Raw genomic sequence first — 98,592 nt, 5'->3', positions numbered from 1 at the left:
GGGCGGGACGGACCGTCCCGCCCGACGTGGCCCTAGACAGGAAGGGCCGCGACCAGGCCCTCCTTGAGCCGGTCGATACCCGAGGGCGGGCGAAAGCGGTCCCGGACCAGGTCGACGACCTGCGCGAGGGAGCGGTCGCGCACGTCGTCCGGCCGGACCGGGTCCTGGTAGCGGTCCGGACCGAACGCCGAGCAGTAGTCGCGGAACTTGAAGTCCCCGCCCACCAGCTTGTTGCTGACCTTGAGGCGGACGTTCGGGACCCCGAGCGAGTCGGCGAAGATCAGCCCGTGCATCGACGACGACACGATGACCTCGCACGAGGCGATCTCGCGGGCCACCTCCTCGGGGGACCACGCGACGTCGATGCGGCGGACCGACGGGCCCAGGTCCGTCAGCGCGCGCATCGTGCTGTCGCCTGCGTCCTTGTAGTGCGGGACGACTCCCAGCGCGTACCGCTTTCGCACGGGACCGTCGACGAGCCGATCGGCGAGGATGCCAGGGTCTCCGAGCGCCGTCGCGGCTCGGGACTCCGGGGACAGCTGCTCCAACGACAGCCGGCCACGCACGGCGAGCGGGCGGAAGGACGGCGGTGCCGCGTCCTGGAGGGGCGCGATCATGCCCGTTCCCCAGATCTTGGGCATGCGGTCCGGACGGCTCCGCAGGACCGTCTGCAGCACCGACCCGGCGCCGACGACGTCCGCCTGCTCCAGCGGCGACCACTCGACCGGCCTGCCCGTCAGGCGCTCCAGGAGCGGAGTGGTCAGTTCGTCACCGAAGTTGAGCTCTGTCGGATAGCGCCAACGCCACCACCACAGTCGGAGCGGGCTCACCAGTTGCTCCCTTCGCGCGGACTGGCCGCGGTTGCGTGGGCGTCCGGCACCGGACGACGGCGCGCGACGTGCGCGACGGCGCCATGGGCGGCGTCGGCCGGCGTCGCGGTGGTCAGGATCTCGGGCGACTCGACCGACAGGTTCTGCGCGACCACGACGGGCAGCAGCGTGCCGTCGAGCGAAACGTTCAGCACGATCTCGGTGTCAATGGCGTCGAAGGGCACGGGGAGACGGGCGGCGAGAAGCCCTTGCGCCACCTCCCGCCAGGGCAGGCGGTACCGGGCATCACGCCCCCCCGCGGGGTCGACGGTCGCGTAGGCCCGGACGTCCGCGCCCGGACGCGGCAGCGCGATGACGGCCTCCGGGCGCCCGTCCTCGTCGAGCCGGAGTTCCTCGAGGGTCGCCGCCTCGACGGGATGGACGGACCCGTCCCGGTCGAGCGAGAGGTTGCCGTGGCTCGCCGTCCCGTACAGGACGGCACCGACGGAGATCAGCACGACGGCGTCGGTGTCGACCGACCGCGTCCGTGCGCTGCCGAACCGCACCGCAGCACCGGCCTGCGTTCCCCAGAGAGGAGTCAGGTACAGGTCCCAGACCCCGTGCGGCGGCAGGGACTCGGGACGTGTCCTGAGGCCGAAGGTCAGGGCATCGTGCCCATCGGCCCCCCGACGGGTGCCCAGGTCGCCGACCTCGGCGGGAACCGCGTCGTCCGTGCCGCGTCGGCGCCACGACGCGTGGACCGTCGTCGGCGCGGGGCGGTCGTCGGGGCCCTCGACCTGGCCCCGCAGCGTGATGTCTCCCGCACGGTCGACGTTGAGGCCGGTGAGCAGGTGCTCGATCGGGGGCGCCTCGACGTGCAAGACCTCCGGGCCGACGATCGCCCCGATGGACCTTGGGACGTCGAGGACGAGCCCCTCGTCGCGGGCCTCGACCGCGAGGTGCCGGACGTTGCCGCCGGCGAACTCGACGAGCTCCGTGAGAGGTTCGGGATCGCCACGGAACACGAGCTCGAGCAGGGGGCGGGCCGGCGCGGCGAGTCGTCGGCGCAGGTCCGGTGTCCACAGGTGCCCGAACTCGTCGACCACCTGGGCCACCAGGCCGGCGCGTTCCTGCGGATCGAGCTTGAGGTAGCCCTTGCGGAACACCCCCTCCAGAGCCGCACCGCCGAACGGCCTGACGAGCAGTGCCTCCCGGGAGGGACCCGGCTCCGTATGACGCACGATGACGGCGGAGAGGAGCCGTGCCTTCATGAGCTTGTCGTCGATCGTCTCCGACGTCCGTGACTGGTGCTCCGCGACGTCATCGTCATGACCACGCACGAGGTAGTAGTCGGAGTCGGCGAGCACGGCGATCCGATCCGCGGTGAGCTCGGCCTCGGCGACGAATGCCTGGTCCTCGCCGTTGCGCAGACCTGTGGGGAACCTCAGGCCATGGCGTCCGACGTGGTCCGCGTCGAACAGCTTGGTGGGGCCGAGCGCCGTGATGAGGTGGTGCTCGACCATGTCGGCGTCAAGGGTCGTGCGACGGAAGGCACGGCGGGGCACACCGACCCGGTTGCCGAACCCTTGCATCCGTCCGAGCACGACCTGGGCGCCGGAGGCGGACGCGACGTCGGTCATCGTCTCCAGCGCGTGCGGCGCGAGGAGGTCGTCGGCGTCGAGGAAGAAGAGATAGCGCCCGGTCGAGAGGTCGATGCCGTCGTTCCGCGGAGCTGCTGCGGAGCCGGAGTTCTCGCGGGACACGACCCGCATGCGGGGGTGGTGTCGCGAGAGCTCCTGCAGGATCGCGGCCGACTCATCCGTCGATCCGTCGTCGACGGCGACGATCTCGATCCTGTCGGCCGGCAGCGTTTGTGCGAAGACCGACCGGATCGCGTCCTCGACGAAGCTGCCGGAATTGTAGACCGGCACGACGACGGAGACGACCGGGCGCTCGACCGGCGCGGACATCGCCCGGGACTGCTCGGTCGGCAGCACCTCCACCTCGGCGTCTCCGCCGCGGTCGATCCTTACCATGAAGGGTGCCGGTCGGCGCCGTCCCCCGTCGGTGAGCACGACCTGCCAGAGTCCCGGAGTGGCCGATGCCGTGACGGTGAGGTGTGTCTGCGGTCCTTCGGTTTCGAGCCTGAAGCGGCCCGGTGCCGTGGAGGCGCCGAGGCGACGACGGACCTTCAGCGCCGTCCGCCGCACGATCGACCCGACGGGCGCCACGAGCTCGGCCGTCCCGGACGTGGGCCGGCGTCGGCGCCCCTCGGCCGGAGCCACGTGGACGCCGTCCAGTGGGACGGAGAATGTGACGCGGCTGCGGCCCGCGTCATCGGGGCGTGTCTCGAGGTGGACGTCGGCCTGTCTCGGCCGGGAGTCCTCGACGACCGTCCGCAGCGTCCCGCTCGTGTCGAGGCTCAAGGCCCCGGCCTGGTTGCGGTAGGCGACGATCGGACGGTCGCCGACGACAGCCGGCCGGGCTGCTCCCTCGTGGCGCAGGCCGCTGCGCGTCTCGACGCCGTCCTCCGAGGTGACGGCCATGACGTCCCACACGCCGTTCCTCAGCGGCTTGCCGCCCACGACCTCCCGCGGGTCGAGAGTCGCTTCGGAGCGGAGGCGGACGGCGACGCGCCCGGGGGACACGGGAGCGAGGACGCTGAACGTCCTGCTCGGGACGTCCACGGCGGTCGTGCCGGACCGCGACTCCAGCGCGATGCCCGCGGAGGCGGGGGCCGACGCGTCGCCCGCACCGACCCCCGTCCCGTCGTCGGGCGAGGGAACCGTACGCTCCCGCCCCGCGTCGTCGACCCATCTCGTGGTCGACCAGATCCGCAGCGCACCCTCGACCCACACCGTCGCGGTCACGTCCGAGACGGCGTGGAAGGCGCCGTCCACCTCAACTGATCCCCTGGGGGAGTCCACCGTGCCTCCGTCGTACTTCGTGAACCGAAAGACCGCGATCAGCGCGACCCGGACTCGGCCAGGTAGCGCGCTCGCCACTCGGCGTTCACGGCCGTCGCCTGACGTGTCGTACCCGGCTCCGGGAGAACGGCGGGCACGGGGACGTCGAGGCGTGCGCAGACATCGGCCACGGTCCGCGCGGGATCCTCCAGCATCTCTTCGTACACCACCACGTGCGGGGTGATGCCTCTCGTCTCGAAGAAGGTGTCCCAGGCGGACTCCTGCTTCTGGAAGGCGCGGATGCCCTTGGTGATGGCGTCGGCGTCGTAGACCGGCTCCCCCTTGGCCTGGTGGAAGCTGATCCACGCCTTGGTCTGCTGGGCGATCACCAGCGACACCGCCTGCGCGACCTTGTCCGACCGCGTGATCCGGATCCAGTCCTGGGGACTGAGGACGGCCATGACCTCCTGGTCGTCCATGACGTCAGCGAACTGCTTCCAGTGCGCCTTGACCCCGAACCAGCCGCTCGGCGAGGTGCGACGTCGCATGACGGCCTGCAGCGTCGCCGCCCGGGTCGGCTCTCCGAGCCGCTCCTGCCAGGTCGCGAGGTGCTGCGTGTGGATGTACTCCAACGGGCTGCCGAGCTGTCCCGTCCCGTGGAGCAGGTGCCCGAGCATGTGGCTGCCGGATCGCGGCATCGAGGCGATCACGTAGGTCCTGGGCGTACCGGAGAAGGTCGGCTGGTCATAGGCGTCGCCGAACTGGTCCCACTTCTGGGAGCCCGTGTCGCCGGATCCTGGCCGACCTGCCTGCTGCTGGCTCATGGGTTGATCTCTCCTTCTCCCGTCACGACGAGGGAGCGTAGGCAATGGCGGGAACTCTACCGGACGGTCGGACCGCGGGGACGTCGTCGAGCAACGCCACGAATGCCGGGCCATGGTCTCCCGGGCCATCCTGGCGTGCAGTGGGGAGCGCTACAGTTGTCCCTGTTTCCTCCCGCAGCAGCGCTCCGGCCGGACGGCCGGTCCGACAAGACGTCTTGGATGTGGAATGACCGCGATCGACGCCCGGCAGAACTCGCTCCTCTTGCCCGAGGGGGCCAGACTCTTCCACATCGGACTTCCCAAGACGGGGACGACGCACCTGCAGAACGCCGCCGCGGCGCTGCGTGAGCCCTTGCTCGAGCACGGGGTGCTGTACCCCGGCCGCACCTTCAACCACCGTCGCGAGGTGTCCTCGTTCATGGGGCGCGGCTGGGGGTGGGGCCAGAAGCCGACCCTCGAGCACTGGGAGCGCCTCCAGGCGGAGATCGAGGCCGACCCGGGGAACCGGATCTGGTTCGGGCACGAGTTTGCCTCCGAGGCCTCCGTCAAGACGGTCAAGCGGTTCCAGGAGGCGATCGGCGAGCGGATGCACGTCGTGGTCACCCTGCGGCACTACGGCTCGATCCTCGCCTCCTCCTGGCAGCAGTACATGAAGATGGGCGCCACCGTCGACTTCGAGAGCTGGCTCGAGGCCGTGCTGGCTGACCCGCCGGACCGGAGCGTCACCCGGACCTTCCACACGCGCAACAACCAGGGCCTGGTCCTGTCGCGCTGGGCGAAGATCGTCGGCGCGGAGAACGTCACCGCCATCGTGATCGACAAGGCGACCCCCAACCTCCTGACCGACGCGTTCGAGGATCTCCTGGGGCTGCCGCGGGACTTCCTCACGGCGCACGAGCAGGACGGCTTCTCCTCCAACCGGGGCATGTCGGTGGACGAGGCCGAGCTGCTGCGCGCCGTGAACACCGAGCTCAAGCGGCAGGACCTGCCGTGGTCGGCCTACGAGCACTGGATGCGCCAGGGTGTGGCCGGGAACCTCATGACGGCGCGGAAGCCCGGTGACCACGACGCGGCGTTCGAGCTGCCGCGCTGGGCCGCCGAGAAGGCCACCGAGCGGGGTACCCGCTACGCGGACAAGATCGAGGCGACGGGTGTCCGCGTCGTCGGCGACCTCGACGTGCTGCGCGCGCCCGCCCGATGGAGCGACGACCCGGTCTTCACCGTCGACGAGGTGCCGCTGGAGGCGGCGAAGGCAGCGGTGCTCGGTGCCATCGAGGCGGGTCTGGAGAAGGGTGAACGGCTCGAGCGGACGACCGGTTCGCTGGCCGAGAGCCGCGAGGACCTCAAGAAGGAACGGCAGCGCCGCGACATCGAGATGCTCGAGCGGTTCAAGGCCACCGAGCTCGCCTCCGAGGTGGCCCGCCGCGCGGTTCGACGGGTCAAGGGCCTGGCCCGACGCGGCTGAGGGCGCACCCCGGGCCGCGGGGAGGCCCGGGCTCAGTCCTGCCGGCGGACGGAGACCGGGCGACCCGCGGCCACGGTCAGGGCCTGCGCGGGGCCGAGGTCCTCGCTCCGACCTCGGTCGTCGCCCGCCGGGCCCAGGACCTTCGTCGGCTGCCCCACGACGGGGCCCCACGACGGGGTGACCTGGACGTGCCAGGTGCCCGGCTCGAGCATCGGCAGGTCCAGCTCGACGCGGGCCGTGCCCCGGTCGTCACCGACCACCGTGGCCGGAACGTCGACGGCCGCGCCGCCCGGCGTCCTGAGCAGGCGCGCGGCGACGGCGTCCGGCGCGGTCCGGACCCGGCGCCCCTCCACGTCGGCACGCAGCCGGGCCGGTGATCCGTCCGAGGAGGGTTCTGCCGAGACCAGCGTGCTCCTGGTCACCACGGGGCCGGCCCGGCGCCACTCCAGGGGGACGCTCCGGGCCAGGTCCGCCGGGAGGTTGACGACCAGCTCGTCCCCGTCCCGGACGTAGCGGAGCCGGCGGACGTCGCCCCTGACGTGCCGGGCGACGGCCAGCGCCTCCTCGTCCCGACCGGCGAAGAGCAGCCAGAGCGGGAGCTGGAGGTGCGGCTCCAGATGGGCCCGCACCCCGTCCGTCCACAGGTAGCCGAACCGTTCACGGATGCGGTCCAGCCGGACGGCCCGCACCTGCGGGTCCTCCTCGAAGGACAGGCTCCGCAGCATGCCGTGGTAGACGTAGCGGAAGGCCCGGCGCAGGAGGGCGTCCCGGGTCCGACGGGACGTGACGTGCTCCTCGATGAGGTCGACGAGACGTGAGGACTTCTCGAAGATCGTCTCGAACCCGGCACCCGACTTCGACAGGTGCCCCCCGTCGTCACGCAACCGCCACAGGTAGTACGGCCTGTCAGCCAGGATCGCGACACGGCGGGCCGTGAGCTCCGCCGCCGCGACGAACAGGACGTCCTCACCGACGCTGATGTCCTCGGGGAACCGTAGGCCGTGCCGCTCGATGTGGGAGCGCCGGAAGAGCTTGTGCGGCGTCATCGCGTGGAACAGGTGGTCCCTCGCCAGCTCGGCGTCCAGGACGGTCCGCCGGAACGTGGTCGACGGCTGACCGCGGCCGCCCATCCCCTGCATCTTGCCGAGGACGACGTCGCTGCCCGTGGCATCCGCCGTCTCCACCAGCTCCTGCAGCGCCCACCGGGTGAGCTGGTCGTCGGCGTCGAGACAGAACACGTAGGTCCCCGTGGCGTGGTCCAGCGCGACGTTGCGTGGACGGGACGCCGAGCCGGAGTTCTCCTGGGCGATGACGCGCATCCCGGGGTGCTCGGCCGCCAGCTTCTCGAGGATCGCGAGCGTGTCGTCCGTGGACCCGTCGTCGACGACGATGATCTCGATGCGATCCGCGTCGAGGGTCTGCTCGAAGACCGACCTGACCGAGTCCTCGACATACCGGGATACGTTGTAGGCCGGGATGATCACCGACACGGTCGAGCGCGGGCCGCGGCGCCGTGCGACGACGCGGGCCGCGCGCCGGGCCAGGAGGCCCACCGCCCGGAAGGGCCGCCTCGCCACCGTCCGGACGTCGGGGGCCGGGCTCATGCGCCGGTGTCCGCCCGGGACCCGTCGGCCCGGAGGCGCTCGTCGAGGTTGCTCACGGCGCGCTCCGTCCGGGCCGCGTCGACGCTCGGCGCGACGCCGCGCTCCCGGGCGTCCTGCCGCGCCCGTTCGAACACCACGTCGTAGAGCTCGGCGACACGACGGTTGTCGCGCCGCAGGGCGTCGACCTCGCGGCGCAGCTCCTGCAGCTCGCGCTCGTAGGCGACGAACCGGAGCGGGCCCACGGCGTGGTCGGAGGTGAGGTCGCTGAGGGCCTCGAGGTTCTCCACGGTCCTCGGAGCGAACCGGCGGGCGATACGGGCGAGGAAGGACTTCATGTTGCGGGCTCCTTGCGGGGTCAGCGCCAGATCAGCGTCGTCAGGGTCTGCCGGTCGCCGATCGACGTCGGCTGGTCGTCGGACTGGACGGTGTGCAGGCCCATCCCGAACCGACGCGCCTCGGCACGCAGCTTGGTGGCCCGGAGGCTCCACGTCTCGGGGTTCTGGGGGTCGCGCAGCGGGTCGTCCGTGCACACCGTGGCGTAGCAGAAGGTCTGCTTGTCGATCAGGCCGGTGAACAGCGTCTGGAAGAGGTCGGATCGGCCGAGCTCGGGCATCTCGTGCAGCAGGTGGTGCGCGAAGAAGTAGGGCTGCCGCCCCTGGTCGATCAGCTCGAGCGTCAGCTCCAGCAGCATGTGCCGGTTGTTGAAGTTGCAGAACCGGTACTCGACGCCCTCGGGCCGGTGCTGGCGCGCCAGGCGCAGCGCCTCGTAGCTGTAGTCCAGGCCGAGAACCTCGTGCCCGGCGGCGGCGATCCGTTCGGTGAGCCGCCCGTCGCCGCAACCCAGGTCGATCACGAAGGACTCCGGCGGGAGCAGCGAGACGAACTGGTCGACCTGCTCCTCGCCGCCGCTCGGCCCGGCCGGACGGGTGGGCTGCTTCTCGTAGTGCTTCTCCCAGTAGACGCGCTGCCGGTTGAAGACGCCGAAGTAGTTGTCGAACCGGCGGCGCGTCGACCGCGGCGAGACGAAGACGAAGGACGGGTCCGGGATGCGCCAACCCTTGCCGTAGGCGAACTCCAGCCACGCCTCGGGCCGGGCCGGCGCGGGGAGCTCGACCCCGTCGATGGTCATCGTCGAGACGGGCACGAGCGTCTCGCGGGGCAGCTCGCCACGGAGGGCGAAGGGCTGGTTGTAGAGGCCGTCCTCGGTGTGGTAGCCGGTGAAGATGTCGACGTAGTGGTCGGTCTCGCCGGTCTCCGTGAAGAAGGTGACCTGGATCTGCGCGAGGCTCAGCACGATGGCGGTCATCCCGGCGTCGGTCAGCCGGCGCTCCAGCTCGTAGCTGACCCGGCCGGCCTCCCAGTCGTCGGTGGCCCCCGACAGGAACGCGAAGTCGATGTCGTCGTCGTGGGGGAGGAGGCCGCCGTTGCGCATCGCCCCCAGCAGGCTCCCGCCGACCATGTAGATCGGGTAGCCCCAGGACTCCATGAGGTCGGCGATGTGCCGTGCGTTGGCCAGCAACCGGTCACGCACGCCGTCGTCGGAACCTTCGAGCACCGGGCCGAGCCGGTCCCACTTGTTCATCGCGAGCCACCGGCCCTGCGCGTCGACGACCTCGACGCGCCGTCCCCGCGCCGCGCCCCCGAAGACGACGTCGCCCCTGCCGAGCACAGTGTCGTCCGCCGAGCGCCGCACCGTCACGGTGCTGCGGCCACGAAGATGCGGACGCAGGGCGTCCGGCCACGCGAGCCGGCGGCCCAGCGGGTGGCGGGTGTGACCCGGCAGCTTCGTGGACCACACGCGGTGTCCGTCGAAGAGCACGTCGACCGTCTCCGAAGGCTGGTCGGCGGGAACGCGAACACGCATGCCCAGGCGGGAAGCGGTCACGGAGCTCATCGCAGGAAGGGCCCTTCATCGGCGATAGTGGCAGGTCGCGAGTCTACGGGACGTTCCCGACGGGGTTCGACAAGGGGCGGTCCCGGCAGCGCTGCGCGCCCGCTACTGTGGGCGGGCCCAGCGAACCGCCTGACGAAAGGTGCCCATGCACGTCGCCAACGTGCTGTCCGTGCTCGACATGCCGGACCGCCGCGCGCTCTACCTCGAGGGGAGCGCAGCCGAGGACGCGGATCGTGCCGTCGTCGCCCCCGACGGAACCGTCGTCGTCCCTGCGGGTACCTCCCAGGGCTTCGCGACCTACTTCGGGGCGTTCCCCGCCTCGTACTGGGTGCGCTGGACGGGGACGACGGTCGCGCGGCTGGAGCTCTCGCTCGAGGGTGCGGGGACGGTCCGGGTCTCCCGGAGCGCACCGGACGGGTCGTCCGCCGTCGTCGCGACCGAACCCGTGGCGGCCGAGCTGGCGATCGACGTGGACGTCCGTGACGCCGCGGACGGCGGATGGCTCTGGTTCGAGGTCGAGGCGACCGACGAGGTCCGCGTGCGTTCCGGGCGGTGGCTCGTCGACGTGGCTCCGCGGCGCGAGGGCCGTGTCAGCCTGGCGATCACCACCGTCAACAAGCCGGACTTCTGCCACGCCACGTTGTCGGCGATCGCCGGCTCGCCGGCGCTGCGCGAGGTCGTGGACACCGTCTACGTGATCGACCAGGGGTCCGACAAGGTCGTCGACCACCCGCGCCACGCGGAGGTCGCCCGGGCGCTCGGCGACCAGCTGACAGTCATCGACCAGGGCAACTTCGGCGGGTCCGGCGGCTTCTCGCGCGGCATGCTCGAGACGCTCGAGTCCGGCGCGGACGCCGTGATGCTCATGGACGACGACGTCACCGTCGACCCCGAGGCGCTGCTGCGCGCCGTGCGGTTCCACCGGTCCGCCGTGGACCCCGTCATCGTCGGCGGGCACATGCTCGACTACTACGCCCCGACGGTGCTGCACGCCTTCAGCGAGCACGTCGACCAGCGGCACTTCATGTGGGGCTCGGTCGTGCGGGAGCAGGAACGGCACGACCTCGCCACGGCGCCCCTGCGTGACACCCCCTGGTTGCACGCCCGCGCGGACGGCGACTTCAACGGCTGGTGGATGTGCCTGGTGCCGACGACCGTGCTGCGGGAGGTCGGGCTGTCGCTGCCCTTCTTCATCAAGTGGGACGACGCCGAGTACTGCCTGCGGGCGGGTGAGGCGGGGTTCCCGACCGTCTCGCTGCCCGGCGCGGCGCTGTGGCACGTCGCCTGGGTCGACAAGGACGACACGGTCGAGTGGCAGGCCCGCCTGCACACCCGCAACCGCGTCGTCACGGCGCTGCTCCACGCGCGACGGCCCCGCGGCGGCACGATGCTGCTCGACCTGCTGGCCACCGACCTCAAGCTGCTGCTGGGGATGCGCTACTACCCGGTCGACCTGCACGTGCGCGCCCTGCACGAGGTGCTCGACGGCCCGCTGCAGCTCCACCAGGAGCTCGAGCGGACCGTCGCCGACGCCCGCGCGATCGGCACGGAGTACGTCGAGACGGTGCGCCACGGACCCGGTGACGAGGTGTTCGACGCGCCCGACCGGGCCGCCGGCGGGCAGCCGGTGGCGCCCAAGCCCGAAGGGAGGGCGCGGCAGGCCTGGTTCGCGTTGCGTAGCATCTCGCGGACGTTGCGTCCGGTGTCGGCGGCGGACCGCCGTCGGCCGTCGGCCGTGCTGCAGCGGTCGGAGGCGGCCTGGTGGGAGGTGCCGCGGCACGACTCGGTGCTCGTGCTGTCGGGCGACGGCGGGTCCGGGACGTGGTTGCGCCGCGACGTGCGCACCTTCTGGCGGTTGCTGGTCGCGACGAGCGTCGCTCACCTGCGCCTCGCCTTGCGGTGGCGCTCGACGGCCGCCCGGTGGCGGGCCGCGGCGCCCGAGCTGGCCTCCGTGGAGGCGTGGCGCCGGACCTTCGGTCGCTGACCCGCCCGAGCCTCCCCGTCCGTGCCTCTAGGATGTGCGAGATGTCCGCACCCACCGTCGTCGCCGTCGTCGTGTCGTACAACCGAGCAGAGCTGCTCCGCTGCGCGCTCGACGCCCTGGCCGCACAGACCCGTCCCGTCGACCGGGTCGTCGTCGTCGACAACGCCTCGACGGACGACGCCCCGCGCGTGGCGCGCGAGCACCCCGCCGTACCGGAGGTCGTGGCGCTCGCCCGCAACACGGGCGGCGCCGGCGGGTTCGCGGTCGGCATCGCGACGGCGGTGACCGACCACGCCGCCGACCTGGTCTGGGTCATGGACGACGACACGATCCCCACCCCCAGCGCGCTGTCCGAGCTGCTCGCCGCGCGCGAGGCGTACGACGGGGATGTCGTCGCGCTCTGCAGCAAGGTGGTCTGGACCGACGGTTCCGACCACCCGATGAACACGCCCCGGTCACGCCCGGGGGCCTCGTCGGCCGACGTCGAGCGGGCGAGGGCGGCCGGCGCGATGCCGGTCCGCTCGATGTCCTTCGTCTCGATGATGATCGACGCGGCGGACGTGCGCCGCGTCGGCCTGCCGGTGACGGACTACTTCATCTGGAACGACGACTTCGAGTACGCGACCCGCCTGCTTCGCGACCGCGTCGGTCTGTACGTCCCGGGGAGCGTGGTCGAGCACCGGACGAAGAAGCTCGGCGCCACCGACGCGGACCCCGGGCCGCGGTTCTACTACGAGGTCCGGAACAAGGTCTGGATGTTCACGCGCTCCGACGCGCTGAGCATCGGGGAGCGCGTCCTGTACGGGGGATCGACGCTGCGGCGCTGGGTGCGCACGGTCCGGCGTTCCCAGGACCGCGCCACGCTGGCCCGGGCGGGTCTGCGCGGGCTCCGGCACGGACTGATCCGCGGCCCCCGGCCGGACACCGAGGTGTTGTCGGGCGTGGGCACTGCCGCACTGACCGTGGCGCGGCTAGAGGCCGGAGCCTCGGCGCCCGCTCCTGTACCCGTCGGCCGCATCGCCCAGGCCGCCGGGCCGTTCGTCGCGGGGGAGCAGCTGGAGGACCGCAGGTTTTCCGTGCTACTGCCGGTGTACCGCGGTGACGACGCCGCGCACCTGGAGCGCGCGTTCCGGTCGGTCACGACCGACCAGACCTTGCGTCCCGACGAGGTCGTCGTCGTGCGCGACGGCCCGGTCGGCGAGGAGCTGGCGAAGGTGCTCGACCGGCTGCCCGGCCTCACGGACGTCCCGGTCACCGTCGTGCCGCTGCCGCGCAATCTCGGGCTGGCCAGCGCCCTCGAAGAGGGTCTGGCGGTGTGCAGGCACGAGATCGTGGCGCGGGCCGACGCCGACGACATCTCGCTGCCGGCCCGCTTCGCGGAGCAGGTGCCGCTGGTGGCCTCGGGCTTCGACATCGTCGGCTCGGCCATCTGGGAGTTCGACGAGGACGAGCACCACCGCGGCCTGGTCCGGGTGCCGCCCACCGGGGCCGGCATCGCGGTGGCGGCCCGGTTCCGCGACCCCTTCAACCACCCCTCGGTCGTGTACCGGAAGTCCGCGGTCGCCGCGGTCGGCGGTTACCAGCACCTCGACCTCATGGAGGACTACCTGCTGTTCGCCCGGATGCTGGCCGCGGGTGCCCACGCCGAGAACATCACGGACCCGTTGGTGCTGTACCGCGTGGGTGCCGGCGCCTACGCCCGGCGGGGTGGCCGCCGTCTGCTGGCGTCCGAGCTGGCACTGCAGCGGACGCTGCACGACGAGGGTTTCGTGTCCACGCCGCAGCTGGTGCGGAACGTGCTCGTCCGGGCCGGCTACCGATTGGTGCCCGAGCGGATCCGGGCGGCCGGCTACCGGGCCTACACCCGCCGGCGTGGCGGTTATCTCTCCAACGACCTGCAGGAGCTGAACGGATGAACGCCGACCTCGTCGTCGTCGGGACCGGGTTCTTCGGCCTCACGGTGGCCGAGCGGATGGCGTCCGCCGGCCGCCGGGTGCTGATGATCGATCGCCGCGAGCACCTCGGCGGCAACGCCTACTCCGAGGACGAGCCGACCACGGGCATCGAGGTGCACCGGTACGGCGCGCACCTGTTCCACACCGCGAACGAGCGGGTCTGGGAGTACGCCAACCGGTTCACGGACTTCACCTCGTACACCCACCGCGTGTACACCACGCACCGGGGCGAGGTGTTCCCGATGCCGATCAACCTGGGGACCATCAACCAGTTCTTCCGGTCCGCGTACGGGCCGGAAGCCGCGCGCGCCCTCATCCGTGAGCAGGCGGCGGAGCTGGGGGACAAGAACCCTGAGAACCTGGACGAGCAGGGGGTCCGCCTCATCGGCCGCCCCCTGTACGAGGCATTCATCCGCGAGTACACCGCCAAGCAGTGGCAGACGGACCCGCGGGATCTGCCGGCGTCGGTCATCTCGCGTCTGCCCGTGCGCTACACGTACGACAACCGGTACTTCAACGACCCGCACCAGGGTCTGCCCGTGGACGGGTACACCGCCTGGCTGGAACGCATGGCGGACCACCCGAACATCGAGGTGCGCCTGGGCACGGACTTCTTCGACACGTCCCAGCCGGTCCACCAGCGGGCCGTCGTGGGGCAGGTGCCCGTGGTGTACACCGGGCCCGTCGACAGGTACTTCGACTACGCCGAGGGCGAGCTGTCGTGGCGGACGCTGGACTTCGACACCGAGGTGCTGGACGTCGGCGACTTCCAGGGCACGTCGGTGATGAACTACGCCGACGCCGAGGTCCCGTACACCCGCATCCACGAGTTCCGGCACTTCCACCCGGAGCGGGACTACCCGAGCGACCGCACGGTCATCATGCGGGAGTACTCCCGGTTCGCCGAGCGCCAGGACGAGCCGTACTACCCGGTGAACACTCCCGAGGACCGGGAGCGGCTCCGGCGCTACCGCGCGCTGATGGACGGCGAGCAGGACGTGCACTTCGGCGGCCGCCTCGGCACCTACCAGTACCTCGACATGCACATGGCCATCGGGTCGGCGCTGTCGATGGTGGACAACAAGCTCTCCTAGCGGGCGCCGTCACGGCACCCAGGCGCACGCCAGCCGTCCGTCGCCGTCGGCGGTGACCGCCCCGGCGGCGTCGGGGACGAGGCAGGACTGACCCCGGTGCAGCGAGGTGGTCCCGGCCTGCGTCAGCAGCCGGACGTCACCGTCCAGCACGAGCACGACGCGCGGCCCGTCCGCCGGCAGCACCACCGGCTCGGCCGGGTGCAGGTCCGCGGTGAGCAGCGCGAACTCGCTGACGGGCGTCCGGTAGCTCGTCACCAGCGAGGACGTCCCCGCCACGACGGTGTCCGGCCGTACCGGGGGCCGCGGTGCGAACGCGGCGCACCCCAGCAGCGCGTCGGCGTCGACGTGCTTCCCCGTCAGCCCGGCGCGCAGCACGTTGTCGGACGCCGCCATGACCTCGATCCCCAGGCCGGACAGGTAGGCGTGCACCTCTCCGGCCGGGATGAAGATCGCCTCCCCGGGTTCCAGGGAGACCCGGTTCAGCAGCAGCGACGCCACCGCACCGGGATCCCCGGGGTGCTCCTGGGCCAGCTGCAGGACGGTGGCGTCGGCCCGGGGGTCGGGCGAACCCGTGGCCAGCCGTTCGGCGACGGACGCGACGGTGGCGGCGACGTCGTCCGCGCAGGCGGGTTCGTCGCGGGCGCCGACGAGGGCCGCGAGCGCGGCACGCATCCCGGGTCCCGACCGGGTCCCGCGCACGGAGGTGCGCACCTGCTCGACCAGGCGTCCCTCGAGGCCCTCCAGCAGCCCGAGCACCGTGCGCGGGCTGCGGAACCCCGCCAGACCCTCGAACCGGCTGAGCGCCACGATCATCTCCGGCTTGTGCTGCTCGTCGTGGAAGGAGCGGTCCGGGGCGTCGGCGGGCAGGGCACGCTCGCGGCGGTACCCGGCGCGCGCGTCGTGCGGCCGCGGGTGCACCTGCAGGGACAGGGCGCGGCGCGCGGCGAGCACCTTGAGCAGGTAGGGGAGGCGCGGGCCGAAGCGGTCGCTGGTGCGTCGGCCGAGGATCTCATGGGGTGCCCGGGCGACGAGGTCACCGAGGCTCGTGCCGTCGGCGAGCCGCGAGGGCGCGGCCGGATGGGCGCCGAGCCACAGCTCGGCGGCGGGTCGGCCGTCGACGGGCAGGCCGAGCAGGTCCTGGATGTGCTCGAAGGACCCCCAGTCGTACGACCGCACGGAATTGTCCAGAAGATGAATGGAATGCGCATCGACATCTGCCGTTCGCGCAGTGTTCATCAGCATGTCATCGTCCTTTCCGGCGGCGAGGTATATTCCTCGGCGATCGGGTATCGTCTCGATTCTTCATCGACCTTGCGGAGCTGTCGTGCACGCTTTTCACACTCTGGCCTATCTCGACGTCGAGAAGTCGGGATCCACCTATGTCTCGCAGTTCCTGCGCGACTTTCTCGACGACGACGAGGTGTGGTGCCGCAAGCACCACGAGCTGGAGGACCGTCCGCCCGCGGGACGCCTGCACGTCCTGTCGGTCCGGGACCCCGTGGACACCTACCTGTCGCTGTTCTCCTACGGGTGCCAGGGCAGGGGCGGGCTCTTCGGCCGGCTGCGCGACGCCGGCCACGGCGCGCTGTACGACGGCACGGCGGCCGGGTTCGACCGGTGGCTCGACGTGGTGCTGGACCCCGCCTCCGCAGCGGTGCTGGATCCGCCGAGCTACCACCGCCGCGGGGTGGCCGAGCACACCGGCCTGCTCTCCTACCGGGTGGCGCGCCTCGCCGCACCGCGCCCCGACCGGTGGATGCGCGACGTCGGGTCGCCGGAGGAGTTCGTGGCGGCGTACCGTCGGCACCACGTCGTGGACGTGGTCCTGCGCAACGAGAGTCTCCCGCAGGACCTCGAGGCGCTGGTGCTGCGTGACGACCTCTCGTGGCGGCCGTCCCGCCAGGCGGCGCTGACCGCCGTCCGGGCCCAGCAGCGGCTCAACACCAGCGCACGGCTGGACTCCGTCCCCGGGTTCGCCGTCCCCGCGGACCTCCGTGGCCGGGTGACCGCGCGGGAACGTCTGCTGGGGGAGGTCTTCGGCTACGACCACGGTCATCGCACACCGACCAGCGAGTCGATCCAGGCCAGGTCGCGGGCGTAGCGGTCCCGGAGCTCGGCGGCGGCGCCCGGGTCGAGGAACGACGCCGGGACGTCGTCGGCGGCCGGACGCCGTCCGAGGGCCTCCGTCACGAACCGGTGCAGGGCCGCTCGCTCGTCGGCGCCGTCCAGCAGCGGCAGCACCGCGACGGACAGGTCCGCCATCCGCTGCGTGTACCGCGTGTTGGTGCGGCGGGAGACCTCGTCCCCGACGGTCGCTCCCGCCGCGTCCAGGAGCTGCAGGGCGTCGGTGAGGATCTGTCCCACCAGCGGCCGCTCGGGTGCCGGGCGGGCCCGGTCGTAGTCGTAGACGGTCACGTTCCCGGCGCCGAAGGCCTCGACCAGCCGTTCGACCGGTGCGCGCCACGAGAGCCCGTCCAGGACGCGGTCGGCCAGCTCGTCGAACCGGGCCGGGCGGCCGTGCTTGAGCTGCTGCTGGTACGCGGACTCGAGGAAGTCGCCGTAGCTGCGCACGGTGAACTGCACGTGGCGGTGGACCCCGGCGGTGGCGCGGTCGATGCCGGCGACCGCCTCGGACAGCCGCGGGTACAGCACCGGCGAGTCCCGGACGAACGCCGGTCCGACGTTGGACTCGCACGAGTAGAACAGTCCGTCGGCGCGGCTCGCGCTCCAGGCGGACTCGAGGAAGCTCCTCAGCCGGGCGTCGGCCCCGGGCCGGGAGGTGTCGTACCAGCCGCCGAGCGCGGCCCGGATCTCCGGCTGGGTCGTGCGGACCGCGACCCCCTCGCGCGCCAGTGTCTCGGTGTGGTCGCGGCACCAGGCCTGCACGGCCGTGGTGCCGGTCTTCTGGGACCCCAGGTGGAGCACGACGCGGCGGTCGGCGGGGGCTCGGCGCCGGCGACGCAGGGCCGCGGTCGTGCGGTCGATCAGGTTCATCGGACCTCCACCAGGGTGCGGATGCGGGTGCGGTCGGCGAGGTCGCGAGCGGCCAGGAGCTCCTCCTGGCGGGCCGTGAGCGGCCAGGCCGGTGCGCCACCGACGTCGATGCCGTCGACGAAGGTGCGCAGCATGCGCCGTTCGTCCCAGGAGCGCAGGTGCGGCAGCGCGGCCAGGGCGACCTCGGTCTGCCGGCCCGACCAGACTCGACGGACCGGGTCGGCGGTCGCGTCCTCCCCGAGCCCGGTCGGCCCGCCGAGCAGCTCGCCCAGGGCGGTGGTGAGCACCGAGGCGGCCGCGTCGCGGCGGTCAGGGTCGGTCGCCACGTCGTGGACCGTCACCCGGTCGGCGCCGACCGTCGCGACCACGTGCTCCACGAGCGGGACCCAGGAGGCGTCCTCGGTCGTTGTCAGGAAGTCCTCGAACGTGACCACGTGGCCGTGGCGGACCGCCGTGACCCAGGCGTCCACGAGCGTCTCCGCCTGGCGGCCGATGGACAGGTGGAGCGTCCAGGGCACGTCCTCCAGCGCGGCGGCCACCCCGTCCACGCCCGCGGCGGCGGTGGGGTGCAGCGGCCCACCGGTGTGGCGGAAGGCCGGTCCCAGCGGTGCGTGCGAGGAGAACAGGGCCGGCCCCTCGGCGGTGAGGTACTCCCGGACCTGGCGGCGGCTGCGGTCGCTCCGCCAGTCGAGGGCGGGCACCGCCCGGCGGAGCTCCGACCAGGTGGTCCGCGCCGTCAGGCCGTGGCGCCGGAGCGTCCGCCGGTGGGTCCCGCACCAGTCCTGGACGGCGCGGGCCGTCGGCGGGTGGGCACCGAGATGGACGGCCACCGCCGGTGCGGTGGCAGGGGGCCGCGACGTCGTGTCCGGCATCGTCGTTGCTCCTGTTCTGGGAGTTGGTCAGAGGAATGGTGGCACCGAGAGGGCCCTGAATGACATTCTCGTGGCCGGGCACAGGGTCCGTGGTGCCATTCCGAAGAATGTTCACCGATCGGCCACCGACTGTTCCGTCCGCGTTACCGGGAATGGGCCGACGGCGTCGTCCGGGCGACCTAGAGTCGCCGACATGCACCATTCCGTCCTCGTCGTGATCCCCGCCCGTGGCGGGTCGGTCGGCGTCCCGCTGAAGAATCTGCAGCACGTCGGCGGGAGCTCGCTGGTCGCCCGCGCCGTGCGGGCGGCGACCGCGGCACCCGCGGTGACCGACGTCGTCGTGTCCACCGACGACGACGGGATCGCCGCCGAGGCCCGGCGGCACGGTGCCCTGGTCGTCGAGCGCCCGGCGAACCTGGCCGGCGCGACCGCCAGCTCGGAGTCCGCCGTGCTGCACGCGCTGGACACGCTCGCGGCGCAGGGCCGGCCCGACCCCGCCGTCACCGTCCTGCTGCAGGCGACCAGCCCGTTCGTCGACCCCGCGGACCTCGACGCCGCGATCGGCCGGGTGCTCGACGACGAGCACGACGTCGTCGTCGCCGTCACCCCCACCCACGACTTCCAGTGGCGCCTGGACGCCGGCGGCCCCGTCCCCGTCGGGCACACGACGGACCACCGTCCGCGGCGCCAGGACCGGGCACCGCACTTCCGCGAGACCGGAGCCTTCTACGTCATGCGCACGGCCGGGCTCCGGGCGGCCGGGAGCCGGTTCTTCGGGTCGGTCGGCCTGCAGCCCGTGGCGCCGGAGCGCGCGCTCGAGATCGACGAGCCCCGTGACCTCTGGCTCGCCCGGGCCCTGCTCGACCGCCCCGCGGACGACGTCGCCGGGCCCGCCCCCGTGCCGCAGGACGCCGCGGCGCTCGACGTCGACGCCCTCGTCACCGACTTCGACGGCGTGCACACCGACGACCGCGTCCTCGTCGACTCCGGCGGTGTCGAGACGGTGCGCGTCCACCGCGGCGACGGTCTCGGCATCGGCCGGCTGCGCGACGCCGGGCTCCCGGTCCTCATCCTGTCCAAGGAGACCGACCCCGTCGTCACCGCCCGGGCCCGCAAGCTCGGCGTCGAGGTCCTCCAGGGCGTCGACGACAAGGCCGCGGCCCTGCGCGCCTGGTGCGCGGCGCGCGACCTCGACCCCCGACGGGTCGCCTACGTCGGCAACGACCTCAACGACCTCCCCGCCCTGGGTGTCGTCGGCTGGCCGGTGGCCGTCGCCGACGCCCGTCCCGACGTGCTCGCCGCCGCGCGGGTCGTCACCGCAGCCCGCGGCGGCCACGGCGCCGTGCGCGAGATCTGCGACCGCATCGTCATCACCCATCGGAAGGACCCCGTCATGACCACCACCACGACCACCGCGGCGCTGCAGCCCGTCCAGATCGGCGAGCACCAGGTCGGTGCCGGCCACCCCGTGTACGTGATCGGCGAGATCGGGATCAACCACAACGGCGACGTCGAGATCGCCAAGCAGCTCGTCGACGTCGCGGTCGCCGCCGGCTGCCAGGCCGTGAAGTTCCAGAAGCGGACCCCGGAGATCTCGACGCCCCCGGACCAGCGCGACAAGATCCGGCAGACGCCCTGGGGCGAGATGACCTACCTCGACTACAAGTACAAGGTCGAGTTCGAGCACGACGAGTACACCGAGATCGACCAGTACGCCAAGGCGCAGGGCATCCAGTGGTTCGCGTCGCCGTGGGACGTCCCCTCGGTGGCGTTCCTCGAGGAGTTCGGGGTGCCGACCCACAAGATCGCCTCGGCGTCGGTCACGGACCACGACCTGCTGCGGGCGCTTGCCGACACGGGCAAGCCGCTCATCCTGTCGACCGGGATGTCGACGCTGGAGCAGATCGACGCCGCCGTGGAGATCCTCGGGACCGACGGTCTGGTGATGCTGCACGCCACGTCGACCTACCCCCTCCCGCCGGAGGAGGCGAACCTGCGCACCATCGCCACGCTGCGCGAGCGCTACGGCGTGCCCGTGGGCTACTCCGGCCACGAGACCGGCCTGCAGATCTCCCTCGGTGCCGTCGCCCTCGGTGCCGTCGCGGTCGAGCGACACATCACCCTGGACCGGGCCATGTGGGGTTCCGACCATGCGGCGTCCGTCGAGCCGAAGGGCCTGAACAACCTGGTCCGGGACATCCGCATCCTCCAGGACGCGCTCGGCGACGGCGAGAAGCGCGTGATGCCCGGCGAGCACGCCCCCATGTCGCGGCTGCGCCGCGTCGCCGGCTGACCGCGTGACGGACGGGGAGGTCGCGGACCCGATGATCCACGCTCGACCCCAGGTGTCCGTCGTCGTCCCCGCGCGGGACGCCGGCGGGCACCTGCCCGACGCCCTGGGCTCCCTGCGGCGCCAGGGCCTCGACCTGGACCAGGTGGAGGTCGTGGTCGTCGACGACGGGTCCACGGACGACACCGGCGACGTGCTCGACGCCGCCGCCGCGACGTTCCCCGCGCTGCGCCGGCTCCACCATCCGACGCCTCGCGGGGTCTCGGCGGCCCGCAACCGGGGGATCGCCGCGTCCACCGGGCGGTGGATCACGTTCCTCGACCCGGACGACTGGTACTTCCCCGGTCACCTGGCCGCGATGGTGCGGGCGGCCGAGCAGCACGACGTCGACTTCCTCGTCTGCGACCAGGTGCAGGCGCACGGCACGGGTCGCCGGCTGGTCCGGGCCCCGGAACCACGTCGGCACGTCGCCCTCGACCCGCGGACCGGCATCATGCCGACGAACCGGTCGACCATGGTGAACTACGTGCAGGTCTCCTCCCGGATGCTCGCGCGCCGGGTCGTCGACGCGGGGCTCGCCGTCTTCGACGAGAGCCTCCCGACGGCGGAGGACCGCGAGTGGGCGTGGCGCCTGCTGCTCGGCACCCGGTCCTACGCCGTCGTCGACGCCCCCGGCTACGTCTACCGGCGGGCCGTGGACGGCTCCCTGACCGACATCGGTGACGCGCGCCAGCTCGGGTTCCTCGAGGCCTACGACGCGGTGCTCGACCAGCTGCGCGACCAGGACCTGACGCGGTACGAGCCGAAGGTCGCCCGCGACCTCCTGGCGGTGCTGCACCACCACGTGAAGCGACGGGCGTCCTACCCGGACGCCGTCTGGACGCAGATGACGGGACGGACCGCGCAGGTCCTGGCCCGTCTCGACGACGCGGTCCTCGCCCGGCAGGTCGCGGGCATCGGCCCCGAACGTGCCCGGGCGATCCGCAGGCAAGGAGTACGGCTGTGACCATCGGGACGCAGGTCGTGACCGCCTCGACGCTGTTCGGCACGGCCACGGTCGTCGCGGCGTGGGACGCCGGTGTGTTGCCGCGCCGCGACCGGACGGTGCTGGTGGTCCAGCACAACGTCCCGGCACCGGAGGCGTCGGAGGACTTCACCCGCGGCCCCGGCTTCGCCGCGCTGGCCGACCGGTTCGACCACGTCGTCGCCTGGAACGACGTCGTCGCGCCGCACCACCCCAAGTCGTGGACTCCGCGTCCGGCCGACGCACCGGTCTGGGAGCGGCTGCTGCGCGAGCGGTGGCGGCTCGGCGACGGCCCGCTCGAGCTCGTCGGGGAGTCCGTGGCGACCCCGCCGACCGGGGCGCTGGTGGCCATCTTCGCGAGCGCGGCCCTGACCGTGTACGCCGACGGGCTGATGGTCTACGGGCCGACCCGGTTCGACGTCGGCCACGAGGTCGGCGGACGGGTCGAGCGCGTGCTGCACCCCGACCTGCTGCCCGGCGTCCGCCCGACGCTGCTGGCCGAGTGGGACGTGCCCGGCGCCGTCGTCCCCGGCGAGTCGTTCCGCAAGGTCGTCGCCGCGGTGACGGACGCCGTCGAGCGGGGTGGCGCGGCGCTCGCGGGCGTGCTGCCGCCGGCCGGGTCGTACGCGCTGGTCCTCGGGCAGTACCTGGCCGCGGTCGGACTCCTGACCTCGCAGGAGGAGCAGGCGCTGCACCGGCGGATGGTGGACGCGGCGGCGGACCGGGGGTTCACGCGCGTGCTCCTCAAGCCGCACCCGTCGGCGCCGAGGCAGGGGACGCGGGACCTCGCCGCCCACGCGGCCGCGCGCGGTGTCGAGCTGGACGTGGCGCCCTCGGCCGTGCTCGCCGAGTCGGTGTTCGACGTGTCGGCACCCGGACTGGTCGTGACCTGCTTCTCGACGGGCCTGGCCACCGCCCGCGCCCTCTACCGGATCCCCACGGTCGGCGTCGGCACCGAGACGCTGCTCGACCGGCTGGAGCCGTACCCGAACTCGAACCGGGTGCCGGCGGTCGTCGTCGACGCGCTCGAACGGACCGACGAGGCCTGGGGCGAGGACCCCGCGCGGATGCAGCAGCTCGTGCGTGCCGTCTCCTACTGCCAGCAGCCCGAGCGCCTGGCCGCGTTCCGTGACGAGACCGCCGCGCTGCTGCGCGGCCTGGACGACGCGGAGCTGCGCCGGTGGTTCCGACGCCGTCGGCTCACGGCGCTGGGCCTGCCCGGCGGGTTCCCCGTGCCGTGGTGGCGGTCCACGCGGCTGGTCGCCGCGCTCGACGGTGCGGACCGGCGGCTGCTCGGCGGGCGCCTGCGACGGCTCGTCGCCTCCCGGGCCTCCGGCGGCGGTGACGACCTGCGGGCCGCCGTCGGCGTCGCGCGGGCGAAGGTGGCCTCCCGTGGGTGACGCGGACCTCGCCGAGGTGCTCCGGCAGCCGGAGGCCTTGCCCGACCGCTGCGGGGTCACGGTCGTGGCCTGCGTGCGCGACGAGGAGGCCTACCTCGAGGCCGCGATGCGCTCCGTGCTCGCGCAGGACCACGACGGGGAGCTGAGGCTCGTCGTCGCCGTCGGCCCGTCCCGCGACGCGACCGAGCGGATCGCGGCCGGGCTCGCGGCCGCGGACGACCGGGTCGTGCTCGTCGACAACCCGACGGGATCCCGCTCGATCGGGCTCAACCTCGCGATCGAGCACGCCGACGGCCCGGACGGGCACCCCGTCGTCCTGCGGGTGGACGGGCACACCGAGCTGCCGCCCGGCTACGTGCGCCGGTGCGTCGACCTGCTGCGCCGTACCGGTGCGGTCGGGGTCGGCGGGGTGATGAACCCGGTCGGCACCGGGACCGTCCAGGAGGCGACGGCGCGGGCGATGAGCCACCCGGCGGGTATCGGCGCGGCCTCGTTCCACGTCGGGGGCGACCCCGGGCCGGCGCAGACCGTGTACCTGGGGGCGTTCCGGCGGGAGGCCGTGCGCCGCGTCGGCGGGTACGACCCGACGCTCTTCCGGGCCGAGGACTGGGACCTGTGCCTCCGGCTCCGCCGGGCCGGCGGTCTGCTGTGGTTCGACCCGGCCCTCGTGGTCGAGTACCGCCCGCGACGGACCGTGCGGGCCGTCGCCAAGCAGTTCTGGCGCACCGGGATGTGGCGGCGCGAGGTGGTCCGCCGGGACCCGTCCACGGCGGGTCTGCGCTACCTGGCACCGCCCGTGCTGGTGACGGTCCTCGGGATGTCGGTGCTGGTCGGGGCGGCAGGGCTGCTGACGGCGGCACCGGTGCTGACCGCGGTCGGGGCCGTGGCGCCGGCGGGGTACCTCCTCGGCGTCCTGGCGGCCACCCTCCACGCCGCGACCCGTCGGCCCCGGCTCGCCGCGCGTTCCGCCCTGGTCCTGCCCGTGGTGCTCATGACGATGCACCTGTGCTGGGGCGCGGGGTTCGTCCGGGGTCTGACCGCCCGGGCGGCGGTCGACCACCGGGCCTGATCCGGGTCACGGCCGGCGACGAAGGCGTGCCGAGACGGCGGTCGGCACGGCGCTGCGCGCTGCTGCCCAGACGTGCCGTGGCCACGACCACGGCGCGGTCGTGGCCGGCGGCAGCGCGCCCCGGCGGGACAGGTCGCCGAGCACCGCGACCGCGGCGGGCAGGTCGTCACGCGTGTGGAGGTAGCCGTCCGCGCACCAGGCCGGGTCCGGGACGGGACCGCCATCGCGCAGCGTGTCCGCGATCTCGTCCAGGCGTCGCAGGCATCCGGAGCCGGCGAAGGCCTCGTTGAGCTGGTCGGGACCCACCCCGAAGTCCTGGACCAGCACGGTGGGCAGACCGCGGGCGAGTGACTCCAGCGCCGCGGTCGAGCTCACGGTCACCAGGGCGGTCCCCGGCCCGAGATGGTCGGAAAGCGCGCCGACGGCGAAGTCCAGGTCGCCGGGCGAGCGTCCGAGCCGGCCGTGCTCGGCGTCCCACAGCACGTCCAGCGGGAACGGCTCGTTGTGCGTCTGCCGCTCCCCGCCCCGCCCTCGCAGCTTCACGACCACCCGGTACCCGTCGTCCGTCAGCGTCGCCAGACCGTCGAGCAGGCGCAGCCGCTCCGCGCGGGTCGCGGGAACCTTCGCCTGCGCGGCGAACACCACGCGGCGCGGTGCGACGGGCGGGTCCGGCCGGTCGGTCCCGGCCCGCGGCATGAACGGCAGGCGGGACAGCACGAGGCGAGGACCGACACCGTGAGCGGCGAAGGCCTCGGCGTAGGGGGCCACTTCCTGCGGGCCGTGCACGACGAAGGCGTCGGCCCACCGGCGCCACCCGGTGCCGTGCGGGGTGGCCGGCAGGGCCATCCCGGGCAGCCCCGTCACCAGCGCGGGTCGACCGCCGCGCCGGGTGGCGCGCACGACCTGGCGTGCGACGAGCTCGGCGACGGGACCCGTGGCCGCTACGAGCACGACGTCCGGTCGCGTGTCGGCCACGAGACGGCCGACCCCCCAGGGCCCGAGGACGCGGGGGTCCGGGATCGCCGTGCCGACGGTCGCGGCGTGCCGCTGAACTGCGCTGGGTGCCAGAGGAGAGCGCACGACGACCACCTCGGCGCCCGGCGCATTCGCCGGATCCGCGAGCCGGAGACCGGCCAGGGTCCACGCCGCCCACTTCAGGTAGGAGTCCGAGTCGGCCACCGCCAGCACGCGGGGGACGCTCATGACACCCGGACGCGGGCCGGTGACGGGCGCCGCGACGGGGTGGCTGCCCGGGCGAGCAGGGCCGCGCGGCGGAGGTGGTCGCGCAGCGCCGGGGTCGCATGCGGTGTCCACCAGGAGTCGGGGACGTCGTGCGTGGTGACCCGGACACCGCGGGGGCCGAGCAGCCGCGTCAGCGTCACCGCCGACGTCGACGGCAGCGAGACGACCTGCTGGTCGGGGTCCAGGCCGCGCAGACGCAGCTCCACCGGGGCGCCGGGCGCGTCGACCCGGACGCCGGGAAGCGTCTCGACAGCGGCGGTCACGAGCGGGTGATGACGCCGGTGCGGCACGTACCGCACCGGACCGTCGGCGGCGAGCCCGCGGAGCCAGGTGAGGTAGTGGTCGGGGTGCACCAGTCGGTCTGCCACGAGCGCGGACCCGACCACGACCGTCGGTTCGGCGCCGGCGGCGCCCGGACCGGTGGGGGTGTGGGACGCCAACCACTCGAAGGAGTGCTCGACCACCTCCACGCCGAGCCGGGACAGCGCCGCACGGCGGGCGTCGCCCAGCGGCAGCATCGTGCAGAGGGTGAGCCCACCCCGAGCGGCCTGTCGTCGCAGCCGTCGGGTGGTCATCGCGCCCAGGACTCGCCGGACGGGGTGGCGCGGGGCGGAGAGCCGGACGAGTGGCCGGCCCGACACGAGCCGGTCGACGACGTCGAGGGTGCCCAGGCCGTCGTCGACCACCACCTGTCGCAAGGGAGTGCCCGTCGACAGTGCCGCCTGGTACGTGCCGGAGAAGGGGTCGCCGCACACCCAGGGCTCCTCCGGAGCCAGTGCCCGGCGCGCGGGCCCGACCTGCACGTCCACCCCGTCGGGCAGGCCGAGCTCGCGAAGCGCCGCCACGGTGTCGGGCATCGTGGGCACCCCCTGGCGAGCCGTGATGCGCAGGCGCCCCTCGGTGTGGCCGGCGGCGTGCGCCTCGACGGCGCAGAGCAGTTGCAGCGGGGACTCGACCAGTGCGCTCACGCGGTCAGCGTCGCAGCGCCGGACGACCTCGAGACGGCGTGGGGATGGCGCCCGGATGAACGGTGCTCGACATCGGACAGCATGTCCGACCTGGTTCGGAACGCCTCACGCCCTGTAGGTACGATCGGACCGTCGGATTCCCTGAGAGACAGGTTCGCACCGTATCGTGACCCCCGTGAAGACCGCGACCTCGGGTACGCAGGGCGCACAACGTCCATCATCGCCGGAAGCACCCGCTCCCGTCGTGCCGGCGACCTCGTCCGCCGAGCGGCGGGCAGAGGCGGAGAAGTACGGCCTGACGAAGATGGGCGTCCGCCCGCCGTTGTGGACCTACATCAAGGACGTGGCCCGGCGAGGACCGTTCATCCGGGTGCTCGGCACGTCCACCGCGTACGCCCGCAACCAGAACACCTACCTCGGCCAGCTGTGGGCGGTGCTCAACCCGATCCTCAATGCTTCGGTCTACGTGCTGATCTTCGGCATGCTGCTCAACGTGAGCCGTGGTGTCGACAACACCATCGCCTTCATCGTCATCGGCGTCTTCCTCTTCCGGTTCGTGGAGCAGTCGGTCAACGGCGGGGCGCAGTCGATCGCCAAGCGGTCCAACCTGATCCGCTCCCTGCACTTCCCGCGTGCGGTGCTGCCGCTGTCGAACGTCATGTCCCATCTGACGACGCTCGTGCCGTCGCTGGTGGTCATGTGCCTGATCGTCCTGGGGTCCGGACTGCTGCCCGGCTACGACCCCGTGCCTCTGACGTGGGAGTGGTTGCTGCTGGTCCCGGCCGTCGGTCTGCTCTGGGTCTTCAACATGGGGATCGCGTTCATCATGGCGCGGCTGGTCGCGATCACGCCCGACCTGGACAACGTCATCAGCTTCGTCCTGCGTCTCACGATGTACGCCTCCGGTGTCATCTTCCCCGTGGTGCGGTACGTCAACGAGCTGCCCCAGTGGATGCAGGGCTGGACGACCACGATCCTCGAGTACCAGCCGGTCGCGGTGTATCTCTACCTGGCCCGGGCGTCGCTGATGAACGAGGACGCGTTCCTGCAGGACCCGTTCAAGTGGTGGCTCGGCATCATCTGGGCCGTGGTGTTCTTCGTCGCCGGATTCATCATCTTCTGGCGCGGTGAGGAGAGGTACGGACGTGACTGACGACGTGTCCGAGGCGGACGCCCACCTCGACTTCGACATGGAGGACGAGGCCGACGACGCCGGTGAGCACGCTGAGGCGATCCCGCTCGGTGATCCGTGCCTGGTCGTCGACGACCTGCACATCGTCTTCCGGGTGTTCGGCGGCAAGACGGCCGAGAGCGCCCGCGCGCAGGGGATCCACGTCCAGGACGCCGAGCCGCCCCGGCGCAGCCTCGTCAAGCGGTTGCTCGGCGCCGGCCGCCAGCACGTCGGGGCCGTCTCCGAGGTCCATGCGGTCCGCGGCGTGTCCTTCATGGCGCGGCACGGGGAATCGATCGGGATCGTCGGCATCAACGGCTCGGGCAAGTCGACGCTGTTGCGGGCGATCACCGGCCTCATCCCCCCGCACTCCGGGTCGGTGTACGTGGACGGCGAACCGGCGCTCCTGGGGGTCAACGCCGCGCTCATGCCGCAGATGACCGGGGCGAAGAACATCGAGATCGGTGGCCTGGCCCTCGGCATGACACCCAAGCAGGTGGACGAGAGGTTCGACGAGGTCGTCGAGTTCGCGGACATCGGCGACTTCGTGGACATGCCCATGAAGACCTACTCCTCCGGGATGGCGGCGCGGCTCCGCTTCGCGATCAGCTCGGCGGCCATCCCCGACATCCTCATGGTCGACGAAGCGCTGGCCACCGGTGACGCCGCGTTCAAGGCGCGTTCCAAGGCACGCATCGCCGAGGTCCGACAGCAGGCAGGAACGGTCTTCCTGGTGAGCCACTCGATCTCCACGATCGAGGCGATGTGCACCCGGGTGCTGTGGATGCACCAGGGCCAGCTCGTGATGGACGGACCTGTCGAGGAGGTCACGGCGGCCTATCGCGAGTTCGTCCGGGCGCACCGGCAGGCCCGCTCCGGCGGACAGGCCGGGGGGCGACGCCGGAAGCGCAACGGAGGGGGCGGCAGCCAGGGCTCGGGCGGCAGGGCTCGGCGGCAGGACAAGGCGCGGGCGCCCGACGCCTGACCGTCGCCCGGGCTCAGAGCAGGTTCTTCACCTGCGCCACGGCGGCCTCCACCGAGGTGACCGACGTGTCGACGACGAGGTCGGCGTCGGTCGGCTCCTCGTACGGTGACGAGATCCCGGTGAACTCGGGGATCTCCCCGGCACGGGCCTTGGCGTAGAGGCCCTTGCGGTCCCGCGCCTCGCAGACCTCCAGCGGTGTGGAGACGTGCACGAGGACGAACCGGCCGGCGGCCTGGGCCATCTCCCGCACCCGGGCCCGCCCGGACGCGAACGGGGCGATCGGTGCCGCGATCGCGACACCCCCGTGGTACGCGACCAGCGAGGCCACGTAGCCGATGCGCTCGACGTTGAGCTCGCGCGACGCCTTGTCGAACCCGAGACCCTTGGACAGGTGCTGTCGCACGGCGTCGCCGTCGAGGAGCGTCGTGTGGCGCCCCTCGTCGTCGAGCTCGGCCGCCAGCGCCTGGGCGACGGTGGACTTGCCGGAACCGGACAGGCCGGTGAAGAACACGACCGTGCCCTCGGACCGGGCACCGCGCGCGGCGTGCTCCACCTCCCGGGCGACCGCGTCGGGGTACAGGGTCCCGACCTCCCTCGACCACAGCGTGCTCAGACGTGCCACCCGCTCGGCCGTCGGGGGAGTCCGGTGGTCGGCCAGGCGCTCCACGCGGTCCGCGCCGTGGTGGGTGGCGACGTCGTCCCAGCGCAGTCCGGCGCCGTCGGCCCAGGGCACGACGACGGTCCGGACCGGCCCGTCGAACGCGGCGGCGACGGCGTCGCCCACCACGGTGCCGACGCGCGCGAGGCCGGGCGCGCCGAGGTGACCGGGCTCCGGGTGCCGCCGGGACGCGGGCACCAGCACCAGCACGGCGGCGGCCCCGGCGACGAGACCGTCGAGGGCGTCCAGCTCGTCCCGTGTCGGGGCGGCGTCGACCAGGAGGGCCAGCACGTCACCGACGGGCCCGACCTCGCGGCGGATCTCGTGGGCGACGTCGTGGGCGCCGCGGCGCACCGCCGGGTCCCAGTGCGGCCCCGCGGCGCGGGCGATCGGCTTGAGCGCGGTCGCGTGGCCGTCCTCCCCGACGACGGCCAGCGGCGTGTTCTCCGCGTCGGTGAGCGTCACGGGTCCCTGCACCGGGCGGTCGAGCAGGGTCAGCGTGTCCGTCCCGCCACCGAGGTGGAGCTCGAGCAGGTCGAGCTCGACCGGGCTGAGGACGTAGGTCGTCTCCGGTGTGTTCATGGGCGTTCGGTGTCGTCCTTCGTCGTCGAGACCGACGCCCGGTCCGGCGTCGGCGGGGTACGTGGTGGGTGGTGGGCCAGCCGGTCCCTGATCAGGACCCAGGCGATGTTCCCCCCGACCAGCGCGACCGCGGCGGCACCCAGCACGACGGCGAGCGGTGCGCCCAGCAGCTTCAGCCCGGAGGCGAGCAGGAGGACGGCGAGCGCGCGTCGGATGAGGCCGCCCGGGGCCCGGCTGGAGACGTGGGCGCCGGCCCACGCGCCGGGGACGGCGCCGATCAGCAGCGAGGTGGTCAGGTCCAGCGAGAAGTCCCCGTACATCAGGTGGCCGAGCGCGGCCGCGGCGACCAGCGGCACGGCCTGCACGAGATCGGTGCCGACCAGGTTGGAGGCCTTGAGCGCGGGGTAGAGCATCAGCAGCGCCACGATGACGATCGACCCCGACCCGACCGACGTCATGCCCACGAGCAGACCGGCGACCGCCCCCAGGGCGACCGTGGGGACCGGGCGGACCACCACCCCGGCGTTGGTCGGACGGACGGGCCCCTCCCCGAGGGCGCGCTGGTGCTGCACCATGCCGATCGTCGCGCGCACGACGAGCATCGTCGCCGCGAGCAGGAGGGCGACGCCGAGCACGAGGCGCAGGGCCTCGTCGAGGGAGTCGCCGAAGGGGAGCGCACGGATCAGGAAGACGCCGCCGAAGGCCGCCGGGACCGACCCGACGCAGAGCCAGCCGACGAGCCGCAGGTTCGCCGTCCGGCGCCGGAGGTGGACGACGGCCCCCGCCGGCTTCATGAAGAGGCTCGCGACGATGTCGCTCGAGACGGCGACCAGGGGGTCCACCCGGAACACGAAGATCAGCATGGGGGTCATGAGCGCCCCGCCACCCATGCCCGTCAGACCGACCACGAAGCCGACGACGAGGCCGCCGAGCGCGAGGGCGGGATCGACGTCGATCACCGGTGCGGCCCCTCCGTGCTCCGGGCGGGCGGCGGGTCCGTCGGCGCCGTCCCGCGCGCCGCCCCGGCGGACCGGGGCAGGACGGGCCCCGCACGGCGGATCGAGGCGTGGCCAGACATGGCCGCAATGGTAGCCTCGGCCGAGTCCTTGGCCCCTCGCGTGCCAAGCCCCGAGACACGAGGAGCTCGATGACCACGCCATCACCGGCGCTTCCTGACCCGACGACGGGCGACGGCGAACTGGCCGCCGCTCTGGCCGAGAAGGCGGGACGCGTGCTGCTCTCGCTGCGCGCCGACGTCGACGCCGCCGGGGGCGAGTTCGACCCCCGGGAGCTGAAGAACGCCGGCGACGCGGCCGCCCAGAGCTGGCTGGCCGCCGCCCTGACGCACGCCCGCCCGGAGGACGCGGTCCTGTCCGAGGAGGCGAAGGACGGCGCGGCTCGGCTGGACGCCGACCGGGTCTGGATCATCGACCCGCTGGACGGCACCCGTGAGTTCGCCGAGCGCACCGAGGACGGCTCGTGGCGTGACGACTTCGCCGTGCACGTCGCCCTCTGGGTGCGCGGCCAGGAAGACGCCACCGCTGGTCCGGGAGGTCTCGCGGCGGCCGCCGTCGCGCTGCCGGCTCGTCAGGTCGTGCACACGACGGTGACGCCGTCGTCCGCCGCGGACCTCGACGAGTCGGTGCGCGCCGTGCTGGCCGGTGACCGCCCGCTCCGCATCGCCGCCAGCCGCTCCCGGCCCCCGCAGTTCGTCGCCGACCTCGCCCGGCGCGGCGACGTCGAGCTGGTGCCGATGGGCTCGGCCGGCGTCAAGGTGGTCTCCGCCGTCGACGGCACGGTCGATGCCTACGTCCACGGTGGTGGACAATACGAGTGGGACTCGGCGGCGCCCGTCGGTGTCGCGCTGGCCGCCGGCCACACGGCGACCCGGCTCGACGGCTCCCCGCTCGAGTACAACCGCCAGGACCCCTGGCTCCCCGATCTGTTCGTCTGCCACCCGGCCCTGACCGCGCACCTGCGTGCGGCGCTGCAGGAGGTCGGCGTGGCGATCAAGGAAGGTGCCCAGTCGTGACGTCCCACGTCCTGAGCCAGCTCCGCAGCCTCGAAGCGGAGAGCATCCACGTCTTCCGGGAGGTGGCGGCGGAGATGCAGCGTCCCGTCCTGCTGTTCTCCGGCGGCAAGGACTCCATCGTGATGCTGCACATGGCGGCGAAGGCCTTCGCCCCGGCGCGCATCCCGTTCCCGATCATGCACGTCGACACCGGTCTGAACTTCCAGACCGTGCTCGACTGCCGTGACCGCTGGGTGGAGAACCTCGGGGTCCAGCTCGTCGTCGCCTCCGTGCAGGACGCGATCGATCGCGGCCTGGTCCAGGAGGAGCCGAACGGTTCGCGCAACCGCATCCAGACGCCGGTGCTCCTGGAGGCCGTCGAGAAGCACGGTTTCGACGCCGCGTTCGGCGGTGGCCGGCGTGACGAGGAGAAGGCCCGTGCCAAGGAGCGCGTCTTCTCGTTCCGCGACGACTTCGGTCAGTGGGACCCGAAGAACCAGCGCCCCGAGATCTGGAGCCTGTACAACGGCCGGGTCCACCAGGGCGAGTCGATCCGGGTCTTCCCTCTGTCCAACTGGACCGAGCTGGACATCTGGTCCTACATCGCGGCCGAGCAGATCGACATCCCGGACCTCTACCTCGCCCAGGAGCGCGAGGTGGTGGAGCGCGACGGCATGCTGTTCGCGGTCAACGAGTTCACGCCCCTCAAGGAGGGGGAGACCTCCGAGGTCCGGTCCGTGCGGTACCGCACGGTCGGTGACGCGAACCTGACCGCCGCCGTCGAGTCGAAGGCGACCACCCTCGAGGCCATCGTCGAGGAGGTCGCGGCCGTCCGGATCACCGAGCGCGGCGCCACGCGTGGCGACGACAAGGTGAGCGAGGCCGCGATGGAGGACCGCAAGCGAGAGGGCTACTTCTAAGCCATGACCACGACCGAGAACACCACCGCCGAGGCTCTGACCGACGGCTCCATCGACCTGCTGCGGTTCGCGACGGCCGGGTCCGTCGACGACGGCAAGTCGACCCTCATCGGCCGCCTGCTGTTCGACTCGAAGACGATCTTCGAGGACCAGCTGGACTCGGTGGAGCAGGTCTCGAAGGACCGCGGCAACGACTACACCGACCTCGCGCTCCTCACCGACGGCCTGCGCGCCGAGCGGGAGCAGGGCATCACGATCGACGTCGCGTACCGCTACTTCGCGACGCCGAAGCGCAAGTTCATCATCGCCGACACCCCGGGGCACATCCAGTACACCCGGAACATGGTCACGGGCGCCTCGACCGCCGACGTCGCGCTGATCCTCGTCGACGCGCGCAAGGGCGTCATCGAGCAGTCGCGCCGACACACGTTCCTGGCGACGCTGCTCGGCGTGCCGCACATCGTGGTCTGCGTGAACAAGATGGACCTCGTCGACTACGACGAGGAGGTGTTCGAGAACATCCGCCGAGACTTCACGGAGTTCGCGTCCCGCCTGCGTGTCCCGGACCTGACGTTCATCCCGATCTCCGCGCTGGAGGGCGACAACGTCGTCAACCGCTCGGAGAACACCCCCTGGTACGACGGGCCGGCGCTGCTCAGCCACCTCGAGCGGCTGCACGTCGCCTCCGACCGCAACCTCATGGACGTCCGGTTCCCCGTCCAGTACGTGATCCGGCCGCAGTCGCACGACGCCCGTGACTACCGCGGGTACGCGGGCACGGTCGCGTCCGGCGTCATGAAGCCCGGTGACAAGGTCGTCGCACTGCCGGCCGGCCTCGAGACGACCATCGAGGCGATCGACACCGCCGACGGTCCGGTCGAGGAGGCCTACCCCCCGATGGCCGTGACCGTCCGCCTGGCGGACGAGATCGACATCTCCCGTGGGGACATGATCGCGCGACCGAACAACACGCCGGCGGCGCTGCAGAACATCGACGCGCAGATCTGCTGGATGGACTCCGAGTCGTCGCTGGTCAAGGGCAAGAAGTACGCGATCAAGCACACCACGCGGTGGGCGCGGGCGATGGTCAAGGACATCAACTACCGCGTCGACGTCAACACGCTGCACCGGGACGAGGAGGCGACCGAGATCAAGCTCAACGAGATCGGCCGCATCCAGCTCCGGGTGACGCAGCCCCTGTTCGTCGACCCGTACCAGCAGAACCCCCAGACGGGGTCGTTCATCCTCGTGGACGAGTCGACCAACCGGACCGTGGCGGCCGGCATGATCGGCGGGCTGCCGCACTCGTCCTGATCGGTCCGGGGGTCGGCCCGCGCGGGGCCGGCCCCCTCGTTCATGCTTGGAGATGAGAATGACCGGTGGTCCGACCTCGGCTGAGGCAGCCACGTTGCGCAACACCTGGGTGTTTCCCGACCAGAAGATCCTGTACACGCAGTTGCCCAAGAACGCCTGCAGCAGCATCAAGTGGATGCTGGCCGAGGTCAGCGGGCAGGACCCCCAGGGGTTTCGTCGAGCCCTGAGCGACGAGCAGAGCCGCAGGATGCTCGTCCACAACCGGCGGTTGTGGAAGGGGGTGGGCCGGCTCTCGGAGATGTCGCCGGAGAGCCGGGCCGAGATCTCGCAGGCCAACGGCTGGTTCGTCTTCGCGGTCGTCCGCGATCCCCGGCTGCGGGCCTGGTCCGCGTGGCAGTCGAAGTTCCTCGTCGGTGACCCCGTCTACGTCCACCGCAAGTTCGCCGACGCGCCGTGGTTGCCGCGAGTGCCGAAGGACGCCGGCGACGTCCTGGACGACTGGCGGCGGTTCGTCGACGCCCTCGCGGCCGGTGACGGTCCCGTGCGTGACGGCCACTTCCGGTCGCAGGCCGACCGGCTCAGCGAGAACCAGATCCCGTACGACCGGATCTACGAGATGCGTGAGCTGTCACGAATGCTCGAGGACCTCGGCGCGCATCTGGAACGGCGCGGTCAACCCCACGACCTCGCCATGCCGCGCGAGAACGACACGCCCCTGGCGGCCGGGCGCGAGGTCTTCGACGACGGTGTGCTCGAGCAGCTCGAGACGATCTACGCGGGAGACTTTGCACGGTTCGGCCACCTGTGGGACCTGGGTCCGACCCTGGCCAAGGAGATCTCCTGGGACCGCGCGGCCATGACGGACATCGGGCAGCGGGTCGCGCACAACGAGCGGATCGCCGACCTGTTCTCCATCGGACGGCGTGAGCGCTCCAGGCGCCGCGACCTGGAGGACGCCCTGGCGGACAGGGTCGCCGTGGGCGACGCCCCGGCGAAGGACCTCGTGAACGAGCTCGGGCGCCGGGTCCGTGGCCGGGTGCGGGGCGTCGTCGGACGCGGTCGGGCCTGACCAGGAGATTCGACAGAGGGGCGGGTACGGACGACGGCCGCGTGGCCGTCGCACCGTGCAGCGTGCCCGCCGGACCCGCCTAGCGCCCGGACGCGTAGCCCTGTGCGCCGCGCGGGTTGGCGGCGGCACCGAGCAGGCCGTCGGCCGGGTCCCGGGTCACCGCGGACAGCCGGCCCAGCGACCACGGCCCCGCCTCGGTGAGCACGTGGCCGCGCCGTGCGAGCCCGTCGATCACGTCGGCGCCGAGCCGCGACTCGACGACGGCGCCGCCCGGTGTCCAGGCGCGGGGCCAGAACGAGTCGGCCATCGAGGTGGTGTGCAGCGTCGGGGCGTCGATCGCCTCCTGCGGGGTGTACCCGCCCACCAGCACGCGCAGCAGGAACGGCAGCTGCCACTGGTCCTGCTGGTCGCCGCCCGGCGTGCCGCAGGCCATGACCGGCAGGCCGCCGTCGAGCACGAGGGTGGGCGACAGCGTCGTGCGCGGCCGCACGCCGGGGGCGAGCCGGGACGGCGAGGACTCGTCCAGCCAGGTCATCTGCAGCCGGGTGCCGAGGCAGAAGCCGAGCGCCGGGATCGTGGGGGAGGACTGCAGCCAGCCCCCGGAGGGGGTGGCGCTGATCATGTTGCCCCACCGGTCGACGACGTCGAGGTGGCAGGTGTCGCCGCGGGTGGTGCCGTTGACCTGGACGGTCGGTTCGCCGGTGCCCGAGGCGGCGGCGTCGGCCGTGCGCAGCGGCGGGAGCGGGGGAGCGGTGCGGCCCGGGACGCTGCCCGGCCGCAGCTCGTGCGAGGCCCGGTCGCCGACGAGCGCGCGACGGTCTGCCGCGTAGGCGGCGGACAGCAGGTGGTCCAGCGGCACGTCCGTGTCGCCGTACCAGGCGTCCCGGTCGGCGATGGCCAGCTTGAGCGTCTCGAGCACCGTGTGCGCGCCGAGCTCGGTGGCCACGTCCAGCCGGTCGTCCTCGAAGCCTTCCAGCAGGCGCAGCGCCTGCAGCAGCACGGGCCCCTGGCCCCAGGCGCCCGTCTTGACGATCGTGCGGCCCCGGAACTCCGTCGTCGTGGGCTGCTCGTAGCCCGCCCACGACGACGCGAGGTCGGCCGCCGTCATCACCCCGGCGTGGTCGCGCCCGTCGGCGTGCCGGTGCGGCGTCGCGACGAACTCCTCCACGGCGGGCCCGACCAGCTCGCGCCAGGCGGTTCGGGCGGCCTCGACCCCGGCGCCCCGGGAGGGTGCGCCGTCGGCGGCGTCACCGAGCTGCTCCAGCAGCGCGGCGTAGGCGGGGTTCGTGACCGTCTCGCCGGGGCGTGGCGGCCGGCCGTCCGGCATCCACCGCGCCGCCGACGTCGGCCAGTGCTCGGCGAAGAGTCCGCTGACCCGTTCGACGGTCGCGGCCACGGCCGGCAGCACGGGGTGGCCGTCGCGGGCGTAGCCGACGGCGTAGGCCAGCACGTCGCGCACGGTCCAGGTGCCGTGATCGCGCAGCAGCACGAGCCAGGCGTCGACCGCGGCCGGGACGGCGGCGGCCAGGGCGCCGGAGCCGGGGACGAGGTCGAGTCCCTCGGTGTCGCGGTAGTGGTCGATCGTCGCGCCCGCCGGTGCCGGGCCCTGCCCCATGAGGACGCGGGGGTCGTCGGGTTCGTCGGCGGTGCTGAACAGGCCGACGAGGTCGCCGCCGGGTCCGTTGAGGTGCGGCTCGACGACGTGCAGGACGAACGCCGCCGCGCAGGCGGCGTCGAAGGCGTTGCCGTCCCGCTCCAGCACCGACTGGGCGCTCGCGGTGGCCAGCCAGTGCGTGGAGGCGGCCATCCCGAACGTGCCCTGCAGGTCGGGCCGGGTGGTCGAGGCGGGTGGTGGGGTGAAGGTCATGCGGTCTCCCGTCCGCGAAGGTGTCCGACGACGGTCACGGCCAGCGCGATCACTGCGCTGACGGCGACGCCGAGGGCGAGGTGGATCTGCAGCAGCGCGGCGCCGACACCGGCGCCGGCCCCGAGCAGGACGATCGCCGCGACCCGGCGGCCGACGTGACGTCCGTGGCCCCCGACGAGTCGCGAGTCCATGGCCAGCCCGGTGATGGCACTGGTGACCACGACGGTGGTGATCTCCTTGACCGCGAGGTGTCGGGCCGCGGCGGCCTGGAGACCCATCGCGCCCGCCAGCATCCCGGTGACCGTGAGCTGGACGCCGTGCGGCATGTCGGTGCCGTGGACGCCGAGCAGCACGGTCAGGGCGACGAGAACCGCGCCGACCGCGCCGAAGCAGGCCGTCGTGCGTCCGGACCACCCGACGTCGTCGGCGCGCAGCACCAGGCCGCCGAGCCCGGCGCCCGCGAGGAAGGTGACGAACGCCAGCAGCGGGCCGACGACGGGGAGGTCGTCGGCCCCGGCGACGCCCATGCCGAGGATGACCACGTTCCCCGTCATGTTGCCGGTGAAGACGCGGTCCAGGCCGAGGAAGCCGACGGCGTCCGCGATCCCCGTGGAGAACGTCAGGGCGAGCATGAGGCCGAGGTGGAGGCGGTCGCGGGGCACGCCGCCACCCTAGGCCCGACGCGGACACGTCGTGCACACGGCCGCCCGGATCATCGTGAGACCGCTCACCGGTCAAAGGGCGCCCATGTTTCCGATATGTCTTGCCCCGAGGCGCGCCAGATCACATCTCGATAACAAATTGGTACACATCGTGATAAAGATCATCGGCCCGCTCCAGGGGTCCCCGCCGGTCCCCGCGAGATATCGCTTAGTGTGATGGGTAGTGCGTGAGTGTCGACTCGTGACCGACCGGCCCGACGAGCCGGTGGTCGCAGCCTGCACGGGCCTGGCCCCGGCCGAGTCCGACGACCAGTAAATGCCCCCTGACCAGGGAGAATTGTGCCAGCCATCGAGGCAAGTGGCCTGACAAAGATCTTCGGGCGCCGACCGCAACGCGGCGTCCGGATGCTGAAAGAAGGCGCGGACCGCGATCAGCTCCGCAAGGAGGGACTGACCGCCGCGGTCATCGACGCCACCTTCGACGTGAAGCCCGGCGAGATCTTCGTCGTCATGGGTCTGTCCGGTTCCGGTAAGTCGACGTTGATCCGCATGGTCAACGGCCTGCTCGAGCCGACCGACGGCGTCATCACGATCGACGGGCAGGACGTCACCCACCTGTCCAAGAACGGCCTGCGCGACGTGCGTCGCAGCAAGGTGTCGATGGTGTTCCAGCACTTCGCCCTGCTGCCGCACCGCACCGTCGGCGAGAACGCCGCCTACCCGCTGACGCTGCGCGGCGTCAGCAAGGCCGAGCGCGAGGCCAAGGCCGAGGAGGCCCTGAGCATGGTGGGCCTGGGTGGCTGGGGCGGTTCCATGCCCGGCCAGCTCTCGGGCGGCATGCGCCAGCGCGTCGGCCTGGCGCGCGCCCTCGCGGCCGGCACGGACGTCATGCTGATGGACGAGGCGTTCAGCGCCCTGGACCCGCTGATCCGCAAGGAGATGCAGGACCAGCTGCTCGAGCTGCAGGCCGAGCTGGGCAAGACGATCCTGTTCATCACCCACGACCTCAACGAGGCGATGCGTCTCGGCGACCGCATCGCGATGATGCGCGACGGCCGGGTCGTCCAGATCGGCACCTCCGAGGAGATCCTCAACGAGCCGGCCAACGACTACGTGGCCCAGTTCGTCGCGGACGTGGACCGCAGCCGCGTGCTCAGCGCCGGCGCGGTGATGGAGCGTCCCGTCGCCGTCGTGGGCACCGAGTCCGGCCCGAAGGCTGCCCACAAGCTGATGCGCGAGCACCAGACCTCCTCGCTGCTCGTGACCGGCCGCGACCGGCGCGTGCAGGGGATCGTGTGGGAGGACGACGTCGCGGAGGCGGTCCGGGCCGGGAGCGACCGGTTGCCCCTCGGTGACACGGAGGTGGCCGAGGTCGGCACCGACACGCCGCTGGCCGAGCTGTTCCACCACGCCGCGGCCAGCAAGGCCCCGCTGGCCGTCGTCGACGAGAACCGCCGCCTGCAGGGCATCATCCCGCGGGTGACGCTGCTCAGCGCGCTGTCCGGACCCACCACCGACGACCTCGACGAGTCCGTCGAGCGCGAGGGCGACGGCCCCGCCGACGGTGAGCCCGTTCTCGACCCGGCAGGAGCGAAGTGATGACCCCGATGTCCGCCGTCCCCAACATCCCGGTCGGCAACGCCGTCGAGGACGGGATCGACTGGATCACCGACAACTTCGGCGGGGTGCTGGACGGGATCAGCACCTTCTTGTTCACCTTCGTCGACACGATCACCGAGCTCCTGCTCTCGTGGCCGCCGCTGGTGGGGGTCGCGATCTTCACCGTGCTGGCGCTGCTGGTGCGGTCGTGGGGCCTGGCGGTCTTCACCCTGCTCGGCACCCTGCTCATCGTGAGCATGGACATGTGGGAGCCGGCCATGGAGACGCTCGCCCTGGTGCTGGTGGCCACCACGATCGCCGTGGTCATCGCCGTGCCGGTGGGCATCCTGGCCGCCCGCAGCGACAGCGTGAGCACGGTGGTCAAGCCGATCCTCGACTTCATGCAGACGATGCCGGCGTTCGTCTACCTCGTGCCGGTCGTCATCTTCTTCGGCATCGGCGTGGCGGCCGGCGTGTTCGCCACGATCGTCTTCGCCCTGCCCCCGGGCGTCCGGCTCACCGAGCTCGGCATCCGCGGGGTGGACTCCGAGACCGTCGAGGCCGGCGAGGCCTTCGGCGGCACGCCCTGGCAGATCCTGCGCGGGATCCAGCTCCCGCTGGGCCTGCCCACGATCATGGCCGGTGTCAACCAGGTCATCATGCTGGCCCTGTCGATGGCCGTCGTGGCCGGCCTGGTCGGCGCCGGTGGCCTCGGCCAGCAGGTCGTGTCCTCGATCTCCCGCATCGACGTCGCCCTCGGCTTCGAGGCCGGTCTGTCGGTCGTGATCCTGGCGATCTTCCTCGACCGGGTGACCGGTGCGATCGGCCAGCCCACGGGGCGTTCGCTGGTGTCCATGGTGCGCAAGCGCCGGGCCGCCCCCGCCACGGTCTGATCCCTCACCCCCAGAACCCCTGCACGTCCTGCCCGGGCAGGACAGTCCCGCCCGGGACGCACACGTCACGGGACACCGTCCCTGACCGGGGACCTCGTCCCCCGACACGGAAGGAACTCATCACATGAGCACCCATCGCAAGCATCTTCGCCACGGCGTCGCCTTCGCCTCCGTCGCGGCGCTCGGCCTGACCCTGGCCGCCTGCAGCTCCGACGACGGCAGCGGCTCCGGCGAGGAGTCCTCCGCCGAGGGCGGCGACAAGGGCACCATCACGCTGGGCTACATCCCGGCCTGGACCGACGGTCTGAGCACCGCCTACCTGCTCGACGCGAAGCTGACCGAGGCCGGCTACACCGTCGAGCACCAGGAGATCAGCGAGGCCGGTGTGCTGTACACCGCCCTGGCCGACGGCGACGTCGACATCTACCCGTCGGCCTGGCCCGAGGTCACCCACGCGGACTACATGGAGCAGTACGAGGGTTCCATCGAGGACCTCTCGACGTACTACGACAACGCGAAGCTGACCTTCGCCGTGCCGGAGTACACGGACATCGACTCGATCGACGAGCTCGCGGACAACGCGGACATGTTCGACAGCACCATCGTGGGCATCGAGCCCGGTGCCGGCCTGACCCGCGTGACCAAGGAGTCGGTCATCCCGACCTACGGTCTGGACGAGGCCGGCTACACCCTGCAGGAGTCCTCCACCACGGCGATGCTCACGGAGCTGGAGCAGGCCACGGAGAACGAGGAGGACATCGTCGTCACGCTGTGGCGGCCGTTCTGGGCGAACTCCGCCTACCCGGTCAAGGACCTCGAGGACCCGGAGGGTGCGCTCGGCGACTCCGAGGGCCTGCACTTCCTCGCCACCGAAGGGTTCTCCGACGAGTACCCCGAGGTCGCTGACTGGATCGGCGGCATGACGCTGGACGACGAGCAGTTCGGCACGCTCGAGAACTCCGTCGTCAACGACAACCCGGACGACCCGGCCGCCGGTGTCGAGGCCTGGCTCGAGGAGAACGGGGACGCCGTCGGTTCGATCGACAGCTGACGCCTCCACGTCACCGCCCGACGACGTCGGGCACCGCAGCGCCCGTCCCGGTCCGCCGGGGCGGGCGCTGCGTCGTGCGGGCACCTCTCAGCGCAGCATCGCGTGCAGCGGCGCCGTCCCGGCCGTCGTGCCGGCGACCACGCGACCGTGGTCGTGCGCCGCGCCCCCGGACAGCGTGGGACGTCCATCGTCCGGCAGGGCCGGGGGAGCGAGCGGAGCCGCGTCCTGCAGGCGCTCGGTGACCGCACGGCGCAGGGGCCGGGAGGACGGCTGCTCGACCCCGTGATGGATCGCGGCGGCCAGCAGCAGCGAGACGCCGACGGCGGCGGCGAGGGTCGGCCACGTGCCGACGCCGGCCGTGCTCAGCCACTCGGTGACGGCCCACCCGAACTGCGTGTGCACCAGGTACAGGGGGTACGTCAGCGCGCCGGCGGTGACGCACGCCGACGCCGCGCCACGGTGGCGCACGGTGGCGCGCGGATGGGTGGCGGCGGCGACGAGGGCGATGCCGGCCAGGAGGACGCCGACGGAGACCACGGGGTCCACCTCGACGCCCTGCAGCTCGGTGGCGAGCCCGGCGGCGTGCACCACCCGCTCCGCCCCGGCGACGACGAGGACGGCGAGGGCCGCGCCGACCGCCCGGGTCGACGGGGCACGTCGTCCGACGGAGGGCTCCTCGCCGCGGCTGGTCAGGTCCCGCCAGAGCACGAACAGCAGCATCCCGATGCCGAAGTAGACGGCGTGCCGGGCGGACAGGAGCTCGGCCAGCCAGGGGTAGCCCAGACCGCTGATCACCATGCCGACGGCGGGCCAGCCGAGGGCCAGCACGACCGCCCGGCCGCGGGTCAGGGGACCGACGGCGAGCGCGACGCCGATGAGCAGGTAGAACTTCAGCTCGACCAGCAGCGTCCAGTAGACGACCTGGGAGGGTTCGGCGCCGAAGAGGTCGGGCGCCATGGTCGCGTTCGCGAGGGTCTCGGCCGCGCTCAGGTGACGGCCGCCGTCCCAGAGGCTCTGCAGCGCGGCGGTGGCGGCCACGCAGGCCCAGAACGCCGGGTAGAGGCGACCGACGCGGGAGCCGGTGAACTGGGCGAGCGTCCGTCCCTGGACGCTCCACAGGATCGCGAAGCCGCTGATGACGAAGAACGCCTCGACGGCGAGCCAGCCGTACCGGGTGACCTCGTTGACGCCCGCGAAGAGGACGGAGACGTCGACGCCCCAGTACCGGTCCGCCGTCGGTGTCGCGGTGAAGTGGTAGAGCACCACGGCCAGTGCCGCTCCGAAGCGCAGCACGTCCAGGAGGTGCATGCGCGGTGCCGTGTGGGTGCTCGAGACCATCCCCGGGACTCTAGGTCACGTTTGGGTAACAATCCAGCGAGAGGGCCGGAGTGGTCGCCGCTAGGCTGGGACCAGCGCCGACGGGAGCCCCCAGCGCGCGACACGAGACCCACGACGTCCCAGGAGGGCACCCATGACCGACACCGCTGCGACCACCGGCCGACCGGCCGCCGGCTTCGACGAGGTGCCGGGCCGCTACAAGGTCCGCTCGCTCGCGCTGGCGGAGTCCGGCCGGCACCAGATCCGGCTCGCCGAGCACGAGATGCCCGGCCTCATGGCGCTGCGCGCCGAGTACGGCGAGGCGCGGCCGCTGGCCGGCGCCCGCATCGCCGGGTCGCTGCACATGACCGTGCAGACCGCCGTGCTCATCGAGACGCTGACCGCGCTCGGCGCCGAGGTGCGCTGGGCGAGCTGCAACATCTTCAGCACCCAGGACGAGGCGGCGGCCGCCGTCGTCGTCGGCCCCGACGGCACCCCGGAGGACCCGCGGGGCGTGCCCGTCTTCGCCTGGAAGGGCGAGACGCTCGAGGAGTACTGGGACTGCACGCAGCAGATCCTGGTGTGGCCCGAGGGCGAGGGCCCGAACCTGATCCTCGACGACGGCGGGGACGCGACCCTGCTGGTCCACCTCGGCCTCCAGTACGAGCGCATCGGTGCCGTGCCGCCGAACACGCTGCCCGGGGAGCCGGACCACACGCACGAGATGAACGTCGTGCGGGACCTGCTGCGCCGTGACCTCGAGATCGACCCCCTGCGCTGGACCGGCGTCGCCGAGCAGATCGGGGGTGTCACCGAGGAGACCACGACCGGTGTGCACCGCCTCTACCACCTGGCGGACTCCGGTGAGCTGCTGTTCCCGGCGATCAACGTCAACGACTCGGTGACCAAGTCGAAGTTCGACAACAAGTACGGCATCCGCCACTCGCTGCCGGACGGCATCAACCGCGCCACGGACATCCTCATCGGCGGCAAGGTCGCCTTCGTCGCCGGCTACGGTGACGTCGGCAAGGGGGCCGCCGAGGCCTTCCGCGGCCAGGGCGCCCGGGTCATCGTCTCCGAGGTCGACCCCATCTGCGCGCTGCAGGCCGCGATGGACGGGTTCCAGGTCGCGCGGCTCGAGGACGTCGTGGGCGAGGCGGACTTCTTCGTCACCACCACCGGCAACAAGGACGTCATCCGGGTCGAGCACATGCTGGCGATGAAGGACAAGGCCGTGGTCGGCAACATCGGCCACTTCGACAACGAGATCGACATGACCGGCCTCGCGGCGGTCCCTGACGTGGTCAAGACCGAGATCAAGCCCCAGGTGCACGAGTGGACGCTGCCCGCCGCCGAAGGTCGTGCCGAGCGGTCGGTCATCGTGCTCTCCGAGGGACGGCTGCTCAACCTGGGCAACGCCACCGGCCACCCCTCGTTCGTCATGTCGAACTCGTTCGCCAACCAGGTCATCGGACAGCTCGAGCTGTTCGCCGACATGGCCCGTCCGGCCGACGAGCGCCAGTACGCCCGCCAGGTCTACCGGCTGCCCAAGGCGCTCGACGAGAAGGTCGCGCGGCTGCACCTGGACGCGCTCGGCGTCCGACTGACCGACCTCAGCAAGGAGCAGGCCGACTACATCGGCGTCCCGGTCGAGGGACCGTACAAGCCGGAGCACTACCGGTACTGAGCCTCAGCGGGGCACGTCGCGGTGGCGGAAGCCGGCCAGACCGGCGATGAGCAGCGCCACCGCGACGGCCCCGACGACCGTCACCGCGCCGCCCGTCGGGTCTTCGGTCGGGAGGCGGCCGATGGCGTGCAGGGGGGAGACCTCCAGCGCCGCGTCCGGCATGCTCAGGGTCTCGCCGAGGGTCTCGACGACCGCGATATAGGCGATCGCGACCCACATCAGCGCCAGCGCACGGGGCAGCAGCCCGAGCAGCGCCACCCCGAGCGCGGCGACGACCACCACGGCGGGCAGGTACTGCACCGTCGCGACCAGCGCTCCCGCGTCGTCGCCGGTGGTACGAGCGGTGGTCGCGGCCAGCCCGGCCCCACCCGCCAGGGCCACGAGCGCACCGCCGAGCACCGCGACGGCGGCGTGGGTGCCCAGCCACGTCGTCCGGCGCACGGACAGGGCCAGCACGGCCTCGAGGCGGCCGTGCGTCTCCTCGCGCCGCACGCGGGCCAGGACCTGGGCGGACGCCCCGAAGGCCATGAGCATGACCAGCACCAGCGTGAACGACACGTACCAGCTCGTCGGGTCCCCGACGACACCAGCGGAGAACATCTCGGTCAGCTCCGGGTTCGCCGCCACGACGTCCGCGATGTCGTCGGTGAAGGCGCCCATCATCGCGCCGACCAGGGCGGCGCCCACCAGCCAGGCGACGAGGGTCGCGCCGTGGCGGCGCAGCGCGAGCCCCGGTCCGGTCGTCAGGAACCTCCCGGCGGAGGCCGGCCCGGGCCGACTCGTCACCATCGCGCTGCCCAGGTCACGACGGCCGACGAGTGCGAGGCCGAGCGCGCCGAGGGTCGTCGCCGCGCCGAGGGCGAGCAGCAGCGGCCAGACCCGGGGGTCGTCGGTGAACGGCCGGGTCTCCTGCTGCCAGGCGAGCGGGGACAGCCACTTCCAGCCGTTGTCCTCGACGTCGCCGATCGCCCGGAAGACGTAGGCGACGCCCAGCACGACGACGCCCACGGCGATGACACCGGCGGACCGGCGCAGGAGCTGGCCCGCCAGGGTCGCCAGGCCGGCGAAGACGAAGCCGAGGGCGGTCACGGACGCGCCGTAGAGGACGGCGTCGGCGAGGTCGACGCCGTAGGCCGTCAGCGAGACGACCATGCCGAGCCCGACGAGGAGCAGGGCGCTCGCGGTGACGAGCAGCGCGGCCACCCACGGGGCGCGGGAGCCGATCGCCCGCGACCGCAGCAGTTCGAGCAGGCCGTTCTCCTCGGCGGCGCGGGTGGAACGTGCCACGAGCAGGAGGCCCATGAGGGGCACCGCGATGGCGGCGATGAACCCGAACTCGTTGGCGGCCACGCCACCGAGGGTGTCGGCGCCGTACGGCGTGCCGTTGATGGCGGCCATCGTCGGGTCCGACCCCACGGTCGCCTCGTAGGTCGCGAGCTGCTCCGTGGTGCCGTAGGTGGTGTCGATGGCGGCGACCGTCGCGGCGTAGGTGCCGACGATGCCGCCGACCCAGGCCACCAGAGCCTTCCAGCCGGTGCGCAGCTGGAGCCGCAGCACCGTGCCCAGCCCGTCGCCCGTCCGTCCGGTCATGCCGGTGCCTCGTCGTACTCGGACAGGAACAGCTCGTCCAGGCTGGGCGGACGGACCGTGAGCCCCCGGAGCCCCCCGTCGACGAGCGGGCGCAGCACGCGGTCCAGCTGGTCGGGCTCCACGGTGAAGGTGATCTCGCGACCCGACCCGCCGTCGGACACGGGGGAGACCTTGAGGTCGTGCAGGTCGAACCGGTCGAGGTCGGGCGGGGTTCCCGGCACGACCGCGCGCACCGTGGTGCGGGCGAGACCCCGCAGCTCCGCGACGGATCCGGCCTTGACGGTCCGGCCGCGGCGGATGATCGTGACCGTCGAGCACAGCGCCTCGACCTCGGACAGGATGTGGCTGCTCAGCAGCACCGCGGCGCCGTCGGACACCCGTTCGGTGACGCACTCGCGGAAGACCTCCTCCATCAGAGGGTCGAGGCCCGCCGTGGGCTCGTCCAGCACGAAGAGGTCGGCCCGTGCGGCGAGGGCGGCGACGAGGGCGACCTTCTGCCGGTTCCCGCGGGAGTAGTCGCGCACCCGCTTGGTGGGGTCGAGGTCGAACCGGTCGACGAGCTCGGCGCGCCGCGCCGGGTCCAGCGGCGGCCCGGACGCGCCGAGCACGTCGATGCACTGCCCGCCGGTCAGGCCGGGCCACAGGGCGACGTCACCCGGCACGTAGGTGAGCCGCCGGTGCAGGCGTACCGCCCGGCGCCACGGGTCCTGGCCGAAGAGCCGCACCCGCCCTCCCGAGGCGCGGATCATGCCGAGCACGACACGCAGGGTCGTGGTCTTCCCGGCGCCGTTGGGCCCGAGGAACCCGCGCACCTCCCCGGCCTCGAGGCGGAGGTCCAGCCCGTCGAGCGCGCGGAACGAGCCGAACGTCTTGACGAGCCCGGAGATGTCGAGCACGGGGTCGGACACGCCTGCTCCTCGCCTGTCGGTCACTGCCCGTTTGTCAGCGACGGTACTCCCGGCGCGGCGCGCTCGCCCAGGTCGGAGGCGGGTGCGGGGCCGGGTCAGTTCCGGGGGTCGGGGACGCCGTAGGGCAGCCGGTGCAGGGACGCCGCCTGCGCCACCGCCCGTTCCTGCTCCTGGCGGCCCCGTGCCAGCTCCCGGTCGCGGCGCTCGTGGAGCACCGCGTGCAGGAACGACTCGGCCGGGGTGCCGGACGGCGGCCCCGGGGCCACGTAGGCCTCCATCTGGGCGGCCAGCTCGTCGGTCAGCCGCGCGCGCGACGCCGGGGCCAGCCGGGGGGCGCGGTCCAGCACCTGCCGGGCGCGCAGCGCCAGGCCGTCGGGCAGGCGTCGGATGTCGGCCGACCGGGCCCAGGTGGCCAGGGCCGGGGACATGACCAGCGGCTGCTCCCAGCTGCGCGCACCGCGGACCCGGACCGCGTAGGTGCCCGCCAGAAGATCGCCGAGACGCTTCCCGCGGGCGTTGGCCAGCGAGGTGATGACCGCGACCGAGCCCGCCGTCAGCCAGATCTCGAAGACCCCCACCAGGGACCGGACCAGCGCGTGCCGCACCCGGACCGGGCCGCCGTCGTCGCGCACCACCCGCAGCCCGGTGGCGAGCTTGCCGAGCGACCGTCCGCGCGTGAGCGTCTCCACGGTGGTCGGCAGCACGACGAGCAGCAGCACGACGATCGCGATCACGGCCGCCCGTCCCCACTGCGACGCCGCCGCGACGTCGGACTGCCAGACGAGGATCCCCGTGACGACCCAGATCGCCAGCACGAGCCCGCCGATCGTCACCGCCACGTCGATGAGCGCCCCCGCCGACCGGGAGGCGAACGAGGCCGGCCGGGCGTCGAGCAGCACGCCCTCGCCGATGAGGATGCCGTCGGTCACGGTGCTTCCGTCCGCTCGGTGCGTCGCCACATGTGGCAGGGTATCGGCCGTGGACCTGGACGCCTTCACCGCCGTGCACCGCCCGGAGTGGGACCGCCTGGCGGAGCTGTCGAAGCGCCGGCGGCTCGACGGTGCCGAGGCGGACGAGATCGTCCGCCTCTACCAGGCCGTCGCCACCCATCTGTCCACGGTGCGGTCGGCGGCACCGGACCCCGCGACCGTCACCCGGCTGTCGGAGCTGCTCACCCGGGCCCGCACCAAGATCGCCGGCTCGCACGAGCCGGCCTGGTCGGACGTCGTCCGGTTCGCCGTCGTGTCGGTCCCGGCCGCGCTCTACCGGATCCGGTGGTGGATCCTCGCCGTCACCGTCGCCTTCCTCGCCGTGGCCGTCACCGCCGGGGTCTGGGTCGCCGTCGACCCCGACGCGCTCGCGGCGATGGGGACGCCCTCCCAGCGCCAGCAGTACGTCGACGAGGCGTTCGCGTCCTACTACGACCCGCAGCTCTCCTTCGCGGCGATGGTGTGGACCAACAACGCCTGGATCGCCGCCCAGACGATCGCGACCGGCATCACCGGGGTGTTCCCGGTGTTCGTGCTGGGCAACAACGCGGTCCAGATCGGGGCCACCGGCGGCATGATGGCCGCCCACGGCGAGCTGCCGCTGTTCCTGCAGCTCATCGCCCCGCACGGGTTGCTGGAGCTGACCAGCATCTTCGTGGCCGGTGCCGCCGGGCTCAAGCTGTTCTGGACCTGGGTCGACCCTGGCCCGCGGCGGCGGGTCGTGGCGCTCGCCGCCGAGGGGCGCGCGATGATCACCGTGGTCGTGGGACTCGCCGCCGCGCTCGGCCTGTCCGGACTGGTCGAGGGCTTCGTGACGGGTTCCGCGCTGCCGTGGTGGCTGAAGATCACGATCGGAGCGCTCGCGCTCGCGGCCTTCCTCGCGTACTTCCTCGTCCTGGGACGCCGCGCCGTGACCGCGGGGGAGACGGGCGACCTCGATGCCGACCGCGCCGGCGCGGTGCTGCCCACCGCCGGCTGACCGGGCGGCTCAGAGCCGCCCGGCGGCCTTGAGCGCGAGGTAGGTGTCGGCCAGGCGCGGCGCCAGCTGGTCCGGCAGGGCCTCGAGCACCTCGGCGCCGTGCTGCCGCAGCACCGCCGCCACCGCGGACCGGTCCAGGTCCCCCCGGGAGGCCGCGGCCGCGTCGTACACCTCCTCGACGGTGTCCCGGCCGGCCGCCAGCGTCGTGACGTCGGCGTCGGCGACGGCCGCCACCACGACCTGGTGGGTCCCGGTGAGCCGGTCCACGACGGGCAGCAGGCCGGTCTCCACCGCCGCGGGGTCCAGCGAGGTGAGCAGCACCACGAGCGACCGCTGGCTCACCCGAGCCCGGACCTGGCCCACCAGCCCGGTCCAGTCCGTCTCGAGCAGGACCGGCTCGACGGCGGCCAGCGCGTCGGCCATCGCGGGCAGCAGCCGCGGCCCCGAGGCCCCGGCGACCCGGGCGCGCACGGTGCGGTCGTAGGCGAGCACCTGGACGCGGTCGCCGGCCCGGTCGGCCAGCGCGCCCAGCAGCAGGGCCGCCTCCACGCTCGCCTCGAAGCGGGTGCCGCCGACGTTCACGGACCCGTCGTCGACGGTGCCGATCCGCGCCGCCGAGGTCCGGCCGGTGTCCAGCACCACGACGACACGGCGGTCCCGCTCCGGACGCCAGGTGCGCACCACCACGTCGCCGCCCCGCGCGGTGGCGCGCCAGTCGATGGACCGGACGTCGTCACCGACCACGTACTCGCGCAGCGAGTCGAACTCCGTGCCCTCGCCGCGCACCTGGACGGCGGCGCGGCCGTCCATCTCCCGCAGCCGGGCCAGACGGCTCGGCAGGTGGCGCCGGGAGGTGAACTCCGGCAGGACGCGCACGCGGCCGCCCACGGGGATCGCAGCCTGCCGGCCGGCGACCCGGAGCGGCCCGAGCGTGCGGACCGTGACGGGTCCGGCGTACCGGTCGCCGCGGCGCGTGGGCAGCAGCGGCGTGCGCAGCCGCACGGAGTCGCCGGGAGCGAGGTCGACCGGGTGCCGGGCGTCGCGGACCGGCCGGGACGGGTCCGTGTGGGTCTGTCGCGAACCGCTGTCGTCCCGCGCGGCCAGCGAGGGCGGCCAGGCATCGCGGACGACGGCGCGCAGCCGCCGCCCGGCGGCGTTCGTCACCACCAGGCGTGAGTCCACCGGCGTGCCCAGCCGGACCGACGTCGGGACCGTGCGCTGCACGGTGACCTGCCGGGGCGAGGCGGCCAGCGCGACGTCGAGAGCGCACACGGCGGCCACGACCAGCAGCCAGACCAGCACGACCCCCGGCACGGGCCACAGCGCGACCGGGACGGCGCCCACCGCAGCCAGCACCACGGCGCGCCAGGTGAGCACCATGTCAGCGCGGGACCGGGACGGCGGCGAGCACGGTGCCGAGCACGGACTCGGCGGTCACACCCTCCAGCTCGGCCTCGGGACGCAGCTGGACCCGGTGCCGCAGCGTCGGGAAGGCCAGGGCCTTGACGTCGTCGGGCGTGACGTACATCCGGCCCGACAGCCAGGCCCAGGCACGGGAGGCGGCGAGGAGTGCGGTCGCACCGCGGGGGGAGACACCGAGCTGCAGGGACGGCGACTGGCGGGTGGCGCGGCACACGTCGACGGCGTAGCCGAGCACCTCGGGGGCGACCTCGACCTGGCGGACCTCCGCGCGCGCCGCGGCGAGGGTCTCCGGGCCGGCCACGGCGTGCACGCCCGCGGCGGCCAGGTCGCGCGGGTCGAACCCGGCGGCGTGCCGCGCCAGGACCTCGATCTCGCTGTCCCGCTCCGGCAGGGGGAGCAGCACCTTCAGCAGGAACCGGTCGAGCTGGGCCTCGGGCAGCGGGTACGTGCCCTCGTGCTCGACGGGGTTCTGGGTGGCCACGACGACGAACGGCTCCGGCAGGTGCCGCGGAGTGCCGTCGACGGAGACCTGCCGCTCCTCCATGGCCTCGAGCAGGGAGGCCTGCGTCTTGGGCGGGGTGCGGTTGATCTCGTCGGCGAGCAGCAGGTTGGTGAACACCGGTCCCTCGCGGAACGAGAACTCGGCGGTGCGGGCGTCGTACACCAGCGATCCGGTGACGTCGCCGGGCATGAGGTCGGGGGTGAACTGAACCCGCTTGGAGTCCAGGTCGAGCGCCGCGGCCAGCGACCGCACGAGCAGCGTCTTGGCGACTCCGGGCACGCCCTCGAGCAGCACGTGGCCCGAGCACAGCAGGGCGATCAGCAGGCTCGTCACCGCCGAGTCCTGGCCGACGACGCCGCGGCCGACCTCGGTCCGCACGGCCGCCAGGGCGCGGCGCAGCTCGAGCGACGGCTCCGGGGTCGCCGGGGCGTCGTCGGGCCCGTCGGGGGACGTCACCTCGCGGCCGCCGGGGTCGGCGCCCGGCGCGAGGGTGTCGGGGTCCGTGCCGGGGGCCGGGGACTCCGTGCCGGGGGTGTCCGGGCTCGGCTCGGCGGTCTCGACCGGGTGCTCCCGCGGGGTGCCGGCGGACAGGTTCTCGTCGGGGTGGGTCACGGTCGGTGAACCTCGCTCTCCAGGGTGTCGAGCCGGCAGGCGAGCTCGGTGAGCGCCACGTCGTCGGCCGGGGGTGATCCGTACAGCAGGGCGGAGACGTCGTGCGGGTCGCGGCCCGTGGCACGCTCCACGGCGGCGACCACGGTGTCGCCCCCGGCGGACCGGGGCAACCCGAGGCGGCGAGCGATCCGGTCGGCGGTCGCCGCGCGCAGGGCCGCCGCGGCGTGCCCGCGGGACCGGGCCCGCCGGTAGAGCCGCCCGCGTCCACGGGTCGCCTCCGCGGCCGGCACCACGACCGGCAGGTCCTCGACGAGCAGCGGGCCGAGGCGACGCGCGCGCCAGACCGCGGCGACGGCCGCCACCAGCAGGGCCCACCACGCCACGGCCGCGAACCACGGCGGCACGAGGTCCAGCAGCCCGGCACCCTCACCGGGCGCGCCGGGGCCGCTCGGCGACGTGCCCCCGAGCGCACTATCGTCCGCGGGGTGCTGGACCAGCCAGACCAGTCGCTCCTGGGCGCCGAGCAGGTGCAGGGCGAGCGCGGCGTTCCCGTCGGTCAGGACGTCGCCGTTGCGCAGGAAGGCGGCGTCGGCGACGGCCGTGACCGACCGACCGTCCCGGACCGTGGTGGCCAGGGCCACCTGGCGTCCGTCGGGGACGGGCCAGCAGCCGGCCACCAGGTCGCCGGCGACGAGGAGTCCCGGTGCCAGCCGGGACGGCCCCGCGGCGACGGCGGCCGGTGCGTCGCACTCGGCGGGTCGGGGAGCCTCGGGAGCCGACGCCTGCTCGTCCAGGGCGATGGTCCCGCCGGACACGGCCTCCAGCAGGGCACGCCCCGCCTCCGCGACGACGACGTCGCCGGCGGCCGTGGCCAGCAGCTCCGCCTGTTCGGGACGCAGGAAGGGCGACGGCGGGACGAGCACGGTGGTGCCCGGACCGGCCGCGGCCACCGCGTCGTCGACACGGTCGACCTGGACGACGGAGACGCCCTGCTGCTGCAGCACCTGGGCCAGCGCCCGGGAGCCGTCGTCCCGGGTGTTCTCGACGTCGTAGGGCGTGGTCGAGGTGGGTGGGCGCAGCAGGGCCAGCACGGCCACGAGCGCCGCGAGGCTCAGCAGCACCAGCAGCGTCCAGCGGACCCGGCGCCATCGTCGCCGGGTGCGGGAGCCGAGCGTGCTGCCGTCCCCGGTGGCGGTCGACGTCCAGGTCCCGGTGGTCTCGGTGGCGGGCACGGTCACGAGGCACCGGCCGTCGTCGGGGCGGGGCGTGCGGCGGACGCCCGCTCGTCCAGGGTGCGCAGCCGGTCGTCGTCGGCGCGGCCCGCCGGCCGGTGGCCGTAGCAGACGGCGTCGAACAGCCGGGCGGCGGCGCCCAGCGGGTCGGCGAGCTCCGGCACGCGGTCGCCGGCGTCCCGTGCGGCTTCCTGGGCGGTCCGGCCGGCGCGCTCGTCCAGCACGGCGCGCTCCTCGAGCACGCGCACGACGGCGCGGAAACGCTCCAGGACGGCGGTGTCCCAGTCCTTCCGTGCGGCCGCGTCGTCGGCCGCACGACGCATCTCGGCCGCGGTGCGGGTGTCGTCCTCGTGCACGACGACCGAGCGGGCCGCGGAGCGGCGACGGAGCCGGGCGGGGCCGGCGACCCACCAGGCGACCCCCACGACCACGGCGGCGAGGGCGACGATCACGGCGGCGAGCACCAGGGGGTCGGCGTCGACGGCACCGACGCCGTCGAACAGCCCGAGGAACCACTCCAGCAGGCGCATCAGCCACGACTGGTCCTGCGCGTACTCGGGCCGCGAGAGCTCCTCGACCAGCCAGCGACGCGCCGTCTCCCGGTCGGGGTCGACGGGCACCTCGGCAAGGACCGCCGCGGTGTGGCCGGTCACCACTGGCCGGCGGGCCCCGGAGGCGGGGTGCCCGGTGCCGTCGGGCCGCCGGGGCCCTCCGGTGCCGCGGCGCGTTCAGCCGCCTGCGCGAGGCGGACGTCGAGACCCTCGCGGCGCATCCGCACGTCGGTGTAGACCAGTGCCACCACGCCGGAGACGAAGATCAGGTAGATGAGGGTCGACAGGACCGAGGCGACGACCGTGGCCAGGAGGTAGCCCCACCCGAAGACGAGGGGGCCGTCGATCGACTGGCCGGCGAAGGCGAGCGGGACACCGACGACCTGACCGGCCAGGAAGGCGATGATGCTGGCCAGCAGGATGGTGCCGAGGATGCGCCAGTAGCTGCCGCGCGTGAGTCGCCAGGCGCGGGCCAGCGTGCGGCCCAGGCCCCGCCCCTCGAGGACGAGGGCCGGGGCGACCAGCAGCAGCCGGACCCACAGCCACAGCGCCCCGGCGACGACCGCGGCGAGGCAGGCGAGGCCGACGAGCACCGTGGCGCCCGTCGACCCGGTGGCGGCGTTCGTGCCGGCCACGACGAGGACGCCGACCACCACGACGGCGACGTACCCGACGAAGAGACCGATCGTGCGCAGCACCATCCAGCCGATGAGGACGCCGAGGCGGGGCCGTACCCGCGTCCAGACCTCCCCGACCGACAGCTTGCGGCCGATCACCGACTGGCTCACGGACACGGTCACGACGCCCTCGGCGATCGGCTGCGCCACGACGAGCGTGAGCGACATGCCGACGGAGATCGCGATGACCTGGGCGAGGGAACCGGCGTCGGGGAACAGCATCCCGAGCTCCGGGTCCTCGGCCGGCAGCGCGCCGATCTGGCCGGTCAGCCAGGGGACGGCGACCTGGGCGAGGATCGTGCCGACCGCCGTGGCGATGACGACGACGAGGCTGACCAGCCCGAGCATCACGGCCGGGTTGTGCCGGACCGAGGAGAACGACCCGTCGAAGATCTCGCCGAGCGACAGCGGCCGCAACGGGACCACGCCGGGCTTGCTCGCCGCCGGGCCGTAGGGCGAGGGCGGCGTGGCCTGCGTCCCGCTGTCGTACTGACCGGACCCGCCGCCGTACTGGCCCGGGCCGTACTGCCCGTACGCGGGCGGGCGCGGCGCCTCGCCCCAGCCCGAGGGCGGGGTCGGCTGGTCGGGCGAGCTCATGTGGACTCCTCGGACGAGACACGGGCGGTGCGGGACCGCCACCGACCCTATAGCCTCCAGGGTTCCACGGGCGCGCCCCGACGTGCCTGTCCGCGCCACCTGGCAGACTGTCGCCATGAGGTCCCGTGTCCTGGTGGTCGACGACGACACCGCGCTGTCCGAGATGATCGGCATCGTCCTGGAGTCGGAGGGGTTCGAGACGAGCTTCTGCGCCGACGGTGACGAGGCCATCGGCCAGTTCCGGTCCATGCAACCCGACCTGGTGCTGCTCGACCTGATGCTCCCCGGCAAGGACGGCATCGAGATCGCCCGGGAGATCCGCGGCGAGTCGGGCGTGCCCATCATCATGCTGACGGCCAAGACGGACACCGTCGACGTGGTGCTCGGCCTGGAGTCCGGCGCCGACGACTACGTGACCAAGCCGTTCAAGCCGAAGGAGCTGGTCGCGCGGGTCCGGGCCCGGCTGCGCCGCTCCGACGAGCCGGGTCCCGAGCGGCTGAAGATCGGTGACGTCGAGATCGACGTCACCGGGCACGCGGTGACCCGGGACGGCGAGCGCATCAGCCTGACGCCGCTGGAGTTCGACCTGCTCGTGGAGCTGGCGCGCAAGCCGTGGCAGGTCTTCACCCGTGAGGTGCTCCTCGAGAAGGTCTGGGGCTACCGCCACAGTGCCGACACCCGCCTGGTGAACGTCCACGTCCAGCGGCTGCGGTCGAAGATCGAGAAGGACCCCGAGAACCCTGAGGTCGTCCAGACGGTCCGGGGCGTGGGCTACAAGGCCGGTGCCGCCCGCTGACGAGCCGGCGGGTCGTTCGGCCGTGCCCGACGACGTCACCGCGGCGGAGGCCCCCTCCGGCGATCCGCAGAACCCGTTCGTCGCCGGGGTGCGCTCGCTCGTGCTGCGCTGGCGCTCCTCGATGCAGGTCCGCGTGGTCACCACCGCGCTCGCCCTCGGAGTGCTGGTGGTCGTGGTCCTGGGGCTGTTCCTGTCGGACTCCATCCGGGACGGGCTGTTCGAGCAGCGCATCGAGCAGATCGAGGCGGAGAACGCCGCGCTGGTCCAGGAGACCCAGTCGCGGTTCAGCGCGTCGACGGCCACGACGATCGGGGAGCAGCAGTCCTTGCTGCGCGACGTGATCCTCGGCCTCAGCGCGATCGGCTCGAGCGCGCAGGACTACTTCCTGCGCCAGGCGCCGGACCAGAGCCTGCCGCTCGTCGACCCGTCGTCCCGGCAGGACCTCTCCGTGCGGGACGTCGTGAGCCCCGCGCTGCGCGAGGCCACGCTCACGACCGACGGTCCCGTGCTGCAGTCGGTGCTCATCCCGGCCGCGTACAGCGAGTCCGGGGCCGACGAGCCGGGTGTCGTGTTCGGCACCACGGTCGAGCTGGCCTCTGCGGGGACCTACGAGCTGTACGCGCTGTACTCGCTCGCCTCCCAGCAGGAGACCCTGCGATTCGTGCAGCGCACCCTCGCGATCGGGGCGGCGGTCATCATCGCGATGATCGGGCTGCTCACCTGGACCGTGACCCGCCAGACCGTGGCGCCGGTGCGCCGCGCGGCGACCGCCGCGTCGCGGCTCGGGGAGGGACACCTGGACGTGCGCATGCCCGGTTCCCGCGGGCAGGACGAGATGGCCACCCTGGCGCGGACCTTCAACGAGATGGCCGCCAGCCTCGAGGACCAGATCGCGCGCATGGAGGAGCTGTCGACCTCCCAGCGCCGGTTCGTCTCCGACGTCTCGCACGAGCTGCGGACCCCGCTGACCACCGTGCGGATGGCCGGTGAGGTCATCTACGCCGCCCGCGACGACCTCGACCCGGCGGCCCGCCGGTCGGCGGAGCTGCTGCAGACCCAGCTCGACCGGTTCGAGGAGCTGCTCACCGACCTGCTGGAGATCAGCCGGTTCGACGCCGGCGCGGCGGTGCTGGACGTCGAGCACCGGGACCTGCGCGACGTCGTGACCGCCGTCGTCGACACCGCGGCCCCGCTGGCCGAGAGCAAGGGTGTGTTCCTGTCGGTGGACATGCCGGGGGAGCCGGTCCGCGCCGACATCGACCCGCGCCGCGTCGAGCGCATCCTGCGCAACCTGGTGGTGAACGCCGTCGAGCACGCCGAGGGCAACCCCGTCGAGGTCACGGTGGGCGGCGACGACGAGGCGGTCGCCGTGGTGGTCCGCGACCACGGGATCGGACTGACCCCCGACGAGCTCAACCGGGTCTTCGACCGGTTCTGGCGCGCGGACCCCGCCCGCGCGCGCACCACGGGCGGGACGGGGCTGGGCCTGGCCATCTCGCAGGAGGACGCCCGGCTGCACGCCGGCCGGCTGCAGGCCTGGGGCAGCCCCGGCGCGGGGGCCAGCTTCCGCCTCACGCTGCCGCGCCGGGCCGGCATCCGGCTGACCGGGTCGCCCCTGCCCCTCGAAGGACCCGACCGCTCGGGCGAGCGGCTGCTGGAGACGGGGCAGGTCCCGGTGGTCAACCCACCGACCGGACCGACGCCGACGGCGATCCCCGACCTCTCGGCGAGCCACGAGGAGACCCCATGACCGTGCACCGGACACCACGGAGGGCCGCGGCCGCGCTGGCGGGACTCGTCGCGGCGGCGCTCGCCCTCGTCGGCTGCGCATCGATGCCGACCTCGGGCGACGTCATGCAGGGCGAGGTCCGGGTCGACACCCCGGTCGACGTCGGTTTCAACGTGCAGGGACCGTCACCGGGCGCGGACCCGCAGCAGATCGTCCAGGACTTCGTCTCCGTGGCGCAGTTCGGGCCGGCCTCGGCCAACACGTTCGCCGTCGCGCGGGAGTACCTGACGCCCGTCGCCTGGTCGCAGTGGAACCACGGCGCGCCGGTGCTGGTGCTCACGGAGTACCCCGACTGGACCGTCGAGGAGTACGACGACGCCTCGGCGACGACCTCGGTCCACGGCGAGGCCCTGGTCGCCGCCAGCATCGACGAGACCGGCGCGTACACCGAGCTGCCCGAACCGAGCGCGGTCGACCTCTCCTACGACCTGTCCCGCGGCACCGACGGCGAGTGGCGGATCACCGGGCTCGAGGACGGCCTGCTGGTGCTGGCCAACTTCCTCGCGGAGGCGTTCCACCGCACGACCCTGTACTACCCGACGCCGGACCGCCGCTGGTGGGTGCCGGACGTGCGCTGGTACCCCGAGCAGTCCTGGCGCACGGCCGCGACCCAGGAGATCCTCGCCGGTCCTCCCGAACCGCTGCAGCAGTCCGTGGTGTCCGTGGTGCCGGAGGGCACGACGCTGGCGATCGACTCGGTGAGCGTCGACGACCGGGGCGTCATCGACGTGTCGGTGACCTCGGCGATCTCCGCCGCGCCCGCCGAGGACCGGTCGTTGCTCGTGGCCCAGCTGGAGGAGACCCTGCGGGAGGGCGACGGGCGCAGCGTCGAGCTCTCGGACGGCAACAACCCGCTCGCCGTCCAGGCGAGCGACGCCCCGTCCCGGCCCGTCACGATCGGCGACGCCCTCGCCGTCGTCGACCGGGGCGAAGAGGGACCACAGCTGCGCAGGGTGTCCGGCACCGAGCTGGTCGAGCTCACCGAGCCGCCGATCACCGCCGGCCTCGATCTGACGGCGGTCGGCGCGGGCCCGGGGGACCGCCCCGTCGTCGTGCGGGACGGCGACGACCGTCTCCTGCGGGTGGCCGCCGACGCCGAGCCCGTCCAGCTGCTGCGCGGCGAGGGCGTCCTGCCACCGTCCGTCGACCGTTTCGGGACCGTGTGGACGGCCGTCGACGGCGAGCTGTGGGTGGTCCGGGAGGCCGGTGCCTCGTCACGCCTGGAGGTCGAGTGGCTGGTGGACCGCCGGGTGCGCTCCGTGCGGGTCTCGCCCGAGGGCGCACGTGTCGTGCTGGTCGTCCAGGGGCCGGAGGGCCGGGAGGTGTGGGCCGCGGCGATCCAGCGCGACGCCGAGGACGTCCCGACGGGGCTGTCCACGCCGTGGCGGATCGGCGCACCCGTGCCCTCGGTCTCCGCGGCGGACTGGTCCGGCGAGACCACCGTCGTGCTGCTCGGACGTGCCCCGGACGGGAGCCAGGTGCTCTCGCTCGCCGGCATCGGGGGACTCGCGGGCACCTCCGACGCCGGGGCCCGCGAGCTGGTGACCCCGGGCGAGCCCGTCCATGTGGCCTCCGCGGTCGGTGCCAGCCCGATGCTGGTCCTCGATACCGGCGGTGTGCTGCAGACGCGTCAGAGCTCGGCGCTGTGGCCCTCCGTGTCCGGCGGCGTGGTCGCGGTCGCGTACCCGGGCTGAGACCGCCCTCCGGTCACCCCCAGGAGCCGGGAGTCCGCGGGGGTGCCGCTGCGCGCCCCGACGCCGCGTGGCGGGGCCGTCGTGGGTGGCATCGTCCGCCGGGTGCTCACCGCCCTCGCCCGCCTGGTCGTCCCCGTCGCCTGCCCCGGCTGCGGCAGGCACGACGTGCGCTGGTGCGCGTCCTGCGCCCGCACGGCCGCGGGGGGCGCTCCGTGGCGCGCCGAGGGCGGGGCCCCCCGGCTGGACCGGTGTGACGGCCGCGCTCCGCTGCCGGTCTGGGCGCTCGCGGACGGCACCGACGACGTCCGGGCGATCGTGGTGGCGTGGAAGGACCACGGCCGGGCCGATCTCGACGGGCTGTTCCGGCCGGCCCTGACGCGGGCGGCCGCGCGCACCGCCCCGCGGCTCGCCGCCGTCGCCACGGGTGGTCCCCTCGCCGTTGTGCCGGTGCCCTCGTCGCCGGGGGCTCGGTGGCGCCGGGGACGGGAACCGGTGCGGTCCCTCGCCGCGGCGGTCGCCCGGGGGCTGACCGCCGGCGGCGTGCGTGCGGAGCCGGTCGCCGCGCTGCGTCGTCGTCCGTCGCGCGACCAGGTCGGGCTCGGCGCGCGGGAGCGCGGACGGAACCTCGCGTCCGCGCTGGTGCTGCGCGAGCGGCCCTCGCGAGCCGTGCGCCGGTGCGTCCTCGTGGACGACGTGCTCACCACGGGCGCGACCCTCGCCGCGGCCGAGGAGGTTCTCGAGCGGGCCGGCCGGGCCGTCGTCGGCGCGTTCGTGCTGGCGGCGACGCCGCCGCCGGGAGGCAGCGGCCGACGTGCGACGACGGATCCTCGCCAGCAGTTCACCCTCGGGTCACCTTGGGGTTAATGTGAGAACCCGACGACGCCCCACCGCACCAGCGGGACGGACGTCGCATCGCACGAGCGGACCGGGCAGCGGCCCGGCACCCGGGAGGTGGTGCCCACCCGGCACCGGCAACGGTGCCCAGACAGCCCGATCCGGCCGACCGTGCGAGGCGCGGCGGCCATCTGATGAAGTGGAGCGACACGATGGAGATCGCCGTCGTCGGCAGGCACACGGACGTGACGGACAAGTTCCGGGAGCACGTCCAGGACAAGCTCACCAAGGTCACCCAGCTCTCGCCGAACACGCGCCGCGTGGACGTCGAGGTCACGCACGAGAACAACCCCCGGCTGTCGGACGTCAGCGAGCGGGTCGAGCTCACGGTGCGGTCGAAGGGGCCCATCATCCGCGCGGAGGCGGCGGCGGACGACAGGTTCGCCGCCCTGGACCTCGCGATGGAGAAGCTCAGTGAGCGTCTGCGGCGTTCTCGCGACCGGCACAAGAAGGACCACCGCCGCCGCGGCGCGGAGGACGCGCGGCCGTTCGCCGACCCGAGCACGGTCGACGAGGTGCTGGCCGAGCGCTCCGAGCCCGAGCCCGCCGTCCTGGAGACGCCCGGTGACTCCGTCGAGCACCAGCTGGGCGACTCGCCGGTCGTGATCCGCCAGAAGCTGCACCACGGGGAGCCGATGACGGTGGACGACGCCGTCGAGCGGATGGAGCTCGTCGGCCACGACTTCTTCCTCTTCATCGACAAGGAGTCCGCGCGGCCCGCGGCGGTCTACCGGCGTCGGGGGTGGTCGTACGGCGTGATCGAGCTGGACACCACCTGCGCGGCGGCCGCACCGGTCACCCAGCTCACCTGAGGGACCGGTCGGGTCCGACGGGGCCCCGGGCACGAGGACGATCGTGCCCGGGGCCCCGTCGCGTCCCCGCGTCTCGACGGGTCTCGCGGCGCGGGACGCTCCGTGGCGGGTCACCGCCGCTCCTCGCGGGTCAGGACGTGTCTGGTCGAGTCAGGACGGATTCCCCCGGGTCAGGACGGATCCTGGCGGGTCGGCACGGCGCGGCGTGTGCCTGTCGGGGTCGACGGGCAGGATGACGACCGTGGAGACGATGTCCAACGCACAGGCGCGCCGGGTCGCGCTGCGCGCCCAGGCGCTGGACCGGCCGCGACGCGACGCGCCGGTGACCATGCGCCGGCTGACCGCCACCGTCGACCGGCTCAACCTGCTCCAGATCGACTCGGTCAACGTGCTCGCCCGGGCGCACCTGATGCCGCTGTACTCCCGGCTCGGCCCGTACGACACCGGCCTGCTCGACCGGGCGAGCGGACGCTCACCGCGGCGACTGGTCGAGACCTGGGCCCACGAGGCGTCGTACGTCCCGGTCACCACCTATCCGTTGCTGGAGTGGCGACGTCGGGCGGCGCAGCAGGAGGCGTGGGGTGTCATCGCCGCGACCGCGCACGCCCACCCCGTCGAGCTCGACCTGGTGCGGTCGCTCGTCGCCCAGCTCGGGCCCGTCACCGCGGGTCGGATCCACGCCGAGCTCGAGTCCGCCGGACGGGCGGGGTCCCGGCCCCGGGAGGACTGGGGCTGGAACTGGTCAGTGGCGAAGCGCTGCCTGGAGTACATGTTCTTCACCGGCGAGGTGCTCTCGGCCCGGCGCACCGAGTCCTTCGAGCGCTGCTACGACCTGGCCGAGCGCGTGCTCCCGCCGGCGGTGCGGAACGCCCCGCCCGTCCCCGACGACGTCGCCGTGCGTCGCCTGCTGGAGCTGGGCGCGCGGGCGCACGGTGTCGGCACCGCCCGGTGCTTCCGCGACTACTTCCGGCTGCGGGGACCGGCCGCCGCCCGGGCGCTGACGGAGCTGGTCGACGACGGGACCCTCGTGCCCGTCGACGTGCAGGGTTGGAGCGAGCCCACCTACCGCCACCGTGACGCCGTCGTCCCGCGCCGCGCCGAGGGTGCGGCGCTGCTGAGCCCGTTCGACCCGCTGGTCTGGGAGCGGCGTCGCCTGCAGTCCCTCTTCGACGTCTTCTACCGGATCGAGATCTACACCCCGGCGCACCGACGACGACTGGGCTACTACGTCCTGCCGTTCCTCGAGGGAGACCGGATCTCGGCGATGGTGGACCTCAAGGCCGACCGGGGAGGGCGGGTGCTGCGCGTGGCGGCCAGCCACCGCACGGGCGGCACGGGAGCCGACACCCCTGGCCGGCTCGCCGACGAGCTGTGGACGCTCGCCCGGTGGTCGGGTCTCGACGACGTCGTCGTCGAGCCGCCCGGCGACCTGTCCGACGCGCTGCGGGCGACGATCCGGGGCGCGACGTCGGACTGACGACCCACGGGGCCGCCACGGACCGTAGGATCGGCGGCTACAGGGGAGGAGGTGCCCGTGGAGACGCTCGCTCTCTACGTCGGCGTGGCGTTCGTGGGTGGTGTCGTCGCCACCCTCGTGCGGCTGCCGCCTCTGGTCGGTTTCCTCGCGGCCGGCTTCGCCCTCGGCGCGGCAGGCGCCCCGGAGCTGCCCGGTCTCGCCACGATCGCCGAGGTCGGTGTGGCGCTGCTGCTGTTCACCATCGGTCTGAAGCTGGACGTGCGCTCGCTGGTCCGCCCGGAGATCTGGCTGACGACGGTCAGCCACATGGTGTTCTCGGTGGCGCTCGGCATCGGGTTCCTGGGTGTGCTCGCCGCGGCGGGGATGGCGCTGGTGGCCGGCGACGGGTTCGGCACGATCGCGCTCATCGGGCTCGCGCTGTCCTTCAGCTCGACGGTCTTCGTGGTCAAGGTGCTCGAGGACCGGTCGGACGCGACGAGCCTGTACGGACGGATCGCCGTGGGCATCCTGGTCATCCAGGACGTCGTCGCCGTGACGTTCCTGGCCATCGCCGAGGGGCGCCCGCCCAGCCCGTGGGCGGTGGCCCTGCTGCTGTTCATCCCCGGGCGCCGGGTGCTGCACGCGGTGTGGTCGCGTGTCGGCCACGGCGAGCTCCAGGCCATCTTCGGCGTCGCGGTGGCGCTGGGGCCGGGGTTCTACCTCTTCGAGCACCTCGGGCTGTCCGGGGACGTCGGCGCGCTGGTCATGGGGGCGCTCCTCGCCTCCCACCCGAGCGCCGGTGAGATGTCACGGTCGCTGATGACGTTCAAGGACGTCATGCTCGTCGCGTTCTTCCTCGAGATCGGGCTGCACGGGACGCCGGAGCCGCAGCACGTCGGCCTGGCGCTCCTGCTGCTGCTGATGCTGCCGCTGCAGGCCGCCGGGTACGCCGTGCTGCTGTGGATGGCGCGGCTCCGCCGTCGCACGTCGTTCCTGACCGGCCTCGTGCTCGGGAACTACTCCGAGTTCGGCATCATCGTGGTCGCCGTCGGCGTCGAGGTGGGCATGGTCGACGACGACTGGCTCGTCGTCATCTCGTTGGCGGTCGCTGCGAGCTTCGCGCTCTCCGCGGCGGTGAACCGCCGGGGCGTGGAGATCGCCTCCTGGCTCACCCGGTTCCTGCCGCCGAAGGACCCGTCCCGGCTGCACATGGACGACCGCGTCGTGGACATCGGCGACGTCGACGCCCTCGTCATGGGACTGGGCCGGGTCGGCTCGACCACCTGCGCCCGCCTGCGGGACGAGTACGGCCTGCGCGTCGTCGGGGTCGAGCACGACCTCAAACGCGTCACGGCGCTGCAGGGCGAGGGTTTCGAGGTGGTCCGCGCCGACGCCACCGACGTCGAGTTCTGGGCCCGCGTCAAACGGGCCGGGCACGTCCGCCTCGCCGTGCTGGCCATGCCGTTCCACAACGCCAACCTCATCGCCCTCTCGCGGCTGCAGGAGGCCGGTTTCGAGGGGTACGTCGCCGCGATCGCCCGGTACGACGACGACGTCGCGGAGCTGCGGCGCCACGGGGCGCACGCGGTGTTCCACATCTACGGGGCCGCCGGTGCCGAGCTCGCCGACCGGGCGGCCGAGGTGCTCTCGACGGGACGCTGAGGCCTCCGGCGCCGGGGCGGGTCGTTCGTCGGTCGCGAACCCGGCCCACCGGAGCCGTGAGACCGAATAGGATGGCAGGCGGTGCGACGGGCGACGAGGGCGACGCCAGCAGATCCCGTCGGCACCACCGAACGGGCTCGGGGCCACCCGGGCACCACCGACCCGGGAGTACTGCGTGCCTGCGATCCTCGAGAAGATCCTCCGCTTCGGCGAGGGGCGGACCCTCAAGAAGCTGACCGGCCTCGCCGAGCAGGTGAACCGGCTCGAGTCCAGCTTCGTCGAGCTGAGCGACACCGAGCTGCAGGAGGAGACGCAGCGGTTCAAGGACCGCCTGGAGCACGGCGCCACGCTCGACGAGCTGCTCCCGGAGGCGTTCGCCACGGTCCGTGAGGCCGCGCGCAGGACCCTCGGCCAGCGCCACTTCGACGTGCAGCTCATCGGCGGTGCCGCCCTGCACGAGGGCAACATCGCCGAGATGAAGACCGGTGAGGGCAAGACGCTGGTCGCCACCACCGCCGCGTACCTCAACGCCCTGACGGGCAAGGGCGTGCACGTCATCACCACCAACGACTTCCTGGCGAAGTACCAGGGCGAGCTGATGGGCCGTGTCTACCGGTTCCTCGGCATGACCACGGGCATCATCGTCTCCGGCCAGAACCCGGACGAGCGCCGGCGCCAGTACGCCGCGGACATCACCTACGGCACGAACAACGAGTTCGGCTTCGACTACCTGCGCGACAACATGGCCTGGTCGCCGGACGACCTGGTCCAGCGCGGTCACCACTTCGCGATCGTCGACGAGGTCGACTCCATCCTCATCGACGAGGCGCGGACCCCGCTGATCATCTCCGGTCCCTCGTCCGGCGACGCGAACCGCTGGTACGTCGAGTTCGCGAAGGTCGTCAAGCGACTGACGCGCGAGACCGACTACGAGGTCGACGAGAAGAAGCGCACGGTCGGCATCCTCGAGCCGGGGATCGAGAAGATCGAGGACTACCTCGGCATCGACAACCTGTACGAGTCGCTCAACACCCCGCTGATCGGTTTCGTCAACAACGCCATCAAGGCGAAGGAGCTGTTCAAGCGCGACAAGGACTACGTCGTGCTCAACGGCGAGGTCATGATCGTCGACGAGCACACCGGCCGCATCCTCGCGGGTCGCCGGTACAACGAGGGCATGCACCAGGCCATCGAGGCCAAGGAGGGCGTGCAGATCAAGGCGGAGAACCAGACGCTCGCCACGATCACCCTGCAGAACTACTTCCGGCAGTACGAGAAGGTCGCCGGCATGACCGGTACGGCCGAGACGGAGGCCGCCGAGTTCCAGGGCACCTACCAGCTCGGCGTCGTCCCGATCCCGACGAACAAGCCGATGATCCGCATCGACCAGCCCGACCTCGTGTACAAGGCCGAGGAGGGCAAGTTCAACGCGGTCGTGGACGACATCGTCGAGCGGCACGCCAAGGGTCAGCCGGTGCTGGTCGGCACGACGAGCGTCGAGAAGTCCGAGCTGCTCTCGACGCTCCTGCAGCGCGCCGGCGTCCCGCACGCCGTGCTGAACGCGAAGGAGCACGACCGCGAGGCCGCCGTCGTCGCCCAGGCCGGGCGCAAGGGCGCCGTCACGGTGGCGACGAACATGGCCGGTCGAGGCACCGACATCATGCTCGGCGGCAACGCCGAGTTCATCGCGGTGGCCGAGATGGCCGAGCGCGGTTTCGACGCCGCCGAGGACCCCGAGGCCTACGAGGCCGCGTGGCCCGAGGTGCTTGCCAAGGCCGAGGAGTCGGTGGCCTCGGAGCACAACGAGGTCGTCGAGCTCGGCGGCCTGTACGTGCTCGGGACCGAGCGCCACGAGTCGCGACGGATCGACAACCAGCTGCGCGGTCGTTCCGGCCGTCAGGGCGACCCCGGCGAGTCGCGGTTCTACCTGTCGATGCAGGACGACCTGATGCGGCTGTTCAACTCCGGTCTGGCCGAGTCGATGATGGGCCGGGCCGGCTTCCCGGACGACATGCCGCTCGAGTCGAAGATGGTCACCCGCGGGATCCAGAGCGCCCAGTCGCAGGTCGAGTCCCGCAACTTCGAGATCCGCAAGAACGTCCTCAAGTACGACGACGTCCTGGCCCGCCAGCGCACCGTGATCTACGACGAGCGCCGCCGCGTCCTGGAGGGGGAGGACCTGCACGAGCAGGTCCAGCACTTCCTCACCGACGTCGTGACGGCCTACGTCGAGGGTGCCGCCGACGACGGCAACGCCGAGGGCTGGGACCTGGACTCGCTGTGGACCGCCCTGAAGTCCGTCTTCCCGGTGTCGATCACCGTGGAGGACGTCGTCGCCGAGGCGGGCGGGCGCGACCGTCTGACCAAGGAGATGCTTCTCGAGGAGCTGCTGTCCGACGCCCGTGTCGCCTACGCGGCGCGCGAGGAGTCCCTGGGCTCACCCGCGATGCGCCAGCTCGAGCGTCGTGTCGTGCTGTCGGTGCTGGACCGCAAGTGGCGTGAGCACCTCTACGAGATGGACTACCTCAAGGAGGGCATCGGGCTGCGCGCGATGGCCCAGCGCGACCCCCTCATCGAGTACCAGCGCGAGGGCTACCAGCTCTTCCAGGCCATGACCGAGGCCATCAAGGAGGAGTCGGTCGGCTACCTGTTCAACCTCGAGGTGCAGGTGAAGCAGCCCGGCGAGGACGCGCCCGCCGGTGCGGGGCCGCAGGTCTCGGTCCAGTCCGCGGCGGCCACGGCAGGTTCCTCGGCCGCTCAGGGCCTGGCGGCCGGCGCGGCCTCGGTCGCGGGTGCCGACGCCGTCGAGGACGCCCCGGCGGAGGAGGACGCCGCTCCCACGGAGCAGGAGATCCCGGCGGCCTTCGGCGGCTCCGAGGAGCCGACCCTCGTCGCGAAGGGTCTCGAGACCCCGCAGCGGCCGCAGAACCTGCAGTACTCGGCGCCCAGCGAGGACGGGTCCACCACCCGGACCGGGGACACCCGGGCCGCCCGTCGCGCGCTGCACGGCGAGGCGACCGCGGCGAACGCCGACGGGCGCACCTTCCCGGGGACCCCGCGCAACGCCCAGTGCCCGTGCGGGTCCGGCAAGAAGTACAAGGTGTGCCACGGCGCCAACGAGTGATCGGGCGTCCGTTCCCGGACGTCCTCACCCCAGCTCGAGCACGGTGACCCGCCAGGTGCCTCGGTGCACCTCGAGCCGGGCCGCCGCGGCGCGGACGCGCCCGGAGTCCTCGAGCACGACCGTGGCCTCCGCCGTCCCCGGGCCGAGCCGGACGGTGCGCACGCGGCGGACGGTGACGGGGCGGGTCGGTCGGGCGGTCGTCGCGGCCCGCAGCAGACGTGCCCGGTGCGCCAGCTGATCGTGGACCTGCGGCGTGACCCAACGCGCCACCTGCGCGGCGGGCCGCTCACCTCGCAGCACCTCGACCGCCGCCCGGACCACGGAGCAGCACAGGGCCGTGGGGTCGCTGGGGTGCGGTCCGTCCACCTGCCCGGACGACGCCTCGGCCAGGGGGCGCCCGGGGACCGGTGTCACCGGTGCGTCCCGGCCGACCCGGACCCGGCGCACGGGCGCGCGCCGTGCCGGCGCCTGCGGTGGCCGGGCGGGTGGCCGGGCACCAGGGGTCGCCGCGACGCGGAGCCGACGAGCTGACGTGTCGTCCTGCGGGTCGGCGGGACCGGACGTGATGCGCGGAAGGGTCATGAAGGGCTCCGTACGGGCGTGGCGGGGTGGGCGGCGTCGAGCAGGGGTTCTCAGGGCGAGCGCAGGACCTGCCCGGGCAGGATCTCGTCGGGGTCGTCACCGATGACGTCACGGTTGGCCGCGTGCCACCGGACGACCTCCGCCAGGACGTCGCCGTCCGAGGCCGCGTCCGGGAGTCCGCGGGACGCGATGCCCCACAGCGTGTCCCCGCGGACGACCACCACCTCGTCGCGGTCGGGCGGTCCGGGCCGCGCCTCGGCGCGGCCGGCGCTGTCGGCGGACCCCGCGGGGACGTCGGTTTCGAGCGGGCTGCTGGTGAGCTCGGCGGTGTGCGTCGTCGCGGGCGCGACCGGTTGTGCCGACGCCGCGGTGTCCGGGGGCGCCGGGTCGGTCGTGGACCGCCATCCGACGTCGAGCACGACGGGTGCGTCAGCACCGGGGGGCTCGTCCGCCAAAGCGCCCACCGGCGTGAGAGCCAGACCGGCGCCGACCCCGACGCCGACGGCGCCACGCGCGAGCCGGTGCACGAGCCGCGGGACCCAGGGGCCCAGCGCCGTGTCCAGGACGTGTCGGCCGTCCCGGCGGGCACGAGCGACGCAGGCCAGCGCGACGGCGGCTCCGACGGCCAGCCGGCTCGCGGCGCCGGCGCCGACGAGCAGGACGCCGAGCTCGACCCATCGCTCGATGTCGGTGCGGGCGGCCTCCGCCACCCCGCGCGGGACGATCGACTCGGCACGCAGGCCGAGCAGCGCCAGGACGGCGGCACCCCCGAGGGCGCACGCGAGGAGGCCTGCGAGGGAGAGGCCGGGTCGCGGCGCCGGCCGAGGGTGCTGGGTGATCTCGTCTGTCATCTGATCCACTCTGATCATGACGCTTGATGTCGTTTGATGTCTTCTGGTGGCACTGATCTCACCAGAGTTCGATCGCCGTGTCCAGAGCGGGCATGCTGGTCCGGTCCACCAGCCGCGCGGAGGGGTAGGTCGATGGTGTCGTCCGAGAGGTCTCGCTGGGCGCTGCTCTTCGCGGACCTCGAGGCGCAGCTCGCCGCGGGGGAGGCGGCCGAGCGGGAGGGCGCCGTCGCCGAGCTCACCCGCGCCGAGCAGGCCGCCGTCCGCTGGACCGACCGGTTGCGGGCGACGCGCGGTCCGGTGCGCGTGGAGCTGTCCGACGGAGAGGTCCTCGAGGGGCGGGTCGCCCACCTCGCCGACACCTGGATGCAGCTCGACGCCGGAGGGACCCGCGGACGGGTGCAGCATGTCGTGCCCGTCGCCGTGGTGGCAGGGATCGTGGGCCTGGGCTCCCAGGCGCTGGCGTCGCAGGCGAGGACGGACCGGCTCGGTCTCGGCACGGCGCTGCGCGCGCTGCAGCGCGACCGTGCCCGGGTGCAGGTGCGGACGACGTCCGGTCAGGTCGTTGGCCGGATCGCCCGGGTGGGCGCGGACCACCTCGACGTCGTGGAGGTCGACCGGGCGCGGCCGGTCGACCGGGTCGTCCCGTTCTCCGCCCTGCTGCGCGTCAGCGAGGCGTGATCACATCTCGCCGGAGGCGATGCGCTCGCGGGTGCGGGTGTACTGCTGCTCGATGTACTCCTCGAGCTTGACCGCCTCGACGCGCCACACCTTCTTCGGGCCGACCTGGATCGCGGGCAGCTCGCCCGAGCGGACGAGCGAGTACGCCTGGGCGGCGGAGATGCTCAGCATCTCCTGGACCTCGGCGAGGGAGAGGAAGCGACCAGCCATGCAGCCATGGTCGCACGGCGCCGTCGGTTGATCTCGCTTGTTCACAGGCGATGGTGGATGGTGGCGCGATGGCGTCTTCGTCCCGGATGATGGATCTCACCGCATCGTCGCTGGTCGCAGCGCTAGGGTGACGACCGACCGACGGCCCCGCCCCGCCGGACGCGACGACGCGACCGGCCGAACCGAAGGACCGATCCGTGAGCAACGACGCCCTGCCCTCTCCCGTCGCGCCCCGCCTGCGTCGGCCCACCTGGCGCGACCCCCGTCTCGTCGTCGGGCTGCTCCTCGTGGCGCTCGCCGTCGCGCTGGGGGCCTGGGTGGTCTCGGGCGCCGACCGCACGGTGCCGGTCTACGTCGCCGCCGGCACGCTCACCCCGGGAGAGCCCGTGGCGGCGGAGGACCTGCGTGTCGTCGACGTCAACCTCGGCGCGGAGACGGCGCGGTACCTGCGGGCGGACGTCGGGCCCCCGGCGGACCAGGTCGCCCTGCGGGTCGTCGAGGACGGCGAGCTGGTCGCCGCGGGGGCGCTCGGCCCGGCCGAGCGCGTCGACGTCCGTGCGGTGGCGGTCCCGGTGAGCGCGGGACTGTCCGAGCGGATCCGGGCCGGAGCGCTCGTCGACCTGTGGTTCGTGCCGGACGTCGCGCCGGGGTCGAAGGGCGGCGCCCCGGAGCCGGAGCCGCTGGTCACCGGTGTCGTCGTCGAGCAGGTCGACGTCTCGGACAGCGGTCTCGTCGTGGCCGACGGCGGCACCGTGCACGTGCTCGTCCGCAGCGAGCGCCTGCCGGCCGTGCTGTCGGCCCTCGGCGCCGACGGGTCGATCGCGGTCGTCCCCGTGGCGGGCGCCTGATGGCGGCGCCGATCACCGTGCTGTGCGCGGTGGAGGGGCCGGAGGAACCCGACGTCGTGGTCGCGCTCGGCGCTCCCGGAGCGGGCACCACGGTGACCCGCCGCTGCGGTGACATGACCGAGCTGCTCGCCGCGGCAGCGGCCGGGGCCGGGACGGTGGCCGTCGTGACCGCCGACCTCCCGGGCCTCGACCGGGAGGCCGTCGGTCGTCTGCACGCGGCCGGGACCCGCGTCGTCGCCCTCGCGGACGTCGGCGGGGCCGACCGGGCCGAGGCGCTCGGCGTCGACGCCGTCCGCACCGGGCCGCACGACCCGGGTTTCCTCGACGCCGTGCGCGACACCGCACCGATCGACGACCCGCTGGCCACCGGGGAGCTCGACCTGGCGTCGGTCCTCGACGCCGAGGGAAGCCCGCCGGAGCCGGGGCGTCGTGGTGACGTCGTGGCGGTCTGGGGTCCGGTCGGCGCCCCCGGTCGCTCGACGACGGCCGTCGAGGTCGCGGCCGAGCTCGCCGGGATCGGCGGGACCCGCGGACGTCGACGGCGGGGCCGGGCCGGTCGCACCGCCCCCGCGGCGCCGGGGGAGACGACGCTGCTGGTCGACGCCGACACCTACGGCTCGTGCCTCGCCGCCCGGCTGGGCCTGCTCGACGACGCCCCCGGGCTCGCGGCCGCCGCGCGCGCCGCCTCCCGGGGCGGCCTGGACCTGACGACGCTCGCCCGCCACGCACCTGTGGTCACGGGACGGCTCCGCGTCCTGACCGGCATCACGCGGGCCTCCCGGTGGCCCGAGCTGCCGGCCAGCGCCCTCGAGGTCGTCCTCGACCGGGCGCGCGACCTGGCGCGCTGGACCGTCGTCGACTGCGGGCCGCTCGTGGAGGCCGACGAGCTGCTCATGTACGACACCCACGCCCCGCAGCGCAACGGCGCGACCCTCGCCGCCCTGGAGGCCGCTGACGTCGTGGTCGTCGTCGGTGCCGCCGACCCCGTCGGCATCCACCGTCTGGTGCGTGCCCTGGAGGACCTGGCCGACGTCCCGGTCCCGGTGGCCGGTCGACGGCTCGTGGTCGCGAACCGCGTGCGCTCGACGGCGGTGGGCCCTGACCCGGCCGGGGCCGTCGCGGCGGCGCTGGCCCGCTACGCCGGGGTGGACGACGTGCACCCGGTGCCCGACGACGCTGCTGCCTGCGACGCCGCCGTGCTCGCCGGCCGTAGCCTGGCCGAGCACGCACCCTCGTCGTCCGCCCGGGACGGCTTCGCGGAGCTGGCGGGCCGGGTCCGCGCGCTGGTGGCGTGAGCGGCGTCGGGCAGACTGTCCCCATGCGCATCTACGTGCCCGCGACCCTGGACGAGCTGGACACCGCCGTGGTCGGGAGCGTGACACGCTGGCCGGTCGGGCCGCGCGGTGCGCACGCCGTCACGCGGGCGCTCGCCGGTGAGCTCGCCGACGCCGACGACGAGGGGCGCGAGTACGCGGCGTTCCTCGCGGCCGCCGACGACTCCCTGTCGCTCGTCGCGGGCCGTCCCGGCGTGCCGCCCGTGCGGGTCGTGGTCTCGGTGGACGTCGAGCAGGACGTCGTGGGCGTCGACCCCGAGGGTGCCTCGGCCTCGTCGGTGCTGGTGCTGCGCGACGTCCCGGACGTCCCGCTGGCCGCCGTGCACGTCGACGAACCCACCGCGGCCGACGACGTCCGGGCCGTGCTGGCGGCCGTGGACGCCGACGACGACGAGGCGCTCGCCGAGGCCGTCCAGCGGGTCACCGACCGGGACCTGCTCTGGTACGACCCGAGCGAGGTCGGCCAGATCCCGCGCCCCTGAGACCGCACCCTCCGCTGTGGGCATGAAATCTGCAGCCCTCGGGTACCCCGGGGCTGCAGATTTCATGCCCACAGCGGGTGAGGGTCAGCCGAGGTAGACGAGCGCCTTGTCGTGCAGCAGCCCGTTGGTGGCCAGCGCGTTGCCGCCCCAGGGTCCGTCCGACCCGTCCAGCGAGGTGAACCGCCCGCCGGCCTCGACGACGATCGGCACCAGCGCCGCCATGTCGTACAGCTCGAGCTCCGGCTCGGCGGCGATGTCGGCCGCGCCCTCCGCGACGAGCATGTACGACCAGAAGTCGCCGTACCCACGGGTGCGCCAGCACTCCCGGGTCAGGTCGAGGAACCCGTTGAGCTTGTCGCGCTCCTCCCAACCGTCGAGGGAGGAGTAGGCGAACGAGGCGTCGTCCAGCGACGAGACGCCGGACACGCGCATGCGGGTGGCGGCGGCGATGGACTTGCCGGTCCAGGCGCCGGAGCCTTTGGCGGCCCACCAGCGGCGGCCGAGCGCCGGGGCCGAGACGAGGCCCATGACGACCTCGTCGCCCTCGGCCAGCGCAATGAGGGTGGCCCACACGGGCACACCCCGGACGAAGTTCTTGGTGCCGTCGATGGGGTCGATGATCCACCGGCGGGACCCGCTGCCGGCCTCTTCGCCGAACTCCTCGCCGACGATGGCGTCACGCGTGCGCGCGCGGGCCAGCTGGGCGCGGATGAACTCCTCCGCGCCGCGGTCCGCGTCGGACACCGGGGTCTGGTCCGGCTTGGTCTCGACATGGAGGTCGACCGCGCGGAACCGGGACATCGTCATCGAGTCGACCTGGTCGGCGATCACGTGGGCCAGACGCAGGTCGTCCTCGTACGTGCGCCCGTGCCCCCGGGGACTGGGTGTCTGCTGGAAGGTGGCCACCCTCACACGGTAGCGGTCCGGGAGGTCGGCAGACGGCGGAACGACGCCAGGCGAGATGCGCGTGTCGCCGGTCCCGGGGGCTCCGGAGCGCCCGCGCGCCGCACCGTGGGTGGGTGGCACTCGATGCTCCGGGCGGCCGTCGAGTTCCGCGGGCCCCGAAGGACCGTGCCGACGACGGCTCCTAGCCGGCGTCCGTCCGGGAGGTGAGCAGGCGGCGGAACGACGCCAGGCGGGCAGCACGTGCCGCCTGCCCGTCGCCATCCTCGGCCGCCTCGACCCACTCGTCGAGCGCGCAGTCGGGGGCGTCGGCGAGGTGCGTGCACCCGCGCGGGCACTCCTCGGCCGCGGCGTCGAGGTCCTCGAAGGCGCGCAGCAGGTGCTCGGGCTCCACGTGGGCGAGGCCGAAGGACCGCACGCCCGGGGTGTCGATGACCCAGCCGTCGTGCCCCTCGCCGTCCACCGAGGAGCTCGGACCCACCGGCAGGCGCAGCGCCACCGCCGACGTCGAGGTGTGCCGCCCTCGACCCGTCACGTCGTTGACGACGCCGGTCGCCCGCAGGGCGTCGGGCACCAGGGCGTTGATGAGTGTCGACTTGCCGACGCCGGAGTGGCCCACGAGCACCGACGTCCGGCCCAGCAGGCGCTCGCGGACCGTCTCGACGGACTCCGCGTCGTCCCGTCTGGTCACCACCACGTCCACGCCGATCGGCTCGTACAGGTCGCGCAGCTCGTCGGGGGAGGCGAGGTCGGCCTTGGTCAGGCACAGCAGCACGTCCATGCCGGCGTCGTAGGCGGCCACGACGCAGCGGTCGATCATGCCGGTGCGCGGCTCGGGCTGGGCGAGCGCGGTGACGACGACGAGCTGGTCGGCGTTGGCGACCACGATCCGCTCGTACGGGTCGGTGTCGTCGGCCGTGCGGCGCAGCGTCGAGGTGCGGTCGGTGATGCGCACGATCCGGGCGAGCGTGCCCTCGCGGCCGGAGGTGTCCCCGACGACGTCCACCCGGTCGCCGACCACGGTGCGGGTCCGCCCGAGCTCGCGGGCCTTCATGGCGAGGATCTCGCGCTCCTCCGGGCCGCCGTCGTCGACCACGAGGGTGTAACGACCCCGGTCGATCCCGGTGACCATCGCCGGGACGGCGTTCGCGTGCTCGGGACGCTGCTTGGACCGTGGGCGCGACCCGTGCTTGGAGGGACGCGAGAACCGGTCGTGCTCGTCACGGGCCCGCGCCATCAGGCCAGGTCCCCCGTGCCGAGATCGAGCATCCGTGCCCAGATCCGGTCGAACCCGGGCAGGGTCTTGGCGGTGGTGGCGACGTCCTCGACCTGGACGCCCGGCACGCGCAGGCCGAGCAGCGCCGCCGAGGTGGCCATGCGGTGGTCGGCGTAGGTGCGGAACGTCCCGCCGTGCAGCGGGCGCGGGGTGATGACGAGCCCGTCGCGGGTCTCCTCGCACCGGCCGCCCAGCCGGGTGATCTCCGTGGCCAACGCCGCCAGCCGGTCGGTCTCGTGGCCACGCAGGTGCGCGATGCCGCGCAGGCGGGTGGGGGAGTCGGCCAGCGCCGCGAGCACGGCGAACGTCGGGGCGAGCTCGCCGCCGGCCTGCAGGTCGACGTCGATGCCGTGGATCTCGCCCGTGCCGGTCACGCTCAGCACGCCGTCGGCGAGCGACGCCGTGCCGCCCATCCGCTCCAGCAGCCCGGGGACCATGGCACCCGGCTGGGTGGTCGACGTCGGCCAGCCGGGCACCCGGACGGTGCCCCCGGCGACCAGCGCGGCGGCCAGGAAGGGTGCCGCGTTGGACAGGTCCGGCTCGACGCGCACGTCCCGGGCGGCGATCGGACCGGGGGTGACCTGCCAGATGCCGTCCCGGGAGTCGTCGACGGCGACGCCGACCTCGCGCAGGGTCGCGACGGTCATTTCGATGTGGGGCAGGCTCGGCAGCGTGGTGCCGATGTGCCGCAGCATCAGCGGCCGGTCGAACCGGGCCGCGGCCAGCAGCAGCGCCGAGACGAACTGGGAGGAGGCCGAGGCGTCGATGTCGACGGCGCCGCCGGCGACGTGGCCCCGGCCGTGCACGGTGAAGGGCAGGTGGGCGGGGAGCGTGTCGCCGGCCTCGGCGCCCTCACCGGTGACGCGGACGCCGAGGCCGTGCAGCCCGGCGAGCACCGGCTGCATCGGCCGCACCCGCGCCTCCGGGTCGCCGTCGAACCGGACGGCGCCGTCGGCCAGCGCGGCCACGGGGGGCAGGAACCGCATCACGGTGCCGGCCAGCCCGCAGTCGACGGCGGCGTGGCCGGTGACAGGCCCGGGCGTGACGTGCAGCGTGCTGGCGGTCTCACCCTCGGTGATGGTGGCGCCGAGCGACCGCAGCGCGGCGATCATGAGGTCGGCGTCGCGCGAGCGCAGCGCACCGCGCAGGGTGCCCGGCCCGTCGGCCAGCGCTGCGAGGACGAGCAGCCGGTTCGTCAGGGACTTGCTGCCCGGGACCTCGACCGTGCTGTCCAGGGGGCCGTCGGCGACCGGGGCGTCCCAGAGCGGCAGATCGGTCGGTGCCGGCGCAGTCGTCATGTCCCCGAGGGTAGTTGACGGCCTGTCGGCGCGGTGTCGTGTCCGGAGGTCAGGACACCTTCGCCGCGGCCTTCTCGGCGGCGGCCCGTGCGCTCTTCGCGCCGGCCCGTGCGCTCTTCACGGTGGAGCGCAGGTCCCGCTCGACCTGCTTGCGCGCGCGTCGGGCCGACGTCGAGGCGGACTTCTGCGCGGTCGTCGCGGACCGCTTGGCGTTCTGGACCGCGTACCGACCGGTCCGCTCCGCGTTGCGGACCGCGTACTTCCCGGTCTTCTCCGCGCTCTCGACGGCGTGCTGCGCGGACTTCGACGCCGACGACGTCTTCTGCGCGATGCGGTAGCTCATGCCGGGACGGCCCTCGAGGTCGATCCCGGCGATCACGGTGGCGCCGATCGCGCCGAGGTTCTTGACGAACTTGAGGGTCTTCTCCTTGCGCTCGTCGCCCTTGCTGGTGAAGGGCTGGTTGACGACGGCCAGGGGCGTCGTCAACGCGGCGAGCGCCAGGGCGGCGGTCCGCGGGGTCCGGCCGACGGCGAGCAGCAGGCCGGCGAACGCGGTCACAGCGCCGTGCGCACGGACCAGCAACGCGACCTGGGTGTCGTCGAGCCGGTCGACACCCAGGGTGTCGGTGACCGTGTCGGCGCCCTCGCGGGCGGCGTCGGTGTGCTCGGCCGGTCGCAGCGCGGTGGACACGCCGTCGTAGATGAACGGGACGGCCAGCAGGGGTCGGGCGAGACGTCGCAGCAGCATGGCCCCACTGTGGCAGAGCCGCAGCTGACATGCCCACCGATAGGCGCGATGGTTGACGCCGCGAGCAGCGATGCGGTCCGATGACCGTCGTGACCTCGGCCCTCCGCCGCAGCGCGGCGCCCGCTGCCCTGCTCGCCGCCGCCGTCGCCCTGTCCGGGTGTGCCGGCACCGTGCTCGCGCCTGACGAGCCGTCCGACGTGCGGGGCGTGGTGGCCGACGGCGGCTCGGTCGACGACGACGCCCGCGCGGGGCAGCCGGTCGTCGTGCAGGCTTCTGACCCCTACTACGAGGGGATGGCGCTGCTCACCGACGGCACCGAGGTGCTGGCGGCGGACGGCGACGCCGCGGACCCGGACGTCCTCGTGGCCGGGGTCCTGGTCGAGGTGTGGGTCGACGGGGTCTGCCAGGAGTCGTACCCCGTGCAGTGCGGCGTCGAGGTCGTGCAGCTCCTCGAGCCCTAGTCGCTCCGCGGCCGACGTCAGCGCAGCTCGACGCCTTCCCACCAGTCGGGGTGGGAACGGGGCGGACGGCGGTGCCCGAGCCCGTCACGACGGACGGCCCGGGCGGAGGCCGCGAGCGCGGCGACGGTCAGCAGGAGCAGCAGGAGCAGGATGATCGTGGTCATGGCAGCAATCATGCGATCGTCAAGATAGCGCCACCAGTGGCAGAGGTGACACTACCCATCGACATTCTGCCAATGTCCTGGGACGATGGACGGATGATCCAGAAGGTGGCCGCGGTCGTCGTCCCGGGCGTCGCCCCGTTCGAGATGGGGATCGCCTGCGAGGTCTTCGGCATCGACCGCCGGGACACCGGGGGGCCGGCCTTCGACTTCACGCTGTGCACCCCCGACCCCGGTGCGGTGCCGACCCGGGGCGGGTTCGCCGTCCAGGTGGACGCCGGGCTCGAAGCGACCGAGGACGCCGACGTCGTCGTCGCCGTGGCCTACGACGTCATGGACGACGACCACCCTGTCGAGCTCTCGCCCGCGTACCTCGACGCGATCCGCCGCGCCCACGACCGCGGCGCCTGGGTGGTGTCGCTGTGCTCGGGCGCGTTCGCGCTCGCGGCCGCCGGCCTCCTCGACGGTCGGCGCTGCACGACCCACTGGTTGTTCGCGGCCCGTCTCGCCGCCGCCGCACCACGTGCCGACGTCGACCCCGACGTGCTCTACGTCGCCGACGGCCGGGTGCTGACCAGCGCCGGCACGGCCGCCGGGATCGACGCCTGCCTGCACCTGCTCCGCACCGAGCTCGGGGGCGAGGTGGCCCGGGCCGTCGCCCGCCGCATGGTCGTCCCGCCGCAACGCGACGGCGGGCAGGCCCAGTTCGTGATCGACCCCGTCCCCGAGTCGGGCGAGTCGCTCGCCGGTCTCCTCGCGTGGATGCGCGAGCACCTCGAGCAGGACCACAGCGTGCCCGCGCTGGCGCGTCGCGCCACGCTGTCGGAGCGGACGTTCGCCCGCCGGTTCCGCGCGGAGACCGGGACCACCCCCGGCGCCTGGCTCACCCGGCAGCGCGTCGCCCGCTCGCAGGAGCTCCTGGAGCGCCCCGACGTGCCGGTCGAGGAGGTCGCCCGTCTCGTCGGCTTCGGCAGCGCCGCGGTGCTGCGACACCACTTCGCGCGGGTGCTCGGCACCAGCCCCACGGCGTACCGCCGCCGGTTCGCCGACGTCGCGTCCTGACCCGCGGCGTCGGCGGCGCGACGACGGCGCTCACCTGGTGGGAATGCACGCCCGCCGCCGACGGTTGCACCGCAGTGTGGAAGCCTGCATGACCCGAGGAGCCCCCGCACCGGCCGGGGCGCGCGACGTGACCCTGTTCTCCGTCCCCTCCGACCTCGGCGGGGCGGCGGCGTCGAGGTCGGACGGACGCCGCACCGCCTGGCCGCGAGAGCTAGGCTCGAGAGCGATGAGCACCCATGACGACGCGGAGACGACCTCGCCGGCCGAGGACGAGGTCGGCGAGGACACCGAACGCGCTCCCGACGAGGAGTCGGCCACCGACCGGGTCGCGCGGTTCGAGCGCGACGCGCTGGAGTACGTCGACCAGCTGTACTCCGCGGCGCTGCGCATGACCCGGAACCCGGCCGACGCCGAGGACCTGGTCCAGGAGACGTTCGCCAAGGCGTTCGCCGCCTTCCACCAGTACAAGCCGGGGACGAACCTCAAGGCCTGGCTGTACCGGATCCTGACCAACACCTTCATCAACAACTACCGCAAGAAGCAGCGGCAGCCGCAGCAGGCGCAGACCGACGACATCGAGGACTGGCAGATCGCCCGGGCGGCGACCCACACCTCGCAGGGCCTGCGGTCGGCCGAGGTCGAGGCCCTCGACCGGCTCCCGGACTCCGACGTGAAGCGGGCGCTGGCCGAGCTGCCGGAGGACCGCCGCATGGTCGTCTACTACGCCGACGTCGAGGGGTTCCCCTACAAGGAGATCGCGGAGATCATGGGTACACCGATCGGGACCGTGATGTCCCGGCTGCACCGTGGACGACGGCAGCTGCGCGACCTGTTGTCGGACTACGCGGCTGACCGAGGACTCGCCGGAGCACGCGGAGGAGAATCATGATGAGCGGGGACGTGACGCCCATCCCGCACGAGCCCGCCGAGGGCGAGAGCGAGTGCGAGCACGCACTGCACCACCTGTACGAGTACCTCGACTCGGAGATGACCGAGGCCGACGAGGACCGCATGCGCGCGCACGTCGCGCACTGCTCGCCCTGTCTGGCCGAGCTCAGCGTCGAGGAGCTCGTCAAGAAGCTCGTGAAGCGGTCCTGCGCCGAGCAGGCGCCGGCGACGCTGCGGCTGCGCATCCACGAGCAGCTCACCGTGATGCGCACCTCCGGCTGAGCGCACGGAGCACCACCGGGTCCGTGCCGAGGCACGGGCCGGGGACGACGACGGGCCGGCACCCTGCAGGGTGCCGGCCCGTCGTGCGTGGTGACGTCCTCAGGCGTTGGGACGCTTGCCGTGGTTGGCGTTCTTGCCCTTGCGGGCACGACGCTTGTTGCCGCGCTTGCTCATGATTTCTCCTCACGAGAAGGTGTTCGGGGGTCGCACCATGATCCCACAACCGCACGTCCACCCGCGTCATCGGCCAACGGAGGCAGCATGAGCACCGAGTCCTGGGCGATCGCCGCCCCGCAGACCGTCGAGATCACCGGGGTGGGCGGCCTGTCCGTCCGGCTCCAGGACGGTCGGGTCGACGTGGCGGTCGACCCGGAGGCGGAGCACGTCACGCTGGAGGTCGCCGAGGTCGGCGAGAAGCCGCTCCAGGTCGACCGTGACGGTGACCGCCTGCGGATCGGCTACGAACGCTCGATGGTGGAGGCCTTCGTGGCCCGGGTGCGGTCGCTGGGCAGCTCGGAGCGGGCGGTCGTCCGCCTCACGGTCCCGCCCGGGGTCCGGGTCGACGTCGGCACGATCGAGGCCGACGCCGACGTCAGCGGCACCGCCGGGACCGTGGTCAAGACCGTCACGGGGGCGGTGCGCACGGCGGGGACGTCGGGGTCGCTGTACCTGAAGTCCGTCTCCGGCGACGTGGCCGCCTCGGGACACACCGGCGACGTGTCCGCCCAGGTCGTCTCCGGTGCCCTGGCGCTCGAGGGGGCCCTCGGCAGGGTCTCCACGAGCAGCGTGTCGGGTGCGGTGGCCGTCACGGCGGCCGGCACCGTGCCGATGGTGTCGGCGAAGTCGGTCTCCGGCGACGTGGCGATCCGGCTCGACGAGGGCACCCCCCTCAGCCTCAAGGTCCGCGGTGCCGCGGGCCAGGCCGTGGTCGACGGCGAGGTGCTGCCCTCGACCACGCGCACCCTGTCCGTCGACCGCAGCGAGACCCCGACCGACGGGCGCAGCATCGCCTACGTCACCGCCGCCGTGACGAGCGCTCGGGTGATCGTCTCCCGCGGCTGAGCCACGGCCGGGTCGCTACTCCGTGTCGTGCGGCAGCCCGAGCCAGGCGTGCCACCCGGTGTGCAGCACGAGCCAGGCCATCAGGCCGTAGCCGGCCTGGCCGGGGTAGGTCGACCCGGTGGTCGCCAGGTCGGCGAGCCACTGCTCGTGCTGGGCCAGCGGCGTGTACGTGTCCACGTAGGGCACCCGGCGACGGCTGGCGACGTCGGAGAACGCGGCCGAGAGCTCGGCGATCCGGTCCCCGTCCTCCGGCCGGCCGGGCGGGGGACCGACGACGAAGGTCGACAGCCGACGGTTGTCGGCGACGTCGAGGATGTTGGCCAGGTTCAGCCGGGAGCGCGCCACCGACAGGCCCGAGTCGACGTCGTGGCGACCCAGGGCCACCACGAGCCGGTTGTCATGGGTCGAGTCCGGGCCGAACCGCGGCTCCGTCTCCGCCTCCCAGCGGGCTCCGAGGGTCGACGTCGTCTCGCCCGGCACCGCCAGGGTGAACGTCATCGCCGGGCGGTCGAACCGGGTCCGCGCCAGCACCCGGCCGGTCCAACCGAGCGCGCGGCCGTCGCCGACGCCCACGGCGAGCTCGTCGCCCACCACGCAGATCCGCACCTCGCGGTCCGTCACGACCTGTCACCGTCCCCTGCCGTGTCCCAGTCTTGCGCCGCCATTGTTCCGTGACCTGGCACGGCACGGCATGATCCCACGCCGTGGCGTGCGGTCACCCGGTGACAGGGAGGCGTCCCCGCCGGGTTCGTGACGTCGTGCCGGGGACCGGCGGTCAGGGCGTGGTCCGTCACAGCAGGGTGGCACCCCAGCGCACCTCGTGCTCCTCGCCCGGGGACAGACGCACGAGCCGGTCGCCGGTGTTGAACGCGTCCGCGTAGCAGCTCATCGGCTCCGCGGCCAGGCCGAGACGCTCGTGCCCGGTGATGTGGTCGGCCGAGCAGACCTGCCAGCAGTCCATCGAGGTGTCCGCCCAGACGGCGGCGGTCCGGCCGTCCGGGCAGCCGAGCCGGCACCAGGACAGGCCCCGCTCGTCACGGGTCGCGCCGACCCAGGCGTCGTCGAGGTCGAGCCCCGCCAACGAACGCGTCGTGCGCAGGTCGTGGTCGCCCGCGACCGGCTCGACGCCGGTGGGCAGCAGCCGGTCGTCGACCGTCACGTGCTCGGTCGCGTCCAGGCGGACGGTGCAGTCGTCGAGGTCGGCCCCGCCCGCGGAGAGCCAGGGGTGGAACCCGACCCCGTACGGCGCGGTGCCGGTGCCGACGTTGCGGGTGGTCACGCGGACCTCGAGGCCCTGCTCGGCGTCCAGGGCGTAGCGCACCCGGGTCGTGAGCTGGAACGGCCAGCCCTTCTGCGCGGGCAGCGCCAGCTCGAGCGTCACCGCGTGGTCGGCGACCTCGACGGCGGACCAGCGGTACCAGCAGCCCAGGCCGTGCAGCGCCGTTGCCCGGTCGGGTTCGCTCAGCGGGAGCTGGTGGGTCTCCCCGTCGTCCGTCGTGTAGCGGCCGTCGCGCAGCCGGTTCGGCCAGGGCACCAGGACGGCGGCGTTGAAGACCGGCGCCGGCTCGTGCTCGTCGAAGGGGACGAAGACGTCACGCCCGTCCACCGAGTACTCCCGCACCATGGCACCGACCTCGGTGATCGTGGCGCGGTGGGTGCCGGCGGACAGGCGGTACTGGGTGCCGGACGGCGCGGGCGCCGTCGCGGGGAGCTGGCTCGTGTTCACGGTCACACCGTAGTCGCCGAGCCCGATCGGTGCGTGCCGCGTACCGTGGGAAGGTCGACCCCACGGACTTGGAGAAACAGATGGAGAAGCGGGTACTCGGCCGGACCGGCCGGATGGTGTCGGTCGTCGGCCTGGGCACCTGGCAGCTCGGCGGGGACTGGGGCGAGGTGAGCGACGCCGAGTCGCGCGCCGTGCTCGAGGCGTCGCTCGAGGCCGGCGTGACCTTCTACGACACCGCCGACGTCTACGGTGACGGCCGCAGCGAGCAGGCGGTGGGCGCCTTCCTGGCGGACCACCGTGACGAGGGTCTCACCGTGGCCACGAAGATGGGACGCCGGGCGGACCAGGTGCCGGAGAACTACGTCCTGGAGAACTTCCGCTCCTGGACGGACCGATCCCGGGCCAACCTCGGGGTCGACACGCTCGACCTGGTGCAGCTCCACTGCCCGCCCACGCCGGTGTACTCCCGCGACGAGGTGTACGACGCGTTGGACACCCTCGTCGACGAGGGCGTCACGGCCGCCTACGGCGTCTCGGTGGAGACCGTGGACGAGGCGCTGACCGCCATCGCACGGCCCGGCGTCGCGACCGTCCAGATCATCCTCAACGCGTTCCGGCACAAGCCGCTGGAGAAGGTCCTGCCCGCGGCGTCCGAGGCGGGTGTCGGGATCATCGCCCGCGTCCCCCTGGCCTCCGGCCTGCTGTCGGGCCGCTACACGAAGGACACCACCTTCGCTGAGGACGACCACCGCACGTTCAACCGCGGGGGAGAGGCCTTCGACGTCGGCGAGACGTTCTCCGGCGTCCCGTTCGAGGTCGGCGTCGAGGCCGCGGCGTCCTTCACCGAGCTGGCCGAGGGGCTCGAGCAGGACCTCACCCCGGCCCAGGCCGCGCTCGCGTGGGTCTGGCAGAGCCCGGGCGTCTCCACCGTGATCCCCGGTGCGCGCACCCCGGAGCAGGCGCGGCTCAATGCCGCCGCGGGCGGCGCGCACAGCCTCGGTCCGCTGTTCGCCTCCCGCGTGCGCGAGCTCTACGACGGGTCGATCCGCGAGCACGTCCACGACAAGTGGTGAGTCGATAGCGCAGGACGCACGAGAAGGGCCCGGGAGCGGATGCTCCCGGGCCCTTCTCGTGCTGCCTGACCGGACCGTCAGCGGGTGAAGACCTGGTCGAGCAGGATCTCCTGCTCCTCCTTGTGCCGCTTCGCGGTGCCGGCGGCCGTGGACGCCGACGCCGGTCGGGAGATGACCTGGACCCGGGGCAGGTCCTCCGGCATCGCCAGGTGCAGGTAGGACCACGCGCCCTGGTTCTGCGGCTCGTCCTGGACCCACACGACCTCGGCGTCCGGGTACGTGGCGATCTGCTCGCGCACCTGCTCCTCGGGGAACGGGTACAGCTCCTCGAGGCGCACCAGCGCCGTGCTGGTGTCCCCGCGCTTGCTGCGCTCGGCGGCCAGGTCGTAGTAGACGCGACCCGTGCAGAGCACCAGACGGCGGACGCCGGCCGGGTCGACGTCCCCGCGGGCCACCGCGGGGTCCCCGAGCACCGGCTCGAAGGTGCCGGTGGTGAAGTCCTCCACGCTGGAGGCGGCGGCCTTGAGGCGCAGCAGCTGCTTCGGGGTCAGCACCACGAGCGGGCGCCGCGGACGGGCGTAGGCCTGGCGGCGCAGCAGGTGCGCGTACGAGGCCGGCGTGGACGGCTGCGCCACGCTGATGTTGTTCTCCGCGGCGAGCTGGAGGAACCGCTCGGGCCGGGCCGAGGAGTGGTCCGGACCCTGTCCCTCGTACCCGTGCGGGAGCAGCATGACGACCGAGGAGTTCTGGCCCCACTTCTGCTCGGCGGAGGAGATGAACTCGTCGATGACGGTCTGCGCGCCGTTGACGAAGTCGCCGAACTGCGCCTCCCAGAGCACCAGGGCGTCCGGGCGCTCGACCGAGTAGCCGTACTCGAAGCCGAGGGCCGCGTACTCGCTCAGCGAGGAGTCGTACACCCAGAACTTCGCCTGGTCGCCCGACAGGTACAGCAGCGGGGTCCACTCCGCACCCGTGTGCCGGTCGTGCAGGACGGCGTGGCGCTGCGTGAACGTGCCGCGGCGCGAGTCCTGTCCCGCGAGCCGCACCGGCGTGCCCTCGATGAGCAGCGACCCGAAGGCCACGAGCTCGCCGAAGCCCCAGTCGATGTCGCCCTCCTTGGCCATGAGCTGGCGCTTCTCGAGCAGCTTGCCGAGCTTGGGGTGGACCGTGAAGCCCTCGGGCGGCTGGACCTGGACGTCACCGACGCGCTCCAGGACGGCGTGCGGGATCGCCGTCTTCCAGCCGACCATCGTGCCGGCGTCCTCACGCTGCGACTCCGGACGCTCCAGCCCGGCGATCTCCTCCGTGCCGGAGGAGCGGTCGGACGAGGACGAGCCCTTGGTCTCGGTGAAGACCCGCTCGAGCTGTGCCTGGTAGTCCTTGAGCGCCTGCTCGGCCTCCTCGACGGTGATGTCGCCGCGGGCCACGAGGTTCTTCGTGTAGAGCTTGCGCACCGACTGCTTGGCCTCGATGAGGTTGTACATCAGCGGCTGCGTCATCGAGGGGTCGTCGCCCTCGTTGTGCCCGCGCCGGCGGTAGCAGACCATGTCGATGATGACGTCCCGGTCGAACTGCTCGCGGTAGGCGAAGGCGAGCTCGGCCACGCGGACGCAGGCCTCCGGGTCGTCACCGTTCACGTGGAAGACGGGGACCTGGTAGCCCTTGGCCACGTCGGTGGAGTACGTCGTCGAACGCGACGAGGACGGGCCCGTGGTGAAGCCGACCTGGTTGTTGATGACGACGTGGATCGTGCCGCCGGTGCGGTAGCCGCGCAGCTGGGCGAGGTTGAGCACCTCCGGTACGACACCCTGGCCCGCGAAGGCCGCGTCGCCGTGGATGAGCAGCGGCAGCACGGAGAACCCGTCGCCGCCGAGGTCGATCCGGTCCTGCTTGGCCCGCACGATGCCCTCGAGGACGGGGTCCACGGCCTCCAGGTGGGACGGGTTGGCGGCCAGGTAGACCTTCGTCGTGGCACCGGACTCGGCGGTGAAGGTCCCCTCGGTGCCGAGGTGGTACTTGACGTCGCCGGAGCCCTGGACGGACTTCGGGTCGATCTGGCCCTCGAACTCCTTGAAGATCTGGCCGTAGCTCTTGCCGGCGATGTTGGCCAGCACGTTGAGACGACCGCGGTGCGCCATGCCGACGCCGACCTCGTCGAGCCCGTTCTCGGCGGCCTTGGACAGGATCGCGTCGAGCAGCGGGATGACGGCCTCGCCGCCCTCGAGGGAGAACCGCTTCTGGCCGACGTACTTGGTCTGCAGGAACGTCTCGAAGGCCTCGGCCGAGTTCAGCCGGCGCAGGATCCGCAGCTGGTCCTCGCGCGGGGTACGGGCGTAGCCGTGCTCGAGCCGGTCCTGCAGCCACTTGCGCTGGGTCGGGTCGGACAGGTGCATGTACTCGATGCCGATCGAGCGGCAGTAGGAGTCGCGCAGCAGGCCGAGCGTGTCGCGCAGCGTCGCCTTCGGGGTACCGCCGAAGCCGCCGGTCGGGAACGACCGGTCCAGGTCCCACAGCGTCAGCCCGTGGTTCTGGATGTCGAGGTCGGGGTGCTTGCGCTGGCGGTAGGCGAGCGGGTCGGTGTCCGCCATGAGGTGGCCGCGCGAGCGGTAGGAGTGGATGAGCTCGGCGATCTTGGCGGGCTTGGCCGCCTCGACGTCGGCGTCGACCGTGTTGTCGCGGACCCAGCGCACCGGCTCGTAGGGGATCCGCAGCGCCGCGAAGACGCGGTCGTAGAAGCCGTCCAGGCCGAGCAGCTTGCCCGCCAGGATCTTGAGGAACTCGCCGGACTGCGCACCCTGGATGATGCGGTGGTCGTAGGTCGACGTGACCGTCATGACCTTCGAGACGCCCATCCGGGCGAGCTGCTCCTCGGAGGCGCCGGCGAACTCCGCCGGGTAGTCCATGGCGCCGACGCCGATGATGGTGCCCTGCCCCTGCATGAGGCGGGGGACCGAGTGCACGGTGCCGATGCCGCCGGGGTTGGTCAGCGAGATCGTGGTGCCGGCGAAGTCGTCCATGCCGAGCTTGCCCCCGCGCGCCTTGCGCACGAGCTCCTCGTAGGCGGCCCAGAAGCCCGCGAAGTCGAGCTCCTCGGCCTTCTTGATGCTCGGCACGAGCAGCTGGCGCGAGCCGTCCGGCTTGGCCAGGTCGATGGCGAGGCCGAACCCGACGTGCGCGGGGTGGACCACGTGCGGCTTGCCGTCGGTGTGCTCGTAGTGCGCGTTCATCACCGGCATGTCGGCCAGCGCCTCGACGAGGGCGAAGCCGATGAGGTGCGTGAACGAGATCTTGCCGCCGCGGCCGCGCTTGAGGTGGTTGTTGATGACGATGCGGTTGTCGACCATCAGCTTGGCGGGGACCGCGCGCACCGACGTCGCGGTCGGCACCTCGAGCGAGGCCTCCATGTTCGTCACCACGCGCGCGGCGGGACCACGCAGCTTCTGCACGTCGTCCGTGGCCTCGTCCTCGTCGGACTCCGGCTCGGTGCGGGCGACCTCGGCGTAGGGAGCCGTGGCGGGCAGTGCCTCGGCGACCGGTGCGTCCGCCGCGGAGATCTCCGGGTCGGCCGGTACGGGGGCGGGCGCGGACGCCTGGGAGACCTCCGCCGCTGCGGTCCCGTCCGCGGCCGAGGAGGTCCCCTGCTCAGCACGCGAGGGCTCCTCGGTCTCGGCCTCGGTCTCCGCCTCGGCCGGGGCGGACGCGGCCGAGGCCGCCGTCGTCTCGGTCGGCGCCGGGGAGCCGTTCGACGGCGTCTCGTCCGACTCGCCCGGGGTGTAGTCCTCGAAGAAGTCCCACCACGCGGGGTCGACCGCGTTCTTGTCCTTCAGGTACTGCTCGTAGAGCTCGTCGACGAGCCACTCGTTGGCTCCGAACGACGCGCTCTCGGCGCTGATCGACTCTGACCCTGCCTTGGGGGACACCACGCCCGGATCGCCCACTTCCCAGATTGCATGCTTGGTACTGCCGCCCGATGGTCGGACCCCACCAGCGTAAGCCGTCCTGCCGGTTCTGCAGCGCCCGGGGTCGGCGCCCTGGCGCGGTGGACAAGGTCTTGCCCACCCGTGCGTGACGGGTGGGTAATCGGTCGTCAAAGGTGCGGGTGTCGTTGTCTCGTCCGGCGTCATGACCGGCTCACGGCCGCGGGTCGGACGGCGGCCCGTGTGACCGATCTCACGATCGGCGAGGTGCTCCTACTCGGTGGTCACTCCCGGAGCGGGGCGCGCCTCGGCCGGCAGGGTCACCCGCATCGTCGCGCCGGACTCGGTGTCGGCGACCGCGACGTGACCGCCGTGGAGGTCCACGGCCCACCGCACGATCGCCAGCCCGATGCCGGTGCCGCCGCTCGTGCTCGCCACCGACCGGACGCTCGGGGCGCCGCTGGCGAACCGTTCGAAGACGCGCTCGCGGTCCTCGGGCGCGATGCCGGGCCCCTCGTCGCTCACCTCGATGACGACGTCGTCCTGCTCCGGGTAGGCGTCCAGGCGCACCGTGCCGCCGTGCGGCGAGTGCCGGATCGCGTTCTGCAGCAGGTTGGTCACCACCTGCCGGATCCGTTCGACGTCGGCCTCCAGCACGAGGTCCTCGGGGGTGACGTCCACGACGTAGGCCAACCCCTTGGCGGCGTCCACCATCGACATGGACTCCGCGCACTCCTCGAGGAAGTCGCCCACCGAGAACTGCGTCAGCGTCAGCGCCGACGCGCCGGCCTCGACGCGCGACAGGTCCAGCAGGTAGGTGACGAGCCGCGTGAGCCGCTCGGTCTGCTGCAGCGACAGCTCGAGCGTCGCCGGGGTGGGTTCGGAGACCCCGTCGACGAGGTTCTCGAGCTGTGCCTGCAGGGCGGCGACGGGCGTGCGCAGCTCGTGCGAGACGTTCGCGATCAGGTCACGGCGGATCCGGTCGGACGACTCCAGGTCGCCCGCCATCGTGTTGAACGCCTCGGCGAGCTGGCCGACCTCGTCGCGGCTGGTCGAGCGCACCCGGATCGAGTAGTCGCCGTCCGCCATGGCCCGTGCCGCGGCCGTCATCTCGCGCAGGGGGGACGTCATGCCCCGGGCCAGGAGCTGCGTGAGCACCAGCGAGACGATGATCGCCAGCGGGAACGTGCGGCTGGGGCCGAGGTCGTTGCGCAGACCCACCCAGGTGATGAGCACCCCGACGGTGACGCTGGCGACCACCAGCAGCCCGAGCTTGGCCTTGAGGGAGTGGATCGGGTCGAGGGGGCGGACGTCCCGGAGGCGGTGCTCGCGCCGTCGGTCACCGCCGTCGTCGTGAGCGGATCCCACGCTCAGTCCGCCGGGGGCTCGAACGCGTAGCCGACCCCGTGCACCGTGCGGATGAGCTCCGAACCGAGCTTGCGACGCAGCGCCTTGATGTGGGAGTCGACGGTGCGGGTGCCGCTGGCGTCGGCCCAGTCCCAGACCTCCGCGAGCAGCTTCTCCCGGGTCTGGACCGTCTTGGGCGCGCTGGCCAGCATGACCAGCAGCTCGAACTCCGTCGGCGTCAGGTGCACCTCCTCGCCCTCACGGTGCACCCGTCGCTGGGCGCGGTCGATCGTCACGTCGCCGGCGACGAGCGGGGGCTCGGCCGGTGCCGACGCCGCGGCCTGCGCGGCACGCTCCACGCGGCGCAGCAGGGCCTTGACCCGGGCGACCAGCTCGCGCATCGAGAAGGGCTTGGTCATGTAGTCGTCCGCGCCCACGCCGAGGCCGATGATCATGTCGGTCTCGTCGTCCCGGGCGGTGAGCATGAGGATCGGCGTCGGGTGCTCGGCCTGGATCCGGCGGCAGACCTCCAGCCCGTCGAGCCCCGGCAGCATCACGTCCAGCACGACGGCGTCCGGGTGCAGGCGGGCGGCGGCGTCCACGCCGGCGAGCCCGTCGCGGGCGACCTCGACCCGCCATCCCTCCGCGGAGAGGCGCTGCGCGATGGCCGTCGCGATGGCCGGCTCGTCCTCCACGACGAGGACGGTGGCGTTCTGCTGGCCCTGGCCGGGCCCGCTCGCAGTGGTGGTCATGACCCCATCTTGCACGCACAACCTGAGGTTTCGCTGGGCAGAGGCTGGCGTGGCGGGCGCTGCCGCGGAGCCGATACGATCTGCCCACGATGGACGACAGTCGATATACCGGTCCGCCGAGCAGCTGGAGCCTGCCGTGCTGACCGACGTGCTCATGCTCGGTGTCGGTGTGCTGCTCACCGCCGGTACCGCGATCTTCGTGGCCAGCGAGTTCTCCCTGGTGACCTTGGACCCCGCGGTCGTGGGGGCCGACGACGAGGAGGGCGACAGTCCCTCGCCCGGCCGGAGGGGCCCCGATCGTCGGGACCGCATCGTCCGAGCCGGGCTGAAGCACCTGTCCACGGAGCTGAGCTCCGCGCAGGTCGGGATCACCGCCACCACCATCCTGCTGGGCTACACCGCCCAGCCGGCGCTGCTGTCGCTGTTCGGGGCGTCCTTCGCCGGGACGCCGTTGGGCGAGGGCGTGTCCGCCGTGCTGGCCTTCACCCTCGCGCTCGTCGTGGTCAACGGGTTCTCGATGCTCTTCGGCGAGCTCATCCCGAAGAACTTCGCCCTCTCGGCGCCGCACGGCACCGCGCGGGCGGTGGTGCCGCTGCAGCGTGCCTTCACGATCGCCGCGGGGCCGCTCATCCGCGTCCTCAACGGGTCCGCCAACGCGATCCTGCGCCGGATGGGCGTCGAGCCGCGCGAGGAGCTCTCCGGTGCGCGCTCGGCGACCGAGCTCGTCTCGCTGGTCCGACGGTCGGCCCAGGAGGGGACGCTCGAGAAGGGCACGGCGACGCTGCTGGCGAACCTGCTCGAGCTCGACGAGCTGGTCGCCCGGGACGTCATGACCGATCGCACCCGCATGGTGGTGGTCAACCGTGACACCAGCGCGACGGAGGTCGTCTCGCTCGCCCACCGCACCGGCCACTCCCGGTTCCCGGTGATCGGCGACGACCGGGACGACGTCGTGGGCCTCGTGCACCTGCGCCGTGCGGTCTCCGTGCCCTTCGAGCGCCGCGACGAGGTGCCGGCCGGTGCGCTGATGGTCGAGGCCCCGCGGGTGCCCGAGACCGTCAGCCTCGGCCCGCTGCTCGTCGAGCTGCGGGGGCTGGGCCTGCAGATGGCCGTCGTGGTCGACGAGTACGGCGGCACCTCCGGCGTCGTGACGCTGGAGGACGTCGTCGAGGAGCTCGTCGGCGACGTCACCGACGAGCACGACCGCCGCCGTGGCGGGGTCGCCGGCCTGGCCGACGGCGCCTGGTCCGTCCCCGGCGTCCTGCGCCCCGACGAGCTGGAGGAGGCCACCGGCCTCTGCGTCCCGGAGGCGCCCTCCTACGAGACGCTCGGCGGTCTGGTGATGGCGCACCTGGGACGGCTCCCGGAGATCGGGGACGAGGTCCAGGTCGACGACGTCGTGCTCCGTGTCGACCTGATCGACGGACGACGCATCGAACGGCTGCGCGCGCGGTCGCGGCAGGGGGGATCCGCATGAGCACCGGGAGCGCCCTGCTGATCGGTCTGCTGCTGCTGGTGGGCAACGCCTTCTTCGTGGGGGCGGAGTTCGCCGTGCTGTCCGTGCGGCGCAGCACCATCGAACCCCGGGCCGAGGCGGGGGAGAAGCGCGCCAAGGTCGTGCTGTGGGCGATGGAGAACGTGTCCCTGATGCTGGCCTGCGCCCAGCTGGGCATCACGGTGTGCTCCACGGGGCTCGGCATCATCGCCGAGCCCGCCCTGGCGCACCTGCTGGAGGGTCCCTTCGAGACGATGGGGATCCCCGAGCAGCTCGTGCACCCCGTGGCGCTGGTCATCGCGCTCGGCATCGTCGTCTACCTGCACGTCGTGCTCGGCGAGATGGTGCCGAAGAACCTCGCGGTGACCGGTCCGGAGCGTGCCGCCCTGTGGTTCGCGCCGCCGCTGGTCCTCATCGCGCGGTTCGTGCGCCCCGTCATCGTGGCGCTGAACTGGATCGCGAACCACGTGATCCGCCTGCTGGGCGTCGAGCCCAAGGACGAGGTGGCCTCCGCGTTCACCGTCGAGGAGGTGCAGTCGATCGTCGAGGCCTCACGCGCCGAGGGCGTGCTCGAGGACGACGAGGGACTGCTCACGGGAGCCATCGAGTTCTCCTCGCGCACGGCGCGGGACGTGATGGTGCCTGTCGACGCCCTGGTGACCGTGTCACCCGGAGCCACCCCGGACGACGTCGAGCACGAGGTGTCCCGCACGGGCTACAGCCGCTTCCCGATGGCCGCACCGGACGACGACGCGGGTGCGGCGAGCCTGCTGGGCTATCTGCACCTCAAGGACGTGCTGTACGCCACCAACGGCAACCGTTCCCGGCCGGTCCCGACGTGGCGCGTCCGCGCCATGGCGACGGTCGCCCCGACCGACGAGGTCGAGGACACGCTGCGGGCGATGCAGCGCTCCGGTGCGCACCTCGCCCGGGTCGACGACGGCGGACGCACGGTCGGCGTGGTCTTCCTGGAGGACATCCTCGAGGAGCTCGTCGGCGAGGTTCGTGACGCGATGCAGCGCCGGCGTTGAGGCATGAACAAGGTGTGAACAAGGGGGGACTTGGACGGGGGGCGGGCCACCGCTAGGGTGCGGTCACAGACCGACACCGGCGGTTCGCGGAAGCGATATCGTCGCAGGTCGACCGGGAGATGCACGACATGGCCGCGCAGGGCGCGGCCGGACGCAGGAGGTGGAGTGGACGCGACGCCGCAGGGTGACGCCGCGACCCCGCGCTCCCGTCGAGAGATCCGTGAGGCCGAGCAGGGCCGGTCGGGCCGGACGGCCCGCACCCGTCGGCCCGCGGGGGGCCGGGCACGGTCCCGCGGGGCCCACGCCGCCCCGGCGGGGCACACCTGGATCACCCGGGCGACCGTGCTCGGCTCCCTGGCCGCCGCGACGATCGCGGGGCCGCTGACCGCCGGAGCGCAGGGTGACGAGCGGTCGCCCTTCGACCTGGACGACCCGACGTCGTCGGGTCCCTCCACGCTCGCGCTGCTCCAGTCCGGCGCGTCGACGCCGCCCACCGCGTCCTCCATCGCCGCGGTCCCGCGCGAGCGCAACACCGTCGACGTCGCGAGCCGCGCCTCGGCCGACCGTGAGCCGCTGCCCGACTGCGACCCCTCGGCCCCGGTCGACGGCGGCAACGGGCAGCTCGCCGACCACTCGCTGTGCGACCTCTGGCAGCCCGGCGAACAGCTGCGGCCCGACGCCGCCGTCGCCCTGAGCGCCCTCAACGAGGCGTTCAACGCGCGGTTCGGCCGCAACCTCTGCCTGGTCGACAGCTACCGGTCCCTGTCCTCCCAGTACGCCGTGAAGGCCAGCCGCGGCTACCTCGCGGCGACGCCGGGCACCTCGATGCACGGCTGGGGACTCGCGATCGACCTGTGCTCGAAGGAGACGGGGAGCTCGGAGGTCTACGGCTGGCTCTGGGACAACGCGCCGGCCTACGGGTGGGAGAACCCGCCGTGGGCCCAGCGGGGCGGGTCCGGCAAGTACGAGCCGTGGCACTTCGAGTTCCGTGCCGGCGTCGAGGAAGTCTCCTACTGGCACTGAGCCGAGCACGGCGGCGTAGTCTCGACCCATGGCCACGGACTACTCCGACTTCGAGTTCGAGCGGCGCTTCCTGGTGCGCGACCTGCCCGACGTCCTGCGCGACGCGCCGTCGTTGATCGTCCAGTCCTACTACCTGTCCGACGGCGGCTACGCCCTGCGCGTCCGTGCCCAGGCCGGGGGAGTGGAAGCGGCCCTCGACGCGACGAGCGACGCCCGCGACGTCCTCGCCCGGTGGCGTGACCGGGTCGACTTCGCCGCGATGACGGTCAAGGGGCCCTCCGCCGGCGGCACGCGCTACGAGGCGGAGCGGGAGCTCGACCCCCTCGTCGCGGTCGAGCTCGTGCGCCGGGGCGGCGCGCGCGTCGTCAAGACGCGCTACGCCGCCTGGCTCGGCGCGGACGGCTGGTCGATCGACGTCTTCGGCGGCGCGAACCACCCGCTGATCGTGGCCGAGTGCGAACGGTCCGGCCCGGTGACCGAGCTGCAGATCCCCGACTTCTGCGTCACCGAGATCACCGACGACCGCCGCTTCTCCAACGAGTCCCTGGCGGTGCGGCCCTACGGGGAGTGGGCGGCCGCCTACGCCGAGGAGCTGGCCGCGCACGGGCCCGCGTTCCGGGAGGACTTCGGTCCGAACCAGGAGCTCGGCGGCCTGTAGCGCGGCCGGCCCTCCGGTCAGCCGCGCAGCCGGGCCATCCAGGCCTCGACGTCCTCCGGCCGCCGGGGGAGCGCCGCCGAGAGGTTCTCGTTGCCGTCGGCGGTGACCAGGACGTCGTCCTCGATGCGCACGCCGATGCCGCGGTACTCCTCCGGCACGGCGAGGTCGTCCGCCTTGAAGTACAGGCCGGGCTCGATCGTGAACACCATCCCGGGCTCGAGGACGCCGTCGAGGTACATCTCGCGGCGGGCCTGCGCGCAGTCGTGCACGTCGAGGCCGAGGTGGTGCGAGGTGCCGTGCACCATCCAGCGGCGGTGCTGCTGACCTTCCGGCGACAGGGACTCCTCGGCGGAGACGGGCAGCAGGCCCCACTCCTCGAGCCGGGCGGCGATGACCTCCATCGCGGCGGCGTGGATGTCGCGGAACCGCGCCCCCGGCCTCGCCACGGCGAACGCGGCGTCGGCGGCGTCGAGCACCGCGGTGTAGATCCGGCGCTGGACCTCGGTGTACTCGCCGTCCACGGGCAGGGTGCGGGTGACGTCGGCGGTGTAGAGCTCGTCGATCTCGACGCCCGCGTCCAGCAGCACCATCTCGCCACGGCGGACCACGCCGTCGTTCGTGATCCAGTGCAGCGTCGTGGCGTGATCGCCGGCGGCGGCGATGGTCTCGTAGCCGACCGTGTTGCCCTCGAGCCGGGCGTGGGCGTCGAACGCCGTCTCGATGACGCGCTCCCCGCGGCGGTGCTCCACCGCGCGCGGCAGGGAGCGGACGACCTCCTCGAACCCGTCGATGGTGCGGGCGACGGCGTCACGCATGAGCTCGACCTCGAGCTCGTCCTTGACCAGGCGCAGCTCGGAGGCGGCTTCGGCGAGGGCGTCGTCCTGCGCCTGCTCCTGGGTGCCGGCCTCGGTGCGGATCGCCTCGATCACCGCCGTGATCTCCTCGTCGGCCTCGGCGATCACCAGCACCTGCACGCCGTCGGTGCCGACGTCCTTGGCCAGCGCCTCCCGCAGCTCGTCGACGTGGCGGGCCTCGATGCCGGTCGCCGTGGTGACGTCGTCCAGCGTCGGACGGGCGCCGACCCAGAACTCGCCGTAGCGGGAGTCCGCGTAGAACTCCTCGGTGTCGCGCGGTGCGAGGGGACGCACGTACAGCACGGCGTGGTGCTGCGAGCCGCCGTCGCCCTCGCCCTCGGCGGTCGGGTGCAGGACCAGCACGGCGTCGGGCTCCTGGTCGGTGCCGAAACCGGTGAGGTGAGCGAACGCCGAGTGCGGCCGGAACCGGTAGTCGGTGTCGTTCGACCGCTGCTTCAGCGGCCCCGCGGGGATCACCAGGCGGGTGCCGGCGAAGCGCGCCGAGAGCCGGGCCCGCCGGGCCGCGGTGAACGGGACGGCCCGGCCCGGCGTGACGCCGAGGTCCTGCCGGGGCGCCCACCGGGAGGTGATGAACTGCTTGAACGCGTCCGAGGTCGGGCGCTGCGAACGGTTGCTGCCGCGCTCGGTGATCGTCTCGTCGCTGGGTCGGTCGACCGGGGTGGTGTCGCTCATGGGCCCAGTCTCGCACCTCGGGAGGGCCGGGTGAGGCTTCCCGGACCGGCGGGGGTCAGTCGCGGGCGAAGTCCGCCAGCGCGCGGCTCAGCACGCGGTTGTAGTCGTCCGGTGCGTCCAGGTGGACGTCGTGGCCGATCCCGGGGACGACGACGAGCGCACCCCGGTCCGCGGTCCGGGCGAAGCGCTGCTCCTGCCAGCGCAGGTGGCAGCGTGCCCCGTTGACCAGCCACACCGGGACGTCGACCGCCTCGAGGTCCGCCAGCGCCGACCAGCCGGACAGCTCGCCCAGCGCGTCGGTGACGAGGTCCCAGCCCGGCCGGTCGTCCCGGTCGTTCCCGGCTCCGGGAGCCAGGCGGCGCATGACCGAGCTCCCGGCGCGGACCAGCCCGTCGGCCACGTCCCGGTACAGGCGGACGGGCTTGCCCCGCGGCTCGGTGCTGCACCCGGAGGCGACGACGCCGAGCAGCGGTCGGTCCTCGTCCGGCGTCGTCCGCTGGGCGGCCCAGCCGAGGGAGACGTAGCCGCCGAGCGACTGGCCGACCATCATCACCGGGGTGTCGCGGGGGAACGAGGCGACGGCGTCGTCGAGGTGGTCCCAGGCCCGACGGAACGAGAAGCGCTCGGACATCCGCCGTCCGTGACCGGGCAGGTCGACGGCGACGGCCGAGTGCCCCAGCGACTCCAGGTGGTCCACCTGCCGCGCCCAGGCCGAGCCGTCCTGGCGCATGCCGTGCACGAGCACGACACCGACCTGTCGGGTCGGTGTCGTCGGGGCGTGGGGTTCGAGCAGGGCGGCACTCACGATCTCCATCCTCCCCCTCCGGTGCGCCCGCCCGCCGGGGGGCGCGTGGAGAGCGTGTGAGGGCATGGCGGCGCTTCCCTACACTTGGCGCGTGATCGACCTCCATACCCATTCCCGTGCCTCGGACGGCACGGACACCCCACGCGGCGTCCTCGAGGCCGCGGCGTCGGCCGGCGTGACCGTCGTGGCGCTGACCGACCACGACTCCACCGCCGGGTGGGACGAGGCGGCGGCAGCCGTGGCGGACACCGGCGTGGCGCTGGTGCGCGGCATCGAGATCTCGACGCGGGCGCGCACGCCCGAGGGCGGGATCAGCGTGCACCTGCTCGGCTACCTGCACGACCGGGAGCACCCCGCGCTGCTGGCGGAGCTGCAGCGCACCCGGGACGACCGCGTGCAGCGGGCCCGGCGCATGACCGAGCGCCTCGCCGACGACTACCCGGTGACGTGGGAGGACGTCGTGGCCCAGACCCACGGCGGCGCCACGGTCGGCCGGCCGCACCTGGCGGACGCCCTGGTGGCGGCCGGGGTGGTCGCGCACCGTGACGAGGCGTTCGCGACGATGCTGCACCCGGGAGCCCCGTACTACGTGCCGCACTACGCCCCGGACACCGCGGACGCCGTGCGGGCCGTGCTGGCCGCGGGCGGTGTGCCCGTCATGGCGCACCCGCGGGCGGGCCGGCGCGGGCGCGTGGTCACGGAGGAGACGATCGCCGAGCTGGCCGAGGTCGGCCTGGCCGGGCTCGAGGCCGACCACCGGGACCACTCCGCCGACGACCGTGACAGGATGCGGGGGCTCGCGCGCGAGCTGGGGCTGCTCGTCACCGGTGCGAGCGACTACCACGGGGTCGGCAAGCAGAATCGCCTGGGCGAGCACACCACCGACCCGGACGTGCTGGCGGAGATCGAGGAGAGGGGAACGCTGGAGGTGCTGCGGCCGTGGACACGATGATCGACCTGACCCTGTTCACCCAGGTCTTCGTGACGCTGTGGGTGATCATGGACCCGCCCGGGACGATCCCGGTGTTTCTCGCGCTGACCTCCACGATGGGGGCCAAGCAGCGCAGCCGTGCGGCCCTGCAGGCGGTGACGGTCGCGTTCTGCGTGATCGTGGTCTTCGCGCTCTTCGGTCAGCAGCTGCTGTCGTACATGGGGATCTCGCTCGCCGCGCTGCAGGCGTCGGGGGGTCTGCTGCTGCTCATCGTGGCGATGCAGCTGCTCATCGGCCACTTCGACACCGGCGAGGCGACGGCGGCGACACCGGGGGCGAACGTGGCCCTGGTCCCGCTGGGTACGCCCCTGCTGGCGGGACCGGGCGCGATCGTGGCCACGATGGTGTTCGTGCAGCAGGCCGACATCGAGGGGGACTGGGTGCCCCCGGTGGGGGCCATCGCGCTCGCCATCGTGCTGGTGCACGTCTCGCTGTACCTGGCGATGCGCTTCGCCGAGGTGCTGCACCGCGTGCTCAAGGACTCCGGCGTCACGCTCATCACCCGGATCGCCGGCATCCTGCTCGCCGCGATCGCCGTGCAGCAGATCGCCGACGGCGTCATGGAGTTCATCGCGACGGCGTGAGGGTCCTGGGGTCAGGCGTCGAGCGGGGAGAGGGTGACCTCGACCGCGGCGCCCGGCTCCAGGCCCTCGGCCTGTCGCACGGCCTTCTTCATCGGCAGCACGTAGCCGTTCTGGTCCTGGGACGGGAACACGGACGTCTGCCACGTCGTCGACCCGACGCTGACCCGGACGCGGATCGACCCGAAGCCGCGGGGCGGCAGCGGGACGTCGGCGAGCAGGTCGGACTCGTCCGGCGGCACGGTGACGAACCACCAGGAGTCGTCCTGCCGTGCGTCCCACCGCCACAGCGGTGCGGTGAACGTGAGCTCCACGGGCTCACGGTACGTCAGGCCCCCGACGGCGGCTCAGAAGACGTCCAGCGCCGCCCCGACCGACTCGATGCGTTCCATGCGCCGGTGCGCGACGTCGCCGAGCTCGGCGAGGACGGCCGACACGACCGCTTCCACCAGCGCCATCGCCGGCGCCATCGCGTCGTAGGCCGAGGCGGTCCCGGTGTCGCTCGGCAGGACCGCGTCCGCCAGGGAGGCCACGGGGGAGAGCCACACGTCGGTGAAGAGCACCACGGACGCCTTGCGGTCGACGGCGAACTGCGCCAGGCGGGCGGAGTCCTTCTCGTAGCGTCGGTAGTCGAAGACGACGAGGACGTCACGATGACCCAGGTCGGCCAGGGCGTGGGTGCGTCCCTCGGGGCGGTCCGTGACGTACTCGACGTCCGGCCGCATCTGCTGCAGGTGCTGGACGAGGTACAGCCCGACCAGCCGGCTGAACCGGCCCCCGACCACGAGCACGCGCCGTGCGTCGCGGGCGAGCAGGTCCACGGCGCGGGAGAAGTCGCTCGGCGGCAGGTCGGCGAAGGTCCGCCGGACGGCTTCCTCGGCGGCCGGCGCGTAGCGTGCCAGCGCCTCGTCGGCGCCGGTCGCGTCGGCGACGTCGCGGGACCGGTAGAGCGACAGCGGGGACGCGCTGCGGTCGTCGAGGTCGGCGCGCAGCGCGGCCTGGAAGGCCGGGAAGCCGGAGAAGCCGAGCCGCGAGACGAACCGCACCACCGTCGGACCGCTGACCCCCGCCCGTGCCGCGAGGACGGCGACGGTCTCGAACCCGGCCGACGGGTAGGCGGACAGCAGCACGCGCCCGACCTTGCGCTCGGCCGGCGTGCAGTCCCCGAGGCGGCGACGGATCTGGTCGGCCAGGCCCGACGGCTGGGTGCTCGTGGTCACGGCACCTCCTGTCTGTGCTGGTGCCGGGCAGCGTAGCAAGCGGCGGTCGCCGTGCTCGCCACGCCGCCCGGCGCGGGTCACGGTGCTCAGGGACGGGGCCGGAGGGACACCGTGAGGTCCTCGAACGACGTCGCCCGGGCGCCGTCGGTCGACCGTGCCCGGAAGCCCGCCCCCTCGAGCAGGCGGACCTCGTAGGTCGGGTCGTCCTCGACCGTCGTCCCGGTGGTCGTGCGGTCGCGCGACGACGCGAGGTCGAGCGCGAGGTCGGTGAGCACGAACTCGGTCCCGTCCCCGTTCAGGGAGGAGAACACGTCCGTGCTCCGGGACTCGACGCCGTGCGTGTCCGGGCGCAGCACGGTCGAGCCCTCGGCGGCCACCGGGGCCCACGTCGCGGCGTCGTAGCCGTCACCCGCGCTCAGCCACGACCAGCGGACCGCCGAGATCGCCCATCCGTCGGCGGTGGTCCGGTGGTGCGCCTCGCGCAGGTCGAGCACGTTGACGCCGTTCGCGCCGAGCACGGTCAGACGTTCGTGGTCGGTGCCGGCCGCGTCCACGACGAGCGCGGTGTCGGGGTCGACGCCGAAGACGCGGTCCTGGCCGGTGTCGGCGGCGAGGCGGATCGCACGGCCCTGCCGTCCCCAGGCCCCGAAGTGGGTGTCGAGCAGTCCCGAGGTGAAGAAGCCGAACCCGCCCTCGGGCAGGTACCCCAGCTCGGTCGGGTCGGCGAAGTAGCCGGGGGCGCTGCCGTCGACCAGGGCCTCCCAGCTCTCGCCGCCGGTCACCATGTCCTGCCCGGCCATGATCTGCATGCCGGCCGAGGTGCCGGCCACGACC

88 protein-coding genes and 1 pseudogene (1 of these 89 running past the window's edge) are annotated in these 98,592 nt (G+C 73.1%); 45 read left to right on the top strand and 44 right to left on the bottom strand.

Translation table 11 applies throughout. The features are described from left to right. Positions 1 to 32: 32 nt before the first annotated feature. The 3 genes from HLI28_RS15785 to HLI28_RS10210 are packed head-to-tail and all read right to left on the bottom strand — an operon-like array spanning position 33 to position 4,539. Positions 33 to 830: a polysaccharide pyruvyl transferase family protein gene (locus HLI28_RS15785; RefSeq protein ID WP_171247407.1), complete on the bottom strand. Its 798-nt coding sequence runs from the start codon at positions 828 to 830 to the stop codon at positions 33 to 35. Then, positions 827 to 3,736, bottom strand: a complete 2,910-nt coding sequence (locus HLI28_RS10215) for a glycosyltransferase (RefSeq protein ID WP_171247406.1) — start codon at positions 3,734 to 3,736, stop codon at positions 827 to 829. Before HLI28_RS10215 ends, HLI28_RS15785 begins: the two co-directional genes overlap by 4 nt. A gap of 38 nt (positions 3,737 to 3,774) precedes the next feature. Further along, on the bottom strand, positions 3,775 to 4,539 hold the full coding sequence (locus tag HLI28_RS10210; protein WP_171247405.1) for a Stf0 family sulfotransferase: 765 nt from the start codon (positions 4,537 to 4,539) through the stop codon (positions 3,775 to 3,777). 226 nt (positions 4,540 to 4,765) lie between these two features. Here HLI28_RS10210 and HLI28_RS10205 point away from each other — a divergent pair, with 226 nt between their 5' ends. Beyond that, positions 4,766 to 6,004: a hypothetical protein gene (locus HLI28_RS10205; RefSeq protein WP_171247404.1), complete on the top strand. Its 1,239-nt coding sequence runs from the start codon at positions 4,766 to 4,768 to the stop codon at positions 6,002 to 6,004. Between the two features lie 32 nt (positions 6,005 to 6,036). Here the strand turns inward: HLI28_RS10205 and HLI28_RS10200 are convergent, their stop codons facing one another. From HLI28_RS10200 to HLI28_RS10190, 3 genes are read right to left on the bottom strand one after another with little or no spacing between them, the layout of a single operon-like run. Then, positions 6,037 to 7,608, bottom strand: coding sequence for a glycosyltransferase family 2 protein (locus HLI28_RS10200; RefSeq protein ID WP_171247403.1), 1,572 nt, complete (start codon positions 7,606 to 7,608; stop codon positions 6,037 to 6,039). After that, positions 7,605 to 7,943 carry a hypothetical protein gene (locus HLI28_RS10195; protein ID WP_171247402.1) on the bottom strand — a complete coding sequence of 113 codons (339 nt, stop codon included), beginning with the start codon at positions 7,941 to 7,943 and terminating at the stop codon, positions 7,605 to 7,607. The genes HLI28_RS10200 and HLI28_RS10195 overlap by 4 nt, the downstream gene beginning before the upstream one ends. A gap of 20 nt (positions 7,944 to 7,963) precedes the next feature. After that, positions 7,964 to 9,406: a methyltransferase domain-containing protein gene (locus HLI28_RS10190; RefSeq protein WP_171247401.1), complete on the bottom strand. Its 1,443-nt coding sequence runs from the start codon at positions 9,404 to 9,406 to the stop codon at positions 7,964 to 7,966. Between the two features lie 241 nt (positions 9,407 to 9,647). On the opposite strand from HLI28_RS10190, the gene HLI28_RS10185 reads away from it, so the two are divergent. The 3 genes from HLI28_RS10185 to glf are packed head-to-tail and all read left to right on the top strand — an operon-like array spanning position 9,648 to position 14,535. After that, positions 9,648 to 11,486, top strand: coding sequence for a glycosyltransferase (locus HLI28_RS10185; protein ID WP_171247400.1), 1,839 nt, complete (start codon positions 9,648 to 9,650; stop codon positions 11,484 to 11,486). A 41-nt stretch (positions 11,487 to 11,527) separates the two neighbouring features. Then, positions 11,528 to 13,402: a glycosyltransferase gene (locus HLI28_RS10180; protein ID WP_171247399.1), complete on the top strand. Its 1,875-nt coding sequence runs from the start codon at positions 11,528 to 11,530 to the stop codon at positions 13,400 to 13,402. Next, entirely contained in the window at positions 13,399 to 14,535 is a 1,137-nt protein-coding gene (gene glf, locus HLI28_RS10175) for a UDP-galactopyranose mutase (RefSeq protein ID WP_171247398.1), read from the top strand. The genes HLI28_RS10180 and glf overlap by 4 nt, the downstream gene beginning before the upstream one ends. Positions 14,536 to 14,544: 9 nt before the next feature. On the opposite strand, the gene manA is transcribed toward glf, so the two are convergent. Next, positions 14,545 to 15,771, bottom strand: a complete 1,227-nt coding sequence (gene manA / locus HLI28_RS10170) for a mannose-6-phosphate isomerase, class I (RefSeq protein WP_171247397.1) — start codon at positions 15,769 to 15,771, stop codon at positions 14,545 to 14,547. An 88-nt stretch (positions 15,772 to 15,859) separates the two neighbouring features. Here manA and HLI28_RS10165 point away from each other — a divergent pair, with 88 nt between their 5' ends. Next, entirely contained in the window at positions 15,860 to 16,636 is a 777-nt protein-coding gene (locus HLI28_RS10165) for a hypothetical protein (RefSeq protein ID WP_171247396.1), read from the top strand. Here HLI28_RS10165 and HLI28_RS10160 read toward each other — a convergent pair. Next, positions 16,588 to 17,529, bottom strand: a complete 942-nt coding sequence (locus HLI28_RS10160; RefSeq protein ID WP_171247395.1) for a hypothetical protein — start codon at positions 17,527 to 17,529, stop codon at positions 16,588 to 16,590. The genes HLI28_RS10165 and HLI28_RS10160 overlap by 49 nt on opposite strands. Continuing rightward, on the bottom strand, positions 17,526 to 18,401 hold the full coding sequence (locus HLI28_RS10155) for a hypothetical protein (RefSeq protein WP_171247394.1): 876 nt from the start codon (positions 18,399 to 18,401) through the stop codon (positions 17,526 to 17,528). The genes HLI28_RS10160 and HLI28_RS10155 overlap by 4 nt, the downstream gene beginning before the upstream one ends. Positions 18,402 to 18,594: 193 nt before the next feature. On the opposite strand from HLI28_RS10155, the pseudogene HLI28_RS15295 reads away from it, so the two are divergent. From HLI28_RS15295 to HLI28_RS10135, 5 genes and pseudogenes are all read left to right on the top strand, one after another. After that, positions 18,595 to 19,677, top strand: a pseudogene (locus HLI28_RS15295) (cytidylyltransferase domain-containing protein); the annotation flags it as partial. Between the two features lie 117 nt (positions 19,678 to 19,794). Further along, on the top strand, positions 19,795 to 20,694 hold the full coding sequence (locus tag HLI28_RS15290) for an N-acetylneuraminate synthase family protein (RefSeq protein ID WP_216077611.1): 900 nt from the start codon (positions 19,795 to 19,797) through the stop codon (positions 20,692 to 20,694). A 4-nt stretch (positions 20,695 to 20,698) separates the two neighbouring features. Beyond that, complete coding sequence (locus tag HLI28_RS10145) at positions 20,699 to 21,697, top strand: glycosyltransferase (protein WP_171247392.1); 999 nt, start codon at positions 20,699 to 20,701, stop codon at positions 21,695 to 21,697. Beyond that, entirely contained in the window at positions 21,694 to 23,115 is a 1,422-nt protein-coding gene (locus HLI28_RS10140; RefSeq protein ID WP_171247391.1) for a polysialyltransferase family glycosyltransferase, read from the top strand. Before HLI28_RS10145 ends, HLI28_RS10140 begins: the two co-directional genes overlap by 4 nt. Further along, on the top strand, positions 23,108 to 24,184 hold the full coding sequence (locus tag HLI28_RS10135) for a glycosyltransferase family 2 protein (protein ID WP_343035781.1): 1,077 nt from the start codon (positions 23,108 to 23,110) through the stop codon (positions 24,182 to 24,184). The genes HLI28_RS10140 and HLI28_RS10135 overlap by 8 nt, the downstream gene beginning before the upstream one ends. A 6-nt stretch (positions 24,185 to 24,190) precedes the next feature. Here HLI28_RS10135 and HLI28_RS10130 read toward each other — a convergent pair whose 3' ends face one another. Together HLI28_RS10130 and HLI28_RS10125 are read right to left on the bottom strand one after the other, a co-directional pair. Continuing rightward, the gene (locus HLI28_RS10130) at positions 24,191 to 25,387 is read right to left on the bottom strand and encodes a DUF6716 putative glycosyltransferase (RefSeq protein WP_171247390.1); all 1,197 of its coding nucleotides are present in this window, start codon (positions 25,385 to 25,387) and stop codon (positions 24,191 to 24,193) included. Continuing rightward, positions 25,384 to 26,394 (bottom strand): hypothetical protein, encoded by a 1,011-nt coding sequence (locus HLI28_RS10125; protein WP_171247389.1) that lies wholly within the window; start codon positions 26,392 to 26,394, stop codon positions 25,384 to 25,386. Before HLI28_RS10125 ends, HLI28_RS10130 begins: the two co-directional genes overlap by 4 nt. Positions 26,395 to 26,638: 244 nt before the next feature. Here HLI28_RS10125 and HLI28_RS10120 point away from each other — a divergent pair, with 244 nt between their 5' ends. Both HLI28_RS10120 and HLI28_RS10115 read left to right on the top strand, forming a co-directional pair. Then, entirely contained in the window at positions 26,639 to 27,547 is a 909-nt protein-coding gene (locus tag HLI28_RS10120) for an ABC transporter permease (RefSeq protein ID WP_343035780.1), read from the top strand. Next, a complete protein-coding gene (locus HLI28_RS10115; RefSeq protein WP_425483390.1) occupies positions 27,540 to 28,550 on the top strand; it encodes an ABC transporter ATP-binding protein in 1,011 nt (336 codons plus the stop codon). Before HLI28_RS10120 ends, HLI28_RS10115 begins: the two co-directional genes overlap by 8 nt. 13 nt (positions 28,551 to 28,563) lie before the next feature. Here the strand turns inward: HLI28_RS10115 and cysC are convergent, their stop codons facing one another. Genes cysC through HLI28_RS15780 form a run of 3 tightly spaced genes read right to left on the bottom strand, consistent with a single transcriptional unit; the run spans position 28,564 to position 30,868 of the window. Further along, the gene (gene cysC / locus HLI28_RS10110) at positions 28,564 to 29,790 is read right to left on the bottom strand and encodes an adenylyl-sulfate kinase (RefSeq protein ID WP_171247388.1); all 1,227 of its coding nucleotides are present in this window, start codon (positions 29,788 to 29,790) and stop codon (positions 28,564 to 28,566) included. Beyond that, positions 29,787 to 30,749, bottom strand: a complete 963-nt coding sequence (locus HLI28_RS10105; protein ID WP_343035779.1) for a sulfite exporter TauE/SafE family protein — start codon at positions 30,747 to 30,749, stop codon at positions 29,787 to 29,789. The genes cysC and HLI28_RS10105 overlap by 4 nt, the downstream gene beginning before the upstream one ends. After that, positions 30,746 to 30,868, bottom strand: coding sequence for a hypothetical protein (locus HLI28_RS15780; RefSeq protein ID WP_281357636.1), 123 nt, complete (start codon positions 30,866 to 30,868; stop codon positions 30,746 to 30,748). The genes HLI28_RS10105 and HLI28_RS15780 overlap by 4 nt, the downstream gene beginning before the upstream one ends. Before the next feature lie 69 nt (positions 30,869 to 30,937). Here HLI28_RS15780 and HLI28_RS10100 point away from each other — a divergent pair, with 69 nt between their 5' ends. The 4 genes from HLI28_RS10100 to HLI28_RS10085 all read left to right on the top strand — a co-directional run bounded on the left by HLI28_RS10100 (position 30,938) and on the right by HLI28_RS10085 (position 35,104). Further along, positions 30,938 to 31,822, top strand: a complete 885-nt coding sequence (locus tag HLI28_RS10100) for an inositol monophosphatase family protein (protein ID WP_171247386.1) — start codon at positions 30,938 to 30,940, stop codon at positions 31,820 to 31,822. Then, the gene (gene cysD, locus HLI28_RS10095) at positions 31,819 to 32,721 is read left to right on the top strand and encodes a sulfate adenylyltransferase subunit CysD (protein ID WP_171247385.1); all 903 of its coding nucleotides are present in this window, start codon (positions 31,819 to 31,821) and stop codon (positions 32,719 to 32,721) included. Before HLI28_RS10100 ends, cysD begins: the two co-directional genes overlap by 4 nt. 3 nt (positions 32,722 to 32,724) lie before the next feature. Next, the gene (gene cysN, locus HLI28_RS10090; protein WP_171247384.1) at positions 32,725 to 34,035 is read left to right on the top strand and encodes a sulfate adenylyltransferase subunit CysN; all 1,311 of its coding nucleotides are present in this window, start codon (positions 32,725 to 32,727) and stop codon (positions 34,033 to 34,035) included. A gap of 94 nt (positions 34,036 to 34,129) precedes the next feature. Beyond that, positions 34,130 to 35,104 (top strand): sulfotransferase family 2 domain-containing protein, encoded by a 975-nt coding sequence (locus HLI28_RS10085; protein WP_171247383.1) that lies wholly within the window; start codon positions 34,130 to 34,132, stop codon positions 35,102 to 35,104. A 79-nt stretch (positions 35,105 to 35,183) separates the two neighbouring features. Here the strand turns inward: HLI28_RS10085 and HLI28_RS10080 are convergent, their stop codons facing one another. Further along, positions 35,184 to 36,971 carry a gamma-glutamyltransferase family protein gene (locus HLI28_RS10080; protein ID WP_171247382.1) on the bottom strand — a complete coding sequence of 596 codons (1,788 nt, stop codon included), beginning with the start codon at positions 36,969 to 36,971 and terminating at the stop codon, positions 35,184 to 35,186. Continuing rightward, complete coding sequence (locus HLI28_RS10075) at positions 36,968 to 37,633, bottom strand: YoaK family protein (protein ID WP_343035778.1); 666 nt, start codon at positions 37,631 to 37,633, stop codon at positions 36,968 to 36,970. The genes HLI28_RS10080 and HLI28_RS10075 overlap by 4 nt, the downstream gene beginning before the upstream one ends. 405 nt (positions 37,634 to 38,038) lie before the next feature. Between HLI28_RS10075 and HLI28_RS10070 the strand changes: the two genes are divergently transcribed. From HLI28_RS10070 to HLI28_RS10060, 3 genes are all read left to right on the top strand, one after another. After that, entirely contained in the window at positions 38,039 to 39,232 is a 1,194-nt protein-coding gene (locus HLI28_RS10070; protein WP_171247381.1) for a quaternary amine ABC transporter ATP-binding protein, read from the top strand. Next, on the top strand, positions 39,232 to 40,125 hold the full coding sequence (locus HLI28_RS10065; protein ID WP_171247380.1) for an ABC transporter permease: 894 nt from the start codon (positions 39,232 to 39,234) through the stop codon (positions 40,123 to 40,125). Before HLI28_RS10070 ends, HLI28_RS10065 begins: the two co-directional genes overlap by 1 nt. A 124-nt stretch (positions 40,126 to 40,249) precedes the next feature. After that, positions 40,250 to 41,176, top strand: coding sequence for a glycine betaine ABC transporter substrate-binding protein (locus HLI28_RS10060; RefSeq protein WP_171247379.1), 927 nt, complete (start codon positions 40,250 to 40,252; stop codon positions 41,174 to 41,176). Between the two features lie 87 nt (positions 41,177 to 41,263). Here HLI28_RS10060 and HLI28_RS10055 read toward each other — a convergent pair whose 3' ends face one another. Further along, positions 41,264 to 42,514 carry an acyltransferase family protein gene (locus HLI28_RS10055; protein WP_171247378.1) on the bottom strand — a complete coding sequence of 417 codons (1,251 nt, stop codon included), beginning with the start codon at positions 42,512 to 42,514 and terminating at the stop codon, positions 41,264 to 41,266. Between the two features lie 133 nt (positions 42,515 to 42,647). On the opposite strand from HLI28_RS10055, the gene ahcY reads away from it, so the two are divergent. Continuing rightward, positions 42,648 to 44,180, top strand: coding sequence for an adenosylhomocysteinase (gene ahcY / locus HLI28_RS10050; protein ID WP_216077586.1), 1,533 nt, complete (start codon positions 42,648 to 42,650; stop codon positions 44,178 to 44,180). A 3-nt stretch (positions 44,181 to 44,183) separates the two neighbouring features. Here the strand turns inward: ahcY and HLI28_RS10045 are convergent, their stop codons facing one another. The 3 genes from HLI28_RS10045 to HLI28_RS10035 form a co-directional block, all read right to left on the bottom strand. Next, entirely contained in the window at positions 44,184 to 45,770 is a 1,587-nt protein-coding gene (locus HLI28_RS10045) for an ABC transporter permease (protein WP_171247377.1), read from the bottom strand. Continuing rightward, positions 45,767 to 46,678 (bottom strand): ATP-binding cassette domain-containing protein, encoded by a 912-nt coding sequence (locus HLI28_RS10040; protein ID WP_171247376.1) that lies wholly within the window; start codon positions 46,676 to 46,678, stop codon positions 45,767 to 45,769. The genes HLI28_RS10045 and HLI28_RS10040 overlap by 4 nt, the downstream gene beginning before the upstream one ends. A gap of 95 nt (positions 46,679 to 46,773) precedes the next feature. Further along, on the bottom strand, positions 46,774 to 47,637 hold the full coding sequence (locus tag HLI28_RS10035) for an RDD family protein (RefSeq protein ID WP_343035777.1): 864 nt from the start codon (positions 47,635 to 47,637) through the stop codon (positions 46,774 to 46,776). 19 nt (positions 47,638 to 47,656) lie between these two features. Here HLI28_RS10035 and HLI28_RS10030 point away from each other — a divergent pair, with 19 nt between their 5' ends. Then, positions 47,657 to 48,646, top strand: coding sequence for a stage II sporulation protein M (locus tag HLI28_RS10030; RefSeq protein WP_171247375.1), 990 nt, complete (start codon positions 47,657 to 47,659; stop codon positions 48,644 to 48,646). Between the two features lie 9 nt (positions 48,647 to 48,655). Here HLI28_RS10030 and HLI28_RS10025 read toward each other — a convergent pair whose 3' ends face one another. The 5 genes from HLI28_RS10025 to HLI28_RS10005 all read right to left on the bottom strand — a co-directional run bounded on the left by HLI28_RS10025 (position 48,656) and on the right by HLI28_RS10005 (position 54,239). Beyond that, a complete protein-coding gene (locus HLI28_RS10025) occupies positions 48,656 to 50,026 on the bottom strand; it encodes a DUF58 domain-containing protein (RefSeq protein WP_171247374.1) in 1,371 nt (456 codons plus the stop codon). Position 50,027: 1 nt separating this feature from the next. Then, positions 50,028 to 51,026 carry an AAA family ATPase gene (locus HLI28_RS10020; protein WP_171247419.1) on the bottom strand — a complete coding sequence of 333 codons (999 nt, stop codon included), beginning with the start codon at positions 51,024 to 51,026 and terminating at the stop codon, positions 50,028 to 50,030. A 152-nt stretch (positions 51,027 to 51,178) separates the two neighbouring features. Then, positions 51,179 to 52,414: a DUF4350 domain-containing protein gene (locus HLI28_RS10015; RefSeq protein ID WP_171247373.1), complete on the bottom strand. Its 1,236-nt coding sequence runs from the start codon at positions 52,412 to 52,414 to the stop codon at positions 51,179 to 51,181. Positions 52,415 to 52,416: 2 nt separating this feature from the next. After that, positions 52,417 to 53,067 carry a DUF4129 domain-containing protein gene (locus tag HLI28_RS10010; RefSeq protein WP_171247372.1) on the bottom strand — a complete coding sequence of 217 codons (651 nt, stop codon included), beginning with the start codon at positions 53,065 to 53,067 and terminating at the stop codon, positions 52,417 to 52,419. Then, positions 53,064 to 54,239 carry a DUF7847 domain-containing protein gene (locus HLI28_RS10005; RefSeq protein WP_171247371.1) on the bottom strand — a complete coding sequence of 392 codons (1,176 nt, stop codon included), beginning with the start codon at positions 54,237 to 54,239 and terminating at the stop codon, positions 53,064 to 53,066. Before HLI28_RS10005 ends, HLI28_RS10010 begins: the two co-directional genes overlap by 4 nt. 115 nt (positions 54,240 to 54,354) lie before the next feature. On the opposite strand from HLI28_RS10005, the gene mtrA reads away from it, so the two are divergent. From mtrA to secA, 8 genes are all read left to right on the top strand, one after another. Further along, a complete protein-coding gene (mtrA, locus tag HLI28_RS10000; RefSeq protein ID WP_171247370.1) occupies positions 54,355 to 55,035 on the top strand; it encodes an MtrAB system response regulator MtrA in 681 nt (226 codons plus the stop codon). A gap of 22 nt (positions 55,036 to 55,057) precedes the next feature. Further along, complete coding sequence (mtrB, locus tag HLI28_RS09995; protein WP_343035775.1) at positions 55,058 to 56,785, top strand: MtrAB system histidine kinase MtrB; 1,728 nt, start codon at positions 55,058 to 55,060, stop codon at positions 56,783 to 56,785. Next, positions 56,782 to 58,518, top strand: a complete 1,737-nt coding sequence (locus tag HLI28_RS09990; RefSeq protein ID WP_171247369.1) for an LpqB family beta-propeller domain-containing protein — start codon at positions 56,782 to 56,784, stop codon at positions 58,516 to 58,518. The genes mtrB and HLI28_RS09990 overlap by 4 nt, the downstream gene beginning before the upstream one ends. 81 nt (positions 58,519 to 58,599) lie before the next feature. Then, entirely contained in the window at positions 58,600 to 59,382 is a 783-nt protein-coding gene (locus tag HLI28_RS09985; protein WP_343035774.1) for a ComF family protein, read from the top strand. Positions 59,383 to 59,564: 182 nt separating this feature from the next. Beyond that, the gene (hpf, locus tag HLI28_RS09980; protein ID WP_171247416.1) at positions 59,565 to 60,224 is read left to right on the top strand and encodes a ribosome hibernation-promoting factor, HPF/YfiA family; all 660 of its coding nucleotides are present in this window, start codon (positions 59,565 to 59,567) and stop codon (positions 60,222 to 60,224) included. Positions 60,225 to 60,474: 250 nt separating this feature from the next. Then, positions 60,475 to 61,701, top strand: a complete 1,227-nt coding sequence (locus tag HLI28_RS09975) for a winged helix-turn-helix domain-containing protein (protein WP_246246607.1) — start codon at positions 60,475 to 60,477, stop codon at positions 61,699 to 61,701. 57 nt (positions 61,702 to 61,758) lie between these two features. Next, positions 61,759 to 63,342, top strand: coding sequence for a cation:proton antiporter domain-containing protein (locus HLI28_RS15965; protein WP_171247367.1), 1,584 nt, complete (start codon positions 61,759 to 61,761; stop codon positions 63,340 to 63,342). Positions 63,343 to 63,517: 175 nt separating this feature from the next. Beyond that, positions 63,518 to 66,466, top strand: a complete 2,949-nt coding sequence (gene secA, locus HLI28_RS09965) for a preprotein translocase subunit SecA (RefSeq protein WP_171247366.1) — start codon at positions 63,518 to 63,520, stop codon at positions 66,464 to 66,466. A gap of 24 nt (positions 66,467 to 66,490) precedes the next feature. Here the strand turns inward: secA and HLI28_RS15285 are convergent, their stop codons facing one another. After that, a complete protein-coding gene (locus HLI28_RS15285; RefSeq protein ID WP_216077585.1) occupies positions 66,491 to 67,048 on the bottom strand; it encodes an Rv3235 family protein in 558 nt (185 codons plus the stop codon). A gap of 50 nt (positions 67,049 to 67,098) precedes the next feature. Beyond that, positions 67,099 to 67,899 carry a LysM peptidoglycan-binding domain-containing protein gene (locus tag HLI28_RS09955; protein WP_171247365.1) on the bottom strand — a complete coding sequence of 267 codons (801 nt, stop codon included), beginning with the start codon at positions 67,897 to 67,899 and terminating at the stop codon, positions 67,099 to 67,101. A 132-nt stretch (positions 67,900 to 68,031) separates the two neighbouring features. On the opposite strand from HLI28_RS09955, the gene HLI28_RS09950 reads away from it, so the two are divergent. Next, entirely contained in the window at positions 68,032 to 68,577 is a 546-nt protein-coding gene (locus tag HLI28_RS09950; protein ID WP_171247364.1) for a hypothetical protein, read from the top strand. On the opposite strand, the gene HLI28_RS09945 is transcribed toward HLI28_RS09950, so the two are convergent. After that, positions 68,578 to 68,787: a helix-turn-helix domain-containing protein gene (locus tag HLI28_RS09945; RefSeq protein ID WP_171247363.1), complete on the bottom strand. Its 210-nt coding sequence runs from the start codon at positions 68,785 to 68,787 to the stop codon at positions 68,578 to 68,580. A gap of 197 nt (positions 68,788 to 68,984) precedes the next feature. On the opposite strand from HLI28_RS09945, the gene HLI28_RS09940 reads away from it, so the two are divergent. From HLI28_RS09940 to HLI28_RS09930, 3 genes are read left to right on the top strand one after another with little or no spacing between them, the layout of a single operon-like run. Next, on the top strand, positions 68,985 to 69,635 hold the full coding sequence (locus HLI28_RS09940; RefSeq protein WP_171247362.1) for a CpaB family protein: 651 nt from the start codon (positions 68,985 to 68,987) through the stop codon (positions 69,633 to 69,635). After that, entirely contained in the window at positions 69,635 to 70,930 is a 1,296-nt protein-coding gene (locus tag HLI28_RS09935; RefSeq protein ID WP_171247361.1) for a CpaE/TadZ family protein, read from the top strand. The genes HLI28_RS09940 and HLI28_RS09935 overlap by 1 nt, the downstream gene beginning before the upstream one ends. 23 nt (positions 70,931 to 70,953) lie before the next feature. Continuing rightward, positions 70,954 to 71,451, top strand: coding sequence for a DUF6912 family protein (locus HLI28_RS09930; protein WP_171247360.1), 498 nt, complete (start codon positions 70,954 to 70,956; stop codon positions 71,449 to 71,451). An 84-nt stretch (positions 71,452 to 71,535) separates the two neighbouring features. Here HLI28_RS09930 and hisN read toward each other — a convergent pair whose 3' ends face one another. The 4 genes from hisN to HLI28_RS09910 all read right to left on the bottom strand — a co-directional run bounded on the left by hisN (position 71,536) and on the right by HLI28_RS09910 (position 75,676). Then, on the bottom strand, positions 71,536 to 72,357 hold the full coding sequence (gene hisN, locus HLI28_RS09925) for a histidinol-phosphatase (RefSeq protein WP_304603358.1): 822 nt from the start codon (positions 72,355 to 72,357) through the stop codon (positions 71,536 to 71,538). Positions 72,358 to 72,538: 181 nt separating this feature from the next. Then, positions 72,539 to 73,591: a ribosome small subunit-dependent GTPase A gene (gene rsgA / locus HLI28_RS09920; RefSeq protein ID WP_171247359.1), complete on the bottom strand. Its 1,053-nt coding sequence runs from the start codon at positions 73,589 to 73,591 to the stop codon at positions 72,539 to 72,541. Beyond that, the gene (gene aroA, locus HLI28_RS09915) at positions 73,591 to 74,928 is read right to left on the bottom strand and encodes a 3-phosphoshikimate 1-carboxyvinyltransferase (RefSeq protein ID WP_171247358.1); all 1,338 of its coding nucleotides are present in this window, start codon (positions 74,926 to 74,928) and stop codon (positions 73,591 to 73,593) included. Before aroA ends, rsgA begins: the two co-directional genes overlap by 1 nt. A 49-nt stretch (positions 74,929 to 74,977) precedes the next feature. Further along, complete coding sequence (locus HLI28_RS09910; RefSeq protein WP_171247357.1) at positions 74,978 to 75,676, bottom strand: DoxX family membrane protein; 699 nt, start codon at positions 75,674 to 75,676, stop codon at positions 74,978 to 74,980. A gap of 89 nt (positions 75,677 to 75,765) precedes the next feature. Here HLI28_RS09910 and HLI28_RS09905 point away from each other — a divergent pair, with 89 nt between their 5' ends. Continuing rightward, positions 75,766 to 76,137: a hypothetical protein gene (locus tag HLI28_RS09905; protein ID WP_171247356.1), complete on the top strand. Its 372-nt coding sequence runs from the start codon at positions 75,766 to 75,768 to the stop codon at positions 76,135 to 76,137. 17 nt (positions 76,138 to 76,154) lie between these two features. On the opposite strand, the gene HLI28_RS09900 is transcribed toward HLI28_RS09905, so the two are convergent. Next, entirely contained in the window at positions 76,155 to 76,301 is a 147-nt protein-coding gene (locus tag HLI28_RS09900) for a hypothetical protein (protein WP_171247355.1), read from the bottom strand. 93 nt (positions 76,302 to 76,394) lie between these two features. Here HLI28_RS09900 and HLI28_RS09895 point away from each other — a divergent pair, with 93 nt between their 5' ends. The 3 genes from HLI28_RS09895 to rsrA all read left to right on the top strand — a co-directional run bounded on the left by HLI28_RS09895 (position 76,395) and on the right by rsrA (position 78,530). Next, the gene (locus HLI28_RS09895) at positions 76,395 to 77,360 is read left to right on the top strand and encodes a helix-turn-helix domain-containing protein (protein ID WP_171247354.1); all 966 of its coding nucleotides are present in this window, start codon (positions 76,395 to 76,397) and stop codon (positions 77,358 to 77,360) included. 88 nt (positions 77,361 to 77,448) lie between these two features. Then, entirely contained in the window at positions 77,449 to 78,249 is an 801-nt protein-coding gene (locus tag HLI28_RS09890) for a sigma-70 family RNA polymerase sigma factor (RefSeq protein WP_281357635.1), read from the top strand. Then, positions 78,249 to 78,530 carry a mycothiol system anti-sigma-R factor gene (gene rsrA / locus HLI28_RS09885; protein ID WP_171247352.1) on the top strand — a complete coding sequence of 94 codons (282 nt, stop codon included), beginning with the start codon at positions 78,249 to 78,251 and terminating at the stop codon, positions 78,528 to 78,530. The genes HLI28_RS09890 and rsrA overlap by 1 nt, the downstream gene beginning before the upstream one ends. 99 nt (positions 78,531 to 78,629) lie before the next feature. On the opposite strand, the gene HLI28_RS16045 is transcribed toward rsrA, so the two are convergent. Beyond that, entirely contained in the window at positions 78,630 to 78,704 is a 75-nt protein-coding gene (locus HLI28_RS16045; protein ID WP_369810841.1) for a 50S ribosomal protein bL37, read from the bottom strand. An 87-nt stretch (positions 78,705 to 78,791) separates the two neighbouring features. Here HLI28_RS16045 and HLI28_RS09880 point away from each other — a divergent pair, with 87 nt between their 5' ends. After that, complete coding sequence (locus HLI28_RS09880) at positions 78,792 to 79,592, top strand: DUF4097 family beta strand repeat-containing protein (RefSeq protein WP_171247351.1); 801 nt, start codon at positions 78,792 to 78,794, stop codon at positions 79,590 to 79,592. A gap of 15 nt (positions 79,593 to 79,607) precedes the next feature. On the opposite strand, the gene HLI28_RS09875 is transcribed toward HLI28_RS09880, so the two are convergent. Together HLI28_RS09875 and HLI28_RS09870 are read right to left on the bottom strand one after the other, a co-directional pair. Continuing rightward, the gene (locus HLI28_RS09875; protein WP_343035770.1) at positions 79,608 to 80,213 is read right to left on the bottom strand and encodes a GDSL-type esterase/lipase family protein; all 606 of its coding nucleotides are present in this window, start codon (positions 80,211 to 80,213) and stop codon (positions 79,608 to 79,610) included. Positions 80,214 to 80,382: 169 nt separating this feature from the next. Beyond that, positions 80,383 to 81,318 carry an aldose epimerase family protein gene (locus HLI28_RS09870; protein WP_171247350.1) on the bottom strand — a complete coding sequence of 312 codons (936 nt, stop codon included), beginning with the start codon at positions 81,316 to 81,318 and terminating at the stop codon, positions 80,383 to 80,385. An 80-nt stretch (positions 81,319 to 81,398) separates the two neighbouring features. Here HLI28_RS09870 and HLI28_RS09865 point away from each other — a divergent pair, with 80 nt between their 5' ends. Continuing rightward, positions 81,399 to 82,391, top strand: a complete 993-nt coding sequence (locus HLI28_RS09865; RefSeq protein ID WP_171247349.1) for an aldo/keto reductase — start codon at positions 81,399 to 81,401, stop codon at positions 82,389 to 82,391. A gap of 77 nt (positions 82,392 to 82,468) precedes the next feature. Here the strand turns inward: HLI28_RS09865 and HLI28_RS09860 are convergent, their stop codons facing one another. The 3 genes from HLI28_RS09860 to HLI28_RS09850 all read right to left on the bottom strand — a co-directional run bounded on the left by HLI28_RS09860 (position 82,469) and on the right by HLI28_RS09850 (position 88,407). Next, the gene (locus HLI28_RS09860; RefSeq protein WP_171247413.1) at positions 82,469 to 86,311 is read right to left on the bottom strand and encodes a multifunctional oxoglutarate decarboxylase/oxoglutarate dehydrogenase thiamine pyrophosphate-binding subunit/dihydrolipoyllysine-residue succinyltransferase subunit; all 3,843 of its coding nucleotides are present in this window, start codon (positions 86,309 to 86,311) and stop codon (positions 82,469 to 82,471) included. A 270-nt stretch (positions 86,312 to 86,581) separates the two neighbouring features. After that, positions 86,582 to 87,676 carry an ATP-binding protein gene (locus HLI28_RS09855; RefSeq protein ID WP_171247348.1) on the bottom strand — a complete coding sequence of 365 codons (1,095 nt, stop codon included), beginning with the start codon at positions 87,674 to 87,676 and terminating at the stop codon, positions 86,582 to 86,584. Between the two features lie 2 nt (positions 87,677 to 87,678). Next, complete coding sequence (locus HLI28_RS09850) at positions 87,679 to 88,407, bottom strand: response regulator transcription factor (protein WP_171247347.1); 729 nt, start codon at positions 88,405 to 88,407, stop codon at positions 87,679 to 87,681. A gap of 136 nt (positions 88,408 to 88,543) precedes the next feature. Here HLI28_RS09850 and HLI28_RS09845 point away from each other — a divergent pair, with 136 nt between their 5' ends. From HLI28_RS09845 to HLI28_RS09830, 4 genes are all read left to right on the top strand, one after another. After that, entirely contained in the window at positions 88,544 to 89,884 is a 1,341-nt protein-coding gene (locus tag HLI28_RS09845; RefSeq protein WP_171247346.1) for a CNNM domain-containing protein, read from the top strand. After that, positions 89,881 to 90,933, top strand: coding sequence for a hemolysin family protein (locus tag HLI28_RS09840; protein WP_171247345.1), 1,053 nt, complete (start codon positions 89,881 to 89,883; stop codon positions 90,931 to 90,933). Before HLI28_RS09845 ends, HLI28_RS09840 begins: the two co-directional genes overlap by 4 nt. 165 nt (positions 90,934 to 91,098) lie before the next feature. Further along, entirely contained in the window at positions 91,099 to 91,956 is an 858-nt protein-coding gene (locus tag HLI28_RS09835; protein WP_171247344.1) for a D-alanyl-D-alanine carboxypeptidase family protein, read from the top strand. A gap of 28 nt (positions 91,957 to 91,984) precedes the next feature. Next, complete coding sequence (locus HLI28_RS09830; protein WP_171247343.1) at positions 91,985 to 92,614, top strand: CYTH domain-containing protein; 630 nt, start codon at positions 91,985 to 91,987, stop codon at positions 92,612 to 92,614. Positions 92,615 to 92,631: 17 nt separating this feature from the next. Here the strand turns inward: HLI28_RS09830 and HLI28_RS09825 are convergent, their stop codons facing one another. Then, positions 92,632 to 94,161, bottom strand: a complete 1,530-nt coding sequence (locus HLI28_RS09825; protein WP_171247342.1) for an aminopeptidase P family protein — start codon at positions 94,159 to 94,161, stop codon at positions 92,632 to 92,634. A gap of 55 nt (positions 94,162 to 94,216) precedes the next feature. Then, positions 94,217 to 94,966 carry an alpha/beta fold hydrolase gene (locus tag HLI28_RS09820; protein WP_343035768.1) on the bottom strand — a complete coding sequence of 250 codons (750 nt, stop codon included), beginning with the start codon at positions 94,964 to 94,966 and terminating at the stop codon, positions 94,217 to 94,219. Positions 94,967 to 95,057: 91 nt separating this feature from the next. Between HLI28_RS09820 and HLI28_RS09815 the strand changes: the two genes are divergently transcribed. Both HLI28_RS09815 and HLI28_RS09810 read left to right on the top strand, forming a co-directional pair. Continuing rightward, on the top strand, positions 95,058 to 95,918 hold the full coding sequence (locus tag HLI28_RS09815) for a PHP domain-containing protein (RefSeq protein ID WP_343035767.1): 861 nt from the start codon (positions 95,058 to 95,060) through the stop codon (positions 95,916 to 95,918). Next, positions 95,915 to 96,541 (top strand): MarC family protein, encoded by a 627-nt coding sequence (locus tag HLI28_RS09810; protein WP_171247412.1) that lies wholly within the window; start codon positions 95,915 to 95,917, stop codon positions 96,539 to 96,541. The genes HLI28_RS09815 and HLI28_RS09810 overlap by 4 nt, the downstream gene beginning before the upstream one ends. 11 nt (positions 96,542 to 96,552) lie before the next feature. Here HLI28_RS09810 and HLI28_RS09805 read toward each other — a convergent pair whose 3' ends face one another. The 3 genes from HLI28_RS09805 to HLI28_RS09795 all read right to left on the bottom strand — a co-directional run. Further along, positions 96,553 to 96,852: a DUF1905 domain-containing protein gene (locus HLI28_RS09805; protein ID WP_171247339.1), complete on the bottom strand. Its 300-nt coding sequence runs from the start codon at positions 96,850 to 96,852 to the stop codon at positions 96,553 to 96,555. 33 nt (positions 96,853 to 96,885) lie between these two features. Continuing rightward, positions 96,886 to 97,758: a MurR/RpiR family transcriptional regulator gene (locus HLI28_RS09800; RefSeq protein WP_171247338.1), complete on the bottom strand. Its 873-nt coding sequence runs from the start codon at positions 97,756 to 97,758 to the stop codon at positions 96,886 to 96,888. A gap of 86 nt (positions 97,759 to 97,844) precedes the next feature. Continuing rightward, positions 97,845 to 98,592 carry the 3' portion of a cyanophycinase gene (locus tag HLI28_RS09795; RefSeq protein WP_171247337.1) on the bottom strand. It continues 527 nt past the right edge of the window, so 748 of the gene's 1,275 nt are visible here — the last part of the coding sequence; the start codon falls outside the window, past its right edge; the stop codon is at positions 97,845 to 97,847.

Origin of the sequence: Isoptericola sediminis, from assembly GCF_013085345.1 — a bacterium.
GTDB classification, from domain to species: Bacteria; Actinomycetota; Actinomycetes; order Actinomycetales; family Cellulomonadaceae; genus Isoptericola; species Isoptericola sediminis.
The sequence above is the reverse complement of the archived record's forward strand: the minus strand, read 5'-3'. Positions and strand labels throughout refer to the sequence as shown.

What these genes read in the sequence shown, in the direction of transcription:
- HLI28_RS10210 (WP_171247405.1), bottom strand. Translation starts at nt 4,539, where the DNA reads ATGAGCCAGCAGCAGGCAGGTCGGCCAGGATCCGGCGACACGGGCTCC.
- HLI28_RS10205 (WP_171247404.1), top strand. Translation starts at nt 4,766, where the DNA reads ATGACCGCGATCGACGCCCGGCAGAACTCGCTCCTCTTGCCCGAGGGG.
- HLI28_RS10200 (WP_171247403.1), bottom strand. Translation starts at nt 7,608, where the DNA reads ATGAGCCCGGCCCCCGACGTCCGGACGGTGGCGAGGCGGCCCTTCCGG.
- HLI28_RS10195 (WP_171247402.1), bottom strand. Translation starts at nt 7,943, where the DNA reads ATGAAGTCCTTCCTCGCCCGTATCGCCCGCCGGTTCGCTCCGAGGACC.
- HLI28_RS10185 (WP_171247400.1), top strand. Translation starts at nt 9,648, where the DNA reads ATGCACGTCGCCAACGTGCTGTCCGTGCTCGACATGCCGGACCGCCGC.
- HLI28_RS10180 (WP_171247399.1), top strand. Translation starts at nt 11,528, where the DNA reads ATGTCCGCACCCACCGTCGTCGCCGTCGTCGTGTCGTACAACCGAGCA.
- glf (WP_171247398.1), top strand. Translation starts at nt 13,399, where the DNA reads ATGAACGCCGACCTCGTCGTCGTCGGGACCGGGTTCTTCGGCCTCACG.
- manA (WP_171247397.1), bottom strand. Translation starts at nt 15,771, where the DNA reads ATGAACACTGCGCGAACGGCAGATGTCGATGCGCATTCCATTCATCTT.
- HLI28_RS10160 (WP_171247395.1), bottom strand. Translation starts at nt 17,529, where the DNA reads ATGAACCTGATCGACCGCACGACCGCGGCCCTGCGTCGCCGGCGCCGA.
- HLI28_RS10155 (WP_171247394.1), bottom strand. Translation starts at nt 18,401, where the DNA reads ATGCCGGACACGACGTCGCGGCCCCCTGCCACCGCACCGGCGGTGGCC.
- HLI28_RS15290 (WP_216077611.1), top strand. Translation starts at nt 19,795, where the DNA reads ATGACCACCACCACGACCACCGCGGCGCTGCAGCCCGTCCAGATCGGC.
- HLI28_RS10130 (WP_171247390.1), bottom strand. Translation starts at nt 25,387, where the DNA reads ATGAGCGTCCCCCGCGTGCTGGCGGTGGCCGACTCGGACTCCTACCTG.
- cysC (WP_171247388.1), bottom strand. Translation starts at nt 29,790, where the DNA reads ATGAACACACCGGAGACGACCTACGTCCTCAGCCCGGTCGAGCTCGAC.
- HLI28_RS15780 (WP_281357636.1), bottom strand. Translation starts at nt 30,868, where the DNA reads ATGTCTGGCCACGCCTCGATCCGCCGTGCGGGGCCCGTCCTGCCCCGG.
- HLI28_RS10100 (WP_171247386.1), top strand. Translation starts at nt 30,938, where the DNA reads ATGACCACGCCATCACCGGCGCTTCCTGACCCGACGACGGGCGACGGC.
- cysN (WP_171247384.1), top strand. Translation starts at nt 32,725, where the DNA reads ATGACCACGACCGAGAACACCACCGCCGAGGCTCTGACCGACGGCTCC.
- HLI28_RS10080 (WP_171247382.1), bottom strand. Translation starts at nt 36,971, where the DNA reads ATGACCTTCACCCCACCACCCGCCTCGACCACCCGGCCCGACCTGCAG.
- HLI28_RS10070 (WP_171247381.1), top strand. Translation starts at nt 38,039, where the DNA reads ATGCTGAAAGAAGGCGCGGACCGCGATCAGCTCCGCAAGGAGGGACTG.
- HLI28_RS10065 (WP_171247380.1), top strand. Translation starts at nt 39,232, where the DNA reads ATGACCCCGATGTCCGCCGTCCCCAACATCCCGGTCGGCAACGCCGTC.
- HLI28_RS10060 (WP_171247379.1), top strand. Translation starts at nt 40,250, where the DNA reads ATGAGCACCCATCGCAAGCATCTTCGCCACGGCGTCGCCTTCGCCTCC.
- HLI28_RS10055 (WP_171247378.1), bottom strand. Translation starts at nt 42,514, where the DNA reads ATGGTCTCGAGCACCCACACGGCACCGCGCATGCACCTCCTGGACGTG.
- ahcY (WP_216077586.1), top strand. Translation starts at nt 42,648, where the DNA reads ATGACCGACACCGCTGCGACCACCGGCCGACCGGCCGCCGGCTTCGAC.
- HLI28_RS10045 (WP_171247377.1), bottom strand. Translation starts at nt 45,770, where the DNA reads ATGACCGGACGGACGGGCGACGGGCTGGGCACGGTGCTGCGGCTCCAG.
- HLI28_RS10025 (WP_171247374.1), bottom strand. Translation starts at nt 50,026, where the DNA reads ATGGTGCTCACCTGGCGCGCCGTGGTGCTGGCTGCGGTGGGCGCCGTC.
- HLI28_RS10005 (WP_171247371.1), bottom strand. Translation starts at nt 54,239, where the DNA reads ATGAGCTCGCCCGACCAGCCGACCCCGCCCTCGGGCTGGGGCGAGGCG.
- mtrA (WP_171247370.1), top strand. Translation starts at nt 54,355, where the DNA reads ATGAGGTCCCGTGTCCTGGTGGTCGACGACGACACCGCGCTGTCCGAG.
- HLI28_RS09990 (WP_171247369.1), top strand. Translation starts at nt 56,782, where the DNA reads ATGACCGTGCACCGGACACCACGGAGGGCCGCGGCCGCGCTGGCGGGA.
- hpf (WP_171247416.1), top strand. Translation starts at nt 59,565, where the DNA reads ATGGAGATCGCCGTCGTCGGCAGGCACACGGACGTGACGGACAAGTTC.
- HLI28_RS09975 (WP_246246607.1), top strand. Translation starts at nt 60,475, where the DNA reads ATGTCCAACGCACAGGCGCGCCGGGTCGCGCTGCGCGCCCAGGCGCTG.
- HLI28_RS15285 (WP_216077585.1), bottom strand. Translation starts at nt 67,048, where the DNA reads ATGACCCTTCCGCGCATCACGTCCGGTCCCGCCGACCCGCAGGACGAC.
- HLI28_RS09955 (WP_171247365.1), bottom strand. Translation starts at nt 67,899, where the DNA reads ATGACAGACGAGATCACCCAGCACCCTCGGCCGGCGCCGCGACCCGGC.
- HLI28_RS09950 (WP_171247364.1), top strand. Translation starts at nt 68,032, where the DNA reads ATGGTGTCGTCCGAGAGGTCTCGCTGGGCGCTGCTCTTCGCGGACCTC.
- HLI28_RS09945 (WP_171247363.1), bottom strand. Translation starts at nt 68,787, where the DNA reads ATGGCTGGTCGCTTCCTCTCCCTCGCCGAGGTCCAGGAGATGCTGAGC.
- HLI28_RS09935 (WP_171247361.1), top strand. Translation starts at nt 69,635, where the DNA reads ATGGCGGCGCCGATCACCGTGCTGTGCGCGGTGGAGGGGCCGGAGGAA.
- HLI28_RS09930 (WP_171247360.1), top strand. Translation starts at nt 70,954, where the DNA reads ATGCGCATCTACGTGCCCGCGACCCTGGACGAGCTGGACACCGCCGTG.
- rsgA (WP_171247359.1), bottom strand. Translation starts at nt 73,591, where the DNA reads ATGGCGCGGGCCCGTGACGAGCACGACCGGTTCTCGCGTCCCTCCAAG.
- aroA (WP_171247358.1), bottom strand. Translation starts at nt 74,928, where the DNA reads ATGACGACTGCGCCGGCACCGACCGATCTGCCGCTCTGGGACGCCCCG.
- HLI28_RS09910 (WP_171247357.1), bottom strand. Translation starts at nt 75,676, where the DNA reads ATGCTGCTGCGACGTCTCGCCCGACCCCTGCTGGCCGTCCCGTTCATC.
- HLI28_RS09900 (WP_171247355.1), bottom strand. Translation starts at nt 76,301, where the DNA reads ATGACCACGATCATCCTGCTCCTGCTGCTCCTGCTGACCGTCGCCGCG.
- HLI28_RS09895 (WP_171247354.1), top strand. Translation starts at nt 76,395, where the DNA reads ATGATCCAGAAGGTGGCCGCGGTCGTCGTCCCGGGCGTCGCCCCGTTC.
- HLI28_RS09890 (WP_281357635.1), top strand. Translation starts at nt 77,449, where the DNA reads ATGACCCGAGGAGCCCCCGCACCGGCCGGGGCGCGCGACGTGACCCTG.
- rsrA (WP_171247352.1), top strand. Translation starts at nt 78,249, where the DNA reads ATGAGCGGGGACGTGACGCCCATCCCGCACGAGCCCGCCGAGGGCGAG.
- HLI28_RS09880 (WP_171247351.1), top strand. Translation starts at nt 78,792, where the DNA reads ATGAGCACCGAGTCCTGGGCGATCGCCGCCCCGCAGACCGTCGAGATC.
- HLI28_RS09865 (WP_171247349.1), top strand. Translation starts at nt 81,399, where the DNA reads ATGGAGAAGCGGGTACTCGGCCGGACCGGCCGGATGGTGTCGGTCGTC.
- HLI28_RS09850 (WP_171247347.1), bottom strand. Translation starts at nt 88,407, where the DNA reads ATGACCACCACTGCGAGCGGGCCCGGCCAGGGCCAGCAGAACGCCACC.
- HLI28_RS09840 (WP_171247345.1), top strand. Translation starts at nt 89,881, where the DNA reads ATGAGCACCGGGAGCGCCCTGCTGATCGGTCTGCTGCTGCTGGTGGGC.
- HLI28_RS09830 (WP_171247343.1), top strand. Translation starts at nt 91,985, where the DNA reads ATGGCCACGGACTACTCCGACTTCGAGTTCGAGCGGCGCTTCCTGGTG.
- HLI28_RS09825 (WP_171247342.1), bottom strand. Translation starts at nt 94,161, where the DNA reads ATGAGCGACACCACCCCGGTCGACCGACCCAGCGACGAGACGATCACC.
- HLI28_RS09810 (WP_171247412.1), top strand. Translation starts at nt 95,915, where the DNA reads ATGATCGACCTGACCCTGTTCACCCAGGTCTTCGTGACGCTGTGGGTG.